Origin of the sequence: Sulfurimonas sp. C5 (assembly GCF_029872055.1) — a bacterium.
Classification (GTDB): domain Bacteria; phylum Campylobacterota; class Campylobacteria; order Campylobacterales; family Sulfurimonadaceae; genus Sulfurimonas.
Window position 1 is genome coordinate 1 of record NZ_JARXNQ010000003.1, and the last position, 114,282, is coordinate 114,282.

Consider the following 114,282-nt stretch of genomic DNA (forward strand, 5'->3'; position numbering starts at 1 on the left):
CACTCCATACAGCTGGTTTAGATTTTCTGAAATCCTCAGCTCTTACGCTTGCAGGTACAACAGCTAAAGCTAATGCACCTAAAGTCATACTTAAAAATTGTCTTCTTTCCATAATCTTTTCCTTTGAATTTAGATTGCGTATTTAATTGTATATTATTTTAGCTTATTTTAAACCCTCTATATATTTTGCAAGTGCTTTCATGTCAGCTTCACTTAATTTGTTTACCTGACCTTTCATTACACCTTTCATTGCACCGCCGTATGTACCTTCTTTATATCCTTTAAGAGCAGCAAGAGTTTTTTCTGCTTTCCAACCTTTAATTACTTGTGATTTCCCTAAAGCATGTTTCTCACCATTTGCACCGTGACATGCTGTACATTTTGCAAAGTTAGCATCCGCATTTAAAGCTACCGCACCTAAGATTCCTAAACCGATGATTGTTTTTAATAAAGTTTTCATTTAAAACTCCTTTGTTTTATTTAGAAGTAGTATAGAAAATAATTGTGAAGTGATTGTGAAGTGTACTAAGAATTAAAACCTAATAATAAAAGCAGTATATTCATCTTTAACAGAATCGACATTTATACTAAAGCCGTACTCATCTAAAATAGATTTAACAATATGAAGTCCTATCCCAAATCCACCAGTTGTATTTGTAAATCTAGCATACCTTGTAAACAAGTTCTCCAAGTTCTCTTTAGCTATCCCTATGCCACTATCTTTTATAATTAAACTCTTTTTCTTTAGCGTGATATCTATTGTCCCATTAATAGTATTGTATTTAATAGCATTTGAAAGAAGATTGTCAATCACTTTTGTTATTTTTTTCCTATCGATATTAAGGTAAAACTCCTCTTGATAGTTTTTATTGATTTCAATATTTTTCATATTTGCTTGTACTTTAAAATACTCCACCCTTTCATCTAAGAGTTCATTCAATAGAAGTTTTTCATCTTGAGAGATAAGTTTATGTTTGAGTATTAAAAAAGTAAGATCATCGTAAATATTGGAAAGTGTTTTTGCCCCTATCTCAATTCTGCTTATCACTTTTTGAGAGAATTTATTTTGCTCTTGTGTTTGAAGAAGTTCAACATTTGTCAATATAGTACTCACCGGTGTGTTTAACTCATGTGTCGTATCTTTAATGAACCTATCAAGTAAAAATAGTGTATCTTTCATGGGTTTTAGTAAAAGGGTAAGTAAAAAGTATCCTACTGTAAGCATAAATATTAAAAATATAGTTCCAAATAAAACGATTGTACGAATTAAAGTTATCTCGAAACTTTTATCCTCTGCTATTTCAACTATAATATACTGAGCTCCCAAATAGTATTCATCACTGTTTTTCAAATAGCGTGCTATCATATTTTGTGTCATCTGCAGTTGACTGAGATCAAGGGTAGGATTATCTTTTGTTGAATACAAAAGTTTATAATCTTTATCGTAAAGAGTTGTTTTAAACTTTTTATCCCAAGGGTAAACGAGTTGATTTGTAGTGTCTTTTTGAAGCTCTTTTAGTTTTGATGTTAATTCATTCGCATAATCATTTAAAGCAACCAACTGTTCCTGATTATATATCTCTTTTTGTGAACTATAGTAAAGATAAACTCCTAAACCAGTAATAATAATCGTTAAAAAACTATAAAGTAGTAAAAAGTTTTGTAAAGTTTTTTTGGCACTAGAAGATAAATTTATATCCAGATTTTTTAATACTGACAATCGTATCCTTTCCTAAAATTTGACGCAGATGTTTTATGTAAGTCCGAACAGCACTTTCGCTGCTTTCTTCATCATATTCCCAAAGTCTGCTTTCAATTACTTCGTGACTCACTAACTCATTTTTATGTTGTAAAAAAAGTTTTAAAAGTTCCAACTCTTTATTGGCCAATGACATGATTGTACCGTTTTGTTTTAAAGTGTCATTGTTTGTATCAAAACTGCATCCGTTAGGTAGCACTAACTCATCACTTTTTTTATGGTAAAACTCCCTTTTTAAAAGTGTTTCAACTCTCAGTTGTAACTCTTTGAGTGCAAACGGTTTTTTTATATAATCATCGCATCCACTGTCATACCCGCTTTCGATATCTGCTATACCGTTAAGGGATGTAATAAAGATTGCGGGTGTTTGGTTCTCTCTGTCTCTTATCTCATGTAAAAGTTCAAAACCGTTTAGTTTAGGTACATTAACATCAAGTAGCAGTAGATCGAAATTATTTTCATATGCTTTTTCGCTGGCATCCAAGCCGTCATAACTGCTTATCACTTCATACTCTAGTGATTCTAAAAAATCTTTAACAGTTTCATGTAATGCCATATCATCTTCGAGGAGTAATATTTTTTTCATAGCTACATTATATCAAGCTATGGGTAGAAAAATAGCTTATATTTTTTAAGTAAGGGGATTACGAGGGGCAAGATACCAAAAAAGTATCTTATAGTACTTTAATAGTAGTTTGCGTAATTGGGAATTTTTTACTCCAGATTGGGTCTTCTAAGTCAAGAAGTCCTTTTACTTCATCATTCACCAATTTATAACTAAGTTTTACATCTACGCTTTTTGTCCCTTTTATCTTCTCTATTCTAAGAGTTTTAGAACCCTTAGCAGGAATGCTCATATCTTTTGATTGAGCTTTTGCCATATGAGGTGTACTAGGTTTTTCTCTTTTTCTTGTATATTTTGTTGTTAAAGAGATTGTTTTCGTATCAATAACCTCACCTTTGTTATCTTTATACGTTATATCTAAAATCAATTCTCGTCCGCCAAAACCGCTTGGGATATTATGAGGTTGAGGATTTGCAATAGTTACAAGAATATCTCTATTTTTATTTTCAATTGATAGTGATAAAGCACCTTCCCACATAGATTCAAAATGAGCACCCATAAAACCATGGTTTCTTACTGTTCTTATCTTTTTCTCACCATTAAAACTAAACGTTGCAGCAACATCTTGTTTTCTAGGACCCATATGGCATTCTACACATGCTTGTTCGCCTTTGTATTCTTTTTCCATATTTGTAAATACTAAGCCTCTTGTGCTTCTGTCATTAGCATGACAGACAAAACAGAGTCTGTTTGGTGTTTTATCCATAAAATCGTGGTGTATAGTTTTATGGTATGGTGATTTAGCATCACTGTAAGGTCCTGTCATTGTTCCAGACGGTGTCCATTCAACTCTATCCATACCTCTTTTTTTCTCATCATATTCATCATGGATTTTATCCACGTTGTGACAAACAACACAGTTAATCCCTTCATCAATAGAATCATCATTGACTGCTTTATCTACTTTACTTCCTTTGCTAAGGCCCATAACAGCAGCTATTTCATAGTCTTGCGTCGTTTTTGTAACTGTGATTCTAGGATTGTGACAAGTTGCACATTCAATTTTAACACTGTTTAAACTTTTTCTTGTTTTTCTACTAACATACTCCATACTTTTTCTAAAGTACTCATCATTTTGGAAATGACTTTTTGCATGCCACGAGTTTTTCCACTCGTTTACGATTCTTTTATGACACGTTTGACATTTTGTAGAATCTTGATATCTCTCATCTACTTTAACAACTGTAGCACCAAAACTATAAGTAACCGTTAGTAAAAAAATTAGAAAAAATCTCATACATTATCCTCTGTGTTTATCTAGCCAGACCATAAGTCCTTTTTGAGCATGCAATCTATTCTCAGCTTCGCTGAAAACAATATCACTGTGCTCTTCTAATACCTCTTCACTCACTTCTTGCCCGCGATACGCAGGTAAACAATGTAAAAATTTTGCACCTTTTTGAGCTAAGCACATCATTAAACCGTCTACAATATAACCTTGAAAAGCTTTAATACGCTCCTCTTTTTCATCTTCTTGTCCCATTGAAGCCCAAGTGTCAGTTGTCACTACTGTTGCACCTGTAATAGCTTCTTTTGGATCATTACTTACTTTAATAACTGCACCGCTCTCTTTAGCAAGTTCATATGCGTCTTTTAGTACATCACTATCTACTTCATACCCTTTTGGCGTTGCAATACGAAGCTCAAATCCAAGCTTTGCTGCAAGCATTAACCATGAATGAGTCATGTTGTTTCCATCACCTACATACGCAACTACCAAATCTTTTTCCATACCGTATTCGATAATAGTCATATAATCCGCTAATAATTGTACAGGGTGATACGAGTCAGTCAATCCGTTAATTACCGGAACCTGTGAACATTTTGCAAACTCTTCGATCATCGAGTGCTCAAATGTTCTAATCATTACCATATCACACATTCTACTGATAACACGAGCCGTATCTTTTACAGGCTCACCACGTCCTAAATGGATATCACGATTTGATAAGAAGAGTGCATGTCCGCCGAGTTGAAACATTCCAGTTTCAAAACTAACTCTTGTTCTTGTCGAACTTTTTTCAAAGATCATTGCTAAGGTTTTATGCTCTAATTCTTTATTGTAAATACCATTTTTCAGATTTTTTTTAATACTAAGACCTAGATCAATAATCTCTAATATTTCTTCTTTACTAAAGTCTTTTAGTGTTAAAAAATGTCTCATTTTCTGTCCTAAATTTTTAAATAAGCGTCAATTATACTATTTTTTTAAAAGTTTTGCTACTTCTTTTGCATGATATGAAATAATAATATCAGCACCTGCGCGTTTAAACGCAATCATCGTCTCCATCACTACACGATCGTAGTCAATCAGCCCAGCATTTCCTGCATGTTTTAACATTGCATACTCACCGCTTACATTATATACTGCCATCGGTTTTGTCGTATTGTCTTTAATCTCTCTGATAATATCAAGATAAGCTAGTGCCGGTTTTACCATTAGAATATCTGCACCTTGCGCCTCATCTTCGATCGATTCTGCAATAGCTTCACGACGGTTTGCAGGGTCCATTTGATATGAGCTTCTGTCACCAAAACTTGGTGTCGATTCTGCTACGTCACGGAATGGTCCGTAGTATCCCGAAGCAAATTTTGTCGAATAACTCATAATTGGAAGATCATTATATCCCGCTGCATCAAGCGACGTTCTTAATGTTTCGATAATTCCATCCATCATACCTGAAGGTGCAATCATGTCAGCACCCGCTTTCGCATGTACGATCGCCTGCTTCCCAGAGAGTTCTAAAGTTGCATCGTTGACAACTGTTTCTTTTTCTTCATCGATAATTCCACAATGTCCGTGATCAGTATATTCACAAAAACAAAGATCTGTTACGACAAACATATCAGGATGTGCTTTTTTCACTGCCTTTACTGCACTTGCAATAATTCCATGCTCACATAAAGCATCGCTTCCTACTGAATCTTTCGTATCGGGAATACCAAATAAAATAATTGAATATATACCTAATTCTTTTAACTCCGCGCACTCTTTGACTGCAACGTCAATACTCATCTGATATACACCAGGCATAGATGCCACTTCAGTTTTTATACCCTCTCCGCTTCTTACAAATAATGGATAAATAAAATCATCAACACTTACATGTGTCTCACGTACTAAAGCACGTAAATGTTGGTTTAAACGTGTTCTACGGAATCTTTGAAACATACTTTTTAACCTTTTTCGCTATAATTGCGATTATTTTACCATTATAAAGATTAATTTATGAATATAGAGATTTCGGAAATAGCAAACTTACCTTCACGTTTTGGTGATTTCAAAGTCAAAGCATTTAAAGAGGGACATAAAGAACATTTAGTGATTTACGCGAACAATTTAGACGAAGTTCCTATAGTAAGAGTTCATTCAGAGTGTTTAACTGGTGACGCTATAGGAAGCTTAAAATGTGATTGTCGCGATCAGCTTGAGTACGCTCTAAAAATGGTAAACGAAACAGGGGGAATGGTAATATATCTGCGCCAAGAAGGTAGAAATATCGGTCTCTTAAACAAGATTAATGCGTATGCCCTTCAAGACAAAGGCTATAACACTATAGAAGCCAATCATCAACTTGGATTTTCTGCCGATGAAAGAAGTTATGAGATAGTTACATTTGTACTCAATCACTTTAACATCGATAAAATTAAACTTCTTACAAACAACCCTGATAAAATCAATTCTATCAGCGGGGTTGAAATTGTAGAAAGAATCCCTATTATCATGGAATCAAACAAACATAACGAAGGTTACCTAACAACTAAACGTGATGAAATGGGCCATTTAATTTAATGGCGATAAACATAGCACAAGACGATCTAAATACCGCAATATGTAAACTCAAAGCTAGAGAAGACATATTAAGAGAGTTTAGTACTCTTTCAGGACTTGGAAACTGGGAGTTAGACTTTAATACAAACACGACGACGTGGTCTGACAGCCTCTACAACCTTTATCAGATTCCAAAAGAAACAGAACTAAATTTTGACACTTTTTTAAATTTAATCCTCCCAGAGTATGTTGAAAAAGCAAAAAGGCTTGTTCGGTTCTCAACTAAATCAAAAGAGATGTTCTCATTTCAAGCCAAAGCAAAACGCGGTGACGGACAAATAATCGATATACTCATTAACGGGAAAACTCTATTCAGTGATAATGGGGCACCTCTTAAACTTGTCGGTTCAACTCAAGATATTACTGATATTCTGGCTGTTAAACAAGAAGCAAAAGAGTTATCTAGCCTGGTAGAACAATCCTCTAATGAAATTTATATAGTTGATTTTGAAACATTAGACTATTTGTATGTCAACAAAGGAGCTACAGAGGCTTTACAATATTCAAAAGAGGCTCTGTTGTCGATGAATGTTAGGGATATTAATCCTTACCTAAAAGAAAAAGAGATAAACAGACTCAAACAACTTCTTGAAAATGATGAGAATGTTTTAAATAAAACAATTCACAAAAGAAGAGATCATACTTTATATTATGCACAGTCATATCTTCATCTTATCGAATACAGGAACAAAAAAGCTTATGTTATTTTTGATACAGATATCTCTCAGATAGTTGAACTTGAGTCTAAGTATAAAAAACAGGCAAAAATTCTCGAAAATATCCATGATTCTGTAATCAGTACGGATAATTATGGAAATATTACAACTTGGAACAAAGGTAGTTATAAACTTTTCGGCTATGAACCTTTTGAGGTGATTGGAAAAAATATCAAACTAATATATAGCAAAAAGAATGAAATTACTTTATCACAGTGTTTTGACAATATCATTCATGGAATCAATCTTAATTCTGAATTTCACTTACGTACAAAAGATGCAAAAGAGATTATTTGTGATGTTTCTTTAAGTGCTTCTACGGATGATATAGGTAGGATAACAGGTTATATAGGCTATATTCAAGATATTACTCAACAAAAAGAGACTCAAAAGATGCTCGAGATTCAAACAGAAAAACTGAGACATCAAGCACACCATGATATGCTTACAAATTTGCCTAATAGAGTTTTATTCAGAGACAGACTCGATCAAAATATTGCAACATCAAAAAGAAATAACAATAAATTTGCACTTCTGTTTATCGATCTTGATCAGTTTAAGAACATCAACGACTCTTTAGGTCACCACATAGGTGATGAAGTACTGATTGAAGCATCAAAACGTTTAAATTCTGTGATTCGTTCCGAAGATACGCTTGCGCGTCTTGGGGGCGATGAATTTACAATTATTCTAAAAAATATTAAAAACTCTTCAGGTGCAACAACTGTAGCTCAAAAAATTATCGATGTTTTAAAAGAACCTATTATTATTAAAGATCTTGAACTATACGTCTCTTCAAGTATTGGTATTGCAATTTATCCTAACGACACAAATGAGGGAGACAACCTTATTAAATACGCTGATGCTGCTATGTATAAAGCAAAAGATGAAGGACGCAATAATTACCAGTTTTATTCATCAGAAATGACAGAATCTGCTTTTGAACGTGTTATTATGGAGCAAAATTTACGTATTGCGATCAAAGAAGAAAACTTTTCTGTACACTACCAACCTCAAATTGATTCTAATACAAATAGTTTAGTAGGAATGGAAGCACTTGTAAGATGGGAACATAACGAAGTAGGAATGATTGCTCCTGAAAAATTCATCCCTTTAGCTGAAGAGACAGGTATGATAATTCAAATAGACTTGATAGTTTTACGCAATGCAATGACTCAAGTGAAAAAATGGTATGAACAAGGGTTAAATCCTGGAAAGCTTTCACTTAATCTCTCAGCAAAACAGATAGAAAATAAAAATTTTATAGAGATACTTTCTCAAACAATGCAAGTGTTAGATTTTGATCCTGCGTGGTTGACATTAGAGATTACAGAGAGCCAAATTATGAAAAATCCTGAAGACTCGATTAGAAAATTAAAAGAGATTAGTGCTTTAGGGATTGAGATAGCGATTGATGACTTTGGAACAGGTTATTCTTCACTTGCATATTTAAAACGTCTTCCTGTAAACAAATTAAAAATTGACAAAGCTTTTGTTGATGGTTTACCGCATGATGAAGAGGATATTGCTATTTCAAAAGCGATTATAGCCCTGGCAAAAACATTGAATTTAAAACTTGTAGCCGAAGGTGTAGAAACTAAGGAACAGCAAGAATTTATGCTGGCAAACGGTTGTGATGTAATTCAGGGATATTACTATTCAAAACCGATTGACTCAAATAATATGCAAGAGTATTTAACTGCTATTTAAATTTACTATCCGGCAATGCCGCTACTCTACGCAGCGCTGTATCTGCTTCACGAAACATATCATCTGTAATTTGTGAGAGCTCTTTATAATATAGTTTTAATTTATCAGCATCTAAACTGCTTATACTTCCATTAAAAACTTTAGATAATAAACTTGTCTTTTTTTTCTGCAGCTTCTGATGGATCTGATAAACTCTAGCATAATCTTTATGCCATTGCTCATGGATTTTGTCTAAACGTTCAAAAAGTTGATGGCCCAGAATTTGTGTCATTGTATCTTTATTTGAGTAAAACCATTGTCCACACTCACACTCCATTTTCCCAAGTGCTGTCGGTTCTTCAACATCTTTACCTTTGATAATCTGTTTAATCTTATCCATCTGTCTTTGATGAGTTTCTTTTGCAAGTGCAATTGCTTCTAACATCTCATTTTTTTTCATTTTTCTACTCTTCTTGGCAAAAATTGCCTAAATTATACAAAAATTAAAAAAAATTAACAAATAAAACTATATAATGAATTTAATTTTTCTAAAAGGATTAGAATATGGCACGTCCAACTCCTATCGATAAAGAGAAAATATTAGACCCTAAAAAATATATTGTTTCCAAAACAGATGCCAAAGGGATCATAGAATATGGAAATGATTATTTTGTAGAAATTTCAGGCTATTCAGAATCGGAACTAATAGGTAAACCTCATAACATTATCCGTCATCCAGATATGCCAAAAGTGGTATTTAAGATGATGTGGGATCGCATTAACCGTGCACAAAACATTATGGCAGTCGTAAAAAACATGGCAAAAGACGGCAGTTATTATTGGGTTGTCACCGAATTTGAACCTAAGGTAGACCCTATTACAAACGAGATTATCTCGCACACCGCCTTTAGAAAAGCTGCTCCTAAAAAAGCTGTAGAAGTGATGGAGCCGATCTATCAAAAACTGATTGAAATTGAAAAAGAAGGGGGTATGGAAGCAAGTGAAAAATATCTTCGCGGCTTCTTAGAAGAGAAGAATCTAACCTATGATCAATTCATTGATAATCTTGTTGGAAACAAAGGTCTTTTCAAAATCTTTTTCTCTGCTATGAAAAAACTATTTTCATAAACAAGCCTTTTTTAGATAAAATATCCTTTTTGAAAAGGATATTTTGTTGAATCTACAAGAGCAACTTCACGAACTACATTTACCAGATAATTTTTTTACCAATGTTGCAAAATATAAAGAACATCTTTTAAAATGGAATAAAATCCATAATCTAACAGGTGCAAAAGATGAAAACACTTTAGATGAATTTATTTTCGATGCAGTCTATCCTGTCAGTTTTTTACCTAAAATCAACTCTTTAATGGATATAGGAACAGGTGCGGGTTTCCCAGGTATGATCTTAGCTATGGCATTACCTGACACACAAGTAACTTTAGTGGAACCCCTTGCAAAACGTGCAAGTTTTTTACAATTTATCAAAGCCGATCTGGGACTTGAAAATGTTACAGTTGTAAAAAAAAGAGTCGAAGAGATGGAAAGTACAATCTTTGATCTTATCACTTCAAGAGCGGTTACAGATACTAAAATGTTGCTCAAACTCAGTGAAAACCATAGAGACTCCCATACAAAACTCTTTTTTTATAAAGGTGAAAAAGTTTTTGACGAGATGGAAGATCTAGCTCAAAATATGCAATATAAAGTTATAGAGATGCAAAATAGACATTACCTACTATTAGGAGAAACATTATGATATTAAAAATTTTACTTGTTATCGGAGTTATTGCCGTTGTATATTTTATGTTTATCAAAAAAAAGCCGATATCATCTAAGAACAACGACACTAAACTTCAAGCAAACGATATGATAGAGTGTGCTCAATGCGGTGTGTACGTAGAAGTTGGTGAAGCTATCTTAAGCAACGGTAAGTATTACTGTTCTCAAGAGTGTTTAAATAAGGACAAATGATGCTGCTTTTTGGTCATCGATTTATTGAAAGTATAAAGTTTTACCATATCTTTGACATCGAAGATATAAAAAACACTCCCTCTTCTTCTACTCTTTATTTAGAGTATAGTGAGGAGAATTTAGACATTATAAAGCATCTTCAGAAAAATACTGTCCCTTTCGTATTAAGCATTAAGAATATTACGGAACTTGTATATGCATCGGCTTTAGGTGCCAGCTACATAGCAGTAAGTAAAAAACTTGCAAAAACAGCACAAAATATCGCTGAAAACTATCTATTTGATGCTAAAGTACTCACACATATAGAAGAGGAAGACGAAATTGAAGAGTTGGCATTACTTGGTGTTGACGGTGTTATTTTTGCCCAAGCGATTGTAAAGATAAGCTGATGAAAGCACTAGTTCTTGCTATAGTAGCTTTAACCTTTTTAGGATGCTCTACCAAGAACCCTTCTGCTGCAAACTATATAAATTTAACACCATACACTACTCAAACTGCTCAGGAAGTTCCATATAAACTTAAAAATGAGAACCCTGTTACATTAACAATTTATGAACAGTATAAAAAATGGTACTCTACACCTTATCTCTATGGCGGTGACAGTTGTGAAGGAATTGATTGTTCAGCACTTGTACAAACTGTCTACCAAGATGGTTTCGGTCTTCATATACCAAGAGATACAAAACACCAAGCCCAAACAGGTTATTTTGTAAACAAGTCTTCTATTCAAGAGGGTGATCTCCTGCTCTTTAAAACTGGATATAACTCAAGACACTCCGGAATCTACATAGAACGCGGAAACTTTTTACATACCTCAACAAAACACGGGGTTATGATCTCAAATATCAATAACCCTTACTGGAAAGAAAAGTATTGGCAGGCAAGAAGAGTACTCAGTTATTAGACGATCTTTCTTTCAATCTCAGGTTTTAAAGCCGTTAAACATTCATAAGAGATTGTCCCTGCAAATTTTGCCGCATCCCTTGCATCACTAAAAATCAACAACTCCTTATCTTCCGATAAAAAGGAACTGTTATCCATAGAAATTCTTCCCGCTATAGATACATTCTCCGGTGTTTTATAGATGTTTGAACAGCTTCTTAAAAAACCATCCCCGTAACCAAAATCGTAATTTGATACAACTTGTTCTCTTACACTTTTAAAACTTGCACCGTAACCGACACAATTACCCTCTTGCAAAGTTCTTGTAGAGTTCTTTTGTGCATATACACTTAGAACAGGTTTGAGCGTTACTATAGGAAGACTTGGAGGCATTTCCAAACAGCCGTAAACTGCTATTCCTACTCTTGTCATATCTTCATCGAAATTTTTTGTGCGAAAGAGTGCTGCCGAATTAGCACTGTGAAATTTAATTTCATAACCGTATTGCTTAGCCAAAACTCTTGCTTCTTGTTTTATTTCTTCAAAGTTCTTTTGCTGAAATTCAAAATAATCACCCTCTTCATCTGCACAGGCATGGTGAGTTAATACACCTTTAAGCTCGAGTCCCTGTTCTTTGATCAGAGCAAAAGCTTCTGCGAGTTCATTTGCTTCAATACCATTTCTATTCATCCCGGAATTTACTTTCAATTCCACTTTTGTATCTCTGGGAAACTCTTTAATTGCACCTAATTCATTGATCGTATAATGTACTTTTTCATCTGCTTTTTTCGGTTTTTCTGCTAACACTAAAATGTATTCAAAATATTTGTAAATTTGTTCTGCATCATTTTGCGATCTGACAACTGCTTTTGTAATCCCGTACTCTTTTGCCAGTCCTGCCATTTCACACAATCCGTGACCGTATGCATTATCTTTCAAAACTACTGCAATTTTATCTATACTTTTAGTTTTATCTGCGATAATGTCAAGATTATAAAAAAAGTTCTTTTTATTTAACGTTATATAAGCCATGGAGAAATTATACTATGTTAATTCCTGAATTTGAGAAACAAAGCTTTACTCAAGTCGTTTTTCCGCATGAAAATACAGATTGGTCTGAATATTTGGAAGATGCCAGAAAAAATTTTGTAGATATTATCAATGCAATCAGAAGATTTCAGCCCTGTTTAGTAGTGTGCTACAACATTACAGAGGTGCAAAGTTATTTTGAAGATTATACAAATATCAAATTTGTCGAATACACTGCAAACGATACGTGGGCACGTGACAGCTCTGCACTAACAGTTGAAGAAAACGGTGAAATTAAACTGCTTAATTTTACATTTAATGCATGGGGTGGTAAGTTTGATGCCAAACTTGACGATAAAATGTCTCATGCCATTTCATCTGTTTATTCAGCACCTTTAGTCGATTGTGATTTTATTTTAGAGGGTGGCGGTGTTGAGAGTAATGGAGCTGGGCTTATTCTAACAACTTCAGAGTGTATGCTCAACCCAAACAGAAATAAAGATTTTACAAAAGAAGAAGTGACACAAAAACTAAAAGAGTATTTTGGAGCTAAAGAGATTCTTTATCTAAATCATGGTTATCTAGCAGGTGATGATACAGATTCACACATAGATACATTGGCACGTTTTATCTCAAAAGACACTATTATGTATGTGGCTTGTGACAATGAGAGAGATGAACACTACGAAGCATTAAAGAAGATGGAAGATGAGCTTAAAGAATTTGTGATTGAACATAAATTGAAGCTTATAAAACTTCCAATGAGTTCAGCAGTATATTATGATGACGAGCGTTTACCTGCTACATATGCAAACTTTTTATTTGTAAACGACGGTGTGCTTGTACCGACATATAATGTCAAAGAGGATGCCGAAGCATTAGAGATTTTCAAATGGGTTTTTCCAAACAGAAAGGTTGTCGGAATCGATTGTTCAACACTAATCCGACAACACGGTTCACTTCACTGCGTCACTATGAACTTTGCTAGTGGTGTTACTCTCAACTGATTTTTCTTGATCTAATATTGCCATGCCACTCATAATTAAATAAGTGGACAAGGCAAAACCTAAAGCTATTATTACTGTTCGTTTCAATTTTTCCATTTTTGTCATGATAGAATTGTAGCAGATCCTCTCTTAACACTTTTGTAACAATCTTTTTAATAGAATGGGAAACTTTTTATATTTTTAAGGGGAATTGTATATGAAAAAAATCATACCATTATCGTTACTAGCTGTTTCATATCTTGCAGCTAATGATCTGCAAATAGACACAATCAATGTAGAGTCAACTGTAATCTCTGAAGTTGCTCAAAATGCTCAAACATCTGCTGATGTAGCAAAAGCACTCAGCGACAGAGTTCCAAGTATTGATATGAACAGAAGAAGTGGCATTGCCAACGATATTTATATCCGTGGACAAAAAAGAGACAACATCGTTGTTGAAGTTGACGGTACAAAAGTTTACGGTGCTTGTCCAAACAGAATGGATCCTCCTGCGTCACACATTGTTGCTAATCAAATCGATACAATCCAAGTTATCGAAGGTCCTTACGATATTGAAACTTTCGGTGCATTAAGCGGTGAAGTAAAAATTACAACAAGAAAACCATCTGAAGATTTTCAAGGTTCAATTAACTTAGGTTTTGGTGCATGGAACTACAAAAAATTCGGTGCTACTATGAGCGGTGGTAATGACCTTATTAGAATGATTGCGACTGTTTCTAGTGAATCAAGCGATCAATATGAAGATGGTAACGGTGATACATTGGCAACACAGTTAGACAAGTATGCAGCCCTGAACCCAGCAGATATGACTCTGCAAAAGAAAATATACAAACCTTCATATCATGATATGCCTGCATATGAGAAAAAAAGTGCCATGGCAAAAGCATTTATCTCAACTGCTGAAAATCAGGAATTACGCTTAAGTGTAACTGCAAATAGAAGTGATAATGTCCTTTATCCAAACTCTGGTATGGATGCAATTTATGATGATTCAAATATCTACAGCGTTGAGTACAATATAGACTCAATCAATAATGAATATAAAAATCTAAATCTGCAATACTACCACTCAGATGTTGATCACCCTATGGGGACTGACTATAGAGTAGCTTCAACTATGCCGGCAATGCTTATGACAAACTGGTTAAAAACATCAATGAACGGCGTTAAACTCAAAAATACTTTCGATCTTTTAGGGCACAAACTTGTTATCGGTTTAGATGGAAGTACGAGAAAATGGAGTGGTCATTATGATGTAGCACATGTTGAAAAAGCAAAAAGTATTGATGATACAAAAACACAAAATACTGCTATTTTTGCCAAACTGGAAAAATCTTACGGCAATTTAGACTTTGTACTTGGTGCAAGATATGATAGTACAAAAATCAAAAATAATAGTTACAACTCTAGAAAATTTTCTTATACTAGTGCAAATCTTATGACTACGTACAACTTTAATAAAGAGAATAAAATCTTCTTGGGTATTGGTCAAGCTTCTCGTGTACCGGATGCCAGAGAACTTTACTTTAACTCATATAATATGATGATGAACACTACAAAACAAGTGGGAACAGACACATTAAAAGAAACAACAAACAGAGAAGTTGATTTAGGATACGAAACAAATAATCAGTATTTCAAATTAAAAGCAAAAGTGTTTTATTCTATGCTCAACGACTATATTTATTACCAACAGCAAGCAAACGGTGTTGCACTAACTACAAACAACTTTAAAAATATTGATGCGACAGTTTATGGTGCTGAACTAAGTGCATCAGTATATGCGACAGATGATATTTCTATAGATATGGGAGCTTCATACAAAGTAGGTAGAAAAGATACAGCACTAATAGGACAAACAGATAAAGATCTGGCAGATATTGCTCCTCTTCGTGCGAATATCGGTGTAAATTATGAGTATATGAACAATTCAATGGCTACTCTTGAAATGCAAGCAAGTGACAGATGGGATACCTTCGATGCTGACAACGGTGAGCAAGAGATTGCCGGATGGGCCGTTGTGAATGCAAAAGTTAAACATGCTGTAAACAAAAAATTTGACCTTACACTCGGAATCAACAATATATTTGATGTAACATATGCCATAAATAACACATATACTGATCTTACACTTGTTAGTACCGGTACTACTGATGTAATGCTTCTAAACGAGCCTGGACGTTACTTCTACACTAACTTAGATTTTAAATTCTAATTCCTCTTTTAGCCCATAGTATATGGGCTAAAAATATGACTCAAAAAATTAACCCCATTTTTATATCAAACTAGTTAAAATCTCTTCTATGATTCAAAGATATCCAACAAAGAAAATATATGTCGGTGATGTTGCTGTAGGTGGGGATGCACCTATTTCCGTGCAGTCAATGACATACTCAGATACACATAATGTTGCTGCAACTGTTGAGCAAATCAATCGTCTCCATTTTGCAGGATGTGATATTGTCCGTGTTGCAGTACCGGATATGGAAGATGCACTCGCACTTAAAAGTATTAAAGAGCAGATCTCTCTTCCGCTTGTTGCAGATATTCACTTCAACCATAAACTAGCCCTCATTGCGGCCGAATCAGTTGACTGCATACGTATTAATCCTGGAAATATCGGCTCTAAAGAAAAAGTTGCCGAAGTTGTAAAGGCATGTCAGGAACGTAATCTTCCAATTAGAATTGGTGTCAATGCAGGAAGTTTGGAAAAAGAGTTTGATAACAAATACGGTCAAACTGCCGAGGCTATGGTGGCAAGTGCAGAATACAACATCAAATACCTCGAAGATCTCGGTTTTACAGATATTAAAGTCTCGCTCAAAGCAAGTGATGTACAAAGAACTGTAGAGGCATACAGAATGCTTCGCCCTAAAAATAATTATCCATTCCATTTAGGAGTGACAGAAGCGGGTACTCTCTTTCATGCGACTGTAAAAAGCTCGATTGGACTTGGTGCACTCATTTTAGACGGTATCGGTGATACTCTAAGAGTCTCTATTACTGGTGAGCTTGAAGAAGAGATCAATGTAGGGCGTGCGATCTTAAAAGACAGCGGTGCTATGCCAGACGGGCTCAATATCATCTCATGTCCAACTTGTGGACGCATCGAAGCAGATTTGGTCAGTGCGGTGAGCGAAATCGAAAAAAGAACGGCTCACATTAAAACACCGCTCAATGTAAGTGTAATGGGCTGTGTCGTAAATGCCATCGGTGAAGCAGCACATGCAGATGTTGCAATTGCATACGGTAAAGGGAAAGGTCTTGTAATGGTAAAAGGTGAAGTTGTAGCTAACCTTGATGAAAAAGAGCTTGTTGACAAGTTTGTAGATGAAGTTGAAAAAATGGCAGGTGATAAATAATGCAAGACAATCTCTATAATCTCGCTTTTGAGAGAAGTATTTTAAGTTCAATTATTTTTGAACCTTCACAGTTTGACGATTTAAGTGTTATGTTAAAAGTAGATGATTTCTATCTGCCTGCGCATCAAGACATCTTTAAAGCGATTGTGACACTTTTTCAAAACGATCTTCCAATCGATGAAGAGTTCATAAAAAAAGAACTCAATAAAATGAAAAAATTTGATGAGCAGGTACTTTTAGAAATTCTTGCCGCAAATCCGATCTCAAATACAAAAGCTTATGTTGACGAAGTAAAAGACAAATCTCTCAAACGCCACCTTTTAACTCTAACTACAGAGATTAAACGTGTAACAGTTGAAGAGGAACTGCCTTCTGCAGATGTAGTTGACATCGTAGAGAAAAAACTTTACGAGATCACGCAAGACAATCAAACAAGTGACTTCCTTGATTCTCCTACAATGACATTCCAAACAATGGAATACATCAAAGAGATGAAAGCACGCGGGAACTCTGTACTTGTAGGTGTGGACACTGGTTTTAAAGACCTTAACAAAATGACGACAGGTTTTGGTAAAGGGGATCTTGTTATTGTTGCCGCTCGTCCGGCGATGGGGAAAACATCATTTATTTTAAATACGGTTCACAATCTTATCATGCAGGATAAGGGTGTAGCATTTTTCTCATTAGAGATGCCGGCTGAACAGTTAATGCTTAGAATGCTTTCTATTCAAACTTCGATTCCACTGCAAAAACTGCGTGTCGGTGATATGAGTGATGAGCAATGGAGTCAATTAAACGGGGCGATTGATCAAATGAACAATGCGAAGCTTTTTGTAGATGATACCGGTAGTGTAAACATTAATCAACTTCGTTCCAAACTAAGAAAATTAAAAGCACAACATCCAGAAATCGAAATGGCAGTTATCGATTACCTCCAAATTATGCAAGGGATCGGAAATCAAGATCGTCACCTACAGGTTTCGGATATCTCTCGTGGACTAAAAATGCTTGCTCGTGAACTCGGTATTCCTATCGTAGCTCTTTCACAGCTAAACCGTGGACTAGAATCTCGTAACGATAAACGCCCTATGCTGAGCGATATTCGTGAATCTGGTTCAATCGAACAGGATGCCGATATTATCCTCTTTGTCTACCGTGATGATGTTTATCTCTACAAAGAGGAAAAAGAGCGTGAGAAAGCTGCTAAAGCTGATGGAAAAGAGTTTGTTTCTACTTATGTCGAAAAAGAGGAAGAGGAAGCTGAAATTATTATCGGAAAACAAAGAAATGGTCCAACAGGACATGTAAAACTAGTTTTTCAGAAAAAGCTTACCCGCTTTATCGATCAACCGAGTTTTGCTCAAGCTACAGAATTTGTCTATGAAAATGTCGATACAAAATCGGCAAAAATGGATATCGGTGCACCCGATACCATAGAGATGCCGACACTCTAAATTATGATTGAGAGAGTAGAACTTTTTCAAACGAAAAAAGATCTATTCTTACTCTTTACCCTTTTTCTAACACTCCTTAGTTTCTCCCTTTCTTATGAATATTACAAATATTATCAATTAACTAAATTTGACTCTGCTTTAATCAAGGCAAAAGTTCAAAAACAATACCTTAAAACAAAAATTACTAAAACAGGAAAAGAAAAAACCTATCAACTCCTCCAATTAAAATCCTTTGACGGTTTTACATTTTACACAACTGCTAAAAAAAATTTTCAAGATGTAAAAGGAGAAGAATTAGAACTTGAAATCTTTATTGATAATCTTAGCTTTTATCAATACATGAAAAGTTTCTTCGCTTTTAGTAGAATTCTGCAAGTCACTACAACAAACAGTAATAAAGAAGACTTAAAATCTTTGATTGCAATACAGCATCAAAATAAGATATATTCTGAGATCTATGAAGCTTTGTATCTAGCAACACCTCTTCCAAAAGAGTTACAAACAACTTTTTCAAATTTAGGCTTAAGCCATTTAATTGCTATTAGCGGATTTCATTTGGGTATTATCTCTGCTTTACTCTTTTTCTTACTCAAATACCCTTACAAATTTTTTCAAAACAACTATTTTCCTTATAGAAACCATACACGGGACATCTTCATAATAATTTCATTTGTATTACTTTTCTATACCCTCTTCTTGGATACACCACCATCATTGCTTCGTGCTTATGTCATGCTTGTTATCGGCTTTTTGTTATATGATCGGGGAATTAAAATAATATCTATGCAAACACTATTTCTGACTGTTTTACTAATAATAGCTGTTTTTCCAAGATTATTCTTTAGTATAGGATTTTGGCTTAGTGTAGCAGGCGTAGGATATATTTTTCTTTTTCTTATCTATTTTCAAGAGTATAAAAAGCTTTGGCAATTTCTTTTATTACCTCTATTTGTATATTTAATGATGCTTCCTTACTCTTTAACAATTTTTGGAAATTTTTCTTTTCTCCATCCACTTTCAATAATCTATACGATGCTTTTTACAGTTTTTTATCCACTGACATTGCTATTACATGTATTTGGATTTGGAGGGGTATTTGATCCACTTTTAGAAGCTCTTATGGCAACGGGTAGTGAAGGTGTCAAGATTTTACTTGATATAAAAATATTAGAAGTGTTTATTATTATTTCATTGGGAAGTATTTTGAATAGATATCTATTCTTTACTCTCAATCTCTTCGCTTTTTTTATTTTTATATATGCCATCAATAATGTGACATAGTTTTAAACCGTATAAGAAGATGATCCAAGAGACATATATCCATAAAAACAAAAACATTACAATTGCAAATGAGCCGTACATTGTCGTGTATGATTTATTTAAAAAGACATAATAGATAAAGCCGTTTTTACTGAAACTAAAAATAATGGAGACAATGAAAGAACTAATTGCCGAAGCTTTTGGATCAACTTTCGCATTTGGTCCGATTTGGAAAATTAAAAAGAAGAGTCCCCAGATAATGATGTACGGTATAAGCGGTAAAATATTCAACCCTGATGTTAGTGTATTTTCTGCCATCAATGTAGCAATCTTACCCGTTATATAAAACGATATACCAAGACCTATCGGAGTAAGTGTCATCATTGTCCAATAGGTTGTAATTGACTCCCAAAGTCCTCTTGCCTGTGCATGAAAGATTCTGTTTGCAATATACTCGAAATTTTTAAAAAATAAAAGTGATGCTACAAGTACTGCAGCTAAACTCATAATTCCCATTTTTGCAGAATTTGCTAAAAAACCATCTATCTTTTCGATAATAATTTCAGATTGTACAGGTACAAGATTGGAAAATATAAACCCTTTAATGCTTTCATAATGCTCTTGAAAGCTAGGCAATGATGTCAGTAATGACATCATGATAATTAGTAGTGGAATAATTGTAAAAATCGTATAAAAGCTCAGTGACGCAGCAAAAAGTGTTAGCTCTTTATCTACAAACGATAAAACAAAAAGTCTCACTTGTTTGTAAAGTTCAAGAGCATTTAACTTCATGACTAATTCAGCCCCATTTTTGCAGGATTTAAGATGTTGTTTGGATCAAATGCCTGTTTAATTGATTTAAACAGTGCCATCTCTTCAGGAGTAAATGCCATTGACATATATGGTGCTTTTGCAAGACCTATACCATGTTCACCCGAAAGAGTTCCACCAAGATCAACAGTTGCCTGGAAAACCTCTTCGATCGCCTGATACGCAATTTTCACCTGCTCAGGATCACTGCCGTCAACCATAACGTTTGTATGTACATTACCGTCTCCTGTGTGACCGAAACACGGAATATTTACATTGTATTTATCGGCAATCGCATAGAATTTTTCTAAAAGCTCTGGCAATACTGCACGAGGTACAGTTACATCTTCGTTTAATTTTTTACTTCCATAAACACTCAGTGCAGGAGAAGCATTACGACGAGCGAACCATAAATCAGCTGCTTCTTTTGCATCTTTTGCAATCTTAAATTCACTACAACCGTTTTCTTTAAAAACTTTTTCAATCTGCCCTAGTTGAAAATTAAGGTCATCTTCCAAATTCCCGTCAACGTCAGTTACTAAAAGTGCTCCGGCATCAATAGGAAGCCCTTTGTTAAATGTTTGCTCAACTGCACGAATTGTCAAGTTATCTAAAAACTCCATTGCTACTGGTGTTACACCGCTAGCCATTGTCTTATATACTGCATTCATAGCTTCCGTTACACTTGGAAATATACCCATTGCAGTTTTTGTCATTTTCGGTTTTGGAATCAGCTTTAACGTAATCTCTGTAAGAACTGCCAAAGTACCCTCACTTGCGATCAAAATTCCACTTATGTTGTAGCCTGCTACATCCTTAATCGTTCTTTTTCCCGCTTTAATAATATCACCGTTAGGAAGTACGGCACGAGTAGCCATTACGTAATCTTTTGTGATCCCGTATTTTGCAGCACGCATACCGCCTGCATTTTCACTTACATTTCCACCGATTGTAGAATAGTCCTGACTTGCAGGATCCGGTGGATAAAATAAACCAACCTCTTCTACGGCACGTTGTAAGTCCATATTTACAACACCCGGTTGAACAACTGCGACCATGTTTTTCATATCGATCTCCAGGATCTTGTTCATATGTTTTTCCATGGCAAGAACGATCCCGCCGTTACTTGGGAGTGCACCGCCAGTAAAACCGCTTCCGGCTCCGCGAGGTACAATGATAATTTTATGTTCGTTACAATATTTCAAAATATCACTAACATCTTGTTCGTTACGTGGGAAGATAACCGCATCCGGTTCAAAGTGTTCACGTGTAGCATCATAAGAATATGCAATTAAATGTGCTTTATCGCTATATACATTGTCGTCACCAACAAGTTTTGCAAAATGTTGTATATGTGTTTTATCTAACATTTACTCTCCAATTTCAAATTGATCTACTAAAGAGCTAACCTCTTCATTTTTACTGTTTTTTACTATATTGTATAAAACTTTATTGTGTTTGTTATTTTCAACCAATAACTCGTAATAGTGAGGTTCATAACTTTCCATTTCACTACTTCCTTCTCCAAACCAAGACGCATCAATTTTTTCCATTCTTGAATAAAAAGGAAGCTTTACACTATCTTGTATTAAAGGAGTGTCACTTATAGCTAAAATTTTAAAGCTTTTCATATCTACAGTATACAGTTTTTTTTCTAAGTAAATAAATACGAGTCCTGTGGCTGTAGAACTAGAAAATGCTCCAAAATCTTCTTTTAAAGGCGTCGGATGTCCGTTAATAGAGAGTAAAGTAGCAAAAATATCTGGATGTATCCATTGAGTCTCAACTGATTTTGATACTTGATAATATACCTCTTCATTAGGCGCTATTAAAAGTGAACGTGAGTAGCTTGTTGCAAGTTCTACACTATCACCCACAGTAACTTTCCATTTTCCGCTCGGTAGTGCATTATTTTGTAAGAGTTCAAACTCTTTCATTTTAATCATAGCAGTGTGAGTGTTTACATCAAAACTTTCTACAACACAGCTTTTTAAAATACTACTGTGTTCAGGGCTTATATGATGTACTACATAACCACTCATGCCCACATCAATTTTGTCTATATTAATTTTTGCTGTTTCATTTTCAGTATCAAGTTCTATAATCTTTGAACTTACCGGACTTGCAAATAAACTTAATTGTGCTAAAAATAATAAAAATATATATCTCATTTATCTTCTCGTATTTAATATAATTGAGATTATATCAAATAAAACTCATACTAAGCCAAAATTTGATAATCTCTCACAATTATTTATTATAGGTTTAGCTTTATGATACGATTTTTCATATTTTTTTTATTGATACTCTTTATACCAAATACTCTATCAGCTTCTCATGTAGAGCGTTACAGATGGCTTAACGGTGAGACATATTTAGTCTTTTTAGAAAAACACAACCTCCCTGTTAGAGAACTTTACTACAACTTAGACAAGGATGATCAACGTCTCACTGAAGAGATGAGAACAGGTGTTCATTACCAAATTTTACGTAATAACAACAATGAAATTCTGCAAATACTTTTACCCCTTAATGACGAGCTTCAAATCCACCTTTATAAAACTGCCAAGGGATATGAATTTGAAGCAATTCCAATTATTAGCACAACAAAGAAAGAGGTTTTGTATACACAAATTGAATCTTCACCGAATTATGCAATACTCAAAAAAACCGGCAGCAGAAAAGTAGCTGGTGTATTTGTTGCAGCATTCAAGCATTCACTAAACTTTAAAAATGATATTCGAAAAGGGGATGAACTGGTTATGCTTTATTCTCAAAAGTATAGACTCGGTCAACCTTTTTCAATGCCGACTTTAGAAGCTGCGATGATTGAAATGGGCTCAAAAAAGCACTATATTTATCTCAACAGTGATGATAGATATTATGATGAAAATGCTCATGAAGTTGAAGGTTTTTTACTTGCACGCCCCGTAAGAGGTGCAAGAGTATCATCTTACTTTACAAAAAGAAGATTTCACCCTGTTTTGCATAAATGGAAAGCCCACTTAGGAATTGACTATGCTGCCCGCAGGGGTACTCCTGTAGTAGCAGCAGGAAGCGGTATGATTATCTATGCTGCAAGGTTAGGAACCTATGGAAACCTTGTCAAAATTCGACATAATGACGGCTATGAAACAAGATATGCCCATCTTAAATCATTCCGCCGCGGCATCTACAGAGGAAAATATGTTAAAAAAGGTCAAACTATAGGTTATGTAGGAACAACAGGACGTTCAACTGGTCCTCACCTTCATTTTGAACTACGTAAACGTGGTGTAGCGATCAACCCTTTAAGAGTCGTTCAAGTTACAACTAAAAAACTCCAAGGGAAAGAAAAAACAGCATTTTTACAACTTAAAAAGAACTATAATCAAAGCATAGATTTACATCTGAAAAACAAAACACAGTATGTTAAAGCACCTCGCTTTGAAGATATGTCTTATATCTATATGATGGATGACGATTATGGGCAAAATAACTAAAATTTCTCCACTTAAAGATCCAAAGTTTATTAAACCTATCGAGATCCAATACACTCAGAGTAATCAAGCTAAAAAATGGGAAGCGATTATTTCACATAATTCTGTTTCTATCCTTTTATGGCATAAAGATGAAGATGCTTTTGTTATTGTAAAACAACTACGTCCTCCTGTTTTAAATGTTAATGAAGATGGATATATGCATGAGCTCTGCGCCGGGATAGTAGATAAAAATACTTCACTTGTTCAGATCGCAAAAGAGGAAGTCTTAGAGGAATGTGGTTATAACATACCGACTCAAAATTTACAATATATTACAAGTTTTTTTACATCAGTCGGTATCTCAGGAGCGAAGCAAACTCTCTATTACGGTGAGATAGATGAAACTATGAAAGAGCATGATGGTGGTGGTATTCACGATGAAGAGATCGAAGTTATTTTTCTAAAGATATCTCAAGCAAAAGAGTTTATGTTTAATGAAAAATTTCAGAAAACTCCCGGAATGATGATGGCATTTTATTGGTTTTTCGAAAATATCAAGAAAAATCAATAGGGTCCATATCGACCTCGGCCAATGAGTTTTTACAAGACTTAACAGCTTTAATCAAATCAACTGCTTTATCTGCCCTGAGTAAAATCTCAAATCTGTATTTATTTGCTACTTTTTCAATAGCACATTTTTTTGCACCTACTATCTCAATAGTGTCAAATTTTTTGAGACACTCTTCCATCTCTCTCATTTTTTCTTGAGCTTTTAAACCGTTTTTGTCTGCAAATAACACACGACAAAGTTTCTTATATGGAGGGTATAGTCCTTCTCGAAATATCTTTTCGAACTCTAAAAATTCTTCATAGTTTTCTATATAGGCTTTAAAAAACTCTTCATTGTATGTCTGAATCAACACTTTTGCATCACTCGCTCTACCGCTTCTTCCTGCAACTTGAATAAGTGAAGAAAGAGCTTTTTCACGTGCACGATAATCTGCCATATTGAGCATATTATCCATCCCTAAAACAACTGCCAGCTCTACATCATGATAATCATGTCCTTTGCTTAGCATCTGCGTGCCCACCAAGATATCAATCTCTTTATCATTAAATCTTTTCAATGCTTGTTTTAACTTGTTCGCAGTAGTGATTGTGTCTCTGTCAAACTGTTCTACTTTTACATCTTGGATCTCTTCTGTGATCTCTTTTACAGCCTCTGCTGTACCTATGCGTGAACTTGACAAATGATCGCTTCCACACTCAGGACATATCTTTGGTATAGGCTGCATATAGTTACAGTAGTGGCATTTTATAGCATTTGATTTTTGATGGATACTCATCCCTACGCTACAATATGGACATTTGTATGTAGCACCGCAATCTTTACAAACTAGATATTTAAAGTTTGCCCTTGTAGGTAAAAAAACTATTGACTGTTTTTTCTGTCCTAGTGTATTTTTTAAATGATGAAATACTAGAGGTGTTAAGCTTTCCTCTTTAGCTTCATAAATAAACTCTTTACTTGTTTGGTAATGCCCGCCTTTAAGTCTATAATGCGGAAATTTTGCATAAGAAGTCAGTGACGGTGTTGCACTTCCTAGTACAACAGGAATCTCGTAAAGTTTTCCCATATAAATTGCAAGATCACGTGCATTATACCGAGGACGTGCAGAGGATTTATAACTCTCGTCATGCTCTTCATCTACTACAATCAAACCTAAATTCTCTATCGGCAAAAACAAAGATGATCTAGCCCCTGCAATAATATTTGCAGTTCCGTCATGTAGTTTTTCCAAAGCTTCTTTCTTTTGCTTAGGAGTTAGTTTTGAATGCCACATAATAAAATGCTCACCAAAATGCTCCTCTAAACGTTTCCCCATTTGAGGAGTTAGTGAGATCTCAGGCATAAGAAAAACAGCACGTTTATTTTGAGCTAGTATTTCCTCAAAATACTTCATATATATTTCTGTTTTGCCGCTTCCTGTATCACCGAATAATAAAGACACTTTATTATTTTGTAAAAATTCTAATGCCTTCATTTGCTTTTGTGAAAGTGTTATTTTCGAAGAATATTCTAAATCGCTATTGACAATTTTTTGTGTTTCTTTAAAAGAGAGCATAAGTGCAAAAGCTTCACCTAAAGAACAGATATAGTATCCCGCTATGAAATTAGCCAGTTCATACTGTTTTTGAGAATAATATTCATCTGTAGTTTCATTGATTTCAAGTGTTTTGAATTCTGGTTTTTCTACCTCTTCAACAATAACACCATATTTGTCTTTATTGTTTAAAGTGACTAAAACTTTTTTGTATAGAGAGATATTTTCTTGTGAGTGATATGTAAGAGGCTCTAAAACAGAGCCTATTATGGAGATTTTATAATATTTCAATTGCTAATTAGTAGATCATTCGTGCACAATATTTTTCTGCTTGTGTAGCTTCAGTCCCAGGATTACATGTAAAAGTTCCTGCTTTATATAGTGTAGCACCTACAGTTGTATCCACTTGATAATAGTTAAATACTACATTCACATTATCGATATTATAATTATACGTAGATGTTGTTGCAGTTGTTGCTACTAAATGCCATTTTCCAGGTGCTGTAGAATCTTGTTTTGAATAAGTCAATACTCCACCAAAGACTCCAGTTCCAGCATTTAAATTTGCAGGAGTTATATACGTACTATCCCCTTTAATAATTCTTTTTTGTCTTTCAGCTAAAATAGCTGAACGGACAGCTGAGACATCTGCTTTCCCACTAGCAACCATTGCTTGTACAGCTGTTTGACCAAATTTTGGTAAGGCTACACCTGCTAAAATACCTAAAACAACAATAACAAATATTAATTCTATAATTGTAAATCCATTTCTCATAATTTTTTCCTTACATTATTTAACGATGGAAGAATCTCTAATTAGTTGATTAGTAATAAAAGTTTTTTATTGATTCTAAAAAGGGAAGCTTGGTTTTCAGTGTGTATTATTCCTAAGCCATAGGTGCTTAGGAATAATTCTGTATTTTGTTATTTAACAATTACCGTATTGGCTGCATCTGTTAAAACAAAATGAGGTGCAGCAGTCATAGAACCGTCCATACAACGGATAGTATATACAACACCACCTACAGTTGCTGTACCAGCTGCAGCCCATGCAAGAAGCTCTGCATCTGTATAATCATTAGCTGCAGGTAAAGCAAAAGCTGTACAAGCAAGAGGTAAACCAGCAGTTAAACCTGTAGCTAAGTTTGTAGCAGCTGTGTCACCAACTTCCGGTGTAGCGATTTGACTTTGTAACTCTGCATATGTTAAACCGTTAATAGCACCATTATTACCATCAGACACAGCTCCTGACCATAATGCAGGTGCAACTGTACGATTTAGCGTTCCTACATAAGATTTTAACTTACCTAAGTTAGCTTGTTCTGCAACACCTAAGAATTTCGGTAATGCAACCGCTGAAAGAATACCTAAAATAACGATAACGAAGATCAATTCGATCATTGTAAAACCAGCTCTTTTCATAAAGAACTCCTTTAAATTAAAAATTGGGATTACTCTTGTAACCTTAGAACTAATTATGAGCCCATAGAACTTAAACATTGCTTAATATCTGTTTTTTCAATAAAATCCTATTACTATTTAATGACTTTTATCACATTTGCAAATATTGGAATAAAAAATGCTTGTAATAAGAAAATTATTAAGAGGTTTATTATGAGTATAGAGATATCAAAAACGAATGTACTGATAAAAAAAGCACTTGATTATCGTGCTGCACGTCAAGATATGATTGCTTCAAACATAGCAAATGCTGATACTCCTTATTATAAACCTCGTGATATCAGTTTTGAAGATGCACTCAAAGCTAAAAAAGCTGAACTTTATCAACAAGATCAAAATCAACTGCAAATGGCAACTACAGATACAAAACATATGAAACCGGCACAAGAACACAGTTCATTAAAACCGACACTTTTTTATAGAGACGGTCATATGGCAAGAAATGACGGTAACAGTGTAGATATTGATGTAGAAACAACAGAGATGAGTAAAAACTCTATTATGTTTAATGCTTTAATTCAGGCAGACAAAAAAGATGGTGCAATATTCAAGTCTGTAATTGATGCATCTCAGAAACTATCATAAAGGTTTAAATAATGAGTAATTTTTTAAATAGCTTTGACATCAGCGGATACGGTTTATCTGCGCAACGTGTACGTGTGAATACAATTTCTTCAAATATTGCCAATGCGCAAACAACACGTACAGATGAGGGTGGTCCTTACCGTCGTAAAGAGGTTGTATTTAAAGCTATCAACTTTAATGATTACTATAACAAAGCTTTAGGTGAACAGACACAAAGTGCATCATACGAAGATCCTCTTAATGAAGGTCAATTTGGAAAAAAGGTAAATCCTGCTATAATGAGTGTTATAGTTGATAAGATTGCAAGGGATGATTCAAAACCTCAGCTAAAATATGAGCCGAATCATCCGGATGCTGATGCAAATGGATATGTTGCATATCCAAATATTAATCCCGTTGTAGAAATGGCCGATTTAGTTGAAGCAACACGTTCTTATCAGGCAAATGTGGCTGCATTTGAAAGTGCAAAAGAGATGGCAAACAGTGCAATATCACTGTTACAATAAAGGAAGTGGTAAAAAATGGCTAACAATTTAAACGGTATTTCAAATATTTCCACTGCTGATCTATTAGGTCAAAATGCAAAAGCAACTTCTAGTAATGCACAAACAAACGAGTTTGCAAAACATTTAAAAGATGCTCTGAACGAAGCAAATGAGATACAACAAGACAAAGAAGAAGCTATTGCAGATCTTGCTACAGGGCAAGTAAAAGATCTTCATCAAGCAGCCATGGCTATCGGCAAAGCAGAAACAAGTATGAAATTAATGTTAGAGATCAGAAATAAAGCACTAAGTGCATATAAAGAGATCAGCAGAACACAACTCTAGTAGTAGCTTCAGTTTTCAATGGTCAGCAGAAACAAAAGCAAAAAAATACTCCTCTTATATGGAATTATTTTTATCGGTTTTTTAGTATTTTTAGCCGTAATGCTGTTTACTGTCCTTGATCCTCGACACCTTCCCTCAAAATTCACTGTTGATAGTTCTAAGGCTTCTAGAGGAAATATCATAAGTGCTGATGGTTTCCATATTGCATCTACGAAAAAACTTTTTAAAGCTGTAGTCAATACCCGTTATATAGATCCGCAGAAAAAAGATCTCTTTGTACAACTTTTTTCAATCTATTCTGGAATGGATAAAAAAGAGATCTTATCTAAAATCAATTCCAATAAAGGGGTTGTTGTTTTAAGTTACAACATCCCTCAGATTCAGGCACATTACTTAAAAAAACTGGCAAGTGAACTAAGACGTTTTAAAGTTTTCATGTCTCTTAAAAACCCTAGAACAGGTTTGCTCTCAGTACATGGCCTTAATGTCATAGAAAGTGGTGAAAGTAGAGAATACAACTATGGAAAGCTTCTTACTCCTATTATTGGTTATCCCCATAAACTTGAAGATGACGGATATACTTTCGTAAAAGGTGTCAAAGGTTTAGAAAAACGTTTTGATGATGAACTCTCTGCAAGACAGGACAGTTTTTCAAGAGGCAAACGTGATGTAAATAGTTATATCATTTTAAATAAACAAAGTTTTACTAAACCCAAAATTAATGGTCTGGACATCAAGATCACAATTCCAGTAGCACTACAGATAAGATTTGAAAGAATGTTGGACAAAATGAAAGAGCAGCTTGAAGCAAAACAGATCATGTTAGCTCTTATGGATTCTACAGACGGTGATGTGTTAGCAATGGCAAGTTCAAACCGATATCTCCCTAAGGAGATCAAAAAAAGCGACTACCCTTCACTTAACAGCGGTATGATAGAGTACAGCTTCGAACCTGGAAGTGTTCTAAAGCCTGTTACCTTCTCATTACTCTTAGAAAAAAAACTAGTAAACCCTTATGACCTTGTAAATGGTCACAATGGACGCTTTAAAATGGGTAGAAAAGTAATTACCGACGAACATAAATTTGACTGGTTAAGTGCCGAAAATGTAATTGTTCACTCTTCTAATATCGGTATTGCCCAACTGGCACAGAAGCTCTCCGGTTTTGAATTTAATGACGGTTTAAAAAGATTTGGTTTTTCCAAACGCTCTACACCAGATATGATATATGAGAAAACAGGTTCAATTCCAAGTGCAAAACGTTTGGAAAATCAGATCTATAAAGCAACCTGTTCTTACGGTTACGGTATTCGTGCAAATCTTATGCAGCTCCTTCGTGCGTATTCAGCATTTAACAACAACGGGAAAATGGTCTACCCTAAATTAGTACACTCTTTTATCAATGAATACAATCAAGAAAACGTAGTACCCTATGAAAATGGTGTAGAAGCTATTACAAGTACAACTGCACAAAGAATGAAAGATATTTTAATTAAAACTGTAGAGCATGGAACAGGACAAAAAACAATTACAGAAGGTTTAATAATCGGTGGGAAAACAGGGACTGCCCATATTGTTGAAGACGGCAAGTATGTAAATAAATACAACACATCATTTATAGGTTTGGTCAATGATCAAAAGCATAAATATACTATGGGTGTAGTTGTAATACAGCCAAAAAGAAGTCAGTTTGCTTCACAAACTGCCGTCCCTGTATTTAAAGCAGCAGTAGATATTATGGTTGAAGAAGGGTATCTACAACCAAATATTATCCAATAACCTTGTAGTTCCCGCTACTGCTTCAACTAAAATAATTGTATTACCGACTTCTACGTCATTTATAGGTTTAAATTCACGATTTACTATCTCTACATAGCCTATTTCAAGCGGTTCTAAAATTTTGAGCATCTCTTCTTTAATAGTTTGAACATCAAACTCTTTTTTTGAGATCATTTTTGAAGCTGCATAGAGTGATGCAGATATTTTCAATGCTTCTTTTCTTTGCTCAGATGTTAAATAGATATTACGACTGCTTCTTGCAAGACCATCAGCTTCTCTTACAGTGTTTATAGGAACTATCTCTACATCCATATAATAATGTCTCACCATCAATTGGATAAGATTGAGCTGTTGGGCATCTTTTTTTCCAAAATACGCACGCGTGGGATTGACAATATTTAAAAGCTTCATCACTATGCGAAGAACTCCCGAAAAATGTCCGGGGCGAGTAGCACCTTCTAAAACGTAACCTCTTACTTCGGGAGCTTCTATTTTCACTTCATCTTCAAAGTAGATATTCTCTTTGGTCGGGAAAAAAATCACATCTACCCCGGCAAGTTCACAAATTTTCTTATCTGCTTCATCACGGCGAGGATACTTGTCTAGGTCTTCCCCTTTTAAAAACTGTGTAGGATTTACAAAGATAGAAACGACAACTAGTTCATTCTCTTTTCTTGCATTTTTTATAAGCTCGATATGCCCTTCATGAAGTGCTCCCATAGTAGGTACATATCCAATTGTTTTATTCTGCTCTTTGAGATAAGCTTTTAACTCTTGCGGCTCAGAAATAATCTTCATTTTAAGTCCCAATATAATATAATCGCAATTATATACTAATTTGCATCATATATAGAAATGGAATAATCATGGATAATTACGAATACACTGAACTTCTAAAAAATATTAAAATAAAAATGGAAAATATTACAGGTGTTGTTGAACCCGATAAAATAGAAGCACGATTAAATGAGATCGAAGAATTAGAAAACAATCCTGATTTCTGGAACGATGCTGCTAATGCTGCAAAAATTCAAAAAGAAAAAACACAGCTACAAAGAAAATTAGATAAGTATGAAATCGCGCACTCTGCTGTTGAGGATGCGGCTGAACTTTATGAGATGGCAAAAGAGGAAAACGATGAAGATTCAATTGAAGCTCTCTTTGAAGATGCACCAAGCTTAGAAGAGCAAATCCGTTCAATGGAGATCGAAGTATTACTCAGCGGAGAAAGTGATGCTTCAAATGCAATTCTTTCTATTCATCCAGGTGCCGGTGGGACTGAGTCTCAAGATTGGGCAAGTATTCTGCTTCGTATGTATAAACGTTGGGCTGAAAGACACGACTTTAAAGTTGAAGTGTTAGATTATCAAGCGGGTGAGGAAGCGGGAATTAAAGATGTCTCTATCCTCATCAAAGGGGAAAATGCTTACGGCTATCTCAAAGTGGAAAACGGTATCCACAGACTTGTACGTATCTCGCCGTTTGATTCTAATGCCAAAAGACACACCTCTTTTAGTTCCGTTATGGTCTCTCCTGAGATTGATGACGATATCGATATCGTGATTGAAGATAAAGATATTAGAATCGATACGTATCGTGCAAGTGGAGCAGGTGGACAACACGTTAATAAAACGGAATCTGCTATCCGTATCACACATATCGCGACTGGTGTTGTTGTACAATGTCAAAATGACAGATCGCAGCATAAAAACAAAGCTACAGCTATGAAAATGTTAAAGTCTAGGCTTTATGAACTGGAACTTGAAGAGCAAAAAGCAAAAGAAGCAGGAATAGAAAAAAGTGAAATTGGATGGGGACATCAAATTCGCTCTTACGTTATGCAGCCATACCAACAAGTAAAAGATACAAGAAGTAATGAAGCATATACTAATGTTCCTGCTATTCTAGACGGTGATATCGATAAGATGATTGAAGGGGTATTGATTGCCATGAATAAAGAGAAGTAATTTATTCCTCCTCTTTATCACCTTTCTTTAAAAAGCTATATCCTAAAAATCCTGCACCGAACACCATCACCATAATCATTAACATTCTTATCTGTTTTTTCTGTGTTTCTATCATTGCTTCAGATATCTGCGAATGATTAGCAGATTGTTTTGAAGATGATGCTGATGAACTAGTACCGCTTACTGCAGCTTCCATACGTGCCAAATTCGCTGCAGCTCTTTCATTTTCAGTCATAGCTTTTTGCGGTGCCGCCCAGAAAAAAAGAGCTAAACCTAATACAAGTAAAAAGGCACCTAAGCTTCTAAAAATAACTGTTTGATGTTTTAAAAAAAATTCCATTCACAACCTTTTGTTTTGAATAAAGCAAAATTATGTCAAAATTCACTTATGAACTTACTTAAAGAATTTTTACTAGAAGATAAATGCTCTTATTTAGATAACAAAGAACAAACAACTCACTATAAAGTAATAGACAAATGTTCTGCTAATGCTTGTCAAGAACTTATAGAACGCGGTTATAGACGCTTTGGAAAAATGTATTTTAGACCTATATGTGCCGAGTGTCATGAGTGTCAAAGTATAAAAATAGACGTAGATAATTTTATGTTCTCGAAATCTGCTCGTAGAGTACTGAAAAAATCCAAAGATATCTCTATCGTACTCCAACACCCTACAATGACAAAAACACACTTAGAGCTTTTTGACAAATATCATAAATATATGAATGAAAAAAAAGGATGGGAATATCACGCAACATCTCCAGATCATTATTTTAACTCCTTTGTTAGCGGCTATGAAGATTTTGGTTATGAAGTTCTTTATTTTTTTCAAGACAAGTTAATTGGAGTAGATCTTATAGATATTTTGGCTGACGGCATCTCTTCAATCTATTTTTATTACGATCCAGATTTTGCATCATACTCATTGGGAAGACTCTCTTTATATAAACAAATAGAGTTTGCAAAGCGTTATAAGAAAAAATGGATATATTTGGGTTATTATGTAGAAGGATGTCCCTCTTTAAACTACAAGGCTGAATATACGCCTTATCTTACATTAAATGGAAGACCGAGTGAATATGAGGATTTTGACTGGTTCTAAAAACTATCTAGTTTTTAAAAGCTCCTCTTTTTGCTCTTGACGCAACTGTTTTTTCTTATCCTCAAGTTCTTTTTGCAGTTTTTGTTCTAATGCTTCTTGTTCTCTTTTATCTTTTTCTCTAATTCTTTTAATCTTTTCTAACTCGCGTTCTTGTTTAGATTTAGTTTTTCTAAGTTCAGCCTCTTTTCTTACTTTTAAAGCTGCATCTTCTTCTAAAATATTTTCTATTACACCTGATGCGTTAATATCTTCTTGATGTATAAAATAATAATCGATAATCTCTTGTTTATTCTCTTCAACATCTATTAAACCGCTATTAATAAGTTGTGAAAACAGTTTTGAATTCTCATTTTTTAAAGAACCTTCATACATTCTTTTTGATTCTCTTAAAAAAAAGTCATTTTCTTTCGATAGTGCTCTTAATGTAGTTAAGTACTCTTTTTTATCGATGCTCTTATCGCCCTGCTCTATTTTAAAACCTTCTTTTTTTGCGTTATTAACTTTTTGAACATACTGATTGATTTTGTCATCATAAATATTAAACTCATCAATCTCATGTAATTTTTCAATCTTATCTGCATTATTATAGATAACATCTCCCAAAGCAGCATATACGATTGGATTTTTCGCAAATATTATAGTAGTAAATAAATAAAGTAAAATTAGTTTCTGCATAGAATCACCTATTGATTTTTTACACTATTATAGCAGATTTTCGATTTATAAAAAGGGGAAAAAGGAATGGAGTAAACCTCCAAAGAGGAGGTTTAATGGATAATAGATTATCCGTTACGTTTTTTGATGATCTCTTCAGATACGTTTCTTGGAACTTCTTCGTAATGATCAAATTCCATAGCGTATGTAGCACGCCCTTGAGTATTTGAACGAAGGTCAGTAGAATATCCGAACATCTCAGAAAGTGGAACGAATGCATCAACGATTTTGTTACCGCTTCTGTCACCCATGTTGTTAACTTGACCACGACGACGGTTAAGGTCACCGATAACGTCACCCATATAGTCTTCTGGTACTTCAACTTCAACTTTCATAATTGGTTCAAGGATTGCAGCGTCTGCTTCACGAGCAGCTTCTTTGAATCCCATTGAAGCAGCGATTTTGAATGACATCTCATTCGAGTCAACTTCGTGGTAAGAACCATCGTATAATGTAACTTCTGCATCTTCAATTGGGAAACCAGCAAGTACACCATTTTTCATAGACTCTTCCATACCTTTTTCAATAGCAGGAACGTACTCTTTAGGGATAACACCACCTTTAATTTCGTTGTTAAATACAAGACCTGTACCAGCTTCACCTGGTTTAAGTTTGAATACAACGTGACCATATTGTCCACGACCACCAGATTGTTTAGCGTATTTATAGTTTTTGTCAACTTCTTTTCTGATAGCTTCACGGTAAGATACTTGTGGAGCACCAACTTCAGCTTCAACTTTAAACTCACGCTTCATACGGTCAACAATAATTTCAAGGTGTAACTCACCCATACCAGAAATAATAGTTTGACCAGTTTCTTCATCAGTGTTAACACGGAAAGATGGATCTTCTGCAGCTAGTTTACCTAGAGCAATACCCATTTTTTCTTGGTCAGCTTTTGTTTTTGGCTCAACAGCAACAGAGATAACCGGCTCTGGGAAGTCCATTCTCTCTAATACAACTTTATCTTTTTCAGAACAAAGAGTATCACCAGTTGTTGTATATTTAAGACCAACAACCGCACCGATTTCACCAGCGTAAATTTCTTTAACTTCTTCACGTTTGATAGCATGCATTTTCATGATACGACCAATACGCTCTTTTTTATCTTTTGTAGAGTTGTGAACATAAGAACCAGCTTCTAATGAACCACGGTATACACGGATAAATGTTAACTGTCCAACGAATGGGTCAGTCATAATTTTGAATGCTAATGAAGCGAATTCACCATCATCAGTTGATGGAACAGTAACTTCTTGAGTTTCATCATCCATCATTGTACCTTTAATAGCTGGTACTTCAGTTGGAGCTGGAAGGTAATCTACAACAGCGTCAAGTAAAGTTTGAACACCTTTGTTTTTAAATGCAGTACCAACAGTCATTGGAACAATATGCATAGCGATTGTAGCACGCTTGATAGCAGCTTTAATCTCATCTTCAGAGATCTCTTCACCCTCTAAGAATTTTTCCATTAACTCTTCATTACCGTCAACAGCAGAGATCTCTTCGATCATTTTTTCACGGTATTCTTCAGCTTTGTCTTGGTAATCAGCACGGATATCTTGAGTATGGTAAGCAGAACCCATAGCAGCGTCTTCATCCCATACAATCTCTTTCATTTTTACAAGATCGATAACACCTTCGAATTTATCTTCAGCACCGATTGGTAATTGAATAGGAACCGGGTTACCTTTAAGACGATCACGAATTTGACGCTCAACTTCATAGAAATCTGCACCAGTTCTGTCATATTTGTTTACGAAAACGATTGAAGGTACACCATAACGGTTTCTTTGTCTCCAAACAGTTTCAGATTGTGGTTGAACTCCACCAACAGCACAGAATACAGATACAGCACCATCAAGTACACGCATAGAACGCTCAACTTCAATAGTGAAGTCAACGTGTCCCGGAGTATCGATAATGTTGATTTGTTTTCCAGCCCATTCACAAGTTGTTGCAGCTGAAGTAATTGTAATACCACGCTCTTGTTCTTGCTCCATCCAGTCCATTGTTGCAGCACCATCGTGAACTTCACCGATTTTATGCTCAACACCTGTATAGAAAAGGATACGCTCAGTTGTTGTTGTTTTACCAGCATCAATGTGAGCAGCAATACCAATGTTTCTTACATCGCTTAATTTATGAGATCTTGCCATTTTTAAATTACCTTATATATTACCAACGGTAGTGAGCAAATGCTTTATTTGCTTCAGCCATTTTGTAAGTATCTTCTTTTTTCTTGAATGCAGAACCTTTTTCGCTTGCAGCATCCATAAACTCATTAGCTAATCTCTCAGCCATTGTTCTTTCGTTTCTTTTTCTCGCAGCATCAACTAACCAACGGATAGCTAATGATTGTTGACGTACTGGACGTACTTCTACTGGAACTTGATAAGTAGCACCACCAACACGGCGACTTTTAACCTCAATGATAGGTTTTACATTCTCAATAGCTTCATTAAATGTATCGATTCCTGATTTTTCACCTTTAGCAGAGATTGCATCTAATGCACCATAGATAATTTTTTCTGCTGTAGATTTTTTACCATCTAACATTACTTTGTTAATGAATTTCGTTAAAACTTTGCTTCCATAAACTGGATCTGGCATGATTTCACGAACCGGAGCTTTTCTTCTTCTCATTTATTTTTCCTTGTCTTCAATTTTTTTCAAAAAATTTACTCAAAACACTTTAAACAGTGCCCTGCAGCTATCTTTGAACTATTTTAAATTATTTTTTTGGTTTTTTAGCACCGTATTTAGAACGAGCAACTAAACGGTTAGCAACACCAGCAGTATCTAATGCACCACGAACAATGTGATACTTAACACCCGGTAAATCTTTTACCCTACCACCACGTACTAGTACGATAGAGTGTTCTTGAAGGTTGTGACCCTCACCACCAATGTATGAGATTACCTCAATACCTGTAGTTAATCTAACTTTCGCAACTTTTCTTAAAGCCGAGTTAGGTTTTTTAGGTGTAGTTGTGTAAACACGAGTACAAACACCACGACGCTGTGGACAAGCTTTTAAAGCAGCAGATTTTGATTTCTTAACTACTTTTTTACGCTCTTTACGAATCAATTGATTGATTGTAGGCATATATTTCCTTTATCTTAATTTTTCCAGTAGAATGTAACTCACTAAATTTTAGAGAGTTATAGACACGAAATAATACAGAAATAGTAATTAAAGTTTGCTTATTTTAAGTAGATTTTAATATATTTAAAAAAATGTGTAGATTTTTGAGGAGGAAGCCTAGAAGAATAGCCTTAAGGCTTATTCTTCAGAAGCTTCAAATTGGATCGTTTTATCTTTGTAGATACCTGTACCAACAGGGATAGTTCTACCGATAATAACGTTTTCTTTTAAGTTATCTAAGTTATCCACTTTAGCACTTACTGCAGCTTCAGTAAGAACTTTTGTCGTATCTTGGAATGATGCAGCTGAGATAATTGAATCAGCAGAAACTGCAGCACGAGTGATACCAACAAGGAATGGCTCAGCAATCGCCGGACGACCACCAAGGCGAATGATTTTTTCATTCTCTTGAGCAAATTTAGATTTAGAAACTAAATCTCCTTCGATAAACTTAGTATCACCAGATTTTAAGATTTTAACTTGTCTTAACATCTGAGTGAAAATAACCTCGATGTGTTTATCAGCGATATTAACCCCTTGAGAACGGTAAACTTGTTGTACTTCAGATACTAAATAGTTATAAAGTGCTTTAACACCCATAATTCTAAGAAGTTCGTGAGACGAAATAATACCTGTAGTTAAACGCTCACCAGCGTGAACGAAGTCACCAGTATTTACAACAGGCTCATGAGATTTATCTACAAAGTACTCTTTAACAATACCATTTTCAGAGTTGCTTACAATAATACGTACTTTACCACGTAACGGTTTACCAAAACTTACCGTACCATCAATCTCTGAAATAAGAGCAGATGCTTTTGGACGACGACCTTCAAATAGTTCAGATACACGTGGAAGACCCCCTGTAATATCCGATGATTTTTGAAGTGCTTTTGGCGTTTTCGCAATGATATCAGCAATTTTAACTTCTTGACCGTCTTTAACGAATAAAGAAGACTTAGGCTCAATTGCATAACGTAATAACTCACCGTTTTCAGTAGCAAGTACGATTGTCGGTTTGTACTCAGATGAAATGTGGTCATTAATCATTAAACGAGTTTTACCAGTTAATTCATCTAATTGCTCAGTAGCAGTAGTTCCAACAATAATATCTTCATACTTAACAGTACCGCTTGCTTCAGAAATAATTGGGTTCGAGTATGGATCCCATTCAGCAATTACAACAGACTCATCAGTAGCAGGTTTAGCAATTAGGCTTGAACCTTCAACTACTTCATCATCTTCAGTAACAATTACAGAACCACGAGCGATATAGTGACGAACCGCTTCACGGTTATTCTCATCGATTACTGCTGCAAAAAGACCTTTTTCTTTTACTTCATAACCAGCTTTAAGACCTTCGAATCTTTCAAGGTAATCACCTTTGAGTAGGAAGTACTTAACAGTTCCTTGCTCTTTCGCATAGATTTTTTGCGTAACCGGAGCACCATTGTTAACTAATAACTCAGATGCGTAAGGGATACGTGAAGGTACGTTCCATCCATCTTTAATAGTTTCAACGATAGAATCTTCAGCTACAACATCAGAACCACTTTCGTACGGGAAGTAATATTTCCCTTCAATTTGACCACTAACACCAGCTAGTTCATTAGGTTTTGCAATCTCATTTTTACGTAAAGAGTAACGTACAGTATCAGTTCCGTTAGAGATACTTAATAACACCTCGTCGTGGATAGTCTGAATCTCAATTTTTCCGTCAAACGGAGCTTTAATTTTAGGTTCAACAAGTAAAACTGCCGCATTACGACGGTTAGCAACGATGTTTTTACCCTCTTTGTTTTGGTACGTTTTAAGGTTATAGTAACGGATGAAACCTTCTTTTTCAGCAACAACTTGACGCTCTTGCGCAGTTGAACTCGCAGTACCACCAACGTGGAATGTACGAAGTGTAAGCTGAGTACCTGGCTCACCAATTGACTGAGCTGCAACAATACCAACTGCTTCACCTGGACGAACGATGTGTCCAGTTGCAAGGTTTACACCGTAACATAATGCACAGATACCCTCTTCACTTTTACAAGTTGTCGGTGTTCTGATATGTGCTGATTTGATTCCAGCTTCAGCAATAACTTTAGCACTCTCTTCATCAAGTAACGTACCCTCTGCATAAAGGATCTCGTTAGAGATTGGATCGATTACATCATCAGCAAGTACACGACCGTTAAGTCTGTCTTCTAAAGACTCGATTAATGTATTTTGATCAGAAATATCTGTAATCTCAATACCTTCGTGAGTATGACAATCATGCTCAACAATTTTTACGTTTTGTGCAACGTCAACAAGTTTACGTGTTAAGTAACCAGCATTCGCTGTTTTAAGAGCTGTATCGGCAAGACCTTTACGAGCACCGTGCGTTGAAATAAAGTACTCGATAACGTTCAGACCCTCTTTAAAGTTTGAAACGATCGGAGTCTCAATAATATCACCACTTGGTTTAGCCATAAGACCACGCATACCAGCAAGCTGACGAATCTGAGCAGCAGAACCCCTCGCACCAGAATCAGCCATCATATGGATAGAGTTGAATCCATCTTTATCACTTTGTACAAGATCCATCATCTCTGCAGCAAGTGTGTTGTTTGTATCTGTCCAAACGTCGATAATTTTATTGTATCTTTCTTGCTCAGTTAATAAACCAGCTTCGAATTGTTTTTGGATCTCAATTACACGGTTTTTAGACTCTGTAATTTTCTTCTCTTTCATATCAGGTACACGGATATCGTCAGCTGAAATTGAAACACCAGCTTCAGTCGCGTGTTTGAAACCAAGATCTTTTAATCTGTCAAGGAATGATGCGGTTACACCGATACCACCATGTTTTTGTACATAGTCAACCATCTCATTGATAGCTTTTTTCTTCATTGTTCTGTTCCATAAATCTGCTGGAACGAAATCTGGAAGAATTGCTTTAATTAAAAGACGACCAGCTGTTGTATGGATAATTCTACCATCAACACGAGTTCTTACTTTTGCATGAATATCAAGCGCTTTGTTCTCTAAAGCGATATTAATCTCATCAACATTAGCGAATAGCTTGTTAGAACCTTTAACACCGTTTTTCTCTAAAGATAGGTAGTAGATACCAAGGACCATATCTTGTGAAGGTGTAGCAATCGCCTTACCAGAAGCTGGAAGAAGAACGTTCATAGATGCAAGCATAAGAACTTTCGCTTCAGCAATAGCTTCTGCAGATAAAGGTACGTGAACAGCCATCTGGTCACCATCGAAGTCAGCATTGAACGCCGCACAAACTAATGGGTGAAGCTGAATAGCTTTACCATCAATTAGTCTTGGATGGAACGCTTGGATCGACAATTTGTGAAGTGTCGGTGCACGGTTAAGCATAATTGGGTAACCGTCAACGATTTCAGAAAGACATTCCCAAACCTCGTTTGTTTTATCTTCGATCATTTTTTTCGCAGCTTTAACTGTAGTTGCGTAACCTTTGTCTTCTAACTTTGCAATTAAATGTGGCTTGAACAGCTCTAACGCCATTTTCTTTGGAAGTCCACATTGATCCATTCTTAAGTCTGGTCCAACAACGATTACAGAACGTCCAGAGAAGTCAACACGCTTACCAAGAAGGTTTTGACGGAAACGACCTTGTTTACCTTTAATGATCTCTGAAAGAGATTTTAATGGACGTTTGTTAGCACCTTTAACTGCATTTGCACGACGACCATTGTCAAATAATGCATCAACAGATTCTTGAAGCATACGTTTTTCATTTCTAACAATAATTTCAGGAGCTTCAAGTTCAACTAATCTTTTAAGACGTTGGTTTCTGTTGATAACACGACGATAAAGATCATTTACGTCAGATACCGCGAATTTTCCACCATCAAGTGAAACAAGTGGTCTTAAATCTGGTGGAAGTACCGGTAAAATAGTCAGCATCATCCATGCAGGATTATTACCGCTATTTAAGAAAGACTCGATAACTTTTAAACGTTTGTTAATAGTTTTTTTCTTAGCTTCTGAACGAGTTTCTTCGATCTCTTCTCTTAGTTGGTTAAATAGTTCAACTAAATCGATTGAATCTAGTAAATCACGAACAACTTCACCACCCATACGAGCTTTGAAACCTAATTCACCGAATCTTTGAACAAGAGTTCTGTATTGTTCTTCATTAAGTACATCGTATTTTAATACTGGTGTTTTTGCTTCAGCATCATAGTATGCCTCACCACCCTCTTCAACGATGTATGCTTCGTAGTAAAGTACACGCTCAAGGTCTTTCATTTTAATACCTAAAAGTGTACCGATACGAGATGGTAATGAAGATACATACCAGATATGTGCTACAGGAGTTACAAGTTCAATGTGACCCATACGAGTACGACGAACTTTTGTAGATGTTACTTCAACACCACATTTCTCACATACAACACCTTTGTAACGCATTTTCTTATATTTACCACAAAGACACTCATAGTCACGAACAGGACCGAAAATTTTTGCACAGAAAAGCCCGTCACGTTCAGGCTTTAAAGTACGGTAGTTAATAGTTTCAGGTTTTTTTACTTCACCGTTTGACCAAGATAAAACTTTTTCAGGTGATGCTAATTTAAACTGAAGCTGTTTAATATCACTTGGTCTATTATCTTCTGTTACTTCTACTGGTACTAATTTACTCATTATCTTCTACCTCGTCCATAATCTCTACATCAAGAGCCAATGCTTGAAGCTCTTTTGTTAATACAAATAAAGTCTCAGGGATACCAGAAGCTGGTACTGACTCACCTTTTGTAAGTGCTTTGTACGCACGTACACGACCGTCAACATCATCAGATTTAATTGTAAGCATCTCTTTAAGAACTGCAGAAGCACCATACGCTTCAAGAGCCCAAACTTCCATCTCACCGAATCTTTGTCCACCAAATAGTGCTTTACCACCAACAGGCTGTTGAGTTACAAGAGAGTAAGGTCCAGTTGAACGAGCGTGAATTTTCTCATCAACTAAGTGGTGTAGTTTAAGGATATACATATAACCAACATTTACACGCTCTTTAATTTTCTCACCTGTTCTACCATCATAAAGAACAACTTTACCGTCAGTAGCCATACGCGCTGCTTCGTAAAGTTTTTCAAATTCTACAGCATTTACACCTTCAAAGATAGGTGTAGCAAATTTAACACCTTTTGCCCAGTCACGTGCATATTTTAGGAACTCATCGTCATTCATAGCTGCAATTGTTTCTTTTGCATTCATAAGACCTGCAACGTCAGCAATCTCAGACATCTTCGTACGTAAATTACTTAAGAAGTCTTTTTGCTTCGCATCAAATTCAGCTTGGATTTGATTACCTAGTTCACGACCAGCCATACCAAGGTGCATCTCTAAAATCTGACCGATATTCATACGAGAAGGTACCCCTAGTGGGTTAAGACATACGTCTACACTTCTTCCATCTTCCATATACGGCATATCTACTTCAGGAACAATATTAGAAACAATACCTTTATTTCCGTGACGTCCAGCCATTTTATCACCAACTTTTAGGTGACGTTTTGTAGCGATGTAAACTTTTACATATTTTACAACACCGTTTGGTAGGATGTCATCTTTTTCTAAGATACTTAGTTTTTCCTCATGCTCATCTCTGAAAAGACGTTTTTGCTTTTGGAAATGGTTTTTCGTTTTGTTATATTGATCTTGCACCTCTTCAGAGAATGCTTTTACAACATTGTTCATAGCGAAACGGTTGATTCCAGCTAAATCATCACCGTTGATAAGATCACCAGCTTTATACTCTTTATCACCGATTTTTACATCGCTCTCTAAAGGTTCACGAGTAAGAAGTTTAGTTACGCGTAACATCTCTTCTTTGTCGATCATAATAAGTCTGTCATAGTGCTCACGCTCTAAATGATCACGCTCTTCTTTTTCTAGTTCTAATGCACGAGGGTCTTTATCGTAACCTTTTTTCGTGAATACTTTAATGTCTACAACAACACCTTCCATAGATGGTGGACAGTAAAGTGATTTGTTTACAACGTGACCAGCTTTTTCACCGAAGATAGCACGTAAAAGTCTTTCTTCAGGAGTTGGTTTTACTTCACCTTTTGGAGAAACTTTACCAACTAGGATCATTCCACCTTTTACTTGTGTACCTATTTTAACAATACCAGACTCATCTAGGTGTGCTAATTCATCATCACGAACATTAGGGATGTCACGAGTAATCTCTTCAACACCGTGTTTAAGTTCACGAGCCTCTACTTCTTTTTCATAGATATGAACTGAAGTAAATGCATCTTGACGGATCAGTTTTTCAGAGATAACGATAGCATCCTCGAAGTTATAACCGTTCCAAGGCATGAACGCAACCATAGCATTAACACCAAGAGCAAGCTCACCTTGATCCATATTTGGACCGTCAGCAATAATTTGCCCTTTTTCAACTACGTCACCTACGTTTACGATAGGTTTTTGTGTGAAAGATGTATTTTGGTTTGTTCTAAGGTTCTTTTGTAATGGATAGTAATCAATAAAGATTTCACCATCTTCTTCACCCATTACATAGATGTGTTTAGCATCAGCTTTTTCAACTTTACCAGCACGCTTAGCTTTAACACATTCCCAAGAATCACGTGCTACAAGTTTCTCAACACCAGTTCCTACCATTGGAGCTTGTGATTTTAATAAAGGCACTGCTTGACGTTGCATGTTCGATCCCATAAGTGCACGGTTGGCATCATCGTGCTCAAGGAATGGAATAAGTGAAGCTGCAACACCAACCACCATACTAGATGACAAGTCAGCATATTGACAATCATTTGGACTTCTAAGTAAAATCTCACCGTCTTGACGAACAGAGATTAGCTTCTCAACAAACTGACCGTTTTCGTCAAGTTTATTAGAAGCAGCTGCAATCATTACACCCTCTTCTTGAGTAGCTGTAAGATATACGATCTCGTTAGTTACTTGACCGTCTTTCATCACTTTGTACGGTGCTTCAATGAAACCATGCTCATTTACTTTTGCATATGAAGCAAGAGTATTGATAAGACCAATATTTTGACCCTCTGGAGTCTCAATTGGACAGATACGTCCGTAATGAGTCGGGTGAACGTCACGCACTTCAAAACCTGCACGCTCTTTTACAAGACCACCTTCACCAAGCGCAGAAAGACGACGCTTATGTGTAACCTCTGATAATGGGTTAGTTTGGTCCATAAATTGTGATAACTGACCACCTGAGAAGAACTCGATAATAGTCGAAGTAATCATTTTTGAATTGATTAAATCGTGTGGCATAAGCTCATTCATCGGTCCACTCATAGTTGAGAGTTTGTCACGGATAGCTTTTTGCATTTTTACTAAACCGTTGTGTAACTCATTACCTAAAAGTTCACCGATAGCACGAATACGTCTGTTACCTAAGTGATCTCTGTCATCAATGTGACCTTGACCGTTTTTAACTTTGATAACATATTTAACAGACTCAATAATATCTTCGTGAGTAAGTACTGTTACATATTCCGGGATATTTAAACCAAGTTTATGGTTCATTTTCATACGACCAACTTGTGTTAAGTCATATCTTTCCGGATCGAAGAATAATTGGTTAACAAATGCATGAGCTGCCTCTTTAGTTACAGGCTCACCAGGACGCATTACTTTGTAAATACGAATAGCTGCTAAATCGTTTTCGTCTTCAATCTCTTCTGTTTGTTTTAAAAGTTTTAATGAATCTGCATCAGCATTGAATGCATTGATTACTGAACTATCTACACCTTCAGCTAAATCATTCGCAATTTTGAATTCAGTTACACCGATTTCAGCCATTTTCTTTAATTTAGACTCATCAATGTGCGTCATAGCGTCAAATAAAATTTCACCTGTTTCAGGATCAATAATAGCTTCAGCTAAATAACGCTCTAATAATACATCTAACGGATACTGAACTTCTGTTAGTCCGTCTTCAACAAATTTTTGTGCTTTTTTAGCAGAAAGTCTTTTACCAGCATTTACTAAAACTTTACCGTTAGTATCTACTAGATCGTAACCTAAACGTCCAGAATAATCTGAAGGATTAAATTCAATTTGGAAGTTATTATCTTCAATTTTGATCGTTTGAACAGGGTAGAACAGTTTTAAAATATCTTGTTTTGAATAACCTAAAGCTCTGAACATGATTGTAACAGGTACTTTACGACGTTTGTTAATTCTCATGTAAAGAATATCTTTTGGATCATACTCAAAATATAACCAAGAACCACGATCTGGAATAATTTGACCAGTATAAATTAATTTAGAACTAGTAGTTGTTGATTCTTCTTCTTTGAAGATAACACCCGGTGAACGGTGTAACTGGTTTACAACAACACGCTCAACACCATTAATGATAAATGATGTTCTATCTGTCATTAAAGGAATATCACGAACAAAGATTGATTGTTCTTTAATATCTTTTACACCAAGTTTCTCTTTAGTATTTTCATCTCTGTCCCATAATACTAAACGAGTTTTCATTCTTAGGCTTACTGCATAAGTAAGTCCTCTTTCCATACATTCACGAACAGTGTATTTAGGATTAGTAACTTCAGAGCCAATATACTCTACTGTTAATCTGTTTTGTACATCATGAATTGGGAAAACAGATTGGAATACTTTTTCAATTCCACTAGCAGTTCTGTCTTTTGATTCTAACATTAAGAATTTTTCGTAAGAACTTTGTTGGAGTTGTAATAAGTTTGGTACTTCTATTTCTTGAGGAGTTTTAGAGAAGTCTACACGAAGACGGTTTCCGGAATATAAAGTGTTTAACATAGGCTACCTCGATAAGTTATTAATGAATGATTTTTTACAAATCAACTATCAAATTCTAGGCGTCCCTAGACTTGAAATTTACTCTTTTTCAAAAGAGATTTTTTTACAGTGCTTATAAACGACATAAGGGCACTTTAATAAGAGGAGAATTCTTCTCTTACTAAAGCGCCCAAAAGTTGGAGGGATCTAAGCCCTCCATAAAAAAGTGAGTTAAATTATTTAACTTCTACTACTGCACCAGCTTCTTCTAATTTAGCTTTAGCTTCTTCAGCAGTTTCTTTATCTACACCTTCTTTGATTGTAGATGGTAAGTTTTCACAAGCGTCTTTAGCTTCTTTTAAACCAAGACCAGTAAGCTCACGAACTACTTTAATTACACCGATTTTTTTAGCACCAGCGTCAGTAATTACTACGTTGAACTCAGTTTGCTCAGCACCACCAGCAGCACCAGCATCACCAGCTACACCAGCAACTGCTACAGGTTGAGCAGATACACCAAATTTTTCTTCGAACTCTTTTACAAGCTCAGATAATTCTAATACAGATAATCCAGAGATGAATTCTAATACATCTTCTTTAGTTACAGCCATAATTTTCTCCTATGGTATTTTTATTTTAAATTTTTTTACTAGTTTTATCTAGACTAGTAACTAGATATTAAAAACGATTACGCTTCAGCTTCGTTTTTTTGTCTTAGCGCATCAAGACCATATACAAAGTTTGTAAGTGGTGCCATCCAAGTCGCAGCAAGCATACCAAGAAGTTCTTCACGTCCTGGAAGTTTAGCGTATGCATCAATTTGTGCTGCATTAGCTGCTTCTTTATCTAGGTAACCAGCTTTAACAACTAATTTCTCATTGTTTTTAGCGAAATCAGCAGCAACTTTTGGAGCATTAATAACTTCGTTTGACCAGATAAAGATATTTGTATCTTTTAGTTCAACACCTGTCATACCTGCTTTTTCTAAAGCGATAGCTGCTAAAGTGTTTTTAACAACCTGAACACTTGCGTCTTTAGCACGAGCAGCTTTTCTTAACTCTTCTAATTCAGAAACTGTTAAACCTTTGTAGTCACAAATAACTACAGCAGTAGTCTCAGCGAAAGAGTTAGAAAGTTGCTCAATAACTTCAGCTTTTTTAGACTTAAGCATAAATTTCTCCTTTCCCAGACATAACTTCAAGCGGGGTAGAAAGGACTTTTTAAGCAAACCTATCGGTTTTATTGCCCCCTACTGTCTTTAGTCCAAGTAATTCAGATTCCCATCCAAAAAATGAAAATCTTTACTTTAAGATAGAAAATCTCAAAATAAAAACTTTCAAAATCTCCGAGAAAAACTCTCGGAAACTTAGATTATACTATTTTGTATCTAAAAGTTCAGCTACATCAAGTTTAAGAGCTGGAGACATAGTTAAACTAAGTGCAGCATTTTTGATGTAACGACCTTTTGAAGAAGCTGGTTTTTGTTTATTAATAGCTTTTACAAAAGTAGAAAGGTTTTCAGCAATTTTGTCAGCATCGAAACTTACTTTACCAATACCAGCGTGAATATTACCTTTTTTATCAACTCTGAAGTTTACTTGACCACCTTTAACATTGTTAACAGCAGTAGCAACATCTGGAGTTACAGTACCAGTTTTAGGGTTAGGCATTAAACCTTTTGGTCCAAGAATACGACCTACTTGACCAACAAGACCCATACAATCTGGAGCAGCAACAACGATATCGAAATCGATATTACCTTCTTTAATTTGTGCAACTAGCTCATCAGTACCAACGATGTCAGCACCAGCAGCTTTAGCTTCGTCAGCTTTTGCACCTTTAGCAAATACTGCAACACGTACAGTTTTACCAGTACCATGTGGAAGAACGATCGCACCACGTACCATTTGGTCAGCGTGACGTGGATCAACATTTAAATTCATTGCAATTTCAACAGTTTCGTCGAATTTTGCACTTTTTAGCTCTTTTACAGTTGAAGAAGCTTCACTAATTGTGTAAGCTTTAGAGCTATCAACTTTTTCTAATAATTGCTTATATCTTTTGCTCATAACAAATTTCTCCGCATTTAAAATTCTGCCACACAATTTTAAATCATTGTGGTCGATGATTATTTAGTTTTATTTGTGATTACTCAGTAATCTCGATACCCATTGAACGAGCTTGACCAGCAATAGTGTTTGCTGCCATTTCTCTATCGTCAGTATTAAGATCTTCGATTTTTTGATCAACGATCTCCATAAGTTTTTCACGAGTGATTTTTGCCACTTTGTTTTTAAGTGGATTGTCACTACCTTTTTTAAGACCAGCAGCTTTCATTAATAATGCAGATGCAGGTGGTTGTTTAGTAATGAATGAAAAACTTCTGTCATTGTAAACAGTAATGATAGTTGGAACTTTGAATCCCATCTTATCTTTAGTTTTTTCGTTGAAAGCTTTACAGAATTCCATGATGTTAACACCACGTTGTCCTAAAGCAGGTCCTACCGGTGGAGCCGGGTTAGCTGCACCAGCTTGAATTTGAAGCTTGATATAGCCTGAAACTTTCTTTGCCATGTTTCTTCCTTTTTATGAATTTAAATTATTTTTTCAACTTGAGTATAAGAGATATCTACAGGAGTAGCTCTACCAAAAATTGAAACGTTAAGTTTTAGAGTCCCATGCTCTAAGTCGTATTCATCCACAGTACCTGTGAAGTTCGCAAACGGTCCGTCAATAATACGTACAGTTTCACCATTATCGAAGAATACTTTCGGTTTCGGTGCCTGACGATTATTTACACGATCTAAGATAACTTGAATATCATGCTCGCTTAGAGGTGTCGGACGGTTTCCTTCTCCAATAAACCCTGATACTTTAGGGATAGATTGAATCATATGTTGAATCTCTGTGTTTAGATCAATTTTAGCAAATACATATCCGCTATAAAGAGATCTCTCAGAAACTTTTTTCTTTCCATCTTTTACTTCAATAACATCTTCAGTTGGAACAATTACGTCTGTAATGTGTTCTTGGAGTCCATACTCTTCAATCATATTGAAGATAGCATCTCTAACTGCTCTATCACTTCCATAAGTTTGGATCGAGTACCATTGATGTGCCATAACTTACTCCTTAACCTAAGATTGCTGAAACTACAGATGACATAAGTAGGTCAACTAAAGCCAAAAATGCAGCTACTGCAGAAACAACAACAATAACAGCGATATAAGCTTGTTTTACCTGTCCTTTTGTAGGAAAGATAACTTTACTTAATTCTAATTTTGCATTTTGGATATGTTTACCTAACTTCATATGCTCTTTCCATCATCTTAAAATATCATTTATTACAAATTTTGCCCGAAAGCAAAACTAATAATAAATTTACAAGTGGCAGGCGTGGAGGGACTCGAACCCCCAACACCCGGATTTGGAATCCGGTGCTCTACCATTGGAGCTACACGCCTATAAATAAAGAGAGAAAACTGATTACAGTTTCATCTCTTTGTGAACTGTATGCTCTTTACAGAATTTACAGTATTTTCTTACTGAAAATTTTTCAGTATGAGTTTTTTTATTTTTAGTTGTGTGATAGTTACGTCTAGTACATTTCTCACAACCTAAGTGAATTGCTTCTCTCATGTTTTAAACCTTTAAATTGGTTCAAGGTAATTCGCAAAAGCGAATTACGCAAGAATCTCAGCTACAACACCAGCACCAACTGTTCTACCACCTTCACGGATAGCGAACTTAGTACCTTTTTCCATCGCGATTGGATAGATTAGTTCTGCAGTGATAGTTACGTTATCACCTGGCATAACCATTTCAGTACCTTCTGGTAAAGTGATAGCACCAGTTACGTCTGTTGTACGTACGTAGAATTGTGGACGGTAACCATTGAAGAATGGAGTATGACGACCACCTTCGTCTTTACTTAATACGTAGATTTCAGCTGTAAATTTAGTATGTGGAGTGATTGAACCTGGCTTACAAAGAACTTGACCACGCTCAACATCGTCTTTACCAATACCACGGATAAGGATACCACAGTTATCACCAGCTTCACCTTGCTCCATTTCTTTACGGAACATTTCAACACCTGTTACAGTTGTTGTTTGAGTGTCACGGATACCAACGATTTCAACAGTATCACCAACTTTAACAATACCACGTTCAATACGACCAGTAACAACCGTACCACGTCCAGAGATTGAGAACACGTCTTCAACTGGCATTAAGAAATCTTTATCTGTTTCACGAGCTGGTTCTGGAATGTAAGCATCTACTTCAGCCATAAGCTTAAGGATTTTTTCTGACCACTCACCAAGAGTACCAGTTTTTGCTTCTTCAAGAGCTTTAAGAGCTGAACCAGCAACGATTGGAGTATCATCACCTGGGAAGTCATAAGTATCTAATAACTCACGGATTTCCATTTCAACTAATTCTAATAACTCTTCATCATCAACCATATCTTCTTTGTTCATGAAAACAACGATGTATGGTACACCTACTTGTTTTGAAAGAAGGATGTGCTCACGAGTTTGTGGCATCGGGCCGTCCGCAGCAGAAACAACAAGAATAGCACCGTCCATTTGAGCAGCACCTGTAATCATGTTTTTAACGTAGTCCGCGTGACCTGGACAGTCAACGTGTGCATAGTGACGAGTTTCAGTTTCGTACTCAACGTGTGAAGTAGCGATAGTGATACCACGCTCTCTTTCTTCTGGTGCATTATCGATTTGATCATAATCCATCATTTTTGCACCGTTTGTAACAGCTAATACTGCAGTGATTGCAGCTGTTAGTGTAGTTTTACCATGGTCAACGTGACCAATTGTACCAATGTTAACGTGGGGTTTATTACGTTCAAACTTTTCTTTTGCCATAGTGTCCTCCGACCTTAATTTGTGAATTGAAATGGAATTATATCCAAAAATCATTCAATTATTTCTTAAACTAATGAAAACAACTTTGCTGGAGCTTATGATGGGAATTGAACCCACGGCCTCTTCCTTACCAAGGAAGTGCTCTACCACTGAGCCACATAAGCAAAATTGCATCAGTTTTTAAGAAATCATTGCATAATTCTTAAGCTATAAAAAACGGAATATTAGTTTTAATGATAGAAAAGCTATATAGATATCTATTTTTATCGGATAAATATTATATATGAAGTTAATTGAAATTATACTTCAGCTTCCAGAATCTGTTCTCTAGTGGAGCGGGTGAAGGGATTCGAACCCTCGACAGCCTGCTTGGAAGGCAGGAACTCTAGCCACTGAGTTACACCCGCATATTGAACAAGTGGTGGTGAGAAGAGGAGTCGAACCTCTGAACCCGTAGGGAGCGGATTTACAGTCCGCCGTCGTTGGCCACTTGACTATCTCACCATTTTAATCTGGTCTAACACTGTTTCTAATATTCAAAATTCAATGGTGCCGACACGAGGATTTGAACCCCGGGCCTGCTGATTACAAATCAGCTGCTCTAGCCAACTGAGCTATGTCGGCATCGAATTTGAGCCAGAATTATAGTGCAAAATATTTTTAATGTCAAGAGTTTTGAATCAAAATTGTAAAATTTCCCCATCTTTTACTAAAATAGGTTCATAATCACCCTCATATTCCTCTATTTCTTGTGCTATTTCTAAAATAAAACTTGGTTTTATATGGTTAATATAAAGTTGAAAATCTTTTCTTTTTACCGTTTTTAATTGCTCAAATAACATTTTCGGAGTTAAATGCTTACTATTTTTCGCCAACTCTTCTAAATGGTTTGGAAATGAACACTCTATTACTACCGACTTAATAGTAGTGTCCTTTTCAATTTCTAAGATCGCATTATCTATATTACAAGTATCCGCAGTAATCAAAATAGCCCCGTCGCCTCTTTTATAAATATAACCGCAGCTTGAATCCGTATGATCTGTTTTAAATGCTTTAATAGATTCATTTTGAGATATCTGATACTCTTTATCTAGTTCTATCTCAGTATATTTAACTACCATCTCATTATTCGGTAATTGTATTTTTGAAAAATCAGGCCATACCTCATCATTTAAAAAATGTTTTTTAATAGCATCTATCGTCCCTTTTGTTCCCAGTATATTAATAGTATCTTTTCTAATGCCGAAGTAGTTATCTATAATATATGCGATATCCACTATATGATCAAGATGCTGATGTGTAAGCCATATATTTTTTACATGGATCGATTCTTCACCTAATGATTCAAGCAGATTACCTGCATCAATCACATCTGTCTTGTTTAATGAAAACGAAGTAGTACCGAATCCTTTTGCTTTGGTTCCGTAAGCACCAAGTACTTTTATATTTCTTGTTTGAAGGATCTTCTCCTCTTCATATTTATATTCATCTTTAAAAGTTTCACGAATTGCATAAAACTCTTCGAGATTTTCAAAAAATATATCTACCAGCTTAGGATCGAAATGCTCCCCTCTCTCCTCTTTAAACAGATCAAGTATCCTTTGATCATCCCATGCTTTTTTATAAACTCTATCGCTTCCTAGTGCATCAAACACATCTGCTAAAGCAGTAATACGCCCATATATATGAATGCCCTCACCCTTTATAGCTCTCGGATACCCTGTACCGTTATATTTTTCATGATGCTCATACGCAACAATTGCTGCTGCTTTTAAAAGTGTTCGCTCAGAGTTTTTCAAGATATCGTACCCAAGTTTTGCATGGGTATCCATTATTTTTCTTTCTTCTTCGTTAAAGCGTCCGTTTTTATTGAGAATATGATCAGGAATTGCCACTTTTCCTATATCGTGCATAGGGCTTGCTTGCTTTAGGAGTTCTGCTTCTGCTTCTTCAAGTCCATATTTTAATGCTAAAAGTTTTGAATACTCCGCAACGCGTTTTACGTGATTGCCTGTCTCTTTAGAACGACTCTCTCCAACGGCACCCATTGTAAATACAACTTCTCTTTGAGTATCTTCAATCTCGGCTGTCAATTTTGCAGATACGATTGTCTCTGCTGCATAAGTGGTTGCAAGCGTTAACCTTTCCATATCTCTTTGATCAAAAACACCGCCATTACCTTGACGGTTGATCACTTGAAAAGCACCGATAACATTTTCGTTTCGGTCATACATCGGTATAACCATCATTGATGTTGTTTTATAGCCGGTTTGTTGATCTATATATCTGTTAAAACGTTTATCTTGATATACATCATCAATTATGTAACGTGTACCGTTTACAATTGACTCACCTATAATTCCTGAGTTGATAGGTATCTCAATAGGTTCTATCCCTTGTGCTACTTTTGTATGGATCGTTTTTTTATTATCACTAACTATCCAGACACTACATCGATCAGCACCGCTCAATGCTTTTCCCATGCCTGCAAGCAGTTCTATCACCTCATCATATTCTCTTCTCGATGAGACTTCTGCTAAATAAACAAAAATAATTTCCAATAGCTCAGTAGCACCTAATGAGCCTATTTCACTCTTCATTTTAACTCCATTATGGCAATTATTATAGCATTTATTTATGAGATATTAGTTGATAAACCCTTACCTCTTCTTTTTTCCCTTTTATGGGTGTAAAACCTAAGTCTTTACACTCAAAATCCTCTTTTACAAGTTCGTAGGTATAGCTTGAGATAATGATCTCCACTCCAAACTCTTTTGTTTTAGATTCCAGTCTTGATGCAAGGTTTACGCTATCACCTATAATAGTATAGTTAAACCTTTTTATTGCCCCCATATTTCCGACAACCACTTCACCTGTATTGATTCCTATACCTATATGTATCGGCGCTATCCCCTCTTTTTCAAATTCTTGATTTAAAATATTGAGCTTATTTATCATCTCTAGTGCACAAGTACAAGCAGCTTTTGCATGCTCTTCTACATCTATCGGTGCATTGAAAAATGCCATAACGGCATCACCGATATATTTATCAAGCATCCCTTTATTATCCATAACCGCCTCAGTCATTGGCGTAAAATATCTGTTTAAGAGTTTAATGAGTTGCTGCGGATCGTCCATCTCTTCTGAGAGAGTAGTAAAATTACGAATATCGCTAAACAAAATACTCAGCTCTTTTTTCTCTCCGCCGAGTTCCAACCCTTTTTTACTATGTACCAGTTTCTCCAATAACTCTTTTGAAAGATAACTAGAGAAAGCTTTTTTAATAAAGCGTGTATCTTTTTCTTGAATATAAAAGATATTAAACTCTATCAAGGCGACATTCAAACCTAATGCAATAAGAGGGTAAAACATATCTATATATAAAGAATTATAAGAAAATAGCGTTTTTGCAACTGCGAAAAGAAACAGGTAAACACCTATATAGGTAAATATTCTTACATAGAGTTTCTTGATAAAAACACTCACTAGAAAAACACTCAATACTGTCAAGATAGTCATTAGATAGTTAAGCAGAGGAAACTCTTTTATCAGTTCATCGTTTAAAAAGTTTGAAAGAAATGTAGCGTGCAAATACACTCCATACATATTTCCCATTGGAGTTGCAACGACATCTCCTATCCCCATCTCTGTGACACCAAAAAGTACTATTTTCTTTTGAAGATAGGAACTTTTTATCTTCCCTTTATAAAGGTCTACGAATGAAATCGTTTTATATGCCTGCTTGTCATAAAAGTTAAGTCGTACAAAACCCAAATCATTCACAGAAATTTTTTGCTTACCAAGTGTCAGTGTATTTGCCGCTTTGCGATCAAGATCGCTATTAAACTTCAGACGTAAACTCTGCAGAGCTAAAGAGGGATACAGAGAATTCTGCAGATAAAATGCCGTGGGATACCATCTATAGAGTTGATCACTTGCCGTTACGGTTGTAAATGCACCTTGCATCGTACATGAGTCTAGAATCGGTTCTACATTTAATTCGGCAAATTTCGCATTTAGAAAATGTTCATCTTTTTGTAGTTTTGACTGCAGAAGGTCAAGACTTGAATTTTGCAATGTATCAAGTTCTTGGGGAGTTAGATGCTGTGTAGCTTTCTCTCTTAAAAAAAATCCACATACACTATTGTTTAAAGTTTCTATTGCCGTCGCTAATTTCTGATCTGCATCGCTGGATTCCGAAAACACCATATCCAGTGCGACTACATCGGCACTTTGCAGTTTTTCTAATCCTTGTGCCAAAATATCTCTATCCCACGGCCAACGACCGAAATAGTTGATACTTTTTTCATCCACTGCCACTATGACGACATCAGGATTGATTGTTTTTGTTTGAAAAGCGAAATTGGTATCATTAAACTTTTCGGCAAAAGAGTCTAAAAATTCAAATTTTTCATACTCTAATAGTAAAATCAACAGCAGTGAGAAAACTGCTAATATACTAGTTCTTATCAAATAACTTTTCAAAATATTTAAACTCGTCTGCATCGTTTTGATCGAAACTGTCTTCTTTAACTATATTATCCTCAAAACTTACTTTGTTTTGCTGCTGCAGGTCAAAAGCTTGAGTTTTTACCGCTTTTTCATATTTTTCGAATGCTGCTTTATACTCATCAAAGCCCTGCTGTTGTTTTGCTTTAAAATCTTCAAATTCTGCATTTATTTTTTTTCTATAAAGTTCAAACTCCTCTTTAATACTATTAATTCCGACTACACCCTCTTGTAATAAAAGCTCTTTTTGTTCATCTGCTTTTACAATAAAGGTTGTCCCTTTAATTCCGATGATCGCAAAATTTGTCTCTACTTTTAAAGCATCTTTCGTTTTTTTAGAAGTTATTTTGTAATACACTTTTCCGTTTTCTTGCTTGAGATCTACTCCGCTGATAAAACGTACCATCGAATCAGTATCGACAATCAATGTCGAATTATCCTCTAACTTGATTTTTGCACAACCATCTTCGTAAGTGCTTAAGATATCCCCCTCTTGAATCTGATATCCGGCAAGCACTTTTATCTTTTTAATACTGTTTTGCGGTTTTACTTTTACATTTCCTTGAAGTTCCTCAACAGTTCCAATCACACTAGCGTAAATATATGTACAACTCGCTATAATAAGCATTAAAAACAGTTTCACGTAAGACCTTTAAAAAGATTTTATTTGATTATATCATGTTATTAAAAAAAGGGAGATGATGTTAAAAATACTTTTTTCACCTTCTGAAGGGAAAAACAGTGGAGGAGAGCATACTAGCCAAGAGCTCTTCGGTGCAACTGATGCTCGGGATGAGATATTAAACAAATATAACGAAATCGTAAACAGCGGTGACGAAGAAAAGATTAAAGCTCTGTTTGGAATCAAAAAATTTGATGATTGCAAACCTTATATTGAGGATATATTTCAAGCACCCCTGATGAGTGCCATTGAAAGATACGACGGGGTAGCCTATGACTATCTTGAGTACACATCTTTAGATCAAGATGCACAAAACTACCTCAAAGAAAATACTATTATCTTCTCAAATCTTTACGGACCGCTTCGAGGTGGAGACAAGATTGCAAACTATAAAGTGAAGCAGGGAAATTCTATCGGAGAGATTGAACCGGATAAATTTTACAAAGATCGTTTTTCTTACCAGTTGGATCTTTATCTTGGCAGCAGTGATATTTTAGATCTGCGTGCGGGGTATTATGACAAATTTTACAAAACAAACCAGCCCTATACAACACTTAAGTTTTTAAAAGATGGGAAAACAGTTTCACACTGGGCAAAAGCATACCGCGGGATAGTGTTACGTGAAGTGGCACGTGCAGGAATTAGCTCTTTAGAAGAGTTCAACAAACTGGAGATCGAAAACCTCAAGGTTAAAGAGATCAAAAAAACAAAAAACAAAACAGAAATAGTATATGAGATCGTAGAATGAACCAAGATTCACAAGAGTATAAAAATAAAAAAGCATTTTTTGACAAACTGATTACGCTTTACGGGCGCAATGTCGTTGTAGAAGTTTTACAAGATGATTCTATTGAAGTACACAAACTTCATTTAGCAAAATCAAATAAGCCTGACGGTGCAATTAATAAAATTATGCAATTGGCAAAAAAACGAAATATAGAAATTACTTACCATGAAAAAAATGCCCTCAGCCGCATCAGTAAAAATGCAAAACAGGACCAGGGTGTTGCAATCGATATCTTTTCAAAAACATATCAAAGTGCAGAAGCGATTAAAGATTTGCAATCGTACAAATTAATTGCACTTGACGGTGTACAGAATCCTCAAAATCTAGGAATGATTATCCGCAGTTGTGCAGCGGGAAATGTTGACGGAATAATTTTGCCGAAGAAAAACTCTGCCAAAATCTCCCCTCTTGTTATAAAAGCGAGTGCCGGAACACTGTTTAAAATTCCGATCTACTTTTGTAATACATTAGAGGATGTTTTACCACAGCTAAATGAAGCAAAAATATATGCACTCTCACTTGAGGCTAAAAACTCTATTTACGATCTAACTCTAGAGAAAAAATCTGTTTTTATTCTTGGAAATGAGAGTGAAGGGGTAAGTAAAGAGGTGATTAGCCTGTGTAACGACTCTTTAATCATCCCTATGAATCGAGGCGTTGAATCGCTCAACGTTGCAGTAACTGCTTCTTTGATCGCCTTTATGAGATCATAATCTCATAAGGACGTTTAATCTCACGGATTACCTCATCAACAGACATGTGACGAGACTTTCTCAAAAACTCTCTGCCGTCTAAAAACACAAGTACCGTAGGAATGGCGAATACACTAAAGTGTGCAGCTACTTCTTGAGCTTCTGAGACATCAACACTCACAACTTCAAACTCTTTAAAATTTGCATCTATCGCTTCAAGTAGTTTTGGTTTGAGTGCATGACACACATTACATGTCGGTGCGGAAAAATACACCATCACCGCTAAATTTTCTTTTATTGTTTGTTCTATCTCTTCTATTGTTTGCATAGTAGAATTTTACTATAATTTGAGTTATGAGTTCAATTATTTTAAGTATTTTAAGTATCTATGTTTTTATAGTGATGGGTTATCTTGCAAAACGGGTTTTCAAAGAGCAGATTGACGATAAAACGATCACACTGCTAAATGTCTATTTTTTACAAGTGTTTTTAACATTTTGGGGTCTTTTGATCCATCCTGTAGATATCACCCTACTCTATGCACCAAGTATCTATTTGGTTATTGTCATTATTGCACTGATCGTATCAGCCTTATTTGCACGTTATCTCTTTACTCAGAAAAAAGAGTACTCCATTGCGATGGTCGCAGCACTCATAGGTAATACCGGAAACTTAGGAATCCCGCTAAACATCGCCATATTCGGTGAAGCTTCCATTCCGTATACGACGGTTGTAAATCTTATGAATGTTTTCGTAGTGTATACGATCGGGGTATACTACTACTCCCGCGGAAGCTTTGATGTTAAAACATCCCTCATGAATATTGTGAAACTTCCAATACTTTGGGCTGCAATCATAGCGATCATACTCAGCGTAGCAAACTATAAACCCTCTGAAACTATTATGAATATGCTAATGATGGGAGCTTATGCTTCTATGACTATGCAGCTGTTTTTATTCGGTATCTATCTCTACGGTACAAAAATAAACGAGATCAATAAAACACTCATCAGCTGGATTCTTAGTTTTAAATTTTTACTGCTTCCTATTTTAGCTATTGGAGTACTCTCTTTTATAGAACTCGATCCGATGATCAAAGGAATTATTTTCATAGAACTGCTTATGCCTCTTGCCGTAGCCAACGTTAATCTTGCTTCACTCTATGATTGTGAACCGAAAGTTGTCACTGCGTTAGTCCTTATCTCTTCGGTTTTATTTTTAGGAATTATCTTTTTAGGTGTAAAAATTTTATCCTATCTATAAAATTGAAACTTATCTTAGACTTGATTGAAATATTATATTAGGTTATAATCTAAAAAATTCTCTTAGGTATTGTAGTGAAATTCAAAAAAACAGCTCAGATAATTGACCTTTTGATACACAATAAAGAAAAGATAATTGATGCTTGGTTAAACTCTAAAGATACCAGCATTATTTTAAATGCTTACGGCATTGAAATTGATGAGTTTAGAAGTCTTTTTGCGACCCTATTATTTGATTGTTATCTCGATCAAATATTAGAAAAAACCGATCTTGAAAATTGTACTATTATCCCTGCTTACATAAAATTGATGCTAAAGCATCACGCTACACCTGATAAAATTTTTTTACTGCCTCTTGAACTTGAAAACTCTATACTCAAATCTTTTTTTGCAAACAATGTTTCAGACTATGAAATTTATATAGAGATAAACCAGCTTACAAAATATACTCTTAAAGCAACTCTTACAGAATTTCAAAAGATTTTTAATGAACAAGAACAAGAAAATATTTATCACAATGCCATCCTTGAAACAACAAATGACGGTTATTGGATGGCAGATACAGAGGGGAACTTTTTAGAAGTCAACGCCTCTTACAGTAAAATGTCAGGGTACTCTATAGACGAATTGTTATCTATGCATATACAAGCTGTTGAAGCTATAGAGTCTGAAGAAGAAACCAAGAAACATATTGAACATATCATTAAATATGGCAATGAAACATTTGAGACGACACATATTAAAAAAAATGGGGAGAGATACCCCGTAGAAGTATCGGTTAGTTTTACAGAAATAGACGGGGGACGTTTTTTTGTTTTGTTACGTGACATAAGTGAACGCAAACAAGCTGAAAACGAACTGCTTCTCTCTTCCAAAGTGTTTTCAAATATGACTGACGGTGTACTTATTACAGATTCAAAGCAACATATCTTAAAATTCAATGACAGTTTTTCTAAAATCACCGGTTATACAGAGAAGGAACTTCTTGGAAAAACACCGAATCTTTTAAGTTCCGGTTGGCACGATAAAGAGTTTTACAAACGGATGTGGGCAGACATAAACACTTACGGAAGTTGGCAAGGTGAGATTGTTGATCGTAAAAAAAACGGGGAAACATATATATCAGAGAGCTCTATAATTGCTGTAAAACAAAATGATGAGATCATGAACTACATTGCCATATCCAGTGATGTTACACATAGAAAAGAGCAAGAGAAAATAATTAACAATTTGGCCTATTATGATGCATTAACAAAACTGCCAAATAAAACATTGTTTCAAGAAAGGCTTGAACACTATATCAGTATTGCAAAAAGACATCATACACAGATCGCACTCTTTTTTATCGATCTGGATAATTTCAAAAACATTAACGACACCTTAGGTCACTTAATGGGTGATCAATTCTTAAAAGATGCTGCTTTAAGAATAAAAAGTATCCTTAGAGAGGAAGATACACTGGGAAGGTTTGGCGGTGATGAGTTTGCCATTATAATTCAAGACTGGCACTCAGTAAGTAGTTTGGGAGTCTTGGCACAAAAAATTGTAGATATATTTAAACAGCCATTTTTACTAAATAATACAGAGTTTTTTTCCGGTGTAAGTATAGGGATTAGCATATATCCCGATGATGCAAAAACTTATGATGAGATGATACGTTTAGCCGATACAGCTATGTATCACGTTAAACGTCACGGGAAAAACGGTTATGAGTTTTTTTCTGCATCTATGAATAAATCTATTGCCGAAAAAATGAAAATAGAGAATGCCTTGCACACTGCATTGGAAAACAATGAGTTTCATCTTACGTATCAGCCTAAAGTCAATATAGAAACAAATACTGTTTACGGGATGGAAGCACTCATAAGATGGATTCATCCGGAACTTGGCTTTATCGGACCGGAGCTGTTTATACCTAAGGCTGAAGATAACGGTCAAATCTACAACATAGGACTATGGGTTATTAGACAAGCTCTTGAAGATACAAAAAAATTACATGACTCAGGTTATGATGATCTTGAAGTATCTATTAACATCTCCAGTAGACAATTAGAACAAAGTTATTTTTTAAAAGACTTGATATCGATAGTTAATGATATTGGACTAGCAAAAGAGTTTATAGACTTAGAAATAACAGAGACACAAGTTATGAACAATATTGACTCTTCCCTAGAGATGCTGCGTAAAATCAGTGCCCTGGGTATTAAACTTTCTATTGATGATTTTGGAACAGGGTATTCATCATTGAGTTACCTAAAACAACTTCCTGCAAATACGATTAAAATCGATAAAAGTTTCGTTCTTGATATAGATAAAGATGAAGATGACAAAGCTATTGTAGCATCAATCATTGCGTTATCTAAATCTCTAAACAGAAAAGTGGTTGCCGAAGGCTCAGAAACAAAAGAGCATATTGAAATACTTAGAGAACTTGGCGTTAGTCAAGTACAAGGTTATTATTATTCAAAACCAATTAAACTGGATGAGTTTGAACAATTTTTAAAAGAGTTCCATTAAGAAGAACCTTTTTATGATGAACATGAAAGTTTTAAATTTTTGTGTTGTTACTTTTAATTCTGAAAATTTTAAAAAGTTGAAATATAAAAGAGGAAAAGAATCAACTCCCAAAAGGGAGTTAAAGAGAAATTATTTGATTTTTGCGATTACTGCATCAACTGAGAAACCAAATTTCTCAAATAATTGTTCTGCAGGAGCTGAAGCACCGAAACTGTCCATTCCGATAACTTCATCAGCTAAACGGTACCACTCTAATCCGCGGGCAGCTTCAATTGCAACTTTTTTCGTATTTGGAGCGATGATCTCATCAATATAAGATTTATCTTGTTCAATGAAAAGATCGTAACAAGGTACAGAAACAACGTTTACTTTCTCACCTTGCTCGTTTAGTTTTGCTTTTACATCAAGTGCTAACTGTACTTCACTACCAGATGCCATTAAGGTGATTGTAGCATCTGCATCACTTGCAAGTAAGTAACCACCTTTTGAAGCTTCCCCTTTTACCGCAACTGGTAAAATTGAAAGGTTCTGACGTGAACATACAAATGCCGAAGGAGATTTTGTCATCTCTAGAGCTTTTTTCCAAGCTTCAACATTTTCTGCACCGTCTGCAGGACGCCATACATAAAAGTTCGGTAATGAACGGAATTGTGATAGGTGTTCGATCGGCTGGTGAGTCGGGCCGTCTTCACCAACACCGATACTATCGTGTGTCCAGATAAAGAACTGTTGAATTCCACTAAGTGCTGCAATACGTGCAGCTGGTTTTAGGTAATCTGAAAATACAAAGAATGTAGCACTAAACGGCATTAAAGGACCATATAATGCAATAGCATTTGTAATTGAAGCCATTGCATGTTCACGGATACCGAAATAGATGTTTCTTCCTTTTGGAAATACTCCCATATCTTTTAGGTCTGTTTTGTTTGACGGGCTTAAGTCTGCACTACCGCCTAAGAAACTTGGAATTGCTTTAGCAATTGCATTCATAATTTTACCGTTTGTACTTCTTGTAGCATCAGCTTTATCAAAAGTCGGATAGTCAATACGAGAAAGATCAGGATTCTCTAAAGAAGCTAAAACTTCATTTTGCTCTAAAAGTGGCATAGTTTTTTGACGGTGAATCCATTCACGCTCAGCTAAGTCACCTTTTTCGATTGCACATCTGAATCTTGCCATAACATCTTCTGAAACAAAGAATTTTTTCTCAGGATCAAAACCTGCTGCTTTTTTTGCTTCAGCAATAATTTCATCACCTAACGGTGCACCATGTGAATGGTGACTTCCCTCTAACTCACCTGCACCTTTTGCGATAGTTGTATGTGCAATGATAATAGCTGGTTTAGGAGATGCTTTTGCAGCAGTAAGAGCGATATCGATGGCATCGTAGTTATGACCGTCACACTCTAAAACTTCCCAACCTTGAGATTCAAATCTTCCACGGATATTTTCAGAAATACTCAGGTCTGTACATCCTTCGATCGTAATACAGTTAGAATCGTAAATAACAATCAGATTATCTAACTTATTGTGTCCTGCGATTGAACACGCTTCGTAAGAGATACCTTCTTCTAAATCTCCATCTCCACATAAACAATATACATTATGGTCAATTAAATCTGCAGTATCGCTGTTTACTTGAGCAGCCATAAATTTACTCGCCATAGAGAAACCTACTGCATTTGCAACACCTTGACCAAGAGGACCAGTTGTAATCTCAACACCTTTTGTATGTCCATACTCCGGATGGCCAGGTGTTTTTGAATCTAATTGACGGAAGTTTTTTAGATCTTCTATCTCTAAACCATATCCCCATAGGTAATAAAGTGAATAGATAAGCCCTGTAGCATGCCCACCTGAGAATACTAATCTGTCACGGTTTAACCATGAAGGGTTTTTAGGATTATGGTTTAAGTGTTCACTTAAAACTACAGCAATATCTGCAAGTCCCATAGGTGCACCTGGGTGACCTGAATTTGCAGCTTGAACCATATCTGCTGCTAAAAATCTAATAGAGTCCGCCATCTTTTTGCGCATAATATTATCGCTCATTATTTGTCCTTGTGTCTGTTTATGTATTTTGTAAGTATTGGTGACAATTCACTACGTAAACTCTCATCAAAACTTTCTATCTCTTCTAATAATTCATCAGCTAAAATATTAGCTTCTTTCATTGTCTCATCTAAACCTAAAATAGTTACAAAACTATTTTTATCCTCATCGTTGTTCGTTAATTTTCCAGCCTCTTCACTACTTTGAGTTACATCTAAAATATCGTCTTGGATCTGAAATAAAATACCAAGTTTTATACCAAATTCGTAAAGTGTATCAGCTAATTCTTCATTACCGCAGATAAGTGCACCCATCTTCATCGAAGCTGCAATAAGCTTTGCAGTTTTATTTGTATGAAGTACTTTAATATCTTCCACTTTGAGCGGCTTGTTTTCAAAGTAACAGTCTATCGCCTGTCCAAGCACCATACCGTTAAGCCCACCGTTAGATGCAAGCTCACGAATTAGTTTCACTTTTATAGCATCGCTAAAAGGTGCATTGCTTAACACTTCAAAAGAGTAAGTATTAAGTGCATCTCCTACCAAAATAGCAGTCACTTCATCATACACAACATGCAGTGTAGGTTTCCCGCGACGAAGAGGTGAGTCATCCATTGCAGGTAAATCATCATGAATTAATGAGTATGTATGAAGCAATTCAATCGCATATGCAGCATATCTTGCACTCTCTAACATCAAAGGATTTAAAGCTTTTACCACACCGAGTAAAAGTGCCGGACGAAAACGTTTTCCACCAGCTTTTAACATCTCTTGCAAAGCTGCTTCATACGTCGGGTGTATCGATGTTGACGTCGGTAGATGGTCTAATAAAAAAGCTTCAAATTTTTGCATAAGAAATTATATAATTAACCTACTTAATATTTACAAAAAATTGGAAATTTTTTCTCTCGAAAAGCAGTCTTGAAAAATCTTTGAAATTCTCTACATATTCTCTAAGTTCATCTTGATTTTTCACTTGCACGCCGTTTACCTGAATGAGTCTGTCACCAAGTTGCATTCCATAGTCTTTAAAATACTGATTCAGCCCTACTATGTGAAGTTTTTTGTTAAAAAAGATACCTCGGAACTCTAAAAATGTATCGCTTACTTCTCCGCCACCTGTTCTTTTGTATGCTTCTACATTAAAGTCTAAAACTTTTTTATCTCTTTTAACTTTGATCGTATGTTTTGAGCCCACTGTACTAAAAAGTATGTTTCTCATAAGCTGTGCGGCAGAAGATACTTTCTTTCCGTCAAATCCTATTACACAATCCCCTCGTTTTAAAGGATTGTTTTTCAAATAAGGATTGCTCGCTACAATTTTTATGCATCCTTTTTGATCTTTAACACGAATACCTATATCACCGTAATCGGCACTTTTTTTTGTTATAAAATTATTGAGATAGTATTTGTCTATAAAACCACCAGGAGTAAGGATTCCCTCTAACGCACAACAAGAACTCGTAATCAGTGCAGGAGTTTTCATCTTTGCACTATAAATCCCGAGTGTATTAAGTCCTACCTGTTCTTTAAGAACTTTACCCTCTTTAAAAGTTTTATCGGTAACGGCTGCAGTGCCTAATTGCAAGCGCATATTAATATCAAAAGGGTATTTAAAATGTTTTTTGTCTTCAATGATATAAAGGTTTAAAAATGGATCGTGTTTGTAAATTTTTGCATTTGGTATTTGTTGTGAATAAACAAGTCGTTTATTGTTTTTAATTGGAATTGAAATAGAGTTTTTTTGAATTGAAGTGGAATCTTTTACTTTTGCTACACATGAAAAGTAGCCATTTTTACAAGCGTGAAGATTTAAAAAGAGAAAGCTGAGTAGGAATAACAGGCGTAAATACACCTATTTGCTCCCACCAAAAGGGTTCATGCCGCCAAGCATACCCATTGCACTTTGTTGTTGATTTTGTTGCACCATCTTATTGGCATCGTTAATAGCACCAATAAGTAAGATTTGTAAAGAATCTTTATCTTCTAAGAGTTCGTCATCGATATTGAGGTCTATCACTTCCCCATTTCCGTTGAGTGTAAGTTCTACCATACCACCACCGGTTTTTACAGAAAAAGTTTTTTTAGCAAGTTCATCTTTGAGGTTCTGTGCTTGTTGCTCAAAACCTTTTAGCATCTCACTTAAATCACCCATACCGTTAAACATTATATACTCTCTACAACTTCATCAATGTTATTTTCATCATTAAGTAATACTACTGTCGGTTTGTAGTTTTCTAACTCTTTATCATCAAATGTAGCGTACGCAACAATGATAACTTTATCCCCTTTATGCACTTTTCTTGCAGCTGCACCGTTAAGACAAATATCACGTTTCCCACGCTCACCCAAGATGATATATGTAGAAAATCTTTCACCGTTGTTGATGTTAAGGATCTCAACTTTTTGTCCAACTCTCATCTTAGAAGCTTCTAAAAGCTCTTCATCGATAGTAATCGAACCTACATAGTTAAGATTTGCATCTGTAACAGTAGCACGATGAATTTTGCTGTAAAGCATTTCAATCTGCATATATTACATTCCCATCTGTTGTTTCATATCTGCAGGCGAAATAGGTGCATCCCACATCTCTTGAGGAATTACATATTCTTCTACAACATTTCCGCCTAGGATATGTTCTTCTATGATTCTATCAATTTTTTCTTTAGTTAATCCAGCATACATAGTATGACCCGGTTCAACTAACATAACAGGTCCCATTTGACATCTGTTCATACAAGATGTTCTGATTGGCTGTACTGTTCCCATAATACCTTGTTTCATTAGGCTTTGTGCAAGGTGTTGGAAAAGGTCTTGAGTCTGTGGTGTAACACACGATGGCTTTGGCATACCTGGAGGAGCTGATTGCTCACATTTAAATATATAAAAAGCTGGTTGAGGGATACCCATAAAGTCATTCCTTATTTTTTTTCGCAATTATACCAAAATTCTTCGCCCCTTTTCTAAGAGAGGTAAATAAATTTTGTTTTTTAAGCTTCTATGTAAGTTTTTGGATATAATTTCGCATTATTCCAACACAGAAAGTTACACAAATTATGAAAAAGCTCTTTGCATCAATTTTACTTTTATCTTCAACTATTTTTGCCGAATCATCATTTTATATAGGAACTGGTTATACCTACGTTAATGAATCAATTACTCTCAATAATGTATCTAAAAATGTCAATAACAATGGAGCAAAATTAAAAATAGGATACGGAGAACAAACGGCTTACGCTGTTGAATTCTCTTTAAACTATATTGACAACACTTCTGCCATTTTAAATTCGACAGATAAAGAAAAATACGGTTTTGACATTGAACTTATGAAAGCATGGGATTTTGATATTTATGTAATTCCATTTGCAAGAGTCGGTTTTGGAGCAGGAAAAATGAGCTCTACAGCAAGAACAAATGCAAAATCGATCAGTTACGGTTCTTTTAACGGAACTCTCGGTACACTGCTTCCACTTGGCGAGAGTTTTGAACTTGAACTAGCTTACGAGTATAAATATCTTTCTTATCAAAAAACTGATTTAAATACGTCAACTACTTCTCCATCATCACACCAAAATGGTGTGTATGTTGGTATAAACTACAGATTTTAAGAGATTACTTTAAATTAAGTAATTCTCTTACAACTTCACGATCATCAAACGGAAGTTTTTGATCGTAAATAATTTGATAAGTTTCATCCCCTTTTCCAAGGATGACTACCACTTCATCTTCCTCTTGCATATCAAGTGCAAGCTCAATAGCTTTTTTACGGTTTAACTCTACTGTTACATTACTTTTGTCTTCTATACCAGAGAGGATATCATCTACAATAGCTTCCGGTTCTTCAAATCTTGGATTGTCACTTGTAATAATAACTTTTTTACCCAGGTTTGTTGCGACCCTGCCCATAAGAGGACGTTTGCTTTTATCTCTGTCGCCACCTGCACCAAAAACTACAATTAACTCTTTTTCTTTTAACGCATTAAGTACCTGTGCCATACCGTCAGGAGTATGAGCGAAATCTACAATAACGTTCGGAAGTTCACTTACCTGCTCCATCCTTCCGCTAACACCTGCAAAGTTATCAACCACTTCTGCAATCTCTTCAAGTTTTTTTCCTGTAAGCAAATGCGCTGCTGAGATTGCCGCCATTAGATTATAGAGATTAAAAAAGCCATGAAGTGATGCAGTAAAAGGTACTATCTCTTGAAAATGTTGAATAATACCGCTACTTCCATCATTTAAAGAATATGCCATAAGCTTGTATGTTGCCGGGTTTTCAATCCCGTATGTATACGTATTTTTAAAATTGAACTTCGCTTTTTCCTCATCTTTGTTGATAAGTTTTTTACCCTCATCCTGAAAGAAACTATTTTTTACAGCTATATATTCCTCTAGTGTTTTATGATAATCAAGATGATCCTGAGTAATATTTGTAAGGATTTTAAGTTCAAAAGGAAGCCCTTCTATACGCTTTTGCACAATAGCGTGAGAGCTTACTTCCATAATAAAAAAATCACATCCCATCTCACGTGCTGTATAGATATGTCTGTAAGTATTTAAAACAGATGGTGTAGTAAGTGTCTTGCCCTCAATCACTTCATCATTGATAAAAAGCCCGCGGGTTCCCTGCATTGCCACTTTATATCCAAGGTCAAGCAAAAATGAATAAAGAGCACTTGCAGTTGTAGTTTTACCGTTTGTTCCAGTAATTCCAACAATTTTAATATCATTTACACCAAAAAGTTCTGCTATCTCTTCTACTTTGATAATCGAGTGTGCACCGTTATCTTTTGCATTTTGAAGGTATTTTTCATTTTGAGTTGTAAGAACAAAAGCTGTTTCATTGTCACACTCTTGCGAGTTTTCCGTTACATATTTAAATTCACGATCTGGTAAGGCAATTTTCAAGCTTTTTTTCCCTTAGCTTTTGCTAGTTTTTTTAGTAATTTTTGTAGTAGTTCATCACTTGGGTATACGCTTAAAGCACTTTCAAGATAATTCAAAGCCATCTCGGCAAAATCATTCTCAATCAGTTTCTCTAAAAAATCTATAAAATCATCTCTTTCTGAAATGATCACACGAGTTGAAAACATAATGTTTTCAAAAATCTCTTTAAAGTCACCGCCATTTTCTAAAAGTTTTTGAAAATCGCTGTATAAAATCCCATCTTCAAACTCTAGTCTTTCACGAAGCGGTTGTGTAAATGCTTTGCCTAATTCTTCAAGAGTACCATCCATATTTTTTAGGATCTCACTCATAATTGCATCAGCTTCTTCAGTATCTTCTTCTTTTAGTATCTCATAATAATCAAATAAAGCCTCAGCTCCAGTCTCTCCACTCAAAGCCATTTCCGACAAAATGACGCCATTATAAGCCTCTTTAGAGTTTGGAAAGTTCTGTAAAACTTCAGCGAATTTTTCTAGAGCTCTTTTATAGTCCTCTTGCGAAAAACTCTCTTTAGCTTGATCCAATATTTTATGTTTACTAATATTTGTCATTTTTTAATTAAATCCTTATAGATTATCTATATCGTTTTCCATCCCAAACGGTACATTTATAACGTTAAGTTCCGGATGGATATCCATTCTTAATTGACGTTCAACTCCATATTTAAGAGTAGTCCCACTTGAAGAGCAGCCTACACATGCCCCTTTTAATTGAACATATACATTCCCATTTTTTACTGTAATAAAATCGATGTCTCCACCGTCTAATGCTAATGATGGTCTAACTTTTTCGATTACTGCTTTTACAGGATCTATTAGTTCTTCATCTGAAAATGGAATCATTTCTATCCTTCTATATTTTTATTATCATAAAATATGATAAAATCACTTAACAAGTGCTAAAAATATACGTTTAGCTACTCTTTTAAAGTTAGTGTTTCCGCTACGTAGCTAGGTTTTCTCATCCCAACCAATATAAAATCGACACTCTCAAGATTTTGTAAAAAATCAAATGCACACTCTTGTAATTTTTTCTCACAATTCCCAACTAAATTCTTTAGTTGTACTCTTGTAGATATTGAACATTCAAAAGCCACCATTGCTCTGTAAGAGACTAAAAATTTATCTATGTATGTCAAGAGAGTTTCAATTACTCCTTCACTTACATTTTCAATCATCTTGGTTATATTTGGAAGGACTTGAGAGTTTACAAACAATTCGTAATCTCCGATCCATCCAAATTTATGTTTATTTGCATCCATCTGCTCTACCAGATTAAAAAGAGGCTGCAGTAATTCTGTGTCACATACTTCTAAGAGTTCGTTTAGGTTTTGATAATAATCTATCGGCTCATCATAATCAGCCAGACGAAACATTAAACCGTTATGAAAAGCATTCAGTGGACGGTTTACAAGTACTCTCAGACCATTCTTTTTTGCCCATTTAGCGCACTCTACTCCCTCTTTTTCCAACAAGTTAATTGGTAATTGCAGGGTTGTGAAACTATGCTTGTCATTACCTGCTTCTATTGCTGCATTTTGTGCAAGTGTGATCAAATCTTCATAAGGTAAAAAATCATCTGCTGTACTCTCTTTTGAAAAAGAGTTTGAACTGATTCCATACGATCCGATTGTATTATTTGCAACTTCTTGTTCTAAAGCTACAAACACTTTGTAGATACGCTTATAAAGTTCTTCTAATCTTTCCTCTTTTGCAATATCTTTATTAATTGCATCATAAATATAGTATTCAGGATTATGCAATAGATAACAATCTATCTTATTTAACTCTAATCTTTCTAGTGATCTGTTTAACTGATCACGCATAAACGAAGGTGCTATTGAATGATAACATTCAGGAGAGTATTCCACAACATCTTCAAAAGGCTTCTCTTGATGAAGTTGCATATTTGTGCCTTGAATGTAGCCAAACTTGCTTACAATCTCAACATCCCGATATTCCTCTTCAATAGAGCCTAAAGCTTTTGCAATTGCACGCTCAGCCCCACCATCTGTATAGTTAGATGATGTATCGATTAGTTTAATACCTGAATATAACGCTTCTTTTAAAGCTTGAATATGTAAAGGATTTTGATCACTTACTCTGTAAGTTCCAAATGCGAAACTACTCATAGTTAGTCCTTGATAAAGTATTTTAGGATTTGGAAGGTTTGAAGGGGATAAACGCAGCTAAATACTGCGTTTAGAAAAGCTTATACTAGTTCGATAAAAGCCATTGGTGTAGCATCACCACGACGAATACGAGTTCTAACGATTCTTGTATAACCACCAGCACGCTCTACATATTTAGGCGCAACTTCGTTTACAAGTTTCTTTGTAGCTTCTTTGTTTTGTAATGAAGCAAATACAGCTCTGTGAGCATTGCTATCACCTTTACCAGCTACAGTGATAAGTTTTTCAACGTAAGAACGAAGCTCTTTTGCTTTAACAGCAGTAGTTTCAATCTTACCATGTTCAATTAACGAAATACTTAGGTTTTGTAAAAGTGCTTTACGGTGAGCACTTGTACGTCCAAGTTTACGATATCCATGACGATGTCTCATATCTTCTTCCTCTTTTCTTTAAGCAGACTATTTAGCAGCTGCTTCAATTTTCTTTTTTAATGCAGTAACTACATCATCAGCTAAATCAGCACCAACTGTAAAACCAAACTCTTGAACTTTCTCTACGATTTCATCGTAAGATTTTTTACCAAGATTTTTTACATTTTTAAGATCATTTGTACTCATAAGTACAATTTCACCTATTAGTTTAATATTTGAGCGATCAAGGCAGTTAAAACTACGAGCACTTAAACCTAAACTATCAATGTTTGTAGTTAGTTTTTTAAGGTCCGGTGACTCTTCAACTCTCTCAATTGTTGTTGGAGCTTTGATACTGATCTCTGAGTTAAACACAGCAAGTTGTGCATACATAACTTCTAAAGAGTTTCTGAACGCATCAACAGGAGAGATTTGACCATCAGTTTTGATGTTCATTACAACTCTCTCAAAATTTGGATTGTCTTCAACAAGAACATTCTCAATTTTATACGTTGCACTTCTTACAGGAGTAAAGTAAGCATCTAAAGCGATGTAACCTTCTCCTAAGTCTTCATACGTATCTTCACTCGCAACATATCCAATACCTTGCGCAATTTTGATACTGAAGTTAAGAGTAGAGTCTTCATTTAAAGTAGCTAAATGAGCCTCTGGAGTTACAACTTCAACTTCACTGTTGTTTAAATCTGCACCAGTAATAGTACATGGACCAGCAAAGCTATAATTAATTTCAGCTTCTGTTGCTTCATTGTTAAGTTTGAAGCGGATCTCTTTAAGATTTAAAATAAAATCTGAGATATCCTCAAGCATACCACGAACTGAATCGAATTCGTGTTTTGCACCTTCAATTTTAATAGCAACAGGAGCATAACCAACTGAGCTGCTTAATAGAAAACGGCGAAGTGGATGAGCTAAAGATATAGCGTATCCTGTTTCAAAAGGATATGCTATGATATTTGCTTCATTCTCACTAATTTGTTCTACCTCAAACTCTTGAGGAGCAAGTGGAGTAGTTTTAATCTTTTTCATTCTTTTACGCCTTTTTTATTAATTATTATTTCGAGTAAAGCTCAACGATTAAACGCTCTTCTACAGGAATAACAACTTCTTCACGCTCTGGTAAACGAGTAAAAATACCGAAAACTTTAGCAGCATCGATGTCAACCCATGGAGCAAGACCTGTTTGGTTTGTTAATTCGATAGCTCTTTGAATTTGAGCATTTTGTTTGCTTGATTCACGAACTTCAATTTTTTGACCTGGTTTAACACGGAATGATGGAATATCAACTTTTTTACCGTCAACTAAAATGTGACCGTGAGTAACAAGCTGACGTGCAAATCTACGAGTAGTTGCAAATCCCATTCTGTATACTAAGTTATCAAGTCTTTGTTCGATTAGAGTTACAAGGTTTGTACCTGTATTCCCTTCTCTTCTTTTAGCTTCATCAAATAGTGCACGGAATTGTTTTTCAGAAACACCATACATGAATTTTGCTTTTTGTTTCTCGTTAAGTTGTAAACCATACTCAGAAATCTTTTTACGACGTTGACCATGTTGACCAGGACCGTAAGGACGTTTATCTAAAGCAGATTTACCTGCTAAACGACGCTCACCTTTAAGGTTTAGGCTAACTCCAAATCTTCTTTCGATTTTTTCTACTGGACCTCTATATCTTGCCATCTGTTAACCTCCTTAAACTCTACGACGCTTAGGCGCACGACAACCATTGTGTGGTAATGGAGTTACATCTTTCATGAATGTAACACGGATACCTTCAATAGCACCTACAGATTTAACTGCAGTTTCACGACCAGAACCTGGACCTTGAACTCTAATACCTAGTTCTTTAATACCGTGTACTTGAGCTTTTTCAACAGCAGCTTCAACAGCAGCTTGAGCAGCGAATGGAGTAGATTTTTTAGAACCTTTAAAACCAAGGCTACCAGCAGAACTCCACGAAATCATATTTCCCATCTCATCAGTAATAGTTACTAATGTATTATTGAAAGATGCAGAAATGTGGATGATACCACGTGAAATATTCTTTTTTACAACTTTTTTTCTAACAGCTTTTCTTTTTGCCATGTTTTAAATCCTTACGCTGAACCAACAGTTTTCTTTTTACCCTTACGAGTACGAGCATTTGTCTTAGTTTTTTGACCACGACACGGAAGACCACGACGGTGACGAAGACCTCTGTAAGATCCTAAGTCCATAAGTGCTTTAATATCCATAGCAACTTTTTTACGTAAATCACCCTCAACCATATGGTTTTCACGGATTTCATTAGTAATTGCAGCTACATCAGCCTCATTAAGTTCGAAAACTCTTTTGTTATAATCAATACCTGTCGCATCTAAAATAGCACGAGAAGTATGTAAACCGATACCGTAGATGTATGTTAGACCATACTCTACACGTTTTTTCTTAGGTAAATCAACACCAGAAATACGAGCCATGGTTATCCTTGTCTCTGTTTATGTTTTGGGTTCTTGCAGATTACTCTTACAATCCCTTTTCTCTTGATAACTTTACAGTCATCACACATTTTCTTTACTGAAGCGCGTACTTTCATAGAAAGTCTCCTCAAATTTACTTCTTTATCTGTTTTTAGGCGAAGCCTTATGCTTGCCAATACTTTTATCTAGGCAAATATGGCTAGATAAAAACATTCTAGCTTTATGTAAAACAGTAAAGTGGACGGGAATTATACAGAAGTTAAGGTTAAAGTTTTATTAAGATTTATTTAAACCCTTAAGTCGATTTCACTCATCACTCCAGCTGAACCGTTTTCACGCAGAAATACTGAGCTTTTTGCCATATTTCCTTCATCAAATTCAAAAGCAGTAGAAACATTTTCTAAATAGAGTGCACCTATCCCTAAATTTTTTAAAGAGTAAAATGTCTCCTCTCCATTTTTATCTTTTGTCCATATACGAAGTTTATCAAAAACGGCATCATTTTCATCAATCCAGCTATTATTGTCTTGATCATATTCTTTTAGATCGTCAAATCCGTCACCGCTGTTTGGACCAAAAAGTTCACTTCCGTCATTGACTATGCCGTCACTGTTTTTATCAAGCGTTAAAAAACCGCTTCCGCTTCCGACAAATGAAAACTCCTCCTCTTTTCCGTCAAGGTCTAAATCTAAATTTGTCTTTGACTTTGAAAACTCTACAGCTCCGTCTTGAAACTGAATAACTATAGGGTCAATTAAAGCATCACCAGCTTTAAAGCTTACAGACTCATGCTTTATTGTACTTTGCTGCATCGAAAAAGAGAGCCCGAAATCTATTTTTCTTCCATCTTCTAAAGTAACGTTCCCAACAGAAGCAAATTGTAATTTTTGTGAGTTTATTTCTGTCTTTTCATAACTATAATTAATCCCCCATCCTACTCGTTCTCTTGGGTTTTCATTGCTTTGCAGATTTTCTTGTTTATTGTTTTGTGGATTAAAAAGCTGTATACGGATCTTTTTACCCGTTAAAATTTCTAATGCTTTAATAATTTTTTGCAACTTAGGATCGAGTGACTCAAAGTCATCATCCTCTTTTTTCACTTCTAAAAGTTTATATTTTTTTGAGAGCTGTAAAGTATCTTCTCTTCTTTCTTGAGGATTACGGGAACCTATCCATTGTTCCAAATGTTCACTCTCATGTGTAACAGATTTTTTTTCATAATTTGCAGCTAGAGCTATAGCACTTAATTCAATTTTCATGACAACTCCTTTTGTCAATTTGTGTTTGAACTATATCGGCAAATTTCACCTTTTTTCAAATTTAAGTACTACTCCCAGAGAACACTGACTCCATATTCATAATCTAAAATAACAGTCTTTGAATAGTTGATTTTTTTACCGTATTTTTTACTTACTAGCTCCACTTCAAGTTCTTTATTTTCCAGTAATTCTCTGATCTCTTTATATCCGAGCCACTTCCCGTAACGTGAAAGCGTATTCTGCCAGATTCTATAACCGCAGGTTGCATCGTCACGTAATTCAAACAACTCTCCATCTTCACTTTTCCAATGGGCATTACTACACGCATAGAGTTTTACTTTTTTTCCGCGTACTTCTTTGTCTCGAACTTCTATTTCACCATCTTCACAGTAGGGACATTTTCCTAGTTGCATACAAAACTCCCGTTCATTAAATATGCAAAATTATATTCCTATTTACCCTCAAACGTTAAACTTATTGCAAGATGACATATTTTCTAGGATAATTTCATGAGACTCTGGTCTATACACCCTAAATATTTGGACGCAAAAGGTTTGGTAGCATTATGGCGTGAAGGTTTATTGGCACAAAACGTTTTACACAATAAGACCAAAGGGTATAAAAATCACCCCCAATTGATACGATTTAAAAATACTCAAGATCCTCAGAGTGCTATCGAGTGTTATCTTCACAGTGTAGTCGATGAAGCAGATAAGCGAGGGTATAAGTTCAATAGGGATAAAATTCTAAGTAACAAGCAGTGTCACACTATACATGTTAACAGTAAGCAGCTTTCATATGAATTCACTCATCTTTTAAATAAACTAAAAACAAGAGATCCTGAGCGTTATCAAAAACTCGAAGCGCTAAAAGAGATAGAGACTCACCCCTTATTTGAAAAAATTGAAGGCCCTGTAGAGGATTGGGAAATAATTTAGGCAAAGTTATTATCTCTTTTTTCGATCTTTTGCTAGAATAACAAAATGCAAAAAGAATCAAATGAAATAGAACTACTCGGGAATTTAAATAAAAGCTTTGAAGATGAGTTTTACAAATATGCAAAATCTTTGGAGTTCAAAAAAGGAAGCAGTGCTTTTCATTCCGATGATCTTTTAAAAAACTTCTATATTGTTGTCAGCGGTAAAATTAAAACCTATCAAATAAACTTTGAAAACGACAAAGAACAAACTATCTTTATATACAGACGCGGAGATATGTTTGATGTTATCACTTTGCTGGACAATCAGGTACACGATGTACTTTACGAAGTACTTGAGGATTGTACCGTTTTAGAATTACCTCTGGAGCGTGTACAATACTGGCTTGAGAACGATCCAACTTTCAGTAAAAAGTTTTTTCCCTATCTTGCAGCACAAATGCGCCATACGGAGGAGCTAAGTACAGACCTTGCCCTGTACAATACGCAAGACAGGCTCATCAATCTTTTGGTTGATAATCTCAACCAAGAAAAACATTTCAAGTACCAGCTTTTACAAAACCTTTCAAATTCAGAGATCGCAAAACTGCTTGGAACGGTTCGCCATGTAATTGAACGTGCACTCAAACAACTCAAAGCTGATAATATTATTGAAACAAGCAGAAAAAATATCACAATCAAAAGTTTCCAAAAACTACTAGATAAAACTTCACAACTTCTTCTAAAATAGTAATTTCACATTTACTCAATATTAAAAAAGCAGTTATACAATTGAGATTAACGGAATATATTTTCCGATTTTTCAATAAAGGAGAACCGATGAAACGATTGATTCATATTTTAGCTTTTTTATCAGTTTTAACAAGTGTTGCGTTTGCCGATCCGATTTTTGTAAATGATCCGTATGAAGATGAATTTGCCAAGATGCAGAAATATTTCAATTCGATGCTTGACAAACACATGAGTGCTCCGGCTATTACTAACTATAATTATCCTAGAACAAATATTCAAGATAAAGAAAAACAGATCATCATTGAATTCGATCTTGCCGGTGTTGAGAAAAAAGATATCAAGCTCTCGATTGATGATCATAATGTTCTAAACCTCGAAGGGAAAAAAGAACAGAAAATCGAAGAGAAAGATAAAGATGGAAACTATGTAAGAAAAGAGATCTTTTACGGCAGTTTTCAAAAAGCAATACAGCTTCCAGAGAATGCTCAAAGTGAAAAACTTGAAACAAACTATAAAGATGGAATTTTGACAATAACGATTCCAAAAAAACCTGTTAAAAAACCAGAAGTAAAAGTTATTCCTATAAACTAACTAAGTTTTTTAGGATAAAATTCGCTTTATGAATAGCTACGAAGAAAAATTTAATAAAGCAATACAAAACACCTTTTTTCATAAGCTCAGTGATGAGGATCGAAACTTTATTCAAAACAAATCTTACGAATTAAAGTTTTCCCATCAAGAGCTTAAACAAATTGTTGATATCACTCGTGATCTTGAACTTTGGAATGAAGGAAGTATTCAAGATATTTTTCCCGATCATGAACAAAAAAAGGTTGTCTTTACACAACTGAAAAAAGCATACGAAGATCTTCGTAACAAACCAAATTCGTATGAAAACTTTACACTTAAAAATATTCCCCAAGAACAAAAGTTCACTTTCACTTCAAAACCAAAAGAGGGTTTTGGACTCGGTCTTTGTCCTGTTGCCAGTGAAAAAACACGTTGCTGTAATCTTTTAACACTTGATGCGGTTGAATCGTGCGGCTTTGACTGTTCTTACTGTTCGATCCAGAGTTTTTACAATCAAAACAATGTGACATTTGACTCTAATTTCCATGAGAAGCTCAAAAACCTCAACCTCGATCCGAATAAAACTTATCACATAGGTACGGGACAGAGTTCAGACTCTTTGATGTGGGGAAACCGTGAGGGGCTCTTAGACTCCCTTTTTGAATTTGCCCGCACTAATCCAAACGTGATTTTGGAGTTTAAAACAAAGTCGGACAATATCTCTTACTTTTTAGAAAACGATGTACCGAAAAATATTCTTTGTACTTGGAGTTTAAATACCCAAACAATCATTGACAACGAAGAGCATCTGACGGCATCGTTAGAAAAAAGGATCAATGCTGCCAGAAAAGTTGCCGATAAAGGTGTAAAAGTCGGTTTTCATTTCCATCCGATTGTAGAATATGTCGACTATCTTGATGAATATAAAGAGGTTTATACAAAACTGCTAGATACTTTTACTTCTAAAGAGGTAGCACTTGTCAGTTTTGGGACATTAACATTTATCAAACCTGTAATCAAACAGTTGCGATCTCGTGACTTTAGAACCAAGATCACACAAATACCCCACGAAGATGCAAGTGGAAAAACTTCTTACCCGTATGCTACAAAAATTGAAATGTTTAAACATGCGTATGAGAGTTTCAAACCTTGGCAAAGCGGAGAGGATAAAGTATTTTTCTATCTTTGTATGGAACCGCATGAGCTCTGGAAAGACACATTCGGCTACCAATATTCTACAAATAACGACTTTGAACATGCAATGCTGGAAGCGTATTGTAAAAAAGTGGGGCAGGAGTATTTACTCTAAAATATATACCTGTTCAACTTTTCCGTGAGCTTTAATCACTTGTACCCTATCGCCTACGTTGTATCCTTTTCCTTTGACTACAGTTACAATATCTTGACCATTATCTAGATCTATGAATAGTTCAGACGCATTAGCTTTTCCAACCTCACTACCTACATATGCACCACCAAGACCACCAGCAAGTGTTGTGAGGGTAGTACCTCTGCCACCTCCGAGAGTTGTTCCAAGCACAGTACCAACGATTGCGCCAATAAATGTTCCCGTTCCATCATCACTGATAACTACAGGACGAACACTTGTAACAGTACCTAATTCGTAAGTTTTAATCTGATTATAACTTTTCCCATCATACTCAGGTCCCTGATTCGTTGCACATCCACTGAAGATCATACAAGTAAGCAACGATCCATATAAAATACTTTTCATGTTATACTCCTTGACTTAGATATTATACTCTTTTTAAATACCCCAGCTGTTTTTTATCTACTACAATATCGAGTACTTTACAAAGGGCTTCTTTCTTTGAGGGAGCATAACTTTTGATGGTATTAGTAGGGTTGTGGTTTTGAATCCCTCCATATTCTCTTTGGATTAGATAATCACCAAAAAGTGTCTGATAAATATTGATTTTATAATAATAAACTTTCTCATTTGAACTTTTAAAAAGTACCATTTTCTCACTTTTAACTATTTTACATTGACTCAGCAATAAATATTCCCAGAATACATCAATATATCTTGATATATTAAAACAATCTCGATATACTTTCTCAAAAAATTCAAGGCTCATTATGCTTCTTGCTACATCTATCTTTTTAATTACACTTATTTTTGTAATCTGGCAGCCTAAAGGTTTACAAATAGGTACTACAGCAATCATCGGCGCTGTTGTCTCTTTACTGCTTGGGACTGTAAATCTTCAAGACGTTCTTGTTGTGACAGATATTGTATGGGATGCAACATTGGCATTTATCGGTATTATTATTTTATCAATGGTACTTGATGAAATAGGTTTCTTTGAATGGTGTGCTATCAAAATGGCAAAACTCTCACGTGGGAACGGTCATTTGATGTTTGTATATGCTCTACTTCTTGGAAGTTTTGTTTCCGCTCTCTTTGCTAATGATGGTGCGGCACTTATTCTTACACCTATTTTACTTGCAAAAATGAGAATCCTACAACTCAATACCAAAACAATTTTGGCATTTTTACTTGCAGGCGGTTTCATTAGTGATTCTGCATCTCTTCCTTTTGTATTTTCAAACCTTACTAACATCGTAACGGCAAACTATTTCAATATAGGGTTTATGCAGTATCTCTCAAATATGTTTATCCCTTATCTTGTAAGTACTGTTATTTCGATAGTAGTTCTGTGGACAGTTTTACGCAACGATATTCCTAAACACGTGGACGTAAACCTGTTAAAAAATCCTGATGATGTACTCAAAAATAAAACGCTTTTTAAATTTTCTTGGTTTTTCCTGGCTTTACTCTTAGCAGGTTATTTCATTGGAGATCTTTTTGATTTACCTGTTTCAGTGTTTGCTCTTGGGGGAGGTCTTATCTTTCTGGCAATTGCAAGTTATGCAAAAAGTGCAAAAGCATGGCTCACTATCAAAACAGCACCTTGGCAGGTTGTTTGGTTTAGTATCGGTTTGTACATCGTAGTATATGGACTAAAGAATGCCGGACTTACAGATTATCTAGCGATTGTACTTAAAGACTTGGCTCAGCGCGGAGATGCTGTTGCAATTATTGGAACAGGTTTTATCTCTGCAGGTTTAAGTGCGATCATGAATAATATGCCGACTGTAATGGTTATGGACATTGCCCTTCAAGATATCCCGAATCAGGCTCTTGCATATGCAAATATCATTGGATGTAACCTTGGACCTAAAATGACTCCGTTTGGCTCACTTGCTACCTTATTATGGCTGCACGTACTTTCTCAAAAAGGGGTGAAAATAGGATTTTGGCAGTACAGTAAATTTGGACTAATTATTACTCCGCCTGTACTGCTTTTAGTGTTAGCTTCTATGCTTCTTCAACCATAGCTTCAGTAAGTTTAAAAAGTTTTTCACTGGCTTCTTCCATTTCCTGGAAGGCGCCTAAAATTTTCTCTTTCTTCTCTACACATCCATCTAAACTGCCATCTTTTAAACAAGACAGAGATTCTTGAATTCTATTATGGATAATTTCATGGGGCTCTAGTGCAAGTTTATAACTGTGTGTATGACCGTAGAGCTTTTTCCCTTCCGTGTCATACCATTTGCCAAAACGGCAATTATGCTGATCGTTGAATTCTGATACTACTTTTCCTGCAGAAAAAGAAGCATATGCATTTGTTTTAAACAATACATGGTCTATCATGATCAGGTTCATAAATATACGCCCGTCAATCTGCTTAATTAACTTTTCAGATTCGGTATTTGAATCACGTAGTTCAACCATACTTTGACTGAATTTCATAATCATTTCATGGAACTCTTCCATTACAACTCGCATACTCTCAGAACTTTCACTCATCTCTCGGCTCTCTTGCTGTAGTACCTGAACTGTTGTTTTTATCTCGGCAGTTGCTTTTTGAGTACGTTCAGCCAGTTTTCTTACTTCATCGGCTACAACGGCAAAACCACGACCATGCTCACCTGCACGAGCAGCTTCAATTGCAGCATTAAGTGCCAATAAATTTGTCTGATCGGAAATATCACTGATGAGATCTACTACTTCCGTGATCTCTTTTGCACGGCTTTCTAATAACTCACTTGATGTTACATTTACATCAATGAGCTGATTTAAGCCGTCTAATTTACTTCCTACATTTTCTGCATCTTCGACACGCTCTATACTCATTTGTGTAGAGTTCATTATACTTTGAGAGATCACTTCAAGATATTTTGCATTAGAACTAAAACTTTCTTGCAGGGATTCAAGCTGTACATTGTTTTTATTAATAAGGCTGAGTTCTGAATTAAGTTCGGCTCTTTGTTGCATCTTATACGTATGTTCCATCACTTTCGCACTTTCATTTACGTGATTTCCTCCAAATTCCAGTGCCGAACTAAGTCCTTGTGTATTGAACTGTCGAAAAAATTCATTCTCACTTGCATAATTTACAGATGTTTTCATCTCTCTCATAAACGTTTCGAACTGATCGAGTATGTTATTGAGTTGTTTTGCAATCTTTCCTACTCTACCTTTGGCTGTAATATTTGTAATACGCTGCTCAAAATTTCCGTTTGCAGTTGAATCCAATACTTCAAATATTTTATCCATTTCCCGTTGTAAAAATTTAATATTCAAGTGTATGAAAACAATGATCAAACTAGCAAGTAAAAACATTATAATATTGATAATAGACAAGTGTTCAAGTATAAATATGTCATACAACATACCTAAGGCATAAGCACCCATCCCTAAATAAATAAGTAGATTAATCCTAGAGAGATAAGATAAATCTGTCATACCTGCCTCCATTTTCTGCAATGATAGAATCTAATATTTTTTGCGATGCGTTTATGCCCCCACTTTTTTCAGCTTGATACAATTGCTCATAAAGCGGGATAATCACATCGAGTGCTTTTTTAGTAGGTTTCCTTCTTACAGAATAAAACCCTACAATGTTTTTATTTGCATCATAAGAGGGTGTAACGTTTGCTAAAACCCAATAATGATCACCGTTTTTGGCACGGTTCATTACATATGCGTTTATCTCTTTTCCTTGCTGTACCGTTTCCCAAAGTAATTTAAAAATCACCTTTGGCATTTTTGGGTGACGTATAATATTATGTGGACTTCTTAATAACTCTTGTTCTGTATATCCGGCCAATTTTAAAAATAACTCATTACCGTATAGGATATTCCCTTTTGTATCCGTTTTTGACACTATTAATTCATTGTCCTGAAACATTAACTCTGCCATGATGTTCCCTTTTATATTAATTATCTTAATATATTTGTTGAATATTATCATAAGCCTTACTTTTTCAAGACTTACATATGATTAATTTTTAACCTGTTAAATATATATGTAAATTCTGTTCCTTTTGAGTGAAAATGAAATAAAAAAGATATAATTCTAAAAAAAGACGGAAGAACCAAATGAAATTAAATTCACACTTAGAACTCGGAAAACTCAATACACTACGTGCAGACAGACTGACTCCTCATGGCATCTTTTTAATGGCAGAGGATGGTAAAGACGTACTTCTGCCACAAGCTTACGTTACTGACGATATGCAAGAAGACTCTTTAATAGAAGTGTTTCTTTACACAGATTCAGAAGACAGACTTATTGCAACGACACTTAAACCAAAAGCTATGTTAGATCAATTTGCACTCTTGGAAGTTGTAGATACTGCAAAATTCGGAGCTTTTTTAGACTGGGGTCTGCCTAAAGATCTTTTATGTCCTACAAAATTGCAAAAGAACCCTTTTAAAGTCGGTGAAAAACATTTTATCAAAGTTGTTTACGATGAGAGAACGCACCGCCTTGTTGCTTCAGAAAAAACTACTGATTTTTTCAAAAAAAATCCTAAAGGGCTTTATCCGAAACAAGAAGTCAGTATCATCCCAATTTTAAAAACACCTCTTGGATACAAATGTATAGTAGCAGACAATTATGAAGGTCTAATCTACGATAATGAAATCTTTGAAAAAGTGATCATTGGAGAAGAAAGAACAGGATATATAAAAACTGTAAGACAAGACGGTAATATTGATATCTCACTTCGTCCGATTGGAAATAAGAACAATTCTTCCGCTGCAGATAAAGTTTTTGCACTATTAGAAGAAAATGGCGGTATAATGCCTTATAACTATAAAAGCGATGCAGAACTTATTAAAGATGTATTCGGTTTGAGTAAAAAAGAGTTTAAACGCACATTGACCAAGTTACAAGAAGATGGAAAAATTGAAATAAAAGATACGGGGATCTATAAAAGATAAACTCCCAAAGGAGTTTATTTAAAGAGTATACCGTCTGAATGAATCAATTTCAGAAGGATATACAAGGAGAATCGTAAGAAAAATTATATATCTTAATTGTTACAATTGTGTTAACAGATATCAAAAGTTTAGGAAATGATATATGAAAAAATGTAATTCACTCCAAGAAGTAAGAGACGAAATTGATATTATTGATGCAAAACTAGTTGATCTTATTTCAGAAAGAAGTCATCTAATACGTCAGGCCGTTGCATTTAAAAATACAATAGATGAAGTAAAAGCAGAAGATCGTATTGATGATATTATGCAGCGTGTACGTAATAAAGCAATTAGTCTTGGAATCAATCCGAATATGATAAGTGATCTATTTACTATTATGATTGATGAAATGGTAGAAACTGAAATAGCAGAATTCAGAAATTCAGGAAAGTTTTAAAGTAAGAAGTAGCTTTAAAAGCTACATTCTTATTTGTATCTATAAGTGATACGACCTTTATCAAGTGAATAAGGTGTAAGCTCTAGTTTAACTTTGTCACCTGGAAGTATCTTGATATAGTGCATACGCATTTTACCTGCGATGTGACATAAAATAATATGCCCATTTTCTAGTTCAACACGAAAAGTTGCGTTAGGCAATGCTTCAATAATCTTGCCATCAACCTCAATAACATCTGCTTTAGCCATTTTTAGTCCTTTAAAAGTTTTAACTCTTACGCAAGAGATAATATTTCAGCTTTACCGTCAACAACAGCGACAGTATGCTCATAGTGTGAACCGCGTAAACCGTCGGCACTAACAACATCCCAACCATTATCCAAGATAATAGGTTTTCCATCTTTTTGGCAAATCATAGGTTCTAAGCAAAAAACCATTCCACTTTTGATCTTCGGTCCCGCTTTAGGGTTAGGACCATCAAGATAATTTGGAATTTCAGGCTCTTCATGAGGTCTTTTCCCTATTCCATGTCCGCAAAAATTTCTTAAAGGTACAAAACCTCTCTCTTTGATGAATTGCTCCATCATGTAAGAAAGTTCTTTAAACCTCATACCCTCTTTGATATTTTCGATAGCATAATAGAGTGTATCTTTTGCACAAGCGATTAGCTCTTCGTCAAGTTTTGATATTTCACCGACACCTACACTGATAGCAGCATCACCGAACCAACCTTCAAGTTCTGTTCCGATATCATATCCGATAACGTCGCCCTCTTGAAGTTTATAATCATTAGGAATTCCATGAATGATTACTTCGTTTAAAGATGTACATACAGCATTTGGGAATCCGTATAAGCCTTTAAAAGATGGTTTAGCACCTTGACTACGGATATAATCCTCAGCCATAGCATCTAATTCTTTTAAACTCATACCTACTTTAGTATTTTGACGAAGAAGTTCAAGAGCACCGCCAACAATCTTGTTGGCAGCTCTTAATTTGTCAATCTCTTGTGGTTTTCTAAGTGCGATAGCCATATTGTTTTACAGACCAACTGCACTTAAAGTTTCATACTTGCTCATATAGATCTGAGCCTCTATTTTTCTCATTGTGTCAAGTGCAACTTGAACAACGATTAAAACAGCTGTACCACCAAAGAAGAATGGAACACCCATCCCTTTTATGATCATAAATGGGAGTGTCGCCACTAAACCAAGATATAAAGCACCTGTAACAGTTAATCTACTTGCAGTTTCATTTAAGAACTCTTTTGTAGCTTCACCTGTACGGATACCAGGGATAAATCCACCTTGGCGTTTTAAATTATCAGAGATATCTTTTGCATTAAATGTAATCGAAGCATAAAAGAATGCGAAGAAGATAACAAATACAAAAGTTAAAAAGTTAAAAAAGTAACCGTTAGGATTTAAAAAGTCTGCAATTGCTTGAACCGTAGGATTTGTACTGCTTGAAAGTACAGTCATAGGGAACATTAAGATCGCAGAAGCGAAAATTACAGGGATTACACCAGAAAGGTTAACTTTAATAGGAATATAGTTCATAACACGTTTGTTTTGGTTTTGCATTACAGTTTTTTTCGCATACGTAATAGGCACACGACGCTCACCAAGTTCAACATAAATGATCACAGCTACAGTTATAAAGATAAGAGCTAAAATAGCAATCACTGTTAAGAAGCTCATTGCTCCAGTATTTACCATAGTTACAGTTTGACCTATAGCACTAGGAATAGCTGAAACGATTCCTGCAAAGATAATTAAAGAGATACCGTTACCAATACCACTTTGTGTTATTTGCTCACCAATCCACATAAGTAACATAGTTCCAGCTAACATAGAGATAGCAGAAAGAACAACGAATGTAGTATGATCAGCTAAGATAGCACTATTACCGTTTGGACCTGTTAAGCTTTGTAATCCAACACTTACACCAACAGCTTGAATAATCGTAATAACGATAGTTGCATAACGGATTATTTGCATATATTTAACCATACCATCACGCTCTTTTTTCATTTGCCCTAAACCAGGGAATGTAGCAGCAAGAAGCTCCATGATAATTGAAGCAGTGATATAAGGCATAATACCAAGTGAAATTATAGATAATCTCTCTACAGCATTACCACTAAACATATTGAATAAACCTAATGCATCTGATTGATGAGAGTCGAAGAAAGAAGCAATAACAGCAGTATCTACACCTGGAACTGGCACGTATGCCAGCAGGCGGTAGATAAATAAAAACCCAATCGTAATAAGTATCTTATTAGCTAGATTTTTGTTCACGATTAGTTACCTGTTGTTGTAACGTTTTCGTCTTTAATTTTCGATGCTAAATCTTTTGCAGATGCACCTACTAATTTAACTTTTGCAACAGAGTTAGAGATTTTGTGAACAGAACGGATAGTTTCCATTGTGATCTCTTCTAACTCAGCAACAGCTTTAATTTTTTCTACGTTGATTACGTATGGTTTTACAAGTTTAGAAGTAAAACCGATTTTTGGTAAACGACGAGCAAGTGGTTGTTGTCCACCTTCGAAGTTTCTTTTTCTTTTATAACCAGTACGAGATTTTTGACCTTTTTGACCACGAGTCGAAGTCTTACCCATACCTGAACCTTGACCACGTCCAACTCTTTTACGAGTAGATGTTGATCCTTCTGCAGGAGTTAAGTTTTCAATACCCATCTTCTTATCCTTTTAACTTGCTAAGTGCTTCGATTGTAGCACGTACTAGTGTATTTGGATTGTTAGAACCGATAGATTTTGTAAGGATATCTTGAATCCCTGCAAGCTCTAGAACTGGACGAGTTGCCCCACCAGCGATAACACCAGTACCTTCAGATGCTGGTTTAAGTAAAACGCGAGAAGCGTTATATTTGTGTTCAATATCGTGAGCGATAGTAGTACCTTTAATACTTACAGTAGTTAGGTTTTTGAAAGCGTTATCAACAGCTTTTTTAATAGCGTCTGGAACCTCTTTAGCTTTTCCAACACCGAAACCTACAGTACCATTTTTATCACCAACTACGATTAAAGCAGTAAAACGGAAACGTCTACCACCTTTAACAACCTTAGTAACACGGCCAATATTTACAATTGATTCTTCAAAATCATCTCTATTGATCTCTACCATCTTAGCCCCTAAAACTTAATTTCGTTAGCACGAAGTGCTTCACCAAATGCAGCGATAACGCCGTGATATTGGTAACCATTACGATCAAATACGATGCTATTTACGTTAGCTTCTTTAAGCTTACCAGCGAAAGCTTCAGCTAATGCAGCTGCACCCTCTTTGTTAGCTTTTGCAGAGATCGCTTTTGAATTTAATGCACATAGAGTAGTTCCAGTTGCATCATCAATTGCTTGTACACTTAGGTAACGATTTGATCTGAATACAGAAACACGAGGAAGTTCAGCACAACCAGATATTTTTGCACGGATACGACGTTTACGTTTTAAACGATTTGCCAATTTGCTTTTTAATACTTTAGCGTTCATCTATCTTCCTCCCTTATTTCTTAGCAGTTTTACCGGCTTTACGCACGATATGCTCTTCCATGTATTTAACACCTTTACCTTTATATGGTTCTGGTGGACGGAAACTTCTAATCTCAGCAGCAACTTGACCAAGAAGTTGTTTATCATGAGATTTTAAAGAAATAACATTTTTCTCAACAGCAGCTTCGATACCTTCTGGTAAATCGTAGTTGATATCGTGAGAGAAACCTAGTTGTAAGTTAAGAACTTTACCTTGAACAGCAGCTCTATAACCAACACCATTGATTTCAAGTTTTTTCTCATAACCAGTAGTTAAACCAGTAACGATGTTTTGTGCTAATGCTCTGTATGTACCCCAGAAAGCTCTGTCTTGACGAGCATCAGATAAATTTTTGAAAGTTAATGCATTTCCTTCGATTTCGAAAGAAACATTTCCTTTAGTATCTAAATCAACAGATTTATTACCTTTAGCGAAAGTGATAACATCTCCATTTGCAGATACTTTAATATCAGCTGCAAATTCTACAGGATTTTTTCCAATTCTTGACATGCTATTCCTCCTACCAAACTGTACACATAACTTCACCACCAACACCAAGCTCATAAGCTTTGTCGTTTGGTAGTACGCCACGTGATGTACTTACTATAATTGTTCCGTAACCATTTTTGAAACGCTTGATCTCTTCTCTACCTTTGTAGATACGACGACCAGGTTTTGATACACGTTTAAGTTCATTGATTACAGTTTTTTCGTTATCATCATATTTTAATGCAACTTTGATAGTCTTTTTTACACCATCTTCAACTACATTAGCAGATTCTAAATAACCTTTTTCTACTAAGATATTTGCTACAGCTTCAACACTTTTAGAGTGTACTAAAGTAGTAGTAGCTAATCTTCTCATACCAGCATTACGGATACGTGTTAACGCATCTGATACTAAATCATTAATTGCCATTTTTTTTCCTTGACTTTGTGTGATTAGCAGTAAAAACTGCTAAAAACTAATAATTAGAAGTTTCCGGCTTACCAGCTAGACTTTCTAACACCTGGGATCATTCCCTCGTTTGCCATTTTTCTGAAACAGATACGGCAGATACCGAAATCACGGATTACAGAGTGTGGACGACCACAAATCTGACATCTTGTATATGCACGTACTGCATATTTTGGAGTACGTTTCGCTTTTGCGATCATAGACTTCTTAGCCATTAGTTGTTCCCTCCTTTAGTGAAAGGCATACCCATTTTCTCTAATAGAGTGAATGCACCTTTATCTTCTTTAGCAGTTGTAACTACAGTAATGTTCATACCATGAATTTGCATGATTGAATCATAATTGATTTCTGGGAAGATAAGTTGTTCTTGAAGACCGAAGTTATAGTTACCACGACCATCAAAACCATTTCTTGGAACACCACGGAAGTCTTTCACACGAGGAAGTGCGATAGACACAAGGCGGTCAAAGAAGTTATACATATTTTCACCACGAAGAGTTACACGAACACCAACTGGCATACCTTCACGAACTTTGAAACCTGCAACAGATTTCTTAGCGATTACAGTAGAAGCTTTTTGACCAGCAATAGTTGTAATTGTATCTTCAATGTTTTGCATAAGCTTATTATCTTTCATTGCAAAACCTGCACCTACAGAGATAATAATTTTTTCTAATGCTGGAGTATCCATAACATTTTTGATATCTAATTCAGATTGTAACTCAGGTTTTAAAGCTAAGTATTTATCTTTCATACGTGCCATTGTTACGCCTCCACTTTACGAACGTTTGAAACATCAATAGGCATCTCTTTATTAACGTGTCCGCCTTTAGTGTTTTCTTCAGTTGGTTTAACAGCTTTTTTAGCTATTTTACAACCCTCAACGATTACTTTGTTTTTCTTTGGTAATACAGCTAAAACTGTAGCTTTTTTACCTTTGTCGTCACCAGCGATAATCTCTACAGTATCGCCTTTTTTGAAATTAAATTTTGCCATTAAACAACCTCCGGAGCAAGAGATACGATTTTCATAAATCCAGCATAACGAACTTCACGACCGATTGGTCCGAAGATACGAGTACCGATAGGCTCTCTCTTGTCATCTAAGATAACAGCTGCGTTGTCATCGAAACGAATTAATGAACCGTTTTCTCTTTGAACTTCTTTATGAGTTCTAACGATAACAGCTTTTACAACTTTACCTTTTTTAACTTTAGCAGTTGGAATCGCTTTTTTAACAGAAGCAACGATTACGTCACCTACTGTTGCATAACGACGTTTTGAACCGCCAAGAACTTTAATACACATAATCTCTTTAGCACCTGTGTTATCAGCTACGTTTAAACGTGAGAAAGATTGAATCATTACTACGCTCCTTTAACTACTGATTTAAGTCTAAAAGATTTTGTTTTAGACATTGGACGACATTCGATAGCGATTACCTCGTCTCCAACTTTTGCCTCATTACGCTCATCATGTACTAGGTACTTTTTGAAACGTTTTACAACTTTGTGGTAACGAGGATGCATTACACGGCGCTCAACTACGATAGTTACAGTTTTGTCACCAGCAATTTTTACAACATTACCTTGAATTTCACGTTTATGTGTCATCGCTCGTCCCCTACTTTGCTACTGCAGTTAATGCAGTGTTGATTCTTGCAATATCTTTTTTAGCAGTTTTTAATTCGCTGCTGTTTTGTAATTGCATCATTTTTTGTTTAATTTTTAGAGTAAACAGCTCAGTTTTCTTCTCTTTAAGCATTGCTTGAAGTTCAGCTGCACTTTTACCTGCTAAATCAGAATATTTCATTGCTCATCTCCGCAGTAATAATTTTTGTTTTGAATGGCAATTTGTGCATTGCTAAAGTTAATGCTTCACGAGCTAGTTCGTGAGGTACACCACCCATTTCAAAGATAATACGACCTGGCTTGATGTTCATAACCCACTTATCAACACCACCTTTACCTTTACCCATACGAGTTTCAAGAGGCTTAGCAGTTAATGGTTTAGCAGGGAAAACACGAATCCAAATCTTACCATTTCTTTTGATGTGACGAGTAGCTGAGATACGAGCCGATTCAATTTGACGAGAATTGATACGACCAGCTTCTACCGCTTTAAAACCGATGTCACCAAAAGCTAATTTGTAACCTGAACGAGCATAACCACGGTTACGACCTTTCATTACTTTACGATATTTTGTTCTTTTTGGCATTAACATGATTTATTCCGCCTTTTCTTTTCTTGGAGCACGTTTACGTGAACGAGTCTCTTTTTTCTCTTCTTTAGCTTCAGCTGGGATACCTTTAGTTAGTACCTCACCTTTGAAGATCCATACTTTGATACCGATGATACCGTAAGTAGTGTGAGCTTCAGCGAAACCATAATCGATTCTTGCACGAAGTGTATGAAGAGGAACACGTCCTTCTAAGTACCACTCAGTTCTTGCCATCTCAGCACCACCAAGACGTCCAGAAACAGAAACTTTGATACCTTTTGCACCACTTCTTTGTGCACCTTGCATAACTTTCTTCATAGCACGTCTGAAAGCAACACGACGCTCTAATTGAGTAGCTACGTTTTCTGCAACTAATTGAGCAGAAACTTGAGCTTTTTTCTCTTCTTTGATGTTTACAGAAACAGCTTTACCGATAAGTTTTTGAAGAGAATCTTTAAGTTTCTCAATATCAGCACCTTTTTTCCCGATGATGATACCAGGACGAGCAGCAATGATAGTTACACGTAATCTTTTAACTGTTCTTTCAATGATGATGTTAGAAACACCAGCATAGTAAAGTTCTTTCTTTAAAAATGTTCTAATCTTGTGATCTTCACCTAAACTAGCAGGAGCAGTTTTGAAGTTAGGAAACCAACGACTCTCCCAGTTACGGTTGATACCAAGACGTAAACCAATAGGATTAACTTTTTGACCCATACTATTTACCCTCTACTTCTACTAAGATATGTGCTGTTGGTTTTCTAATACCTGAAGCCATACCACGAGCACGTGGACGGAAACGTTTTAGTACCGGACCATTGTCAACACGACAAGATGTGATCACACAATCTTCAGCTTCGTTACCACTGTTAGCTACTGCAGATGCAATAACTTTAGAGATAATTTTTGCCGCTTTGTTTGGAGTAAACTCTAAAGCAGCCATAGCTTCTTCAGCGTTCATACCTTGTACTTCTCTTGCGATTAAACGAGATTTAATAGGTGATACACGGATGAATTTTAATAATGCTCTAGCCATCTATTTACCCTTTCTTCTGTACAGTGCCTTTATGGCCCTTGAATGTACGAGTTGGTGCGAATTCACCAAGTTTATAACCAATGTGATTCTCTGTTACGAATACAGGAACGAATTGGCGACCATTATGAACATTTAATGTTAAACCGATCATCTCAGGAAGAACAACTGATCTTCTTGACCAAGTTTTAATAGGTTTTTTGTCTCCACTAGCTTTAGCAGTTTCAACTTTTTTCATTAAATGGTCATCTACGAATGGACCTTTTTTAACTGAACGAGCCATTAACCTACCCTTTTTGCATTTGGTTTACGACGAGTGATGATTAATTTATCACTTGCTTTTTTACGACGAGTTTTCGCACCCTTCGTTGGTTTACCCCAAGGAGTAACTGGATGACGACCTGAATTCGTTTTACCTTCACCACCACCATGCGGGTGATCAATTGGGTTCATTGCAGAACCACGAGTTTGAGGACGGATACCCATGTGACGAGTACGACCAGCTTTTGCGATAACGATGTTAGAATACTCTTCGTTTCCAACTACACCAACAGTTGCCATACACTCACCAAGAACAAGTCTCATTTCAGATGAAGGCATACGTAAAGAAACATATTTACCATCACGACCCATGATTTGAGCAGAAGTACCAGCTGAACGAACCATTTGTCCACCTTTTCCTACTTTTAACTCAATGTTGTGTACTAATGTACCAACTGGGATGTTTTTAAGTTTCATCGCGTTTCCTGGTTTAACGTCTAAACCAGCTTCTGCTGCTGCAACTTTATCACCTACATTTAAATTTTTTGGTTGTAGGATATATCTTTTTTCACCATCTGCATAAGTAACAAGAGCGATTCTACAGTTTCTGTATGGATCGTACTCGATAGCGCTTACAGTACCTTCGATACCGAATTTATTTCTTTTGAAATCGATAATACGGTAAAGTTTTTTAGCACCAGCTTGCTTATGACGAGATGTGATACGTCCGTTGTTGTTACGACCAGAGTGAGTCGGTAACTTAACTAATAATGAACGAACACTAGCTTTTGCTGTAATATCTGAACTATCTACGTTCGTATAAAAACGACGAGATGGTGTTATCGGTCTATAAGTTTTAATTGCCATATTACACCGCCAAACTTTCGATTTGTGCACCTTCAGGTAAAGTTACATAGAACTTTTTGAAGTCATTTTGTTTACCTTGTACACCACGGAATCTTTTAACTTTTCCGCTTTGATTTAAAGAGTTGATTTTTGAAGGAATAATTCCGAAATACTCTCTAAACACCTCTTTAAGACCAGATTTAGTCATACGTGGTGAAGTTTGAACAACGATAACACCATCTTCTTGTAGACCAAGAGTCTTTTCTGTATAAAGAATTGATTTAATATCTGTAATATCTGCCATTATTTAGCCCCACTTACAAGATTTTCCCATACAGCTTTTTCTATCACGATTGAACGATAGTTTGCAGCTAAGTATGCGTTTAATTCATTAGATTCGATTACGAATGTAGCATTTAAGTTTTGGAATGCTAAGTAAGTTTTCTCATCTAAAATAGATTTTACAAATAAAGTATCTCTTTGGTTAAGAGCTTTGAACATTGCTGCTGCATCTTTAGTTTTACCAGATGCTACTTCAATGCTGTCTACTACGAAAAGAGTACCGTTTTGTGCATGCTCGTTAAGAGCAAAGTTTAAAGCAAGTTTCTTTTGCTTTTTGTTCACTTTTTGGTTGTAATTACGGTTGTTTTGAGGACCGAATGCAATACCACCACCAGTATAGTGAGGAGCTCTGATCGAACCTTGACGAGCACGACCGCCACCTTTTTGAGCAAATGGTTTTTTACCACCACCGCTTACTTCGCTTCTTGTTTTAACCGATGCACTGTTTGCACGCATAGCAGCTTGTGCAGACTTTACATAAAGGTATAAGTTATGAGGATTGATACCAGCGAATGATTCTGGTAAAGCAATCTCAGAAGCTTTTTCCATTTTTTCATTTAAAACGATTGCTGCGCTCATTATTTAACCACCTTTACACGTCCTAAAGTACCGTTAGCACCTGAAACTGAACCTAAAACCGCGATGATTTTGTTTTCAGCATCGTAAGAAACGATTTCATTTTTTACACTGTTTTGTGTATTTCCGTATTGTCCAGGCATTTTCTTACCTTTCATAACACGACCTGGCCACTCAGCATTACCGATAGAACCTGTTCTACGACCAAATCTGTGACCGTGAGCAGCAGGACCACCACCGAAGTTCCAACGCTTCATTCCACCTTGGAAACCGCGACCTTTAGTTGTAAAAGTTGATTTTACAGTTGTTGCTTCAGCTAATGGAGCTAGGTCTAAATCACCAGCTTCAGTGTTCGCAACGTCTAAAGTAACAAAACGGTTAAACTCAGATGAAAGGTTGAACTTTTTTTGTTGACCTTCAATTGCCTTATTCATTTTTTTGCCGTTTGGATAAGCTACTAGTGCTTTACCTTCGTTTACTTCACATACTTTTGCATCTAGAACTCTTAAAAGAGTAACAGGTTTTGCAGGAACAGTGATAGTACGGCTCATACCGATTTTTTCAACAATATATTCCACTTGTTACTCCTTATTTATCCATAGAGCGAACTTCTACGTCCACTTCCGGTGCTAAGTCTAGTTTCATTAATGAATCAACAGTCTCTGGCGTTGCAGATACGATATCGATCATTCTAGCATGCATACGAATTTCAAATTGCTCACGAGATTTTTTGTTAACGTGAACAGATTTTAAAACTGTATATTTACGAATTTTTGTTGGTAAAGGTATTGGACCACGGATAACCGCACCAGTACGCTTAACAGCCTCAACGATTGAAGCTACAGATCTATCAAGTACACGATGATCGTAAGCTTTCAATTTCAAACGAATTTTTTCCATATTATTTCCTTATAAAGAACTCGTCAGCCCTGTGTCTGACCATTTAAGGGAGCGAAATTATACTCAAATACATTATATTATTCAAGGATTTTGGGTGCAAAAATTAAAAAATATACAAATTTATTTCCTTTTAATAAGGAAATGGTAAAATTTTATCATCAAAATTTTGGATAATTTATGGAAATTTTACTCGAAGAGTTTTATAAAACCGACTTACATATTGATAAATATCATGATAGAAAAGTGTTTATTGATGAGAAATCGTACCAGATTAACGGTATAACAAAAAGTGGAAAAACACAACTTGTTAAATCTTATCTGCTTGCACACAAAAAAAATAGCTACCTATATATAGACTGTAACGATATTAGAATTGAGTTTGATGAGCTGAATAAAATTCTCAATAAATTTTGCCAAGAGAATAGAATTGATATCTTGGTTCTTGACAATTATAAAGAGAGTATCAAGTTTCCAAATGTATCTCAACTATTGATCACATCTGAGCATAAATATAACATTCCCGAAATAGATCAGATTGATCTTTATCCACTTGATTATGAAGAGTTTTTAGCATATGAACATAAATACGATTCTTCTGCACTGAACCATTTCTTTCAGCTCGGCGGTCTTCCTGTTATGCATAAACTATATATAGATGAAAGAAATACTTATTTACAACAGGTTTTTCAAATCGCTTTGGATGATGTAGAGTTTGATATTTTAACAATGTGTGCAAAATTCAACTCTCAGAAACTCTCAGCATTTATGATCTATGAAAGACTCAAAACAAAAAGAAAAATCTCCAAAGACAAGCTTTATAAATCTTTTGAAGCTCTTCTTGAAAAAAAATATATTCATCTGGTAGAGAAGTATAACCACACAAAAGCGACGAAAAAGATCTATCTATGTGATACCTCTTTAAAATCGGCTTTATCTATAGAAAAAAACTTCGGCCGTTTATTCGAAAATATGGTTTACTTGGAACTACTGAAAAAATCGAGAGATGCCTATTATGAAGACGAAATAGATTTCTATCTACCGAATAAAGATGAAATCATCCTTTGCAAACCTTTCACAGATGAGAGAAGACTCTTTAAAAAACTAGAGAGTATAGAAGCATTTTTATTTACACATTCTATTCAAAAAATAACTGTTATTACTATGAATAAGGAGGGTTCAGTCTCCCATCCCTTGGCATCTGTAAATATTATACCGTTTGACATATGGGCATTGGGGGACTAAGAGAAATTATTTCTCTAATAGATGTTTTAAACTTTGTTTTATAGTTGGATATTGAAAAGCGAAACCGTTTTCCAACAACGCTTTTGGATAGATCTCTTTTGAACCTGTTAGTACACCTGCTGCATCTGCATAGATCATTTTTAATATAAATTCAGGCAGAGGAAATAATGTAGGTCTGTTTAGTACTGCTCCCAATGTTTTTGTAAACTCATAGTTTGAAACAGGGTGTGGAGCAACAACGTTAAACACACCGGTAAGCTCTTTTTGTACTAAATGTTGATAAACGCGTACAAGGTCCTGTATATCGACCCAGCTCATCATCATCTTCCCATTGCCTATTACGCCTCCAACACCAAATTGGAAAGGTCGTAGCATCTGTTTTAACGCACCCCCTTCGTTTCCCAGTACAACTCCAAAACGTGTTATTGCTGTCGGCTTGCTGCATTGTAAAGCAACATCTTCCCATTTTCGTGTGAGTTCTCCTAAAAAATCATCTGCATATGTATCAAACCTTTCATCATATACTCCGTTGTCTGGATATGCACCGATTGCAGATGTAGATATAAAATGTTTAACATCACTTCGATTTATAGCTTCGACGAGTGTTTTTGTCGTTTCAACACGAGAATCTATTAGAACTTTTTTATAATCCGGTGTCCAACGTTTTATAATAGGAGCACCTGCTAAATTAATAACAACTGATACATCTTCTAATTTGTCTAAGATCTCTGTAACAGTTTCATCTCTATGGATATGTATATTGTCGGGAAAAGCTTTTTGCAGATGTGTTCCTACGAAACCGCTTGCTCCGGTGATTGCTACTTTCATCATACCCCTCCTCTTATAAACCTTTAGATCATTATGATACAAAAAAGATATAATACATCTTTGTAAAAAGGATTAATTGTATTATGTTATGTGGAATAGATGAAGCAGGTCGCGGGTGTATTGCCGGCGACTTGGTTGTAGCCGGTTGCATTTTTTTAGAGAACACTCCAAATATCTCCGGATTAAACGATTCAAAAAAAATTACAGAGAAGAAAAGATATCAGCTTTACGACAGCGTTACAGCATCTACCCAATACCATATTGTTACAAAATCCCCCCAAGAGATAGATGAAAAAGGGATCTCTGTATGTATGCGCGAAGCCCTGGAAGAGATCAAATCACAGCTGAATGCAAAAGAGTATCTTTTTGACGGTAATACTACTTTTGGTGTTAAAGATTTAAAAACTATGGTCAAAGCAGATGGAAAAGTTCCAGAAGTTAGTGCGGCATCTATCCTTGCAAAAGTAACACATGATCGTAATATAGTAGCCGAAGCTCAAAACTATCCTGAATACGGTTTTGAAAAACATAAAGGGTACGGCACGGCACCTCATATAGCGTCTATACAGAAACATGGCTACTCACCTATTCATAGACAAAGTTATAAAATTAAAGCTTTACAACCCTCTCTCTTTGATTCTTTATAAAATTATCACATAAATTGTTTTTTTTAATAAAATTTTAATTTTTAGCCAAATAATAAGCTTTCTTTAATATTCAGACATTTAAAATATAGGTTTGTCAAAAAAACATTTAATAACCTAAGGAGTTATTTATGGATGAGTATATTTTACGAGAAGGTGACTTTTTAGTATCTCAAACAGATGAACGTGGAACCATTTTATTTGCCAATGACGACTTTTGTAAAATTGCCGGTTATACTTTAGAAGAACTAATTGGAAAGCCTCATAATATTGTTCGGCATGAGGATATGCCAAAGTCTGCTTTCGAAGATCTATGGAATACCGTAACGCAAGATCTAGTCTGGCATGGATACGTTAAAAACAAAACAAAAAACGGTGGTTTTTACTGGGTGTATGCCACAGTTTATCCTTTATATGACGAAGAGCGACAAATAAAAACATATCTGTCTTGTAGAAGAAAACCCTCTGAAGCTGAAATCACTGAAGCCCAAGCGCTTTATACAACGATGTATTAAGAGGTAATATATGAACAATCCTTACAAAAAAAATATTCTCCTTGTTTCATTATTTATCCTCCTTATAGCTTCATTTTATATTGTAGATTCCACACTTGTATATACCATTATGACAATAATCATAGGTATCATTATTCTTGCAGTGGAAAATAAACATTCTCGTCTAATGACTGATGATACACATCAAAAACACTTGGAACTCACAGAAATGTTGGAATTTAAAAGAAATCAAGTACACAGTCATTCAGATCCTCAACATAAAATGCATGAAAGTTTCAATCAGCTTGTGGAATGTTGTCAGAACATGGCTTCAACTGATACAAAAGTAGCCGGTGAAATGGTTCTTATAGCAGATAAAGTAGCTAAAGGACATTACTCTTGCAGAATTGTGGCCGATAGTAAAACACCATATGTTCACGTCCTAAGAAATAGTTTAAATAAAATGCTTGATGTTGCTGAAGAGAATATCGATCAGGCTATTGACACCCTCAAAAAGTTTTCAAATGGAGATTTTCAAGCTCGCAGTACGGTAGAAGTTGAAGCGAAGATGGCAGATCTTTTAAATAATATCAATTATTTAGGTGAAGCTCTTGAAGCCATGAAAGATGACAATGACTGTTCTCATAAACAGATCACTGATGATTCGGAAAAATTAAATAACACTATAGAAGAGATCACAAACACAACCATTGTCGACTTTAAAGCTATGATCACAGATATTGTTGAGAGAATACATCATATCTCTATGCAAGAAAATGAGATGGTAGACAACCTGCAAACTTTGGTAGATAATGCAAATGAAACAAAAGCCATACTTGATACTATTGGAGATATTGCAGAACAAACGAATCTCTTGGCTCTCAATGCAGCTATAGAAGCAGCTCGAGCAGGTGATCACGGACGCGGTTTTGCCGTTGTAGCCGACGAAGTAAGAAAACTAGCAGAACGTACACAAAAAAGTCTTGCCGAGACTTCTGCAACGACAAACGTACTAATACAATCTATAATGGAAAATTCAGAGTATCTCAATAAAAATGCACAAATTGTAAATGAAATTTCTGAAGATGTAGGAAACGTAAGTGCTAAAATGGATGAGATTATCGATGTTCTTAATAATCTGACTAAATAATTTTGGCTGCTTCTTTATAGAACTTGTTTAGTCCTCTTTGAGCTTTTTGATCAAGCTCATAAGAGATGAGTTGAAGATATTCAAGAACGTCATTCTTTTCAATACCCACACGTTTTGCAGCTTTTTCCAATAGATACTGGGGAATTCTCACAGGTCTCTTCCCGAAAAGTTTTTCAATCTTTTTATAAACCTTTATATCTTTATGAAGTGCCAAAACCGCAAATACAAAAGGTAATTTATAACGCTCATTCCAAACTTTTGCCAAATCAATATAATTGTCATTTGCCAATGCATAACGCAGTGCTTTGTCCCCAATCAAGACTTCACCGCTTAAGCCTAAAACATTAACCAATACGTTTGAAGTAGCAGATTCTTTATCTTTTTTAGCCTCTGTATCGGGAATAACCAAAACACTTTTGACATCTTTTCTTGCAATGATCCCTAATTTTACATTTTTATATCTTTTAGCTTCTATGCTTGATATAAAAGCAGCATCAACACGTCTGTATTTAAATTCTACATTGATCTTTGCAGGGACACTTTTTTTATACTCCATGCTCATTTTGATCTGAGAAGAAGGTGCAAAACGTTTCATAAAGATGTGAAACGGCAAAAGATTTAAGTATTCGATCTTTCCAAAAAGCAATTTAGCTCCAAAACTAATTTATGAAATTATACATCACTTAACTTATCTTAGATATAATTTCAGGAAAAAATATGGTTATGAAAACTTTGCATGAGGTCAAATCATCCCTTCAATCTGTGCCTCATCCAAAGCTTTCAAAATCATCTGTAAAGAAGGGTCAGACAGATATGGTTAAAGTAGAATTTTTAGGACCGATACAAAAAGATGCTATGGAGTTAGAGATCACAAATCTTTCAGAATTAGCAAATATTTTACAACAAGACGAAGAACTTAAAGAGTGGTTAACTAACTCTGCAGTAGCTGTGAATGATGCATTGGTATCTTCATTAGATTATCCATTAAAAGACGGTGACAAAGTATCTCTTTTACCACCTGTATGTGGAGGTTGATTTGTTAGAATTACATAACGGCGCTTTAGATGTTGCTGAGATCTTGAAAAGATGGTATGAAGAGGAAGCTACAAGTAATTATGGAGCATATATCCCTTTTGTTGGAACTGTAAGAGACGAGAGTGGAATCGACGGTCTTAGTTTTGATGTATATGAACCTATTTTAGAATCTTGGTACAAAGCTTGGGAAGACAAAGCGGCACGCAAAGGTGCAATCATAAAAATGGCACACTCACGCGGAGATGTAATGCTGCACGAATCTTCTTATATAGCTGCCGTATTTTCACCTAAACGTCGTGTAGCTCTGGAATTTATCGATGAGTTTGTAGAAGATTTTAAAGCATCGGCTCCTATCTGGAAATATGATCTTCTTGATGGTAAAAGAGTCTATGCAAAAGACAGATCAACTGCAATCAGCGGTAGCGGATTATTAGCATAAAAGGAAAAAGCTTGAACTTATTATCTTATGAAACAAGTCAAAACATGCTTGAACTACTTCAAGTCAACTCTTCTAAATTTGAAAGAGTTCCTTTAAGTGATGCCCTAGATCGTATCCTTGCTGAAGATATTGTTGCGAAATACAACGATCCACAATTTCCTACAGCTTCAATGGACGGGTACGCAGTAAAACATGCTGATCTTGCAAAAGGTGAATTAGTAGTTTTAGGTGACAATCCTGCCGGAAATGATGAGCAGAGAGTAGTTGAAGAGGGTGAATGTATTAAAACATTTACAGGTTCTAAAATGCCTGAGGGTGCCGACACTCTTATCCAGATCGAAAACGTAACCTTCAAAGATGGAAAAATTACAATCAATGAGACTGTGAAAGAAGGTTCTTCTGTTCGCCCTGTCGGAGAAAGCTACCAAGCAGGTGATGTCCTTATTAAAAAAGGTACAAAAGTCGGTTTTGCGGAGGTTGGTGTGCTTGCAGGACTCAACCAGGTAATGGTAAAAGTAGCACTTCGCCCTAAAGTAGCCGTAGTCGCAACGGGAAGTGAAATTATAGATCTCGGTGAGCACTCTGACAATCCTGCACAAATTAGAAGTTCAAATAACTATACTCTTGAAGCACTTTTCAAACAAGCAGGAGCTGAAGTTATTCAGATCGGAACTGCACCTGATGACAAAGAGAAACTGATGCAGACGTTTGAATCTGCTATCAACTCTGCAGATATTGTTGTAAGTACAGGCGGGGTAAGTGTGGGTGACTACGACTTTGTAAAAGATATAGTCCCTCGCCTTGGTGCTTCTGTCGTATTTAAAGGTGTAGCTATCAAGCCTGGGCGCCATGTGATGGTAGCACAACGTGATGAAAAATTTGTCTTGGCACTTCCAGGTTTTCCATATTCGTCGACAGTAACGGCTATTTTATATGCTCTTCCGCTTATTGCAAAAATGTTAGGGGCACAGAAACCTTACAAAACAGTTGCAGCCAAACTACAGGAAGATTTTAAAAAGCGCAGCCCGTTTACTGAATTTACTACTTGTAATGTCCTTATTGAGGATGGTGAATATTTTGTAAACTTCAAAGACAAAAAAATGGGCAGTTCTGCAATCCTTACTAACATGCTGCATAACAGTGGTCTCATGATTAGCGGAGAAGACGATAAAGAATTAACTGCAGGCACTTTCGTCAACGTTATTTTACTTTAAAAACCTCTATTTCTCTTCCTCCTGAGACTGGAGGGAGTTTTTCTCACAAATTCATCACAAAATACTTTTAACACACATCAATCCATATGTACAGAAAATACGCATATTTCTGTGCATTTATATTTAATATTTATGGTATAATTTTTGTGATTATGTGTTTGTTCACCTGCAGTATATTTTAATCAAAAATATTTTTACATTAATGAGAATACTATTTGCTTAGCACAGGAAGAACTTTATCTGAAAAATGAAAGGGTAAGAAATATGTTAAAAAATCTCTTAGTAGCAGCATTTGCGATGTTATTTATAGGCTGTACGGGTAATGTGATCGTAACGACACCGGAACAACTACCGAATGTACAAGGGGAGCAAAATGCAACGGAGCAAAAAGATGGTATGACTATATCGTTGTTCAGACTTGAAAACTATACAGACACTCCAAGAGCGGGCATGAGAGCGGGAAATATCTTAGAGGGTATTTTAAAAGCTAAAGGCTACACAATCATTTCACATGTAAATGATGCATCTTATTCTTTTGCTAAAGCAGCAAAAACAGCTCAAGACGATCGTGCTACGTACTTCCTATACGGCGGTGTTAGCGAATGGAGATATAAAACTGGTATAGACGGAGAACCTGCCGTAAGTATACAACTCAGTTTATACAACACAAAAACTCAAGAACTTGTTTGGAGTGCTACAGGCTCAGACAGTGACTGGGGGAATGGTTCAATAGGAACTACAGCCCAAGATCTTTTAATGGAGATGGTTGAAAAATAATGCCAACCCCGAAAAAAAGAGTTCAAGCTAAATCAATTCTGACTTTTATAAGAGAGTATATACAAAAATATGCTTATGTAGAAACATTGATTATTGTAACTCTTTATGTTGCCATGGGCTTTTTAATCAATCCTGATGATGTTTGTTTATTAGGTTATAAAGTTCCCTATCTTGTAATTTTACTTGCCGTTATTACACTGTTTCACGGTTTTGAAAACGGAATTTTTGCGGTGAGTGTCATCTCTTTGGTCATTTGGGCTTTTTATCCATCTTTTCAGTATGTCGATTTCCTCATAGCACTCTTGATGACACTTATCTTTAGCCAGTTTCATTATTATTGGACATCCAGAATTAGAGAAGCGGAAGTTGACTCAAACTACAAATCAGACAAACTGTCAGAACTTTCTCGTGCTTTTTATACACTGAAGATTTCCCATGACCAACTTGAAAAAAATTATGTTATCAAGCCTATGAGTATTCGCAACTCTATCAATCACATCATAGCTGCAAACGAAAAAATATTACTTGATGAACATGTTAAAGACAAAGAGCGTGCATATAATAAAAACTTTTTGGAACTGATTGAAAAATCTTTTAGCATGCAAAGCGGTTTACTTCTTTATCTCAAAAAGAATAAACCAAATCAAATTTTTAATGAAGAAAATGTTGACCTTATTTCGATTAATATCCAGGAATCTCTCAGTATAGAAAAAATATTTAAAAACTATCTAGTCGATAAAGCTATAGCAAGGAAGTCTCCCGTTTATGTCAGTGATGAATATGGTGAACCAACTCTTTTCACTGAAGAAGCAGACAATAAATATGTAGCTGCAATACCTGCTGTAATTAACGGGAAAGTTGTTTCTGTACTTGTTATTGAGAGAATGCCTTTTATGTTTTTTAACAGAGAAAATCTCACATCTATTACAATTTTACATGAGTATTTCTCGATCGAAAATAAAAAATCTACAATGTCCATTTCACTTGAAGGTTTTGATCTTGTTGAAGATAAAGATTTTAAATTTGAGATAGCTAGACTTAAAGATCTCAATAAAAACTTTCATGTAAACTCGGTTGTTTTAGTTTTACGTATAGATAATGAATTGCAAACTGCCAGAGTCTATCAAAAAATTGAACGTATGCTGCGTTCTCTTGATATGATAACATTAGTACATAATGAAGATTATTACTATATCACTTTACTTTTACCGCTACACGACAAAGCAGCTGCAGCAGGATTTTTAAAAAGAGTTCAAAATAATTTGACACAAGAAAAAGATCAAGATTTTGAACATATGAGTTTTGATATGAATGACTTGCCTCTTCTGTCAAAATATTATAGAGAAGATTATGGAAAATAAAGTTTTCACTCAGTTTGATCTAAACTTTTTAATAGTGCTTGTCATCCATACACTTATAAGTCTTGTAATAGCTTTTTTTCTTGCACGATATGCAAAGCAAAGATTTATCACAAACTCTTATAAAGTCAATAAAGAAGACCTTTACAGACTACAAGATGTTATGAATGAAAGTAAACTTTATAAATATCTTTTTAGAGTTTCCCTACACAAAAACAACTTTAGATCGAGTCTGCTTTATTTTTTCCTTTTTAACTTTTCTATGCCTATACTCGGTTATTTTGTCTCTATTCTTTTAGCAAGACTGATGGTAAATGTTGAGTATGAGGAAAAAGCTGCCACTACCAATATTTTAAACCTTGATGAATTCGGTATATCTTTTTTGGAAGTAGAAAGGGTCTTTGGTGAAGGCTCACTTAATGACTTAATACATAGTAAATATGCTCCAAAATCAAAAAAATTAAGAGCACTTAACGTACTCTCTGCAAATATCTCCCCTGCCAATTTGAGGATTATCAAACAAACGCTTTCAAGTACGGATGATGAGATTAGAATGTTTGGATACGCGATCATAGACAAAGCGGAAAAACATCTTGCAAAAAATATTAATCTTGAAATAGAAAAGCTCAAAGTTGCCGATGCCACTGCAAACTTAAAAGATGCAGCTGAAGCATGTAAGGAATTGGCATTTTTATACTGGGAGCTTCTCTATACAGAACTCTCACATGAAAGTCTCAACGAAGAGTTCTTGGACGAAGTTGAAAAATTTGCACTCTTAAGCCGACGCCATTATCTACTGATTTTAAATGAAATTCCGCTTGAAAGCCATGATGAACATGTAGTGATCACAACAAACCTTTCAAAACTACATCTTCTTCTCGGCAGAGTTTATATGAAAAGAGATTTATATGAGCATGCACTGACAGAGTTCATTACCGCTCAAGAATTAAGGGATGATGATACCAGTTTTGTATTACCGTATATCGCAGAAGTTTATTTTCTTACTGGTAAATACAAGATTGTTGCATCAATTCTTTCAAGGCTCAAAACTCTTGGAATTAATTCAACAATCTATCCGATCTTAGAACAATGGAAGAGAGCTTAAAGGATGTCAAATAAGATTATTTTTCCAAAAAGTGACAGTGTTGATATTATGCTTTTTTCCGAAGGGACATACCCTTATATAAAAGGTGGTGTTTCAAGTTGGATTCTTCAACTTATGAAAGGCTTGCCTGAGTTTACTTTCGGTGTTTGCTTTATCGGTGCACAAGACACTATAGACGGGAAAAAAATGAAAATCAGTTATGAATTTCCGCCTAATCTAAAACATTTGGAAGTACACTATCTTTTTGATAACAAGGACATGCCTACTCCCAAAAAAATAGAGGGAGATGAAAAAGGTTTTGAAGCTATTCATGAACTACATGCAGGCTTTAAAAAAGACAAATTTCAAATCCCGAAAATGCTACAAGATATCTCTTTTTATACTCAAGACGTCACTTTTGAAGATTTCTTATTTTCAAAAAGAGCATGGCAATTCATTGATGAAACCTATTCAAAAAACTGTCCGGATGTTCCTTTTATCGATTATTTTTGGACTCTAAGAAATATCCATAAACCGATTTGGCTTTTAGCGAATATCGTCGATAAGCTTCCTAAAACAAAAATATATCATTCCCCTTCAACAGGGTATGCAGGTTTTTTAGGTGCCCTTGCCTCTTATCATGCCAATAAACCATTTTTTCTTACGGAGCACGGTATTTATACAAGAGAAAGAAAAATAGATATGTTCTCGGCAGATTGGATTGAGTTTAAAAAACCAAGCTTACTGCAACAACCAGAAGAATACAATTACATCAAACGTATGTGGGTAAATTTCTTTGATAAGATAGGACTATTTTGTTACAATCGTTCCAATTACACTTTTTCACTTTTTTCCGGTGCTCAAAGAATCCAGATCAGTTACGGAGCAGATGAAAATAAATCTTTCGTTATCCCTAACGGTGTAGATGTTGAAGGTCTCGGTGCTACCATAAAAGAGAGACTCGAAGTACCAAAGCCTATTATTACGCTAATCGGAAGGGTTGTTCCGATTAAAGATATTAAAACATTTATCCGTGCAATCAAAATTGCTTCAATTACTATTCCTGATATAGAAGGTTGGATAGTAGGTCCTGTAGAAGAAGATATGGAATATCTTGATGAGTGTCAGCAAATGGCTATTTCTCTAGGCTTAAAGCAAAAAAAACAGATGTTTAACAACAATAAAAGCGATCTCTCTTTAGACGAACTCGTTGAACACAGAGATAAAATCAAATTTTTCGGACATAGTAACATCAAAGAGATTTTACCAAAGTCTGCCCTGCAAACACTTTCCTCTATCAGTGAAGGGATGCCTTTAGTTATTCTGGAAGGTTTTGCCGCAGGCGTTCCTTGTGTAGCAACAGATGTTGGAAGCTGCCGCGATCTGATCGAAGGCGGAATCGATGATGCAGACAAAGCTATAGGCTTAGCAGGTGCTATTACAGGGATTGCAAATCCTGAAGCTCTTGCGGATGAGTATATAAAGTTTCTCACTTTTGAAAACGGTTTATGGAAAAAAGCTCAAGAAGCAGGTCTAAACCGTGTAAAAGAATATTATAGTCAAAATGCCTTTTTACATCAGTATAAAGAACTGTATGATGAAGCAAAAGAGCTCACTTGGGAAGAGTTAAGTAAAAGAGTATGTCCTTATTACATGCCAAAACAGGTTCCTTATCCCAAAGTTATTTTACGAAGATTTCCAATTGTTAAATTTTTGACAAATCTACAAGAAAGGAGTGCATAATGGCCGGTATAGGATTTGAATTAAGAAAAATTCTACGTGAAGACAGACTTCTTTCTCTTGGAAAAGTATACGGCTATTCTGCAATACTCAGTTCGGGACCATGGGTTATTTCGATCATCGCTATTATATTAATCGGTTTTATCAACCTTTCAAACTTCGGTGAAGTAAAAGATGCTTTTAGATTTCAAGTCGTTATCACCTATGCAATTGCTTTGGCATCGAGTTTAATTATTACAGGAATCTTGCAACTGCCTTTTACCCGTTATGTTGCCGATCTGATCTTTAAACACAAAGAAAATGAGATACTACCATCTTACTTCGGTGCCATATTCTTGGCATGGGGGCTGGGTTTAATATTTATTGTACCTCTGTATATATGGGCATTTAAAGGTATGGCACCCTCTTTTATTGTAGGGACAATACTTACCTTTTTAATTTTATGCGGTGTTTGGATTTCTAGTATTTTGGCTGCGAGTTTAAAGTTTTACTCGCAGGTTGTGTGGGCATATTTACTCTCATATACTTTTATTGTAGTTGTATCTTATTCTTACGGAAATTCTATTGAAACACTTGTATATATATTTTTTATCGGAAATGCTATTTTATTTTCTGTTTTAATGGCACTTATCATCAAAAGTTACCCTTCTACAATCTTTATGAAGATAAATTTCTTTTTGGATAAAAATTTCTATTGGACACTCGCGATAGCAGGCCTTAGCTATAACCTCGGTGCATGGATCGATAAGTTTATATTTTGGTACCATCCTGCAACGGGGCATGCTATTATCGGAAAGCTTAATGCGTCTGTAGTATATGATATGCCTATCTTTCTGGCATATTTGTCTATTTTACCAGGAATGGCAATCTTTTTCTTCAGACTTGAAGCCGACTTTGCCGAAAAATACGATCTTTATTACGATTCCGTAAGAAGCGGAGGAACTCTGGGGCTTATCAAAAAATATAGAAACGACATGACATCGATTGTAAGACATGCCATCCATGAGATTTTAATGGTACAGGGAATTGTGGACATTATCCTGTTTTTAACGGCAGACAAACTCTTTGCAGCTTTAAATATTTCGACACTCTATCTTGGACTCTTTTATATTTTAACAATCGGAGCAATGTTACAATTGGCATTTATGTCCATCTTGGCAATTTTATATTATTTAGATAGGAAAAGAGCCGCTATGTGGTTGGCTATTGCATTTTTTATCCTCAATGGACTTTTGACCCTTCTATCGATAAATATGGGAACGGCGTTTTTTGGTTACGGATATACACTATCCCTTTTAATAGTTTTTGCTCTTGGACTTTTAGTTATCAGAGAAGAGATGAACAGGTTGAACTATGAAACATTTATGCTGCAGTAAACTTTTAACTCTTTTACTACTATTTGTAGTTACACTTAACGCTTCGCTCAACGACAAGAGTGCTATTGTTTATCTTGGAGAAAAGATATCATACCCTATGGTAGGGATACACAACTATATCATTGTTGATCCGAAAAAAACAAATGTATATACACACGGTTTTGATGTGTATAACAAAAAAATTTATGCCCGAATTGTACTAAACGAGATTTCAAATACCGATATATTGCTGGAAAATCTTTTAGATTTAAAACATCAAGGATTTCAAAACTTTTTTTTCGATCTACAAAAACCTGTAGATACACAGAATTTTACAAATTTTTTAGAACGATTGAAAAAAGATTGCGCCTTCAGAGATACAAAAATCATTCTTCATTCTGATGAACAAAAGGTACTTGCAATAGCATATCCGTATGTTGATACACTGTTACTCTATAATGCTTTAGAAGATCCAAACCTACAAACAAAAATTAAACTTTATAAAAACGGTTCCAAAGATATTATTGATGTGGAAACTGCTAAATCTGTGAAGCTAGGTCAAGTCATAAAACTTGGATTTATCCCATACTTAACCTCTTTAAGTATGCAGAGATACGGCACTTCCTCAAAAAATGCCTTTAAACGGGAAATTTTAATACTGATAGATGAGAGTGCTACCGATAGAATGGAATCTTCGGCTCACCAATATGGAGCGATTCCTCTGGAGTATCAAGGATATATCCAATCTATACGCAATATTCATGATGGTCTGCCTTCTCCTGATCAAATGGAGCAATACGCCGGTGTTGTGATTTGGCTTACGGTTGATTATGATTCCCCTTCGACCCTAATTTCGTGGGTGAAAGAAGTTGTTCAGAAAAAAATACCGGTAGTTTTCGCTCATTCATTCGGATTTAATGTTTCAGGAATGTACCTCAGCCAGCTTGGAATTGAGACATATGACGGTGATGAGAAAGCATCCCAAAAAATCATAGCAAAAGATTCTATGATGGACTATGAAATAAAAACACCGCTAAGTCATAGTAACTTTTATTTTCAAGCTCCTAAAAACTCTCGTGAACTTGTTACATTCCAAGACAGTAACGGACTTACATCAACAACTGCCGCTATTACACCTTGGGGTGGTTATGCAATCGATACCGCTTTCATGACTGAAGTGGATGGTGAAAATATCTGGGTCATCAACCCATTTAAATTTTTCAAAGAAGCACTTCGCCTGCAAGATATTCCGGTTCCTGATCCGACTACAGAAAATGGAAACAGACTCTTTTTCACACACGTAGACGGTGACGGTATTATGAATGGTGTAGAGTATGATTCTGAACTAGTCTCCGGTGATATTATCTACAGTGAAATTCTAAAAAAATACAACTTCCCCCATTCAATTTCTGTTATCGGTGCCGAAATCATGCCTAACGGCGTTTACCCGCAAGAATCAAAAAGACTTTTAGAATTATCATCAAAAATATATGCATTAGAGAATGTCGAACCGGCTACGCATACGTTTACTCACCCGTTTTTCTGGGGTGAGATCAAAAATGGCAACCTTATAGAGGAGTATAGACTAAAACCGCCTGCTTATAAGTTTTCACTGGATTATGAACTCTCAGGTATGCTGGAGTATATTCAAGACAATCTTCTTGAGAAAAATGCTACCAAAAAAGCACAAACTGTTTTTTGGAGCGGAGATTGTACGCCAAGAACAAATGCCCTAAAATATGTGTATCAACACCATATTTTAAATATTAATGGCGGGGATACTACTATCAATAACTCTGCACCTTGGCTTGCATTGGTTGCACCCTTTGGCTTAGAGCGTGATGAATACTACCAGATCTATACGGGTGCCCAGAATGAAAATGTCTTTACAAACGATTGGATAGGGCCGTTTTGGGGTTTTAAAAAAGTTATTCAAACTTTTAAACTCACAGATTCACCAAAACGTTTAAAACCTATTGATGTTTATTATCATCTTTATTCAGGCTCTAAAAAAGCTTCATTAAATGCCTTACGTTATGTGTTTGACTGGGTATTAGAACAAAATACGATGCCAATATTTACTTCTGAATATATTCCGAAAGTTATGGATTACTATACGGTCTCTATTGCTAAAGACAACGAAGGCCATTGGCTCTATGATGGGATGAAAGATCTAAAAACACTGAGAATTGAGAAAAAAGACGCAGGTATTGATTTACAACATTCCAAAACTTCTCTTGGCATTGAACATTTTGAAGATCATACATACATTGCACTTGATCAAAGCACAAAACATCTGTTAAAAGCTCTGCCGTCACAAACACTTAATGATGTTTATTTAATACGGGCAAACGGAAAAATTAAAAACCATATGGATACTGCGATTCACAAGGTTTATGAATTTTCATCCCACGTACCTTTGAAAATAGAATTTCATGTACCGAAGAACTGTACACTGAGTTCTATTCCTCAAAGCAATGTAAATATATCAGATCACAATATAATTAAGTTAGAATATCAATCTAGTAAAAAGGCGACTATAGATGTACGATGTCAATAATGACGAACAGGTTTATGTTGTTACTTATAAAGAGCTTCTCTTTACCCTCGTAGTCTTTATTATTATCCTTTTCGCACTCTTTCCCAAGGGAATCTTAAAAGATCAGATCTCTGCAGATAAATCAAATTACGATCTCAGTATGGTATATCTAAAAGACCTTTTAAAACATAGTCCTGATGATGAATCGCTACAGATACTATTGCTAGAGAAAAGTGTCCATGCAGGGGATATTAATACCGCAATGCAGCTCTCAAAAAAACTTCTATCTAGTGAAAATGAATATGTACGTCATAAAGCCTTATTATTTGCCTATGAAAGTAAAAAAGCAAAATATTATTCTCTTGACGATGTTGCAAAGCAAAGACCTCTGTACCCTGAACTTCAAAGACTTTTCAATACTATTTACAAAGATAAACTCTATGATACAGACATAGAAAAATGGTATAAAGAAGCGGTCTTTGCACAAAACCAGAAAGCGGCGTATTTTTTCCTGCAAAAACTTTTACAACAAGACCCTAGAAACGTAAAATATTTGACAGACGGTTACTATCTTTCACTTGATCTTTATAAGAGATCGGATTCTGTTAAATATATCACTGCCCTGGAACAATATGATTCTAACAACTCTTTAAAATGGGCAATGGATAAATATACTATTTTTATGCGTTATAAAGACTATAAAAATGCCGAGCTTCTGTTAGAACACTATGCAAAACAATCTCTTGACATGCAACTCAAGCTTGCAAATTTTTATTTGATGATTCAAAAATATGAAGATGCTTCAAATACTTATTTGGAACTTTTTTATATTACTAAAGATGAAAAGGTTAAAAAAGAGTACCTTGTTAAATCAATTAGGGCATTACAGTCAGGAAATCTGTTAAAAAAAGCTGCATTTCTCGTACACCATTATGAATCGCAATATATTCACGATCGTGATATGAGAAAGTTTTTCTTGAAAATATACTTAGCGGCAGGTGAACTTGAATACGCATCAGAATTGTCCAAAAAAATCTTAAAAAACGAGAATAAATTATGAAGAAAATAATTCTATTATTCCTTTTTACTTTGGCATCTTTACTTGCTGAGACAAACCAAGCATGCTGTACTACCGTTCAATTGACTAGCTATGTAAATACAAATAAAGATCTGAAATTTATACAAAACAATTATCCTAGTGAATGTACAACAATGGATATTAACGGTTATGTAACCGTACGATGCGGCTGTTTTGACTCAATTTCAAGTGCTCAGGAGAAACTTAAAGAGTTAAAAGTTGAATATCCTCAAGCACAACTTGTTAAAAGTTATAAATATCGTTTTGATGAGACCTGTCCAACAAATCAGGAAGTTATAGCTCCAACACAACAACAAGTACCGATGGGTAAATCGGAAGAGGAAGAATTACGCTTGATGTTACAAGTTTTTTTATATAAAACAGATCTAGAAAGCGCTTTTCAAGTTGCCCAAATAGGATATGAGCAATACCCTAATTCCTACTATTGGAATGAAAAAATGGCAACAATTTGCCAATGGACAGATCGACCTGCCCGTGCGATGAAACATCTTCAAAAAATGTATAAACTAAAATATAATCCAATAATCGAACAAAAACTGATTGATTACGGAAAAGCCACATACCAATATGAAAACATTGAACCATATGTACTCCGCAGGGTAAAAAAAGATCCTACTGAAGAAAATATTGATCTTCTAATCACAATTTACAAAAAGACAGGATTTCCTGAAAAAGTTATTGCAATTTTAGATGAAGAGTATAAAAAAACAAAAAATCCTCTGCTTCTTACAAAAGCTCTTGAACTCGCACTCGAGATGGGAGATCTCGATCTTGCAAAAGAGTATGTAGAAATTATCGAATTACATAAACCATATTCAAAAGAAAATGCTGCTCTTGTTTCCAGATATTATTACATCTTAAGAGACATCCATACAGCCTATCTATCCCTAAGCGATGTTCATAACAGCACTCTTTTAGAAGACACAAACAGTACTCAGGAAGTACAATATTTTGAGCTTAAAAGTGACCTCGGCTGGTATTTACAAAAAAATCTTCCTGCCGCACAAGCTTCAAAAATTTTGATTGATGCAGATATAGGAAGACTAGCAGATTATGAAAGGGTAGCAATTGTATACCCAGATATAAACAATACTTACGCAGCACAGGCTGTTAAAGAGGGATACATCAAATATAAACTCCCTTATATGTTTTTTAGTTACGCTAATGATGCGATCAACAAGAATAAATTTGAAGATTTAAACAAACTCTTACAAAAAATAGATGAAGAGAACTCTCCTCTTACTCAAGAAGCTATGTACTGGCTTATCAAAGCAAAAGTTTATAACTACTATAAACAGCACGATCTGGAAAAAGCTGCGTTACAGCAAGCTCTTGCGCTCTCACCATACAATACGGAAGTAAAAACTGCTCTTTTATGGCATTTTATGGAAATGAATGACGTAAACAACATAAAGTTAGTTCTCCTAGAACTTGAAGAAAAAAGTGATATCACACCTTCTCTTTACTTCTCTTTGGCATCAGCATACTTTTACATTCATAACATTGACAGAGCTTCTTATTATATGAGTTTGCTCGATTATGAGCAGGATATAGTCACGCAAACTATAGACTATAGATTTTTACAAGCCTATATCTATCAAGTGCAAAACAGAGATGAAAATTTTCAATCAAAAATACGTGAAATTTTTACGATCTTAAAACAACAAAGAAAGAAAAATTTAACGCTTAAAACAAATAATGATCATCTCACTAACTATTTCAGTGCAGCTATGTATGTGATGCATTCTGATCCATTTGAACAAGAGCTTGAAGATGCAAAACCATACCTCAAAAAGAAAAACTACGACGAGTTAAAATACTCTTGGAGTATGCAAAAAGAAGCTTTTGAAAAAAGCCACGAGATCTATGAACAAACAGTCGCTCCTGAACGTTGGATGCAGTTTTCAAATGCAATGGTACTGCAACACCATACCAATACAGAAAATATGATTGACTGGTATCTCTCAGAGCTTTCTCAGGGTGATGCTTCTGCACAAGCCCAAGAAGACGGACAAGTTTCACTGGCACAAACAATCAATTATAACTTCTTCGATCAAAACAGTTACAGCCAAAATCTCTATATTCAACAAATTGACCTTAGTAAACTTCGCAGTGACACGCTTGACCTAAAACTATCCCGTTACATCAGAGATCCTCTTGTACAACATTACTTTACTGCTAAAAACAGCTCTTATATAGGGGATGATTGGTATGTTTTAAGTGGCTTTGGTTATTATCAAAACCGTTCATCCGACAGTAATGTTTTAGTAAATGTACCTAAAAATACATACGATATCTCACTTGGTGTAAAAAAATTAACTGAACGTGCATCTATTGAACTTGGTCTGCTTTATAACCACGATATGAAAAATTATTTCTCATTTTTCATGGATACCAGCTATCAGTTCTCAACCGATTTTAGAGCTGGTTTGGAGATTGGTAAAAATGTAGAAGCGGATGAGAGTACACAGTTGTATCTTGGTGGGAAAAAAGATCACGTAACTCCTAAACTGATCTACAATATTCTAAATTCAACTTCAATTGAAGCAAAATATGAATTCAGCCGTTTTTACTCTCAGGACAATGTAGACCTCGGTAAAGGGAAATATTTCAACATTAGTGTGAACAGACAACTTCGTAATGGATATCCGGATATGCGAATCGGTGTATTTTACGATAGAGGAATTTATAATGAAACATCAGCTACCCACGGTATTATTGACACA

At 35.4% G+C, this 114,282-nt stretch carries 128 protein-coding genes, 5 tRNA genes and 2 pseudogenes (1 of these 135 only partly in view); 47 read left to right on the forward strand and 88 right to left on the reverse strand.

The window, feature by feature from the left end; all coding sequences use genetic code 11:
• Nucleotides 1-163: 163 nt before the first annotated feature.
• From P6N22_RS06010 to hemB, 6 genes are all read right to left on the reverse strand, one after another.
• On the reverse strand, nt 164-460 hold the full coding sequence (locus tag P6N22_RS06010; RefSeq protein ID WP_280331136.1) for a c-type cytochrome: 297 nt from the start codon (nt 458-460) through the stop codon (nt 164-166).
• Between the two features lie 72 nt (nt 461-532).
• Nucleotides 533-1,720 (reverse strand): HAMP domain-containing sensor histidine kinase, encoded by a 1,188-nt coding sequence (locus tag P6N22_RS06015; protein ID WP_280331138.1) that lies wholly within the window; start codon nt 1,718-1,720, stop codon nt 533-535.
• Entirely contained in the window at nt 1,680-2,345 is a 666-nt protein-coding gene (locus P6N22_RS06020) for a response regulator transcription factor (protein ID WP_280331140.1), read from the reverse strand. The genes P6N22_RS06015 and P6N22_RS06020 overlap by 41 nt, the downstream gene beginning before the upstream one ends.
• Nucleotides 2,346-2,433: 88 nt before the next feature.
• Nucleotides 2,434-3,621, reverse strand: coding sequence for a multiheme c-type cytochrome (locus P6N22_RS06025; protein WP_280331142.1), 1,188 nt, complete (start codon nt 3,619-3,621; stop codon nt 2,434-2,436).
• A 3-nt stretch (nt 3,622-3,624) separates the two neighbouring features.
• Nucleotides 3,625-4,548, reverse strand: coding sequence for an ornithine carbamoyltransferase (gene argF, locus P6N22_RS06030; RefSeq protein WP_280331144.1), 924 nt, complete (start codon nt 4,546-4,548; stop codon nt 3,625-3,627).
• Nucleotides 4,549-4,584: 36 nt separating this feature from the next.
• Nucleotides 4,585-5,556 (reverse strand): porphobilinogen synthase, encoded by a 972-nt coding sequence (gene hemB, locus P6N22_RS06035; RefSeq protein ID WP_280331146.1) that lies wholly within the window; start codon nt 5,554-5,556, stop codon nt 4,585-4,587.
• A 57-nt stretch (nt 5,557-5,613) separates the two neighbouring features.
• Here hemB and ribA point away from each other — a divergent pair, with 57 nt between their 5' ends.
• Together ribA and P6N22_RS06045 are read left to right on the forward strand one after the other, a co-directional pair.
• Nucleotides 5,614-6,177 (forward strand): GTP cyclohydrolase II, encoded by a 564-nt coding sequence (ribA, locus tag P6N22_RS06040; RefSeq protein WP_280331148.1) that lies wholly within the window; start codon nt 5,614-5,616, stop codon nt 6,175-6,177.
• The gene (locus P6N22_RS06045) at nt 6,177-8,642 is read left to right on the forward strand and encodes an EAL domain-containing protein (RefSeq protein WP_280331150.1); all 2,466 of its coding nucleotides are present in this window, start codon (nt 6,177-6,179) and stop codon (nt 8,640-8,642) included. The genes ribA and P6N22_RS06045 overlap by 1 nt, the downstream gene beginning before the upstream one ends.
• Here the strand turns inward: P6N22_RS06045 and P6N22_RS06050 are convergent.
• Nucleotides 8,635-9,081: a CZB domain-containing protein gene (locus P6N22_RS06050; protein ID WP_280331152.1), complete on the reverse strand. Its 447-nt coding sequence runs from the start codon at nt 9,079-9,081 to the stop codon at nt 8,635-8,637. The genes P6N22_RS06045 and P6N22_RS06050 overlap by 8 nt on opposite strands.
• Nucleotides 9,082-9,185: 104 nt before the next feature.
• Between P6N22_RS06050 and P6N22_RS06055 the strand changes: the two genes are divergently transcribed.
• The 5 genes from P6N22_RS06055 to P6N22_RS06075 are packed head-to-tail and all read left to right on the forward strand — an operon-like array spanning nt 9,186 to nt 11,499.
• Entirely contained in the window at nt 9,186-9,749 is a 564-nt protein-coding gene (locus P6N22_RS06055; protein ID WP_280331153.1) for a PAS domain-containing protein, read from the forward strand.
• A gap of 46 nt (nt 9,750-9,795) precedes the next feature.
• Complete coding sequence (rsmG, locus tag P6N22_RS06060; RefSeq protein ID WP_280331155.1) at nt 9,796-10,380, forward strand: 16S rRNA (guanine(527)-N(7))-methyltransferase RsmG; 585 nt, start codon at nt 9,796-9,798, stop codon at nt 10,378-10,380.
• A complete protein-coding gene (locus tag P6N22_RS06065; RefSeq protein ID WP_280331156.1) occupies nt 10,377-10,595 on the forward strand; it encodes a PP0621 family protein in 219 nt (72 codons plus the stop codon). The genes rsmG and P6N22_RS06065 overlap by 4 nt, the downstream gene beginning before the upstream one ends.
• Nucleotides 10,595-10,984, forward strand: a complete 390-nt coding sequence (locus tag P6N22_RS06070) for a hypothetical protein (protein WP_280331158.1) — start codon at nt 10,595-10,597, stop codon at nt 10,982-10,984. The genes P6N22_RS06065 and P6N22_RS06070 overlap by 1 nt, the downstream gene beginning before the upstream one ends.
• Nucleotides 10,984-11,499 (forward strand): NlpC/P60 family protein, encoded by a 516-nt coding sequence (locus tag P6N22_RS06075; RefSeq protein ID WP_280331160.1) that lies wholly within the window; start codon nt 10,984-10,986, stop codon nt 11,497-11,499. The genes P6N22_RS06070 and P6N22_RS06075 overlap by 1 nt, the downstream gene beginning before the upstream one ends.
• Here P6N22_RS06075 and P6N22_RS06080 read toward each other — a convergent pair.
• On the reverse strand, nt 11,496-12,509 hold the full coding sequence (locus P6N22_RS06080; protein WP_280331162.1) for an alanine racemase: 1,014 nt from the start codon (nt 12,507-12,509) through the stop codon (nt 11,496-11,498). The two genes, P6N22_RS06075 and P6N22_RS06080, sit on opposite strands and share 4 nt — an antisense overlap.
• Before the next feature lie 14 nt (nt 12,510-12,523).
• Here P6N22_RS06080 and P6N22_RS06085 point away from each other — a divergent pair, with 14 nt between their 5' ends.
• From P6N22_RS06085 to P6N22_RS06105, 5 genes are all read left to right on the forward strand, one after another.
• Nucleotides 12,524-13,513 carry an agmatine deiminase family protein gene (locus tag P6N22_RS06085; protein WP_280331164.1) on the forward strand — a complete coding sequence of 330 codons (990 nt, stop codon included), beginning with the start codon at nt 12,524-12,526 and terminating at the stop codon, nt 13,511-13,513.
• A 196-nt stretch (nt 13,514-13,709) separates the two neighbouring features.
• Nucleotides 13,710-15,728 (forward strand): TonB-dependent receptor, encoded by a 2,019-nt coding sequence (locus tag P6N22_RS06090; RefSeq protein WP_280331165.1) that lies wholly within the window; start codon nt 13,710-13,712, stop codon nt 15,726-15,728.
• An 88-nt stretch (nt 15,729-15,816) separates the two neighbouring features.
• Complete coding sequence (gene ispG / locus P6N22_RS06095; protein WP_280331167.1) at nt 15,817-16,875, forward strand: flavodoxin-dependent (E)-4-hydroxy-3-methylbut-2-enyl-diphosphate synthase; 1,059 nt, start codon at nt 15,817-15,819, stop codon at nt 16,873-16,875.
• Nucleotides 16,875-18,329: a replicative DNA helicase gene (locus P6N22_RS06100; protein ID WP_280331169.1), complete on the forward strand. Its 1,455-nt coding sequence runs from the start codon at nt 16,875-16,877 to the stop codon at nt 18,327-18,329. Before ispG ends, P6N22_RS06100 begins: the two co-directional genes overlap by 1 nt.
• 3 nt (nt 18,330-18,332) lie before the next feature.
• Nucleotides 18,333-19,610: a ComEC/Rec2 family competence protein gene (locus P6N22_RS06105; RefSeq protein WP_280331171.1), complete on the forward strand. Its 1,278-nt coding sequence runs from the start codon at nt 18,333-18,335 to the stop codon at nt 19,608-19,610.
• On the opposite strand, the gene P6N22_RS06110 is transcribed toward P6N22_RS06105, so the two are convergent.
• Genes P6N22_RS06110 through P6N22_RS06120 form a run of 3 tightly spaced genes read right to left on the reverse strand, consistent with a single transcriptional unit; the run spans nt 19,545 to nt 22,570 of the window.
• Nucleotides 19,545-20,381 carry a YihY family inner membrane protein gene (locus P6N22_RS06110; protein ID WP_280331173.1) on the reverse strand — a complete coding sequence of 279 codons (837 nt, stop codon included), beginning with the start codon at nt 20,379-20,381 and terminating at the stop codon, nt 19,545-19,547. The two genes, P6N22_RS06105 and P6N22_RS06110, sit on opposite strands and share 66 nt — an antisense overlap.
• A 2-nt stretch (nt 20,382-20,383) precedes the next feature.
• Nucleotides 20,384-21,769 carry an FAD-linked oxidase C-terminal domain-containing protein gene (locus P6N22_RS06115; protein WP_280331175.1) on the reverse strand — a complete coding sequence of 462 codons (1,386 nt, stop codon included), beginning with the start codon at nt 21,767-21,769 and terminating at the stop codon, nt 20,384-20,386.
• On the reverse strand, nt 21,770-22,570 hold the full coding sequence (locus P6N22_RS06120) for a plasminogen-binding N-terminal domain-containing protein (RefSeq protein ID WP_280331177.1): 801 nt from the start codon (nt 22,568-22,570) through the stop codon (nt 21,770-21,772).
• 102 nt (nt 22,571-22,672) lie between these two features.
• On the opposite strand from P6N22_RS06120, the gene P6N22_RS06125 reads away from it, so the two are divergent.
• Nucleotides 22,673-23,881 (forward strand): peptidoglycan DD-metalloendopeptidase family protein, encoded by a 1,209-nt coding sequence (locus P6N22_RS06125; protein ID WP_280331178.1) that lies wholly within the window; start codon nt 22,673-22,675, stop codon nt 23,879-23,881.
• Complete coding sequence (locus P6N22_RS06130) at nt 23,865-24,431, forward strand: NUDIX hydrolase (RefSeq protein ID WP_280331180.1); 567 nt, start codon at nt 23,865-23,867, stop codon at nt 24,429-24,431. Before P6N22_RS06125 ends, P6N22_RS06130 begins: the two co-directional genes overlap by 17 nt.
• Here the strand turns inward: P6N22_RS06130 and P6N22_RS06135 are convergent.
• The 3 genes from P6N22_RS06135 to P6N22_RS06145 form a co-directional block, all read right to left on the reverse strand.
• Nucleotides 24,415-26,256 (reverse strand): primosomal protein N', encoded by a 1,842-nt coding sequence (locus P6N22_RS06135; RefSeq protein WP_280331182.1) that lies wholly within the window; start codon nt 26,254-26,256, stop codon nt 24,415-24,417. The two genes, P6N22_RS06130 and P6N22_RS06135, sit on opposite strands and share 17 nt — an antisense overlap.
• A 7-nt stretch (nt 26,257-26,263) precedes the next feature.
• Nucleotides 26,264-26,740 carry a type II secretion system protein gene (locus P6N22_RS06140; protein ID WP_280331184.1) on the reverse strand — a complete coding sequence of 159 codons (477 nt, stop codon included), beginning with the start codon at nt 26,738-26,740 and terminating at the stop codon, nt 26,264-26,266.
• A gap of 149 nt (nt 26,741-26,889) precedes the next feature.
• The gene (locus P6N22_RS06145) at nt 26,890-27,387 is read right to left on the reverse strand and encodes a prepilin-type N-terminal cleavage/methylation domain-containing protein (protein ID WP_280331186.1); all 498 of its coding nucleotides are present in this window, start codon (nt 27,385-27,387) and stop codon (nt 26,890-26,892) included.
• Nucleotides 27,388-27,579: 192 nt separating this feature from the next.
• On the opposite strand from P6N22_RS06145, the gene flgB reads away from it, so the two are divergent.
• The 4 genes from flgB to P6N22_RS06165 are packed head-to-tail and all read left to right on the forward strand — an operon-like array spanning nt 27,580 to nt 30,620.
• On the forward strand, nt 27,580-28,011 hold the full coding sequence (flgB, locus tag P6N22_RS06150) for a flagellar basal body rod protein FlgB (RefSeq protein WP_280331188.1): 432 nt from the start codon (nt 27,580-27,582) through the stop codon (nt 28,009-28,011).
• Between the two features lie 11 nt (nt 28,012-28,022).
• Nucleotides 28,023-28,517, forward strand: a complete 495-nt coding sequence (flgC, locus tag P6N22_RS06155; protein WP_280331190.1) for a flagellar basal body rod protein FlgC — start codon at nt 28,023-28,025, stop codon at nt 28,515-28,517.
• 15 nt (nt 28,518-28,532) lie between these two features.
• On the forward strand, nt 28,533-28,841 hold the full coding sequence (gene fliE, locus P6N22_RS06160; RefSeq protein ID WP_280331191.1) for a flagellar hook-basal body complex protein FliE: 309 nt from the start codon (nt 28,533-28,535) through the stop codon (nt 28,839-28,841).
• Nucleotides 28,842-28,859: 18 nt separating this feature from the next.
• Nucleotides 28,860-30,620 (forward strand): penicillin-binding protein 2, encoded by a 1,761-nt coding sequence (locus P6N22_RS06165; protein WP_280331193.1) that lies wholly within the window; start codon nt 28,860-28,862, stop codon nt 30,618-30,620.
• Here the strand turns inward: P6N22_RS06165 and panC are convergent.
• Nucleotides 30,597-31,418 (reverse strand): pantoate--beta-alanine ligase, encoded by an 822-nt coding sequence (panC, locus tag P6N22_RS06170; RefSeq protein ID WP_280331195.1) that lies wholly within the window; start codon nt 31,416-31,418, stop codon nt 30,597-30,599. The genes P6N22_RS06165 and panC overlap by 24 nt on opposite strands.
• A gap of 68 nt (nt 31,419-31,486) precedes the next feature.
• Here panC and prfB point away from each other — a divergent pair, with 68 nt between their 5' ends.
• A complete protein-coding gene (gene prfB / locus P6N22_RS06175; RefSeq protein WP_280331197.1) occupies nt 31,487-32,587 on the forward strand; it encodes a peptide chain release factor 2 in 1,101 nt (366 codons plus the stop codon).
• A 1-nt stretch (nt 32,588) separates the two neighbouring features.
• Here prfB and P6N22_RS06180 read toward each other — a convergent pair whose 3' ends face one another.
• Entirely contained in the window at nt 32,589-32,927 is a 339-nt protein-coding gene (locus P6N22_RS06180) for a hypothetical protein (protein WP_280331199.1), read from the reverse strand.
• A gap of 48 nt (nt 32,928-32,975) precedes the next feature.
• On the opposite strand from P6N22_RS06180, the gene P6N22_RS06185 reads away from it, so the two are divergent.
• Nucleotides 32,976-33,689: an arginyltransferase gene (locus P6N22_RS06185; RefSeq protein ID WP_280331201.1), complete on the forward strand. Its 714-nt coding sequence runs from the start codon at nt 32,976-32,978 to the stop codon at nt 33,687-33,689.
• Nucleotides 33,690-33,692: 3 nt separating this feature from the next.
• Here P6N22_RS06185 and P6N22_RS06190 read toward each other — a convergent pair whose 3' ends face one another.
• The 24 genes and pseudogenes from P6N22_RS06190 to P6N22_RS06305 form a co-directional block, all read right to left on the reverse strand.
• Nucleotides 33,693-34,364, reverse strand: a complete 672-nt coding sequence (locus P6N22_RS06190; protein ID WP_280331220.1) for a hypothetical protein — start codon at nt 34,362-34,364, stop codon at nt 33,693-33,695.
• A 107-nt stretch (nt 34,365-34,471) separates the two neighbouring features.
• Nucleotides 34,472-36,562, reverse strand: coding sequence for an elongation factor G (fusA, locus tag P6N22_RS06195; protein ID WP_280331222.1), 2,091 nt, complete (start codon nt 36,560-36,562; stop codon nt 34,472-34,474).
• Between the two features lie 19 nt (nt 36,563-36,581).
• Nucleotides 36,582-37,049 carry a 30S ribosomal protein S7 gene (rpsG, locus tag P6N22_RS06200; protein ID WP_280331224.1) on the reverse strand — a complete coding sequence of 156 codons (468 nt, stop codon included), beginning with the start codon at nt 37,047-37,049 and terminating at the stop codon, nt 36,582-36,584.
• 88 nt (nt 37,050-37,137) lie between these two features.
• The gene (rpsL, locus tag P6N22_RS06205; RefSeq protein WP_280331226.1) at nt 37,138-37,512 is read right to left on the reverse strand and encodes a 30S ribosomal protein S12; all 375 of its coding nucleotides are present in this window, start codon (nt 37,510-37,512) and stop codon (nt 37,138-37,140) included.
• Nucleotides 37,513-37,689: 177 nt separating this feature from the next.
• The gene (rpoC, locus tag P6N22_RS06210) at nt 37,690-42,210 is read right to left on the reverse strand and encodes a DNA-directed RNA polymerase subunit beta' (RefSeq protein WP_280331228.1); all 4,521 of its coding nucleotides are present in this window, start codon (nt 42,208-42,210) and stop codon (nt 37,690-37,692) included.
• Nucleotides 42,203-46,348 (reverse strand): DNA-directed RNA polymerase subunit beta, encoded by a 4,146-nt coding sequence (gene rpoB / locus P6N22_RS06215; RefSeq protein WP_280331230.1) that lies wholly within the window; start codon nt 46,346-46,348, stop codon nt 42,203-42,205. Before rpoB ends, rpoC begins: the two co-directional genes overlap by 8 nt.
• 215 nt (nt 46,349-46,563) lie before the next feature.
• A complete protein-coding gene (rplL, locus tag P6N22_RS06220; protein ID WP_280331231.1) occupies nt 46,564-46,938 on the reverse strand; it encodes a 50S ribosomal protein L7/L12 in 375 nt (124 codons plus the stop codon).
• 77 nt (nt 46,939-47,015) lie between these two features.
• Nucleotides 47,016-47,498, reverse strand: a complete 483-nt coding sequence (rplJ, locus tag P6N22_RS06225; RefSeq protein WP_280331233.1) for a 50S ribosomal protein L10 — start codon at nt 47,496-47,498, stop codon at nt 47,016-47,018.
• A gap of 205 nt (nt 47,499-47,703) precedes the next feature.
• The gene (gene rplA, locus P6N22_RS06230) at nt 47,704-48,396 is read right to left on the reverse strand and encodes a 50S ribosomal protein L1 (protein WP_280331235.1); all 693 of its coding nucleotides are present in this window, start codon (nt 48,394-48,396) and stop codon (nt 47,704-47,706) included.
• A gap of 79 nt (nt 48,397-48,475) precedes the next feature.
• Nucleotides 48,476-48,901, reverse strand: coding sequence for a 50S ribosomal protein L11 (gene rplK / locus P6N22_RS06235; RefSeq protein ID WP_280331237.1), 426 nt, complete (start codon nt 48,899-48,901; stop codon nt 48,476-48,478).
• A 20-nt stretch (nt 48,902-48,921) separates the two neighbouring features.
• Complete coding sequence (nusG, locus tag P6N22_RS06240; protein WP_280331239.1) at nt 48,922-49,449, reverse strand: transcription termination/antitermination protein NusG; 528 nt, start codon at nt 49,447-49,449, stop codon at nt 48,922-48,924.
• A 10-nt stretch (nt 49,450-49,459) separates the two neighbouring features.
• Nucleotides 49,460-49,639, reverse strand: coding sequence for a preprotein translocase subunit SecE (gene secE, locus P6N22_RS06245; protein ID WP_280331241.1), 180 nt, complete (start codon nt 49,637-49,639; stop codon nt 49,460-49,462).
• Nucleotides 49,640-49,715: 76 nt separating this feature from the next.
• Nucleotides 49,716-49,791: transfer RNA gene (locus tag P6N22_RS06250), tRNA-Trp, on the reverse strand.
• A gap of 22 nt (nt 49,792-49,813) precedes the next feature.
• A complete protein-coding gene (gene rpmG, locus P6N22_RS06255; RefSeq protein WP_193113882.1) occupies nt 49,814-49,966 on the reverse strand; it encodes a 50S ribosomal protein L33 in 153 nt (50 codons plus the stop codon).
• A 44-nt stretch (nt 49,967-50,010) separates the two neighbouring features.
• A complete protein-coding gene (gene tuf, locus P6N22_RS06260; protein WP_280331245.1) occupies nt 50,011-51,210 on the reverse strand; it encodes an elongation factor Tu in 1,200 nt (399 codons plus the stop codon).
• An 89-nt stretch (nt 51,211-51,299) separates the two neighbouring features.
• Nucleotides 51,300-51,374 (reverse strand) — tRNA-Thr (locus P6N22_RS06265).
• 167 nt (nt 51,375-51,541) lie between these two features.
• Nucleotides 51,542-51,617, reverse strand: a tRNA-Gly gene (locus P6N22_RS06270).
• A 12-nt stretch (nt 51,618-51,629) separates the two neighbouring features.
• Nucleotides 51,630-51,714 (reverse strand) — tRNA-Tyr (locus tag P6N22_RS06275).
• A 43-nt stretch (nt 51,715-51,757) separates the two neighbouring features.
• A tRNA-Thr gene (locus P6N22_RS06280) sits at nt 51,758-51,834 on the reverse strand.
• 56 nt (nt 51,835-51,890) lie between these two features.
• Entirely contained in the window at nt 51,891-52,718 is an 828-nt protein-coding gene (locus tag P6N22_RS06285) for an MBL fold metallo-hydrolase (protein WP_280331715.1), read from the reverse strand.
• Nucleotides 52,695-53,306: pseudogene (locus P6N22_RS06290) on the reverse strand (HD domain-containing phosphohydrolase); the annotation flags it as partial. The gene P6N22_RS06285 and the pseudogene P6N22_RS06290, both read right to left, overlap by 24 nt.
• 21 nt (nt 53,307-53,327) lie before the next feature.
• Nucleotides 53,328-53,810 (reverse strand): annotated as a pseudogene (locus tag P6N22_RS06295) (GAF domain-containing protein); the annotation flags it as partial.
• A 31-nt stretch (nt 53,811-53,841) separates the two neighbouring features.
• Nucleotides 53,842-55,683, reverse strand: coding sequence for an adenylate/guanylate cyclase domain-containing protein (locus tag P6N22_RS06300; protein ID WP_280331247.1), 1,842 nt, complete (start codon nt 55,681-55,683; stop codon nt 53,842-53,844).
• On the reverse strand, nt 55,670-56,347 hold the full coding sequence (locus P6N22_RS06305; protein WP_280331249.1) for a FecR family protein: 678 nt from the start codon (nt 56,345-56,347) through the stop codon (nt 55,670-55,672). Before P6N22_RS06305 ends, P6N22_RS06300 begins: the two co-directional genes overlap by 14 nt.
• Nucleotides 56,348-56,420: 73 nt before the next feature.
• On the opposite strand from P6N22_RS06305, the gene P6N22_RS06310 reads away from it, so the two are divergent.
• Nucleotides 56,421-57,149 carry a YaaA family protein gene (locus P6N22_RS06310; protein WP_280331251.1) on the forward strand — a complete coding sequence of 243 codons (729 nt, stop codon included), beginning with the start codon at nt 56,421-56,423 and terminating at the stop codon, nt 57,147-57,149.
• Nucleotides 57,146-57,901 (forward strand): RNA methyltransferase, encoded by a 756-nt coding sequence (locus P6N22_RS06315; protein WP_280331253.1) that lies wholly within the window; start codon nt 57,146-57,148, stop codon nt 57,899-57,901. The genes P6N22_RS06310 and P6N22_RS06315 overlap by 4 nt, the downstream gene beginning before the upstream one ends.
• Here P6N22_RS06315 and P6N22_RS06320 read toward each other — a convergent pair.
• Complete coding sequence (locus P6N22_RS06320; RefSeq protein ID WP_280331255.1) at nt 57,888-58,208, reverse strand: thioredoxin family protein; 321 nt, start codon at nt 58,206-58,208, stop codon at nt 57,888-57,890. The genes P6N22_RS06315 and P6N22_RS06320 overlap by 14 nt on opposite strands.
• Before the next feature lie 26 nt (nt 58,209-58,234).
• Between P6N22_RS06320 and P6N22_RS06325 the strand changes: the two genes are divergently transcribed.
• Entirely contained in the window at nt 58,235-59,143 is a 909-nt protein-coding gene (locus tag P6N22_RS06325; RefSeq protein ID WP_280331257.1) for an AEC family transporter, read from the forward strand.
• A gap of 74 nt (nt 59,144-59,217) precedes the next feature.
• Nucleotides 59,218-61,659, forward strand: a complete 2,442-nt coding sequence (locus tag P6N22_RS06330; RefSeq protein WP_280331259.1) for an EAL domain-containing protein — start codon at nt 59,218-59,220, stop codon at nt 61,657-61,659.
• A gap of 129 nt (nt 61,660-61,788) precedes the next feature.
• Here the strand turns inward: P6N22_RS06330 and tkt are convergent, their stop codons facing one another.
• From tkt to P6N22_RS06360, 6 genes are read right to left on the reverse strand one after another with little or no spacing between them, the layout of a single operon-like run.
• Entirely contained in the window at nt 61,789-63,711 is a 1,923-nt protein-coding gene (gene tkt / locus P6N22_RS06335; protein WP_280331261.1) for a transketolase, read from the reverse strand.
• Nucleotides 63,711-64,562 (reverse strand): polyprenyl synthetase family protein, encoded by an 852-nt coding sequence (locus P6N22_RS06340; protein WP_280331263.1) that lies wholly within the window; start codon nt 64,560-64,562, stop codon nt 63,711-63,713. The genes tkt and P6N22_RS06340 overlap by 1 nt, the downstream gene beginning before the upstream one ends.
• A gap of 19 nt (nt 64,563-64,581) precedes the next feature.
• A complete protein-coding gene (locus tag P6N22_RS06345; protein ID WP_280331265.1) occupies nt 64,582-65,565 on the reverse strand; it encodes a PDZ domain-containing protein in 984 nt (327 codons plus the stop codon).
• Nucleotides 65,566-65,877 carry a YbaB/EbfC family nucleoid-associated protein gene (locus P6N22_RS06350; protein ID WP_280331267.1) on the reverse strand — a complete coding sequence of 104 codons (312 nt, stop codon included), beginning with the start codon at nt 65,875-65,877 and terminating at the stop codon, nt 65,566-65,568.
• The gene (gene panD, locus P6N22_RS06355) at nt 65,877-66,242 is read right to left on the reverse strand and encodes an aspartate 1-decarboxylase (RefSeq protein WP_280331269.1); all 366 of its coding nucleotides are present in this window, start codon (nt 66,240-66,242) and stop codon (nt 65,877-65,879) included. Before panD ends, P6N22_RS06350 begins: the two co-directional genes overlap by 1 nt.
• Nucleotides 66,243-66,245: 3 nt before the next feature.
• A complete protein-coding gene (locus tag P6N22_RS06360; RefSeq protein WP_280331270.1) occupies nt 66,246-66,620 on the reverse strand; it encodes a (2Fe-2S) ferredoxin domain-containing protein in 375 nt (124 codons plus the stop codon).
• A gap of 146 nt (nt 66,621-66,766) precedes the next feature.
• On the opposite strand from P6N22_RS06360, the gene P6N22_RS06365 reads away from it, so the two are divergent.
• The gene (locus P6N22_RS06365) at nt 66,767-67,318 is read left to right on the forward strand and encodes an outer membrane beta-barrel protein (RefSeq protein WP_280331272.1); all 552 of its coding nucleotides are present in this window, start codon (nt 66,767-66,769) and stop codon (nt 67,316-67,318) included.
• A gap of 4 nt (nt 67,319-67,322) precedes the next feature.
• Here P6N22_RS06365 and P6N22_RS06370 read toward each other — a convergent pair whose 3' ends face one another.
• The 12 genes from P6N22_RS06370 to P6N22_RS06425 all read right to left on the reverse strand — a co-directional run bounded on the left by P6N22_RS06370 (nt 67,323) and on the right by P6N22_RS06425 (nt 75,348).
• Entirely contained in the window at nt 67,323-68,618 is a 1,296-nt protein-coding gene (locus P6N22_RS06370) for a UDP-N-acetylmuramoyl-L-alanyl-D-glutamate--2,6-diaminopimelate ligase (RefSeq protein ID WP_280331273.1), read from the reverse strand.
• Nucleotides 68,615-69,208: a hypothetical protein gene (locus tag P6N22_RS06375; RefSeq protein ID WP_280331275.1), complete on the reverse strand. Its 594-nt coding sequence runs from the start codon at nt 69,206-69,208 to the stop codon at nt 68,615-68,617. Before P6N22_RS06375 ends, P6N22_RS06370 begins: the two co-directional genes overlap by 4 nt.
• Nucleotides 69,209-69,223: 15 nt before the next feature.
• Nucleotides 69,224-69,499 carry a NifU family protein gene (locus P6N22_RS06380; RefSeq protein ID WP_280331277.1) on the reverse strand — a complete coding sequence of 92 codons (276 nt, stop codon included), beginning with the start codon at nt 69,497-69,499 and terminating at the stop codon, nt 69,224-69,226.
• A 74-nt stretch (nt 69,500-69,573) separates the two neighbouring features.
• Nucleotides 69,574-70,788, reverse strand: coding sequence for an aldo/keto reductase (locus P6N22_RS06385; RefSeq protein WP_280331279.1), 1,215 nt, complete (start codon nt 70,786-70,788; stop codon nt 69,574-69,576).
• An 80-nt stretch (nt 70,789-70,868) separates the two neighbouring features.
• Nucleotides 70,869-71,219: a 50S ribosomal protein L17 gene (rplQ, locus tag P6N22_RS06390; protein ID WP_280331281.1), complete on the reverse strand. Its 351-nt coding sequence runs from the start codon at nt 71,217-71,219 to the stop codon at nt 70,869-70,871.
• Nucleotides 71,220-71,246: 27 nt separating this feature from the next.
• Nucleotides 71,247-72,245 carry a DNA-directed RNA polymerase subunit alpha gene (locus P6N22_RS06395; protein WP_280331282.1) on the reverse strand — a complete coding sequence of 333 codons (999 nt, stop codon included), beginning with the start codon at nt 72,243-72,245 and terminating at the stop codon, nt 71,247-71,249.
• Nucleotides 72,246-72,270: 25 nt separating this feature from the next.
• Nucleotides 72,271-72,897, reverse strand: coding sequence for a 30S ribosomal protein S4 (rpsD, locus tag P6N22_RS06400; RefSeq protein WP_280331284.1), 627 nt, complete (start codon nt 72,895-72,897; stop codon nt 72,271-72,273).
• A gap of 12 nt (nt 72,898-72,909) precedes the next feature.
• On the reverse strand, nt 72,910-73,302 hold the full coding sequence (gene rpsK / locus P6N22_RS06405) for a 30S ribosomal protein S11 (protein WP_280331285.1): 393 nt from the start codon (nt 73,300-73,302) through the stop codon (nt 72,910-72,912).
• Nucleotides 73,303-73,313: 11 nt separating this feature from the next.
• Nucleotides 73,314-73,676: a 30S ribosomal protein S13 gene (gene rpsM / locus P6N22_RS06410; RefSeq protein ID WP_280331287.1), complete on the reverse strand. Its 363-nt coding sequence runs from the start codon at nt 73,674-73,676 to the stop codon at nt 73,314-73,316.
• Nucleotides 73,677-73,678: 2 nt separating this feature from the next.
• Entirely contained in the window at nt 73,679-73,792 is a 114-nt protein-coding gene (gene rpmJ, locus P6N22_RS06415; RefSeq protein ID WP_152306398.1) for a 50S ribosomal protein L36, read from the reverse strand.
• 171 nt (nt 73,793-73,963) lie between these two features.
• A complete protein-coding gene (locus P6N22_RS06420) occupies nt 73,964-74,935 on the reverse strand; it encodes a hypothetical protein (protein WP_280331291.1) in 972 nt (323 codons plus the stop codon).
• Nucleotides 74,936-75,003: 68 nt separating this feature from the next.
• Nucleotides 75,004-75,348, reverse strand: a complete 345-nt coding sequence (locus P6N22_RS06425) for a hypothetical protein (protein WP_280331293.1) — start codon at nt 75,346-75,348, stop codon at nt 75,004-75,006.
• A 96-nt stretch (nt 75,349-75,444) separates the two neighbouring features.
• Between P6N22_RS06425 and P6N22_RS06430 the strand changes: the two genes are divergently transcribed.
• The 4 genes from P6N22_RS06430 to P6N22_RS06445 all read left to right on the forward strand — a co-directional run bounded on the left by P6N22_RS06430 (nt 75,445) and on the right by P6N22_RS06445 (nt 78,483).
• A complete protein-coding gene (locus P6N22_RS06430) occupies nt 75,445-75,873 on the forward strand; it encodes a pyrimidine dimer DNA glycosylase/endonuclease V (protein ID WP_280331295.1) in 429 nt (142 codons plus the stop codon).
• 45 nt (nt 75,874-75,918) lie between these two features.
• The gene (locus tag P6N22_RS06435; RefSeq protein WP_280331297.1) at nt 75,919-76,602 is read left to right on the forward strand and encodes a Crp/Fnr family transcriptional regulator; all 684 of its coding nucleotides are present in this window, start codon (nt 75,919-75,921) and stop codon (nt 76,600-76,602) included.
• Nucleotides 76,603-76,691: 89 nt separating this feature from the next.
• The gene (locus P6N22_RS06440) at nt 76,692-77,195 is read left to right on the forward strand and encodes an Hsp20/alpha crystallin family protein (RefSeq protein WP_280331298.1); all 504 of its coding nucleotides are present in this window, start codon (nt 76,692-76,694) and stop codon (nt 77,193-77,195) included.
• 28 nt (nt 77,196-77,223) lie between these two features.
• Entirely contained in the window at nt 77,224-78,483 is a 1,260-nt protein-coding gene (locus P6N22_RS06445; RefSeq protein WP_280331300.1) for a spore photoproduct lyase family protein, read from the forward strand.
• Here the strand turns inward: P6N22_RS06445 and P6N22_RS06450 are convergent.
• Nucleotides 78,475-78,909, reverse strand: coding sequence for a glycine zipper 2TM domain-containing protein (locus P6N22_RS06450; RefSeq protein ID WP_280331302.1), 435 nt, complete (start codon nt 78,907-78,909; stop codon nt 78,475-78,477). The genes P6N22_RS06445 and P6N22_RS06450 overlap by 9 nt on opposite strands.
• Before the next feature lie 22 nt (nt 78,910-78,931).
• Complete coding sequence (locus tag P6N22_RS06455; protein WP_280331304.1) at nt 78,932-79,156, reverse strand: WGR domain-containing protein; 225 nt, start codon at nt 79,154-79,156, stop codon at nt 78,932-78,934.
• A 118-nt stretch (nt 79,157-79,274) separates the two neighbouring features.
• On the opposite strand from P6N22_RS06455, the gene P6N22_RS06460 reads away from it, so the two are divergent.
• Nucleotides 79,275-80,537 (forward strand): arsenic transporter, encoded by a 1,263-nt coding sequence (locus P6N22_RS06460; RefSeq protein ID WP_280331305.1) that lies wholly within the window; start codon nt 79,275-79,277, stop codon nt 80,535-80,537.
• Here P6N22_RS06460 and P6N22_RS06465 read toward each other — a convergent pair.
• Nucleotides 80,518-81,948, reverse strand: a complete 1,431-nt coding sequence (locus P6N22_RS06465) for a methyl-accepting chemotaxis protein (RefSeq protein ID WP_280331307.1) — start codon at nt 81,946-81,948, stop codon at nt 80,518-80,520. The genes P6N22_RS06460 and P6N22_RS06465 overlap by 20 nt on opposite strands.
• Nucleotides 81,923-82,405 (reverse strand): PAS domain-containing protein, encoded by a 483-nt coding sequence (locus P6N22_RS06470; protein ID WP_280331310.1) that lies wholly within the window; start codon nt 82,403-82,405, stop codon nt 81,923-81,925. Before P6N22_RS06470 ends, P6N22_RS06465 begins: the two co-directional genes overlap by 26 nt.
• Before the next feature lie 179 nt (nt 82,406-82,584).
• On the opposite strand from P6N22_RS06470, the gene P6N22_RS06475 reads away from it, so the two are divergent.
• Together P6N22_RS06475 and P6N22_RS06480 are read left to right on the forward strand one after the other, a co-directional pair.
• Complete coding sequence (locus P6N22_RS06475) at nt 82,585-83,430, forward strand: S1-like domain-containing RNA-binding protein (protein WP_280331312.1); 846 nt, start codon at nt 82,585-82,587, stop codon at nt 83,428-83,430.
• 142 nt (nt 83,431-83,572) lie between these two features.
• The gene (locus P6N22_RS06480; protein ID WP_280331314.1) at nt 83,573-83,866 is read left to right on the forward strand and encodes a chorismate mutase; all 294 of its coding nucleotides are present in this window, start codon (nt 83,573-83,575) and stop codon (nt 83,864-83,866) included.
• Between the two features lie 29 nt (nt 83,867-83,895).
• On the opposite strand, the gene infA is transcribed toward P6N22_RS06480, so the two are convergent.
• The 23 genes from infA to rpsJ form a co-directional block, all read right to left on the reverse strand.
• Nucleotides 83,896-84,114 (reverse strand): translation initiation factor IF-1, encoded by a 219-nt coding sequence (gene infA / locus P6N22_RS06485; protein WP_013326041.1) that lies wholly within the window; start codon nt 84,112-84,114, stop codon nt 83,896-83,898.
• Between the two features lie 26 nt (nt 84,115-84,140).
• Nucleotides 84,141-84,899 (reverse strand): type I methionyl aminopeptidase, encoded by a 759-nt coding sequence (gene map, locus P6N22_RS06490; RefSeq protein WP_280331322.1) that lies wholly within the window; start codon nt 84,897-84,899, stop codon nt 84,141-84,143.
• A 6-nt stretch (nt 84,900-84,905) separates the two neighbouring features.
• Complete coding sequence (gene secY / locus P6N22_RS06495; protein ID WP_280331324.1) at nt 84,906-86,168, reverse strand: preprotein translocase subunit SecY; 1,263 nt, start codon at nt 86,166-86,168, stop codon at nt 84,906-84,908.
• 2 nt (nt 86,169-86,170) lie between these two features.
• On the reverse strand, nt 86,171-86,569 hold the full coding sequence (rplO, locus tag P6N22_RS06500; RefSeq protein ID WP_280331326.1) for a 50S ribosomal protein L15: 399 nt from the start codon (nt 86,567-86,569) through the stop codon (nt 86,171-86,173).
• Nucleotides 86,570-86,573: 4 nt separating this feature from the next.
• Entirely contained in the window at nt 86,574-87,017 is a 444-nt protein-coding gene (gene rpsE, locus P6N22_RS06505) for a 30S ribosomal protein S5 (RefSeq protein WP_280331328.1), read from the reverse strand.
• Between the two features lie 8 nt (nt 87,018-87,025).
• Nucleotides 87,026-87,382 carry a 50S ribosomal protein L18 gene (rplR, locus tag P6N22_RS06510; RefSeq protein ID WP_280331330.1) on the reverse strand — a complete coding sequence of 119 codons (357 nt, stop codon included), beginning with the start codon at nt 87,380-87,382 and terminating at the stop codon, nt 87,026-87,028.
• A 13-nt stretch (nt 87,383-87,395) separates the two neighbouring features.
• Nucleotides 87,396-87,932 carry a 50S ribosomal protein L6 gene (gene rplF, locus P6N22_RS06515; protein ID WP_280331332.1) on the reverse strand — a complete coding sequence of 179 codons (537 nt, stop codon included), beginning with the start codon at nt 87,930-87,932 and terminating at the stop codon, nt 87,396-87,398.
• A 10-nt stretch (nt 87,933-87,942) separates the two neighbouring features.
• Nucleotides 87,943-88,341, reverse strand: a complete 399-nt coding sequence (gene rpsH / locus P6N22_RS06520) for a 30S ribosomal protein S8 (protein ID WP_280331333.1) — start codon at nt 88,339-88,341, stop codon at nt 87,943-87,945.
• Nucleotides 88,342-88,409: 68 nt separating this feature from the next.
• Nucleotides 88,410-88,595 carry a type Z 30S ribosomal protein S14 gene (locus P6N22_RS06525; RefSeq protein WP_193113833.1) on the reverse strand — a complete coding sequence of 62 codons (186 nt, stop codon included), beginning with the start codon at nt 88,593-88,595 and terminating at the stop codon, nt 88,410-88,412.
• Nucleotides 88,595-89,143, reverse strand: coding sequence for a 50S ribosomal protein L5 (rplE, locus tag P6N22_RS06530; protein ID WP_280331336.1), 549 nt, complete (start codon nt 89,141-89,143; stop codon nt 88,595-88,597). Before rplE ends, P6N22_RS06525 begins: the two co-directional genes overlap by 1 nt.
• 2 nt (nt 89,144-89,145) lie before the next feature.
• On the reverse strand, nt 89,146-89,376 hold the full coding sequence (gene rplX / locus P6N22_RS06535; RefSeq protein WP_280331338.1) for a 50S ribosomal protein L24: 231 nt from the start codon (nt 89,374-89,376) through the stop codon (nt 89,146-89,148).
• Nucleotides 89,376-89,744, reverse strand: coding sequence for a 50S ribosomal protein L14 (rplN, locus tag P6N22_RS06540; RefSeq protein ID WP_280331340.1), 369 nt, complete (start codon nt 89,742-89,744; stop codon nt 89,376-89,378). Before rplN ends, rplX begins: the two co-directional genes overlap by 1 nt.
• 2 nt (nt 89,745-89,746) lie before the next feature.
• Nucleotides 89,747-89,992, reverse strand: coding sequence for a 30S ribosomal protein S17 (gene rpsQ / locus P6N22_RS06545; protein ID WP_280331342.1), 246 nt, complete (start codon nt 89,990-89,992; stop codon nt 89,747-89,749).
• A 10-nt stretch (nt 89,993-90,002) separates the two neighbouring features.
• Nucleotides 90,003-90,191 (reverse strand): 50S ribosomal protein L29, encoded by a 189-nt coding sequence (gene rpmC, locus P6N22_RS06550; protein WP_193113828.1) that lies wholly within the window; start codon nt 90,189-90,191, stop codon nt 90,003-90,005.
• Nucleotides 90,178-90,603 carry a 50S ribosomal protein L16 gene (rplP, locus tag P6N22_RS06555; protein WP_280331345.1) on the reverse strand — a complete coding sequence of 142 codons (426 nt, stop codon included), beginning with the start codon at nt 90,601-90,603 and terminating at the stop codon, nt 90,178-90,180. The genes rpmC and rplP overlap by 14 nt, the downstream gene beginning before the upstream one ends.
• Before the next feature lie 3 nt (nt 90,604-90,606).
• Entirely contained in the window at nt 90,607-91,317 is a 711-nt protein-coding gene (gene rpsC, locus P6N22_RS06560) for a 30S ribosomal protein S3 (protein WP_280331347.1), read from the reverse strand.
• Between the two features lies 1 nt (nt 91,318).
• Nucleotides 91,319-91,636, reverse strand: coding sequence for a 50S ribosomal protein L22 (rplV, locus tag P6N22_RS06565; RefSeq protein WP_152183758.1), 318 nt, complete (start codon nt 91,634-91,636; stop codon nt 91,319-91,321).
• A 4-nt stretch (nt 91,637-91,640) separates the two neighbouring features.
• Nucleotides 91,641-91,916 carry a 30S ribosomal protein S19 gene (gene rpsS / locus P6N22_RS06570; protein ID WP_280331350.1) on the reverse strand — a complete coding sequence of 92 codons (276 nt, stop codon included), beginning with the start codon at nt 91,914-91,916 and terminating at the stop codon, nt 91,641-91,643.
• Complete coding sequence (gene rplB / locus P6N22_RS06575) at nt 91,916-92,761, reverse strand: 50S ribosomal protein L2 (protein WP_280331353.1); 846 nt, start codon at nt 92,759-92,761, stop codon at nt 91,916-91,918. The genes rpsS and rplB overlap by 1 nt, the downstream gene beginning before the upstream one ends.
• A 1-nt stretch (nt 92,762) precedes the next feature.
• Nucleotides 92,763-93,044 carry a 50S ribosomal protein L23 gene (locus tag P6N22_RS06580; RefSeq protein ID WP_280331355.1) on the reverse strand — a complete coding sequence of 94 codons (282 nt, stop codon included), beginning with the start codon at nt 93,042-93,044 and terminating at the stop codon, nt 92,763-92,765.
• Entirely contained in the window at nt 93,044-93,661 is a 618-nt protein-coding gene (gene rplD, locus P6N22_RS06585; RefSeq protein WP_280331356.1) for a 50S ribosomal protein L4, read from the reverse strand. The genes P6N22_RS06580 and rplD overlap by 1 nt, the downstream gene beginning before the upstream one ends.
• The gene (gene rplC, locus P6N22_RS06590; protein WP_280331358.1) at nt 93,661-94,236 is read right to left on the reverse strand and encodes a 50S ribosomal protein L3; all 576 of its coding nucleotides are present in this window, start codon (nt 94,234-94,236) and stop codon (nt 93,661-93,663) included. The genes rplD and rplC overlap by 1 nt, the downstream gene beginning before the upstream one ends.
• Before the next feature lie 10 nt (nt 94,237-94,246).
• Nucleotides 94,247-94,558 (reverse strand): 30S ribosomal protein S10, encoded by a 312-nt coding sequence (gene rpsJ / locus P6N22_RS06595; protein WP_152183763.1) that lies wholly within the window; start codon nt 94,556-94,558, stop codon nt 94,247-94,249.
• 177 nt (nt 94,559-94,735) lie between these two features.
• Here rpsJ and P6N22_RS06600 point away from each other — a divergent pair, with 177 nt between their 5' ends.
• Nucleotides 94,736-95,800 carry an ATP-binding protein gene (locus P6N22_RS06600; RefSeq protein WP_280331360.1) on the forward strand — a complete coding sequence of 355 codons (1,065 nt, stop codon included), beginning with the start codon at nt 94,736-94,738 and terminating at the stop codon, nt 95,798-95,800.
• 6 nt (nt 95,801-95,806) lie between these two features.
• Here the strand turns inward: P6N22_RS06600 and P6N22_RS06605 are convergent, their stop codons facing one another.
• Nucleotides 95,807-96,631 (reverse strand): TIGR01777 family oxidoreductase, encoded by an 825-nt coding sequence (locus P6N22_RS06605; RefSeq protein WP_280331362.1) that lies wholly within the window; start codon nt 96,629-96,631, stop codon nt 95,807-95,809.
• An 80-nt stretch (nt 96,632-96,711) separates the two neighbouring features.
• On the opposite strand from P6N22_RS06605, the gene P6N22_RS06610 reads away from it, so the two are divergent.
• From P6N22_RS06610 to P6N22_RS06620, 3 genes are all read left to right on the forward strand, one after another.
• A complete protein-coding gene (locus tag P6N22_RS06610) occupies nt 96,712-97,275 on the forward strand; it encodes a ribonuclease HII (protein WP_280331363.1) in 564 nt (187 codons plus the stop codon).
• 128 nt (nt 97,276-97,403) lie between these two features.
• On the forward strand, nt 97,404-97,787 hold the full coding sequence (locus tag P6N22_RS06615) for a PAS domain-containing protein (protein ID WP_280331365.1): 384 nt from the start codon (nt 97,404-97,406) through the stop codon (nt 97,785-97,787).
• Between the two features lie 109 nt (nt 97,788-97,896).
• On the forward strand, nt 97,897-98,916 hold the full coding sequence (locus tag P6N22_RS06620) for a methyl-accepting chemotaxis protein (protein WP_280331366.1): 1,020 nt from the start codon (nt 97,897-97,899) through the stop codon (nt 98,914-98,916).
• Here P6N22_RS06620 and P6N22_RS06625 read toward each other — a convergent pair.
• Nucleotides 98,909-99,562 (reverse strand): MqnA/MqnD/SBP family protein, encoded by a 654-nt coding sequence (locus P6N22_RS06625; RefSeq protein ID WP_280331368.1) that lies wholly within the window; start codon nt 99,560-99,562, stop codon nt 98,909-98,911. The genes P6N22_RS06620 and P6N22_RS06625 overlap by 8 nt on opposite strands.
• 167 nt (nt 99,563-99,729) lie before the next feature.
• On the opposite strand from P6N22_RS06625, the gene P6N22_RS06630 reads away from it, so the two are divergent.
• From P6N22_RS06630 to P6N22_RS06680, 11 genes are all read left to right on the forward strand, one after another.
• Nucleotides 99,730-99,951, forward strand: coding sequence for a MoaD/ThiS family protein (locus P6N22_RS06630; protein ID WP_280331717.1), 222 nt, complete (start codon nt 99,730-99,732; stop codon nt 99,949-99,951).
• Nucleotide 99,952: 1 nt separating this feature from the next.
• Nucleotides 99,953-100,390 carry a molybdenum cofactor biosynthesis protein MoaE gene (locus tag P6N22_RS06635; protein ID WP_280331370.1) on the forward strand — a complete coding sequence of 146 codons (438 nt, stop codon included), beginning with the start codon at nt 99,953-99,955 and terminating at the stop codon, nt 100,388-100,390.
• An 11-nt stretch (nt 100,391-100,401) separates the two neighbouring features.
• Entirely contained in the window at nt 100,402-101,604 is a 1,203-nt protein-coding gene (glp, locus tag P6N22_RS06640) for a gephyrin-like molybdotransferase Glp (RefSeq protein ID WP_280331371.1), read from the forward strand.
• Between the two features lie 264 nt (nt 101,605-101,868).
• A complete protein-coding gene (locus tag P6N22_RS06645) occupies nt 101,869-102,381 on the forward strand; it encodes a hypothetical protein (protein ID WP_280331373.1) in 513 nt (170 codons plus the stop codon).
• Nucleotides 102,381-103,742 carry a PelD GGDEF domain-containing protein gene (locus tag P6N22_RS06650; protein WP_280331374.1) on the forward strand — a complete coding sequence of 454 codons (1,362 nt, stop codon included), beginning with the start codon at nt 102,381-102,383 and terminating at the stop codon, nt 103,740-103,742. Before P6N22_RS06645 ends, P6N22_RS06650 begins: the two co-directional genes overlap by 1 nt.
• The gene (locus tag P6N22_RS06655; RefSeq protein WP_280331376.1) at nt 103,732-104,844 is read left to right on the forward strand and encodes a hypothetical protein; all 1,113 of its coding nucleotides are present in this window, start codon (nt 103,732-103,734) and stop codon (nt 104,842-104,844) included. The genes P6N22_RS06650 and P6N22_RS06655 overlap by 11 nt, the downstream gene beginning before the upstream one ends.
• Nucleotides 104,845-104,847: 3 nt before the next feature.
• The gene (pelF, locus tag P6N22_RS06660) at nt 104,848-106,566 is read left to right on the forward strand and encodes a GT4 family glycosyltransferase PelF (protein ID WP_280331378.1); all 1,719 of its coding nucleotides are present in this window, start codon (nt 104,848-104,850) and stop codon (nt 106,564-106,566) included.
• On the forward strand, nt 106,566-107,939 hold the full coding sequence (pelG, locus tag P6N22_RS06665; protein ID WP_280331379.1) for an exopolysaccharide Pel transporter PelG: 1,374 nt from the start codon (nt 106,566-106,568) through the stop codon (nt 107,937-107,939). Before pelF ends, pelG begins: the two co-directional genes overlap by 1 nt.
• Complete coding sequence (locus tag P6N22_RS06670) at nt 107,917-110,478, forward strand: hypothetical protein (RefSeq protein ID WP_280331381.1); 2,562 nt, start codon at nt 107,917-107,919, stop codon at nt 110,476-110,478. The genes pelG and P6N22_RS06670 overlap by 23 nt, the downstream gene beginning before the upstream one ends.
• A complete protein-coding gene (locus P6N22_RS06675) occupies nt 110,462-111,517 on the forward strand; it encodes a hypothetical protein (protein WP_280331383.1) in 1,056 nt (351 codons plus the stop codon). The genes P6N22_RS06670 and P6N22_RS06675 overlap by 17 nt, the downstream gene beginning before the upstream one ends.
• Nucleotides 111,514-114,282, forward strand: partial view of a tetratricopeptide repeat protein gene (locus tag P6N22_RS06680; RefSeq protein WP_280331385.1) — the 5' portion only. 312 nt of this gene lie beyond the right edge of the window; 2,769 of the gene's 3,081 nt are visible here — the first part of the coding sequence; the start codon lies at nt 111,514-111,516; the stop codon falls past the right edge of the window. Before P6N22_RS06675 ends, P6N22_RS06680 begins: the two co-directional genes overlap by 4 nt.

What these genes read in the sequence shown, in the direction of transcription:
- P6N22_RS06310 (WP_280331251.1), top strand. Translation starts at nt 56,421, where the DNA reads ATGTTAAAAATACTTTTTTCACCTTCTGAAGGGAAAAACAGTGGAGGA.
- P6N22_RS06340 (WP_280331263.1), bottom strand. Translation starts at nt 64,562, where the DNA reads ATGCAAAAATTTGAAGCTTTTTTATTAGACCATCTACCGACGTCAACA.
- rpsG (WP_280331224.1), bottom strand. Translation starts at nt 37,049, where the DNA reads ATGAGAAGAAGAAAAGCTCCGGTTCGTGAAATCATGCCAGATCCAGTT.
- P6N22_RS06465 (WP_280331307.1), bottom strand. Translation starts at nt 81,948, where the DNA reads ATGACAGATTTATCTTATCTCTCTAGGATTAATCTACTTATTTATTTA.
- P6N22_RS06425 (WP_280331293.1), bottom strand. Translation starts at nt 75,348, where the DNA reads ATGCAACTAGGAAAATGTCCCTACTGTGAAGATGGTGAAATAGAAGTT.
- P6N22_RS06445 (WP_280331300.1), top strand. Translation starts at nt 77,224, where the DNA reads ATGAATAGCTACGAAGAAAAATTTAATAAAGCAATACAAAACACCTTT.
- P6N22_RS06115 (WP_280331175.1), bottom strand. Translation starts at nt 21,769, where the DNA reads ATGTTAGATAAAACACATATACAACATTTTGCAAAACTTGTTGGTGAC.
- infA (WP_013326041.1), bottom strand. Translation starts at nt 84,114, where the DNA reads ATGGCTAAAGCAGATGTTATTGAGGTTGATGGCAAGATTATTGAAGCA.
- P6N22_RS06525 (WP_193113833.1), bottom strand. Translation starts at nt 88,595, where the DNA reads ATGGCTAAGAAGTCTATGATCGCAAAAGCGAAACGTACTCCAAAATAT.
- rplJ (WP_280331233.1), bottom strand. Translation starts at nt 47,498, where the DNA reads ATGCTTAAGTCTAAAAAAGCTGAAGTTATTGAGCAACTTTCTAACTCT.
- P6N22_RS06190 (WP_280331220.1), bottom strand. Translation starts at nt 34,364, where the DNA reads ATGCAGAAACTAATTTTACTTTATTTATTTACTACTATAATATTTGCG.
- panC (WP_280331195.1), bottom strand. Translation starts at nt 31,418, where the DNA reads ATGAAGATTATTTCTGAGCCGCAAGAGTTAAAAGCTTATCTCAAAGAG.
- rpmG (WP_193113882.1), bottom strand. Translation starts at nt 49,966, where the DNA reads ATGAGAGAAGCAATTCACTTAGGTTGTGAGAAATGTACTAGACGTAAC.
- rpsS (WP_280331350.1), bottom strand. Translation starts at nt 91,916, where the DNA reads ATGGCTCGTTCAGTTAAAAAAGGTCCATTCGTAGATGACCATTTAATG.
- rpoB (WP_280331230.1), bottom strand. Translation starts at nt 46,348, where the DNA reads ATGTTAAACACTTTATATTCCGGAAACCGTCTTCGTGTAGACTTCTCT.
- P6N22_RS06460 (WP_280331305.1), top strand. Translation starts at nt 79,275, where the DNA reads ATGCTTCTTGCTACATCTATCTTTTTAATTACACTTATTTTTGTAATC.
- P6N22_RS06385 (WP_280331279.1), bottom strand. Translation starts at nt 70,788, where the DNA reads ATGAGTAGTTTCGCATTTGGAACTTACAGAGTAAGTGATCAAAATCCT.
- prfB (WP_280331197.1), top strand. Translation starts at nt 31,487, where the DNA reads ATGGATAATTACGAATACACTGAACTTCTAAAAAATATTAAAATAAAA.
- P6N22_RS06655 (WP_280331376.1), top strand. Translation starts at nt 103,732, where the DNA reads ATGGAAAATAAAGTTTTCACTCAGTTTGATCTAAACTTTTTAATAGTG.
- rpsE (WP_280331328.1), bottom strand. Translation starts at nt 87,017, where the DNA reads ATGGTAGAGATCAATAGAGATGATTTTGAAGAATCAATTGTAAATATT.
- P6N22_RS06125 (WP_280331178.1), top strand. Translation starts at nt 22,673, where the DNA reads ATGATACGATTTTTCATATTTTTTTTATTGATACTCTTTATACCAAAT.
- P6N22_RS06350 (WP_280331267.1), bottom strand. Translation starts at nt 65,877, where the DNA reads ATGTTTAACGGTATGGGTGATTTAAGTGAGATGCTAAAAGGTTTTGAG.
- fusA (WP_280331222.1), bottom strand. Translation starts at nt 36,562, where the DNA reads ATGGCAAGATCTCATAAATTAAGCGATGTAAGAAACATTGGTATTGCT.
- rplE (WP_280331336.1), bottom strand. Translation starts at nt 89,143, where the DNA reads ATGGCACGTATGAAAGATAAATACTTAGCTTTAAAACCTGAGTTACAA.
- panD (WP_280331269.1), bottom strand. Translation starts at nt 66,242, where the DNA reads ATGCAGATTGAAATGCTTTACAGCAAAATTCATCGTGCTACTGTTACA.
- pelF (WP_280331378.1), top strand. Translation starts at nt 104,848, where the DNA reads ATGTCAAATAAGATTATTTTTCCAAAAAGTGACAGTGTTGATATTATG.
- rplP (WP_280331345.1), bottom strand. Translation starts at nt 90,603, where the DNA reads ATGTTAATGCCAAAAAGAACAAAATATCGTAAAGTAATGAAAGGTCGT.
- P6N22_RS06645 (WP_280331373.1), top strand. Translation starts at nt 101,869, where the DNA reads ATGTTAAAAAATCTCTTAGTAGCAGCATTTGCGATGTTATTTATAGGC.
- P6N22_RS06395 (WP_280331282.1), bottom strand. Translation starts at nt 72,245, where the DNA reads ATGAAAAAGATTAAAACTACTCCACTTGCTCCTCAAGAGTTTGAGGTA.
- P6N22_RS06180 (WP_280331199.1), bottom strand. Translation starts at nt 32,927, where the DNA reads ATGGAATTTTTTTTAAAACATCAAACAGTTATTTTTAGAAGCTTAGGT.
- fliE (WP_280331191.1), top strand. Translation starts at nt 28,533, where the DNA reads ATGGCTAACAATTTAAACGGTATTTCAAATATTTCCACTGCTGATCTA.
- rpsJ (WP_152183763.1), bottom strand. Translation starts at nt 94,558, where the DNA reads ATGGAAAAAATTCGTTTGAAATTGAAAGCTTACGATCATCGTGTACTT.
- rpsD (WP_280331284.1), bottom strand. Translation starts at nt 72,897, where the DNA reads ATGGCAAGATATAGAGGTCCAGTAGAAAAAATCGAAAGAAGATTTGGA.
- P6N22_RS06360 (WP_280331270.1), bottom strand. Translation starts at nt 66,620, where the DNA reads ATGGGTATCCCTCAACCAGCTTTTTATATATTTAAATGTGAGCAATCA.
- P6N22_RS06315 (WP_280331253.1), top strand. Translation starts at nt 57,146, where the DNA reads ATGAACCAAGATTCACAAGAGTATAAAAATAAAAAAGCATTTTTTGAC.
- rplL (WP_280331231.1), bottom strand. Translation starts at nt 46,938, where the DNA reads ATGGCTGTAACTAAAGAAGATGTATTAGAATTCATCTCTGGATTATCT.
- P6N22_RS06025 (WP_280331142.1), bottom strand. Translation starts at nt 3,621, where the DNA reads ATGAGATTTTTTCTAATTTTTTTACTAACGGTTACTTATAGTTTTGGT.
- secE (WP_280331241.1), bottom strand. Translation starts at nt 49,639, where the DNA reads ATGAAGTTAGGTAAACATATCCAAAATGCAAAATTAGAATTAAGTAAA.
- rplV (WP_152183758.1), bottom strand. Translation starts at nt 91,636, where the DNA reads ATGGCTAGAGCATTATTAAAATTCATCCGTGTATCACCTATTAAATCT.
- P6N22_RS06380 (WP_280331277.1), bottom strand. Translation starts at nt 69,499, where the DNA reads ATGATTCCATTTTCAGATGAAGAACTAATAGATCCTGTAAAAGCAGTA.
- tuf (WP_280331245.1), bottom strand. Translation starts at nt 51,210, where the DNA reads ATGGCAAAAGAAAAGTTTGAACGTAATAAACCCCACGTTAACATTGGT.
- rplF (WP_280331332.1), bottom strand. Translation starts at nt 87,932, where the DNA reads ATGTCAAGAATTGGAAAAAATCCTGTAGAATTTGCAGCTGATATTAAA.
- P6N22_RS06430 (WP_280331295.1), top strand. Translation starts at nt 75,445, where the DNA reads ATGAGACTCTGGTCTATACACCCTAAATATTTGGACGCAAAAGGTTTG.
- P6N22_RS06140 (WP_280331184.1), bottom strand. Translation starts at nt 26,740, where the DNA reads ATGAGAAATGGATTTACAATTATAGAATTAATATTTGTTATTGTTGTT.
- P6N22_RS06075 (WP_280331160.1), top strand. Translation starts at nt 10,984, where the DNA reads ATGAAAGCACTAGTTCTTGCTATAGTAGCTTTAACCTTTTTAGGATGC.
- hemB (WP_280331146.1), bottom strand. Translation starts at nt 5,556, where the DNA reads ATGTTTCAAAGATTCCGTAGAACACGTTTAAACCAACATTTACGTGCT.
- P6N22_RS06130 (WP_280331180.1), top strand. Translation starts at nt 23,865, where the DNA reads ATGGGCAAAATAACTAAAATTTCTCCACTTAAAGATCCAAAGTTTATT.
- ispG (WP_280331167.1), top strand. Translation starts at nt 15,817, where the DNA reads ATGATTCAAAGATATCCAACAAAGAAAATATATGTCGGTGATGTTGCT.
- P6N22_RS06105 (WP_280331171.1), top strand. Translation starts at nt 18,333, where the DNA reads ATGATTGAGAGAGTAGAACTTTTTCAAACGAAAAAAGATCTATTCTTA.
- P6N22_RS06305 (WP_280331249.1), bottom strand. Translation starts at nt 56,347, where the DNA reads ATGCTTATTATAGCGAGTTGTACATATATTTACGCTAGTGTGATTGGA.
- P6N22_RS06110 (WP_280331173.1), bottom strand. Translation starts at nt 20,381, where the DNA reads ATGAAGTTAAATGCTCTTGAACTTTACAAACAAGTGAGACTTTTTGTT.
- P6N22_RS06620 (WP_280331366.1), top strand. Translation starts at nt 97,897, where the DNA reads ATGACAATAATCATAGGTATCATTATTCTTGCAGTGGAAAATAAACAT.
- P6N22_RS06010 (WP_280331136.1), bottom strand. Translation starts at nt 460, where the DNA reads ATGAAAACTTTATTAAAAACAATCATCGGTTTAGGAATCTTAGGTGCG.
- rpsQ (WP_280331342.1), bottom strand. Translation starts at nt 89,992, where the DNA reads ATGACACATAAACGTGAAATTCAAGGTAATGTTGTAAAAATTGCTGGT.
- P6N22_RS06045 (WP_280331150.1), top strand. Translation starts at nt 6,177, where the DNA reads ATGGCGATAAACATAGCACAAGACGATCTAAATACCGCAATATGTAAA.
- P6N22_RS06475 (WP_280331312.1), top strand. Translation starts at nt 82,585, where the DNA reads ATGAAATTAAATTCACACTTAGAACTCGGAAAACTCAATACACTACGT.
- flgB (WP_280331188.1), top strand. Translation starts at nt 27,580, where the DNA reads ATGAGTATAGAGATATCAAAAACGAATGTACTGATAAAAAAAGCACTT.
- rplD (WP_280331356.1), bottom strand. Translation starts at nt 93,661, where the DNA reads ATGAGCGCAGCAATCGTTTTAAATGAAAAAATGGAAAAAGCTTCTGAG.
- P6N22_RS06615 (WP_280331365.1), top strand. Translation starts at nt 97,404, where the DNA reads ATGGATGAGTATATTTTACGAGAAGGTGACTTTTTAGTATCTCAAACA.
- P6N22_RS06670 (WP_280331381.1), top strand. Translation starts at nt 107,917, where the DNA reads ATGAAACATTTATGCTGCAGTAAACTTTTAACTCTTTTACTACTATTT.
- rplQ (WP_280331281.1), bottom strand. Translation starts at nt 71,219, where the DNA reads ATGAGACATCGTCATGGATATCGTAAACTTGGACGTACAAGTGCTCAC.
- P6N22_RS06440 (WP_280331298.1), top strand. Translation starts at nt 76,692, where the DNA reads ATGAAACGATTGATTCATATTTTAGCTTTTTTATCAGTTTTAACAAGT.
- P6N22_RS06120 (WP_280331177.1), bottom strand. Translation starts at nt 22,570, where the DNA reads ATGAGATATATATTTTTATTATTTTTAGCACAATTAAGTTTATTTGCA.
- rplB (WP_280331353.1), bottom strand. Translation starts at nt 92,761, where the DNA reads ATGGCAATTAAAACTTATAGACCGATAACACCATCTCGTCGTTTTTAT.
- rpmC (WP_193113828.1), bottom strand. Translation starts at nt 90,191, where the DNA reads ATGAAATATTCTGATTTAGCAGGTAAAAGTGCAGCTGAACTTCAAGCA.
- rpsK (WP_280331285.1), bottom strand. Translation starts at nt 73,302, where the DNA reads ATGGCAAAAAGAAAAGCTGTTAGAAAAAAAGTTGTAAAAAAGAATATT.
- P6N22_RS06320 (WP_280331255.1), bottom strand. Translation starts at nt 58,208, where the DNA reads ATGCAAACAATAGAAGAGATAGAACAAACAATAAAAGAAAATTTAGCG.
- P6N22_RS06375 (WP_280331275.1), bottom strand. Translation starts at nt 69,208, where the DNA reads ATGACAAATATTAGTAAACATAAAATATTGGATCAAGCTAAAGAGAGT.
- rplA (WP_280331235.1), bottom strand. Translation starts at nt 48,396, where the DNA reads ATGAGCAAAAGATATAAGCAATTATTAGAAAAAGTTGATAGCTCTAAA.
- P6N22_RS06020 (WP_280331140.1), bottom strand. Translation starts at nt 2,345, where the DNA reads ATGAAAAAAATATTACTCCTCGAAGATGATATGGCATTACATGAAACT.
- P6N22_RS06420 (WP_280331291.1), bottom strand. Translation starts at nt 74,935, where the DNA reads ATGAAAATTGAATTAAGTGCTATAGCTCTAGCTGCAAATTATGAAAAA.
- P6N22_RS06455 (WP_280331304.1), bottom strand. Translation starts at nt 79,156, where the DNA reads ATGGTACTTTTTAAAAGTTCAAATGAGAAAGTTTATTATTATAAAATC.
- P6N22_RS06470 (WP_280331310.1), bottom strand. Translation starts at nt 82,405, where the DNA reads ATGGCAGAGTTAATGTTTCAGGACAATGAATTAATAGTGTCAAAAACG.
- rpoC (WP_280331228.1), bottom strand. Translation starts at nt 42,210, where the DNA reads ATGAGTAAATTAGTACCAGTAGAAGTAACAGAAGATAATAGACCAAGT.
- ribA (WP_280331148.1), top strand. Translation starts at nt 5,614, where the DNA reads ATGAATATAGAGATTTCGGAAATAGCAAACTTACCTTCACGTTTTGGT.
- P6N22_RS06185 (WP_280331201.1), top strand. Translation starts at nt 32,976, where the DNA reads ATGAACTTACTTAAAGAATTTTTACTAGAAGATAAATGCTCTTATTTA.
- rplN (WP_280331340.1), bottom strand. Translation starts at nt 89,744, where the DNA reads ATGATTCAATCTTTCTCACGTTTAAACGTAGCTGATAACACAGGTGCT.
- P6N22_RS06650 (WP_280331374.1), top strand. Translation starts at nt 102,381, where the DNA reads ATGCCAACCCCGAAAAAAAGAGTTCAAGCTAAATCAATTCTGACTTTT.
- rpsM (WP_280331287.1), bottom strand. Translation starts at nt 73,676, where the DNA reads ATGGCTCGTATTTCTGGTGTTGATTTACCTAAGAAAAAACGTGTAGAG.
- P6N22_RS06365 (WP_280331272.1), top strand. Translation starts at nt 66,767, where the DNA reads ATGAAAAAGCTCTTTGCATCAATTTTACTTTTATCTTCAACTATTTTT.
- P6N22_RS06580 (WP_280331355.1), bottom strand. Translation starts at nt 93,044, where the DNA reads ATGGCAGATATTACAGATATTAAATCAATTCTTTATACAGAAAAGACT.
- P6N22_RS06065 (WP_280331156.1), top strand. Translation starts at nt 10,377, where the DNA reads ATGATATTAAAAATTTTACTTGTTATCGGAGTTATTGCCGTTGTATAT.
- P6N22_RS06070 (WP_280331158.1), top strand. Translation starts at nt 10,595, where the DNA reads ATGCTGCTTTTTGGTCATCGATTTATTGAAAGTATAAAGTTTTACCAT.
- P6N22_RS06090 (WP_280331165.1), top strand. Translation starts at nt 13,710, where the DNA reads ATGAAAAAAATCATACCATTATCGTTACTAGCTGTTTCATATCTTGCA.
- P6N22_RS06100 (WP_280331169.1), top strand. Translation starts at nt 16,875, where the DNA reads ATGCAAGACAATCTCTATAATCTCGCTTTTGAGAGAAGTATTTTAAGT.
- P6N22_RS06145 (WP_280331186.1), bottom strand. Translation starts at nt 27,387, where the DNA reads ATGAAAAGAGCTGGTTTTACAATGATCGAATTGATCTTCGTTATCGTT.
- P6N22_RS06165 (WP_280331193.1), top strand. Translation starts at nt 28,860, where the DNA reads ATGGTCAGCAGAAACAAAAGCAAAAAAATACTCCTCTTATATGGAATT.
- P6N22_RS06480 (WP_280331314.1), top strand. Translation starts at nt 83,573, where the DNA reads ATGAAAAAATGTAATTCACTCCAAGAAGTAAGAGACGAAATTGATATT.
- rpmJ (WP_152306398.1), bottom strand. Translation starts at nt 73,792, where the DNA reads ATGAAAGTACGCGCTTCAGTAAAGAAAATGTGTGATGACTGTAAAGTT.
- P6N22_RS06600 (WP_280331360.1), top strand. Translation starts at nt 94,736, where the DNA reads ATGGAAATTTTACTCGAAGAGTTTTATAAAACCGACTTACATATTGAT.
- P6N22_RS06325 (WP_280331257.1), top strand. Translation starts at nt 58,235, where the DNA reads ATGAGTTCAATTATTTTAAGTATTTTAAGTATCTATGTTTTTATAGTG.
- P6N22_RS06085 (WP_280331164.1), top strand. Translation starts at nt 12,524, where the DNA reads ATGTTAATTCCTGAATTTGAGAAACAAAGCTTTACTCAAGTCGTTTTT.
- P6N22_RS06630 (WP_280331717.1), top strand. Translation starts at nt 99,730, where the DNA reads ATGGTTAAAGTAGAATTTTTAGGACCGATACAAAAAGATGCTATGGAG.
- flgC (WP_280331190.1), top strand. Translation starts at nt 28,023, where the DNA reads ATGAGTAATTTTTTAAATAGCTTTGACATCAGCGGATACGGTTTATCT.
- rpsH (WP_280331333.1), bottom strand. Translation starts at nt 88,341, where the DNA reads ATGGCAATTAATGATTTAGTATCAGATGCGTTAACACGTATCCGTAAT.
- P6N22_RS06605 (WP_280331362.1), bottom strand. Translation starts at nt 96,631, where the DNA reads ATGATGAAAGTAGCAATCACCGGAGCAAGCGGTTTCGTAGGAACACAT.
- tkt (WP_280331261.1), bottom strand. Translation starts at nt 63,711, where the DNA reads ATGAGCGATAATATTATGCGCAAAAAGATGGCGGACTCTATTAGATTT.
- rpsC (WP_280331347.1), bottom strand. Translation starts at nt 91,317, where the DNA reads ATGGGTCAAAAAGTTAATCCTATTGGTTTACGTCTTGGTATCAACCGT.
- P6N22_RS06050 (WP_280331152.1), bottom strand. Translation starts at nt 9,081, where the DNA reads ATGAAAAAAAATGAGATGTTAGAAGCAATTGCACTTGCAAAAGAAACT.
- argF (WP_280331144.1), bottom strand. Translation starts at nt 4,548, where the DNA reads ATGAGACATTTTTTAACACTAAAAGACTTTAGTAAAGAAGAAATATTA.
- nusG (WP_280331239.1), bottom strand. Translation starts at nt 49,449, where the DNA reads ATGGCACATCAATGGTACTCGATCCAAACTTATGGAAGTGATAGAGCA.
- P6N22_RS06080 (WP_280331162.1), bottom strand. Translation starts at nt 12,509, where the DNA reads ATGGCTTATATAACGTTAAATAAAAAGAACTTTTTTTATAATCTTGAC.
- map (WP_280331322.1), bottom strand. Translation starts at nt 84,899, where the DNA reads ATGGCTATCGCACTTAGAAAACCACAAGAGATTGACAAATTAAGAGCT.
- rplO (WP_280331326.1), bottom strand. Translation starts at nt 86,569, where the DNA reads ATGGGTATTGAAAACTTAACTCCTGCAGAAGGATCAACATCTACTCGT.
- rpsL (WP_280331226.1), bottom strand. Translation starts at nt 37,512, where the DNA reads ATGCCTACAATCAATCAATTGATTCGTAAAGAGCGTAAAAAAGTAGTT.
- rplR (WP_280331330.1), bottom strand. Translation starts at nt 87,382, where the DNA reads ATGAACGCTAAAGTATTAAAAAGCAAATTGGCAAATCGTTTAAAACGT.
- rplK (WP_280331237.1), bottom strand. Translation starts at nt 48,901, where the DNA reads ATGGCAAAGAAAGTTTCAGGCTATATCAAGCTTCAAATTCAAGCTGGT.
- P6N22_RS06610 (WP_280331363.1), top strand. Translation starts at nt 96,712, where the DNA reads ATGTTATGTGGAATAGATGAAGCAGGTCGCGGGTGTATTGCCGGCGAC.
- P6N22_RS06675 (WP_280331383.1), top strand. Translation starts at nt 110,462, where the DNA reads ATGTACGATGTCAATAATGACGAACAGGTTTATGTTGTTACTTATAAA.
- P6N22_RS06055 (WP_280331153.1), top strand. Translation starts at nt 9,186, where the DNA reads ATGGCACGTCCAACTCCTATCGATAAAGAGAAAATATTAGACCCTAAA.
- P6N22_RS06435 (WP_280331297.1), top strand. Translation starts at nt 75,919, where the DNA reads ATGCAAAAAGAATCAAATGAAATAGAACTACTCGGGAATTTAAATAAA.
- pelG (WP_280331379.1), top strand. Translation starts at nt 106,566, where the DNA reads ATGGCCGGTATAGGATTTGAATTAAGAAAAATTCTACGTGAAGACAGA.
- P6N22_RS06450 (WP_280331302.1), bottom strand. Translation starts at nt 78,909, where the DNA reads ATGAAAAGTATTTTATATGGATCGTTGCTTACTTGTATGATCTTCAGT.
- rplX (WP_280331338.1), bottom strand. Translation starts at nt 89,376, where the DNA reads ATGGCAAAATTTAATTTCAAAAAAGGCGATACTGTAGAGATTATCGCT.